Origin of the sequence: Lichenicola sp., assembly GCF_965198575.1 — a bacterium.
Taxonomy (GTDB): Bacteria; Pseudomonadota; Alphaproteobacteria; order Acetobacterales; family Acetobacteraceae; genus Lichenicola.
Genome location: NZ_OZ240671.1, coordinates 2,699,299 through 2,807,451, shown reverse-complemented (window position 1 = coordinate 2,807,451; position 108,153 = coordinate 2,699,299). Strand labels below are relative to the sequence as shown.

Below are 108,153 nucleotides of genomic sequence, written 5' to 3'. Positions count from 1 at the left end.
CCCTGAACCAGGCGGACGGGATGCACCCGGCCCCGGCTGGGGTCGCGATCATCGTGCGCCGCATGACGCCACTGGTGCTGCAGCTGGTGCAGCAGGCGCGGGCGATGCCGAGGCCGGCTGGCTGAGGCAATCCCGCGGCGGGATCAGCCGATGCGTGAGCCGGCGACGATCCCGTCGATGTCCGCGCGGCTCAGGCCCATGTCGGCGAGCTCGCGGTTCGAATACTGGCTCAGCTCGCAGCGCAGCTGGGCCTGCTGGCGACGGGTCTCGGCGTGGGCCCGGACGCGCCCGACCAACTGCTGGATGATCGCCGGGAGGTTGGTCTGCGTGCCGGTGCCGACGAAGGTGGTTGTGTGAGCCATGAAACTCGCTCCTGGTTATTGTGCAACGCAACATAGGCGACCCAACCCCGCCGCGCAAGGATTTTGCTGCGATGCACAAACACGGGTCTGTGATCATGCCTGACGCCTCCCAGGCTGCCGTTCGAACCGGCCTTCCTTATGCTGATCGCCTGGTTCACCTGCTGCGTGAGGATCGCGATGACGGCGCCACGCCACTCCCCGCGTCTTGTCGCGACGGCCTGTCTTGCGGCTGGCCTGCTGCCTGCACCGGGATCGCCCGCCTGGGCGCAGATCCCGACATCTGCCCCGCTTGCAGCCGCAGCCGCATACGGCGACTGGCATCACGACGCCCCCGGGGTCAGCCGACACCTGGTGGCCGCCGACATGCCGCGCCCCTACGCGACCGGGTCCGCCAGCAACACGCCCTCGATCGTGGACCAGCCCGATGGGGCGATACCGAAAGTGCCACCGGGCTTTTCGGTGCAGCGGTTCGCGACGGGTCTCGAGAATCCCCGCCTGCTGCGGGTGGCGCCGAACGGCGACATCTTCATCGCCGAGACCACGCCGGGCCGGATCCGGGTAGTGCGCGCCGCCGACGGTGCCTCGCATCCGCTCTCGAACGTGGTGTTCGCGAGTGGCCTCGACGCACCGTTCGGCATCGCGTTCTATCCGCTCGGGCCCGATCCGAAGTGGGTCTATGTGGCGACGATCAACCAGGTGGTGCGGTTCGCCTACCGCCCGGGTGACCTCGAGGCGACCGGCCAGCCGCAGGTCGTGGTGCCGAAGCTCGGGCAGACCACCGGCTACCACACCACCCGCGACATCCGGTTCAGCCGCGACGGCCGACAGATGTTCGTGTCGGTGGGCTCGGGGTCGAACGATGCGGAATCAATGAAGCGGCAGGACGCGCAGCAGATCCATGACTGGGAAGCGCACACCCTGCGCGGTGCCGCCTGGGGTGGCGAGGCCAACCGAGCCGACGTGCTGGCATTCGACCCGGACGGCCAGCACGGGCATGTCTTTGCCTCCGGCATCCGCAACTGCGTCGGCCTTGCGGTGCATCCGGTCACCGGCGAGCTGTGGTGCTCGACCAACGAACGTGACGGGCTCGGCGACAATCTCGTTCCGGATTATGTGACGCGGGTCCGGCCCGGCGCCTTTTTCGGCTGGCCCTGGTATTATATCGGCAACAACCCGGACCCGCGTCACGCCGGCGAACGGCCGGATCTCGCCGGCCAGGTGACGGTCCCGGACGTGCTGATCCAACCGCATTCGGCGCCGTTGCAGATGGCGTTCTATGACCCGCCGAAGGGTGCACCGGCCGCGTTTCCGGCCGGCATGGACGGCGACGCGTTTGTCGCATTGCACGGCTCCTGGAACCGCGCCGAGCGCACCGGCTACAAGATCGTGCGGGTGCGGCTGCACGACGGCGTTCCGGGCGGCAGCTACGAGGATTTCATGACCGGCTTCGTGGTCGATGACGACAGCGTCTGGGGACGACCGGTCGGCGTGGCCGTCGCGCATGACGGCGCTCTGCTGGTGACCGAGGACGGCAACAGCACGGTCTGGCGCATCGCACCGACCGGCCGGTAGCTAACGCAGCAGCAGCGCCGTTCCGTACAGCCCGACCGCGAACCAGCTATGGGCCACGAGATTCATGACCCTGACCTTGGTCGGGTTTGCGGTCCGGGAGGCCGCCCATCCCATGCCCAGCCCGGGCTGCAGCAGGAACCAGCCGGCGGCGACCGTGATGATCGCCCAGATCCAGGCCGGCAGAAAGGTTGGATGCGCGAGCCAGCCTTGGCCCATGAAAAGCAGGAACACGACACCGTACAGGATGCCCACCGCGTAATGGCCGATCCAGCCGATCGCGAGCTCGCCGCCGAGCGGGTCGGATGCGGCGATGTCGGCATGGAACACCCTCCCGCGCGGCAGGTGGCCAAACCAGCGGCCCACCGGCGCCCAGTTCGGCAGGCTCTCGCCGGGAAAGCGGGACAGGACGAGCGCCCAGATATCCATCGCTACAGTGGCGCCGATGCCGATCAGCACGCCATACCAAACCAGATCAAGCATGCGGTGGTCGCCGGTCCATTTCCAGAGCGTGCGGATTAGACAGATGGCGGCTTGGCGAGGCAACCCGCAATCGTCCGCATGACCCGCTGGATCTGCCGGCGGCAGGACCGTCATGTCGCGTCGGCGTCGTTCATCCGGGTGGAACGTGACAGCGCACAGTGCCGCGCAGCCTCGAAACGCGCTCCATCGCCGCAACGATCGCATCGAAATCAGCCGTCGCGCCGGTTCCGCTCTGCCGGATAAACCGGGAGATGCTGGTGGTGCGGACGGAGATCCATCTCAAGCATCTGCAGCAGCCGATGTTGATCGATCAGGCGGTAGGAGTGGTTGACGTCACGCCAGCCCTCGACAAGGAGAGAAAGCCAGGCACCCAGTTGGCCGATCTTGCAGAACAGATCTGTCACCTTGTCGAACCGGGTCCGCACGGCTTTGCATTTTCCGGATGTGCCGTTGCGACGCGGTCAGAAGCCGTTCCTGCGTCCAGCACAAGATCCGGGGTGCAGGCAGCCTCGAGCTTCAGCCGGCGCCATCTCCACTGCCGGTAGCAGAGGATTTCCCCTCATCCACCAGCCATTCGACGAACGCCTCCAGGGACGGCGACTTGTCCACGTCGAATGGGATCAACGCGTGGTAGCCGGGCCGCTCCACCCTGATCGCCGGCAGCGGTGCCACCAGACGGCCGAGTTGCACCTCGCGTTCGAGCACCGGCAGCGGGCCGATGCCGAAACCCATCCCGTCCGTCACGGCCTGCAGCGTGACGAAGAAATGGTCGAACACCCGATGCCGGCTGCGCGGCTGCGGCAACCCGGCCGCGGTCAGCCAGTCGGCCCAGTCGCCCGGCCTGGTCTCGCTCGCCAGCAGCACGGCGCCCCGGATGTCCTCCGGTCGCGCGACAGGGTGCTGCCGCAGCAGGCCGGCACTTGCGATCAGCACGTCGAACTCGTCGAGAAAATGCACCGCGCGGTGCTGCGGCCAGGCTGGGCCATCCTGGCGACCGATGCCGCGCCGGATCGCCACGTCGAAGCCGCCGCGCAGTTCCTCATGCAGGGTGGTCGCGGTGGTGACGCTGATCTCGACCTCCGGCCGCAGCGCCTCGAACGCGCTCAGCCTCGGGATCAACCAGCGCATCGCGAAGGTGGTGGGCGCACTCACCCGCAGCAGGCGAGCGGCTTCCAGCTTGCCGAGTGCCCCCGCGGCAGTGGTCATGCGATCGAACGCCTGGCTGATCTCGGTGGCGAACGCCCGCGCGGCCGGTGTCGCCACCATGCGTCGGCCCACCCGGACGAACAGCCGCTGGCCGAGCCAGGTCTCGAGTGCCGCGATCTGGCGACTGATCGCGCCGTGGGTGAGCCCGAGCTCGCGCCCGGCCTCGACATAGCTGGTTGTCCGGGCCGCAACCTCGAAGACGCGCAACGCCGATAAAGGAGGGAGATGCCGCATGACCTGTGAGAAAACCTGACAATACCGGCGAGGAGCAAGCGGCTAAACGGCGGCGACGCGGGCTTCTATGACCGTCGCATGCAGAGAACGACGATGAACCCGAGCCCTGCCGCGGCAACCGACATCGAGGCCGACACAAGTGCCCGCAGGTCCGGATCGCTTCGCACGCTGTTCGGCGCCTGCCTCGCCCATTTCGTGCATGACGGCTACACCGACCTGATCTACGTCCTGCTGCCGGTCTGGCAGCGGCAGTTCGGCCTAGGTTTCGCCGAGCTGGCGCTGCTGCGGTGCCTCTACTCCGGCACCATGGGAGGTCTGCAGATCCCCGCGGATGCCTGGACGCGGCGGATCGGCGGCCGGCTCGTGCTGGCCGGTGCCACGCTGGTCGCCGCCGGCGGCTACCTGGTGGTGAGCCTGCCGGGCGGACTCGCGTGGCTCTGCGTCGGCCTGTTGCTCGCCGGCGTCGGATCGAGCGTGCAGCATCCCCGCGCCTCGCTGCTGGTCTCGGAGGCGTTCGAGGCCGGCGCGCGGCGCTGGCTCGGCATCTACAACTTCGCCGGCGATCTCGGAAAATCGGCCTTCCCGGCTGCCGTGGCGCTGCTGCTGCTGGTGGTTCCGTGGCGGGGTGCCACGGCCATCGTGGGTGTCGTCGGCGTGGTCGGCGCGGCGGCACTGTGCGTCCTGCTGCCGCGCGGCCTCGTCGCGACGGTTGCCCGGGCCGGTGGCCGGCAGGGCTCCGGATCGCGCGCCGGCTTCCGCCTCCTCGTGCTGGTGGGCGTGCTCGACACTGCCACCCGCATGGGTTTCCTGCTGTTCCTGCCCTTCCTGCTGCACGCCAAGGGCGGCCACGAGACCGCGATCGGCTTCGCCTTTGCGGTGCTGTTCGCCGGCGGTGCGTTCGGCAAGGCGGTCTGCGGCTGGATCGGCGACCGGTTCGGCGTGGTGGCCAGCGTGATCGGCACCGAGCTCGTGACCGCGCTCTTGATCGTCACCGTGCTGATGCTCCCGCTCGCACCGGCACTCGTGGTGCTGCCGCTGCTGGGCGTCGTGCTGAACGGCACGTCCTCGGTGCTGTACGGCACGGTTCCTGAACTGGCGCCGACCAGCGATGTCGGCCGTGCCTTTGCGATCTTCTACACCGGCGTGATCGGATCGGGCGCCCTGGCCCCGATAGTGTTCGGGGTCATCGGCGACCATGCGGGACGCACCCCGGGCGTGCTCGCCGCCGCCACCGCCGCACTCCTGACGATCCCGGCCGTGCTCGCCATGCGACGTGCCATGAAGTAGCCGATCAGGTCGGCGCGCGGCGTCGAGCTGCCCACCCCCCGACGGCGCCGGTTCTCAGGCCGGGTCCGGCGGCCAGGCGGCCATCGCGGCGTCGGCGATCATCCGGACATGCGCCGTGGAGGCGCCATCGCGGGCCAGCGTCGACATGCCCTGGATCACCGCCACCACCAGCCCCGCCAGGGCCGTGGCGTCGGTGCCGGGGGGGAGCGCGCCGGACGCGATATCACCCGCGATCCGCTGCCGCAGATGCTGCTCGATGCCGCGCCGGATCTCGCCGAGCTCGGACTGGATCTCGGCGGATTCCGGTGAACAGCTGATCGCCGAGGTGGCGAGAAGGCAGCCCGAGGGCCTGTCCGGCCCGGTGTATCCGGCTGCGGCAGCGCTCAGCAGCTCATGCGCCGCCGCACGCGCCGTCACCGCCTGGTCGATGATCTGCCGGGCCCCCGGTCCGCCGGACAGATAGAGCCCGACCGCCTCCCGGAACAGCCGCTTCTTGTCCCCGAACGCCGTGTAGATGCTCGGCGGCGTGACCCCGAGGGCCTCGGTCAGGGCGTTCAGCGACGTCCCTTCATAGCCGTGGCGCCAGAACAGCAGCATCGCCTGGTGCAGGGCGGCGTCGCGGTCGAAGGACAATCGCCGGCCACGTTTGCGACGAACAGGCTCAAGATCCATTTCCATAGTGCTCACTAACATAAGGCTTGACCCGCGGCATCGCGCACCGTAGCCATACCGTAGTGATCGATATGGATTCGGAGGCGATCTTGGCCAGCCTTGACGGAAAAGTGGCGATCGTCACCGGATCATCGAAGGGCATCGGCGCCGGCATCGCCGAGCGTCTTGCGGCCGACGGAGCGTCGGTGATCGTCAACTACACGCGCTCCGACGGTACCGCCGACGCGGTCGTTGCCCGGATCGAAGCGGCAGGCGGCACGGCGTTCGCGGTGCAGGCCGACATCTCGAAGCCGGCCGAGATCCAGACTCTGATCGATGCCAGCCTGCAGAAATTCGGCCGCCTCGACATCCTGGTCAACAACGCCGGCATCTACCGGACCGACACGCTCGAGAGCCTCACCGCGGAAAGCTTCGACGCGCACTACGCCTTGAACGTGCGCGGACTGCTGCTGACAACCCAGGCGGCGGCGCGCGTGCTTCCCGAAGGTGGCGTGATCGTCAATATCAGCTCTGGCCTGGCGAAGAGCCCGTATCCGATGGTGCATGTCTATTGCTCGACCAAGGGCGCGGTCGACACCCTGACGCGCTCGCTGGCGATGGAGCTCGGACCACGCCGGATCCGGGTGGTGGGGGTCGCCCCCGGGTTCACCGCGACCGAAGGCAACGCGGAGTCCGCCAAGGGCATGACCGACTTCCTGGTCGCCAAGACCCTGCTCGGGCGTGTCGGCCTGCCGAAGGATGTCGCCGCGTTCGTGGCCTACTCCGTATCCGACGAGGCCGGCTGGATTACCGGCAGCACCATCGATGTCGCCGGCGGGATGATCTTCTAGACCGTCGCCGCGGTTGCCATCCGCCGCGGTCGCCACAGCAGCACCGTCGCCACGAATACCGCACCCGAGCAGGCCGTGGCGAGCGGCAGGCCCGGATCGATCCACGGCGCACGCACCCAGTAGTCGCCCGCCGTCGTCCCGGCCGACCGCACCGCGACGATGCCCGACCAGTAGGCCAGCCGGCCCGACCACTGCGAACCCCGGCCGGCAGCCAGGACGACCACCATGATGGGCCCGAGGACCAGCGTGCCGCCGCCTGGCCCGAGGCCGAAGCGGTCCGCCACACAGTCGCCGATGGCGGTGCCGAGCGTGCCCGCGGTCAGCATCGCCGCCCAGTACCAGCCATCCGCGACCAGCCGATCGCGGCCTGCTCGCACCAGCTGGCCCCCGACCAGCAGGCACAGCAGGACCGCCAGCCCGAGGATCACCCAAGGATAGGCGACATGCATGTCGTGGGTCAGCAGGTCCGCGAGGTTGGTCGCCGCGGTCCGGACCACGATGATGCCGGCCCAGTAGCAGCCCTCCCCCGTCACGCGGCGCTGCAGGAGCAGGATCGCCGCCATGAGCAGCGCCAACGGGAACAAGCCCTGCCAGTGGCCGAGATGCAGGTCGTGCGCCACGAAGTCGCCGAGGTTGGCCCCGAACACGCTGGCGAGCGAGATCGCCACCCAGTAGCGCAGACCCAGCTCGGGAAGCGTCATCCCGCGCGCTATCGGTGCACGCCACGTGGCTGGTGCCGTCCTTGTCATCCCGTTGCGTGCCTCATCCGACCGGCAGGGATATCGGCGGTTCAGGCGAACGGATGCAACCGCCTGTCGCGGTCGTGAACCGGAGTGCCGCCCGGTCGTTGGAGACTGATCGCGGAACCGGGAGGGTCGGCCATGTCGGGGAGCATTCCCAGCCAGCACGCGCGGTACCGCTACCTGCAGCAGATCATCGCCCGCATGAGCGACGGCGTGATCCTGATCGAGACCGACGAGAGCCTCGTCTGGGCCAACGAGACCGCGCTCGAGATGCACGGCGTCAGCAGCATCGAAGGCCTCGGCGCCACCGTCCAGGAGTATTGCCGGCGCTTCGAGCTGCGGTATCGCAACCGCCATCGCATGTCGGAGGGATGCAGTCCGATCGAGCGGGTGATGGCGGGCGAGACGTTCGACGAGGTGGTGGTCGACGTGACGCCCGCTGGAGAGAAGGACTCGCGTTGGACGCACCGCATCCGCAGCCTGGTGCTGACCGACGATGAGGGCCAGCGCGACCTGCTGGTGCTGATCCTCGATGACGAGACCGAACGCTACAACGCCGAGGAGCGCTTCGAGAGCGCGTTCAACGCCAACCCGGCGCCCGCCCTGATCGTCCGTCTGCGCGACCTGCGCCACATCCGCGTCAACCAGGGCTTCCTGGACATGACCGGCTGGGCGCAGGCGGACATCGTCGGCCGCTCGATCTACGAGGTGGACATTCTCGAGGGTGCGGCCAGGCGCGAGCTGGCGATCGAGCGGCTGCAGGCCGGCCGCACCGTGCCGCAGATGGAGGCGATGCTGCAGCTTCCGAACGGTGGCGAGAAGAGCGTCATCGTGGCCGGCCAGCCGATCGAGATCGGCGAGCTCAAATGCATGCTGTTCACCTTCGCCGATCTGGACGGGCGTCGCCAGGCCGAGGCCGCCCTGCGACGCAGCGAAGAGCGTTTCGAGCTGGCGTTCCGCATGGCGCCGGTGCCGACCGCCATCATGGTGTGGAAGGACTGGCGGTTCCTGCTGGCCAACGAGGCATTCGCCCGCGAGACCGGCCATGCCGCCGACGCGATCGCCGGCGCCACCGCGGGCAGCCTGTCGCTCTGGCGCGACCCCGAGACCACGACGATGCTCGACCGGCTGCTGCGCCGCGACGGGCGCGTGTCCAATCTTGCCCTGGCCCTGCGCACGCAGTCCGACGAGACGCTCGATTGTCTGGTTTCTGCCGAACTGGTCGAGATCCGCGAGCAGAGTTGCGTGCTGCTGGTGGCGCAGAACATCGTCGCCCGGCAGCGCTCGAAGCTCGAGGTCGCCGAGGCGATCGCCGCGGTCATGCAGGATACCAGCTGGTTCACCGAGGCGGTGCTGGACAAGCTCGCGCGCCGGCAGACAGGAAGCCCGGACCTCGATGCAGCGACCGCCGGCGACCAGGAGAACGCCTCCGCGACCGCAGGGACCACCTCGCTGGCGTCCCTGCCGCCGCGGGCCAGGGAGGTTCTCGGACTGGTCTGCCAGGGGTTCGACGACACCGCGATCGGCGACCGGCTTGGGCTCTCGCGCAACACGGTGCGCAACCACGTCGCCAGCCTGTATCGCAAGACGGCGGTAGATAGCCGCGCGAAGCTGGTCATCTGGGCCCGCGAGCGGGGCGTCATGGGTGCGCCGATCGACCTCGCCTCGCGCCGCCGGGCCAGGAACACCGGCTGATCCTGCTGAGCCAGCCGGAGTAGTGCGCCGGCACCAGTCCGGGCATTGCCGGGTGAACCCGCTTCGACAACCACCGGACCGGCCGGCTGTTTTCCTCCTGCATCGGGCGATCGCCCGGCAACCGGAGGAAGATCATGGACAACGATCGCATCAAGGGCGCCGCCAACCAGGCGAAGGGCTCCGTCAAGCAGGCTGTCGGGAAGCTGACCGGCGACCAGAAGACGCAGGCCGAGGGCACTGCCGACAAGGCGGCGGGCAAGGCCCAGAGCGCCGTCGGCGGAGCCAAGGACACGGTCCGCGACACCCTGAAGCAGTGATCCCGGACCAACACCGCAATCAGCCAGACCCAGACGGAGCACATCCAATGAACGAGGAAACCATCGTCGCGATCTACGACACGCCGGCGCATGCCGACGCCGCAGTGCGCGACCTGCAGGATGCCGGCGTATTGCCCGATGCGATCGCACGGCATGGCGCCGACGCCGGCACCGCGCCCAGTGCCGGCACACCGACGCGGGAGCGCGGCTTCTGGAGCAGCCTGTTCGGAACCGAGCCTGATCACGACACCACCGTCTATGACCGCAGCATCGAGAGCGGCTCGAGCATCGTCACGGTGCGGGTGCCGGTGGAACACGTGGCCCGCGTCACCGACATCCTCGACCGGCACAACCCGATCGACATCGACGAGCGCGCCGCCGGATATGGCGTCGGCCGCGCATCGTCGGACACCGCGGCGACCCTGCAGCCGGTAACCCTGCCGAACACTGCGGGACTTGCCGAGCCTGGTCTCGCGCCGCTGACCGGCCGCAGCCCGCGCGACACCGCATACGCCGGCGAAGCCGACCGCGACGGCGTGTACGGCAGTGGCGAGGCGGTGATCCCGCTCTCCGAGGAAGAGCTCTCGGTGGGCAAGCGGACCGTCGATCGCGGCACCACGCGGGTGCGTCGTTTCGTGGTCGAGACGCCGGTCGAGCAGGACGTGACGCTGCATTCCGAGCGCGTGACGATCGAGCGCCGCCCGGTGACCGGCCGCACCGCCACGGCTCCGGAATTCACCGATCGGGTGATCGAGATGTCGGAGACCGACGAGGAGGTCGTGGTCAGCAAGACCGCGCACGTGGTCGAGGAGGTCGTCGTGCACAAGGACGCCACCGACCGCGTCGAGACGATCCGCGACACGGTTCGCCGCGAGGAGGTCGAGATCGACCAGGACCGGACGGCGGGCCGATAAGGTTCGGGACGGAACCGCAACGTCGCGGCGACGTCTAGCGAGCAGGCCGACGCCGATCGACCCCGCAGCGGGCCGGTCGGCGTCGGATGAACAACTATTGTCTCGAGGACCTGCCGATCGGCGGCGGTCCAGGCATCTCAAGGGCGGAAACACATGTCCATCATCGCATGGCTGATCCTGGGTCTCATTGCCGGCTTCATCGGCAGCAAGATCGTCAACAAGACTGGCGAGGGCGTGATCCTCGACATCATTCTCGGCATCGTCGGCGCATTCGTCGGCGGCTTCCTGTTCTCGACGTTTGGTGCGGCGCCGGTCACCGGCCTGAACATCTACAGCATGGTCGTGGCCGTCGTCGGTGCGGTCATCGTGCTGGTGCTCTACCACGCCGTCGTCGGTCGCCGCGCGATCCGCTAATGGCTGCTGCCGCGGTCTCGCAACGGCCGCGGCAGCTTTCCCTTCATGTCCGCCCACGGGATCCGCCACCGATCCCTCGCCCGTCGGTCTTCTGGTCGATCCGGCGCCCTGACCCGGTATTCGTTTCTTGGCGGCCCCAGCAGGCTCACCCCGGACCGAGGCCTTCGATAGAGAATCCCTGCGTTCTGCGGACGCCGGCACATGGTGACCGCCGGGGAGCCGATCGACTGATCCGCCTCTTCCAGTCGATCGTTCGAACGGTTCTGCGCAGCCGGCCTGGTTCAGCCTTCGCAACGGCCGCAACCGCTGGAATGTGATCATCCCGGTCTCGTGCGCCCTCCTGTCAGGGTGGTCATCGGCGTTACGCCAACACGGATTTCAGTCGAACAGCCCCGGCACCACCGCGGGGAAGCTGTACGGTCCCGCCGGCTGCCATGACGGGGTACGGTCCTTGTCGATAATCGCGGCACGGATGCCTTCGAGGAAGTCGGGCCGGCGCATGAGGCCGGTCACCAGGCGGTATTCCTGCTCCAGGCACGGCTCCAGGCGGCCAAGGCGCCTCCCGTCCCGCAGTGCCCGCAGCGTCACCGCCAGGCTCGTCGGGCAGTTGCCGGCGATCCGGCGCGCGGCGGCTTGTGCGCCGGCATCGGGGTGGTTCCGCAGCGCTGCCAGGATCGCCGGCACGTCGTCGGCGCCGTGGCAGGCAAGGATCCAGTCGGCCGATGCAGCGAGCCGACCGGGAGCCGGCGGGCTGGCATGGTCGGCGACGCAGGCCTCGATAGCGGCCGCATCGTCGCATGCCGTCAGGGCGTCGATCAGCGCCGGCAAACGATCCGCGGCCACGTGCCGATCGGCCAAACCGCAGAGCATCGCATCGGCGGCCTCGATGCTCTCGCCGGTCAGCGCCAGGTGGGTTCCGAGCTCGCCCGGGGTCCGTGACAGCAGATAGGTCCCGCCGACGTCGGCCAGCAGGCCGATCCCGACCTCGGGCATGGCGAGCCGGGTCCGCTCGGTGACGATGCGCACCGAGCCATGCGCCGACAGCCCGACGCCGCCACCCATTACCACCCCGTCCATCAGCGCGACGTACGGCTTCGGATAGTGGGCGATCCTGGCGTTGAGCCGGTACTCGAAGGCCATGAAGCGGTCGGCGGCTCCGGGATCACCGGTCCTGATGCTGTCGGCGAGTGCCCGAAGGTCGGCCCCGGCGCAGAAGCCGCGCTCGCCGGCACCGTCGATCAGCACGGCACGGATGTCGGCGTCGCCATCCCAGGCATCGAGTGCGCCGGCGACGCTCTGCAGCATGCCGAGCGTCAGGGCATTGATCGCCTTGGGCCGCTGCAGCGTGATGCGGCCGATCCGGCCCTGCCTGCGGACCAGGACATCCGCGTCGCTCACAGTCATGCCCGCCCTCGCCCGTCGTGCCGGTCGCCACGATAGGGCAGCCTCCGGCACGCAACCAAACGCCCGGAGCCGCCCTTGCCCAGTCCGCCGGTTTGCCGCTCGCGCACGCCCGACCTAGTTTGACCCCCGGAATTGCGGCTGGCTGCCTGTGCAACGCGCCGCCTCGCCGGGGAGGACCGATGCCGTATCTGCGCGCTGCCGACATGCCCGAGGAGCCAGCCGGCGATCGCTTCCGCCAAGTGCTTGCGCGACCCGGCATCCTGCAGATCCCCGGGACTCATAACGGCCAGGCCGCTCTCCAGGCGAAGGCGGCAGGGTTCGAGGCCTGCTACCTGTCGGGTGCGGCGATGAGCGCCTCGATGGGGCTGCCGGATCTCGGCATCATCACCGTCGACGAGGTCGCCTTCTTCATCCGCCAGGTGGCGCGCGCGTCCCGGCTGCCGGTGCTGGTGGACGGCGATACCGGCTACGGCGAGGCGCTCAACGTCATGCACATGGTCCGCAGCTTCGAGGAGGCCGGGGCGGCGGCAGTGCATCTCGAGGACCAGCTGCTGCCAAAGAAATGCGGCCACCTCAACGACAAGCAGCTGGCCACGCCCGGGGACATGGCCGCCAAGGTGGCCGCGGCTGCCAAGGCGCGTCGCCACCTGTTCGTGATCGCCCGGACGGACGCCGTGGCGTCCGAGGGGATGGACGGCGCCGTCGCCCGTGCCGAGTTGTACATCCAGGCCGGCGCCGACGCGATCTTCCCGGAGGCGCTGACCACGCCGGACATGTTCCGCGAGTTCGCGCGCCGGATGCCGGGGGTGCGCTTGCTGGCCAACATGACGGAGTTCGGCCGCACGCCGTTCTTCACCGCCCAGGAGTTCGAGTCGTTCGGCTACGCGATGGTGATCTGGCCGGTGAGCTCGCTCCGGGTGGCCAACAAGGCGCAGTCGGAGCTGTACCAGGCGATCCGGCGCGACGGCGGCACGCATGCGATGCTTGACCGGATGCAGACCCGTGCCGAGCTCTACGACACGATCGACTATGAAGAGTACGAGGCGCTGGACGCCTCGATCGTGCGGACGGTGATCCCGACCGGCACGATCTCGTAAGGGAGCAGGCAGCGTTCATGACTGAGACTGTGCGCGAGGCGATGGAGTTCGACGTCGTCGTGGTGGGTGGCGGCCCGGCCGGGTTGGCGGCGGCGATCCGGGTCAAGCAGCTGGCGCCGGATGCGGCGGTCTGCCTGCTCGAGAAGGGTAGCGAGATCGGCGCGCACATCCTGTCCGGCGCGGTGATCGAGCCGCGTGCGCTGGACGAGCTGATCCCCGACTGGCGCGAGAAGGGTGCGCCGCTCGACACGCCGGCGACCCACGACGAGATGCTCTATCTGACCGAGCGCCGCCAGTTCCGGCTGCCGACGCCGCCGCAGATGAACAATCACGGCAACTACATCGTCAGCCTGGGCAACGTCTGCCGCTGGCTGGCGACCCAGGCGGAGGAGCTCGGCGTCGAGATCTATCCGGGGTTCTCGGCGGCCGAGCTGCTCGAGGAGGATGGTCGCATCGTCGGCGTGGCAACCGGCGACATGGGCATCGGCAAGTCCGGCGAGCCCGGCCCGAACCACGCGGTCGGCATGGAATTGCGCGCTCCTTACACATTGTTTGCCGAGGGCTGCCGCGGATCGCTGAGCAAGCAGCTGATGGCGCGGTTCGACCTCCGGCGCGGCATCGACCCGCAGACCTACGGGCTCGGCATCAAGGAGCTGTGGGAGGTGCCGGCGTCGCAGCACCGTCCGGGCTTCATCCAGCACACGCTCGGCTGGCCGCTCGACCGGCGCACCTATGGCGGCTCCTGGCTGTACCACTTCGGCGACAACCTGGTGTCGTACGGGTTCGTCGTCGGGCTGGACTACGCCAACACCTGGCTGTCGCCGTTCGACGAGATGCAGCGGCTGAAGACCCACAAGGCAGTGCGCCCGCACCTGGAGGGGGGCAAGCGCATCTCGTATGGCGCCCGGGCGCTGTCCGAGGGCGGCCTGCAATCGGTGCCGCGGCTGACCTTCCCCGGCGGCGCGCTGCTCGGCGACGCCGCCGGCTTCCTGAACGTGCCGAAGATCAAGGGCACCCACGCCGCAATGAAGTCCGGAATGCTGGCCGCCGAAGCGGTGGCCGAGGCGCTGGCGGATGGTCGCCCGGCCGAGCCCGTCAGCTTCACCCGGAAGGTGCGCGAGAGCTGGCTTTGGGGCGAGCTGCGCGACGTGCGCAACGTCAGGCCGGCCTTTGCCAAGTACGGCCAGCTCGGCGGCTTCGCGTATTCGGCGATCGACACTGTACTGCTGCGCGGCCGGGCGCCCTGGACGCTGCGGCATCCGCATGCCGACCACGAGGTGCTGGATAGTGCCGTGAAATCCGATCCGATCGTATATCCGAAGCCGGACGGCCGCCTGACCTTCGACAAGCTCTCCTCGGTGTTCCTGTCGAACACCAACCACGAGGAGGACCAGCCGGTGCATCTGAAGCTGCGGGATCCGGCGCGCTGGAAGACCGTCAACTGGGACGAGTTCCGCTCGCCGGAGAGCCGCTACTGCCCGGCCGGGGTGTATGAGGCGGTGGATACCGACACCAACCCGCGGTTGCAGATCAACGCGCAGAACTGCGTCCACTGCAAAACCTGCGACATCAAGGATCCGACCGAGAACATCGACTGGTCGGCGCCGGAGGGCGGTGGCGGCCCGAACTATCCGGGCGGGATGTAAAGCCCGTCCGAAATCCTGTAATCAGACCGCCCGAAACGGCTGTTCCTGTGAGTGAAGCTGGACCGATGAAGCTGCTCGTCCCTGTCAAGCGCGTGATCGACTACAACGTGAAGCCGCGGGTGAAAGCCGACGGCTCCGGGGTCGAACTCGCCGGCGTGAAGATGTCGATGAACCCGTTCGACGAGATCGCCATCGAGGAGGCGGTGCGGCTCAAGGAGAAGGGCGTCGCCACCGAGATCGTGGCGGTCTCGATCGGCGTGGCGCAATGCCAGGAGACGCTGCGCACCGCGCTGGCGATGGGCGCCGACCGCGCGATCCTGGTGCAGACCGATGCGGCACCCGAGCCACTCGCGGTGGCCAAGATCCTGAAGGCGCTGGTCGAGCGGGAGGCCCCGCAGCTGGTGGTGATGGGCAAGCAGGCGATCGACGACGACATGAACGCCACCGGCCAGATGCTGGCCGGTCTGCTCGGTTGGGCGCAGGGCACCTTCGCCAGCCGGCTCGAGATCGCGGACGGCACCGCCACCGTGACCCGCGAGGTGGATGGCGGGCTCGAGACCATCGCCATCACCCTGCCGGCGATCGTCACCACCGATTTGCGCCTGAACGAGCCGCGCTACGCCTCGCTGCCCAACATCATGAAGGCGCGCAAGAAGCCGCTCGAAACGCTGGCGCCGGGCGATCTGGCCGTCGATGTCAGCCCGCGTTTGACCACGCTCAACGTGTCCGAGCCGCCGGTGCGCAAGGGCGGCGTGACGGTGGGATCGGTGGCCGAACTGGTCGCCAAGCTGCGCACCGAAGCCAAGGTGATCTGACCATGACCGCTCTCGTTCTTCTCGATCACGCCGACGGCCACATCGTCCAGGCCTCGCGTTCCGCCGTCGCTGCCGCCTCGAGCCTGGGTGAGGTGCATGGCCTGGTGGTCGGGCACGATATCGACGCGATCACCAAGGCCGCCTCTGCCATCCCCGGGCTGTCGACGGTGCTGGTGGCCGACGGTGAGCTGTACGCCCGCCCGCTCGCCGAGCCACTGGCGGCACTGATCGTGTCGCTGGCCGGCCGCTACGACCACCTCCTGGCGCCGGCAACGGCCACCGGCAAGAACGTGATGCCGCGGGTGGCCGCCCTGCTCGACGTGCAGCCGATCAGCGAGATCATCGCCGTGGTCGATGCCGAGACCTTCGTCCGGCCGATCTATGCCGGCAACGCGCTGGCGACGGTGCGCTCGTCGGACGCAAAGAAGGTGATCACCGTGCGCGCCGCCAACTTCGACCCGGCCCCGGCCGAGGGTGGCACGGCGGCGATCGAGGCCGTTGGTGAGGCTCCACAGGCGCCGGCGGTATCGCGCTTCGTCTCGGCCGAGCTGTCGAAATCCGAGCGCCCGGAGCTCGCCTCCGCGCGGGTGGTGATCTCGGGTGGCCGCGGCATGCAGAACGGCGAGAACTTCAAGCTGCTGGATCCGATCGCCGACAGCCTGGGTGCGGCAATCGGCGCCTCGCGTGCGGCGGTGGATGCGGGCTTCGTGCCGAACGACTACCAGGTCGGCCAGACCGGAAAGATCGTGGCGCCGGACCTGTATGTGGCGATCGGGATTTCCGGCGCGATCCAGCATCTGGCCGGCATGAAGGACAGCAAGGTCATCGTTGCGATCAACAAGGATGCCGACGCGCCGATCTTCCAGGTTGCCGATTACGGCCTCGTCGCCGACCTCTTCACCGCTGTCCCGGACCTCGCGGCGGAGCTCCAGAAGGCAGGCTGAGGCACCCTTCGCGCGCTTGACCGGCGGCCTGAACGATGCGGCGGGTGACGGTTGGCGCGCCTGGAGCTCCGCCCCTGGTCGTCGGCGTGGCCAATCGTCAGGTGATCGGCGCGCGTGCGGCGGGAATGGCCAGCGAACGCGGAAGAGCTGAGCCCTGATGGCCGCCGCGTTCGTCCGAGGTGCGGAACGTCTGCAAAGGGCTGCCTGAGACGATATGGATTGCAATGAATTCAACGTGTTCTGTGGGGCATTCCCCGCCAGCACGTATGTGGTCCAGTGGGGCGGATCGCATGTCTGGAAGGTCGATGGCAAGGTGTTCGCGATCGGCAGCTTCACGGACGACGAGCCGAGCTTCACGTTCAAGGTCAGCGAGATCGCATACGAGATGCTGAGGTCGCAACCGGGCTTGCGTCCGGCGCCCTACCTCGCCTCGCGCGGCCTGAAATGGATCCAGCATTTCGCAAGGCCCGGACTGTCGGACGAGGACCTTCGGGACTACATCCGCCAGTCTCGCGTCATCATCTCGAATGGCCTGTCGAAGAAGCGACGGATCGAACTCGGGATCGAGGCGCCATAGCCCACACGGCCGGGCCAGGCCGAACCGAGTCGATTGAGCGTGGTATGCGATGCCCGTCGCCATCGGTCCGGATGTGTCGATCCGGCAACTCCCCGAATGTCGACGACACGCACCTGGCTGACGCTGCTGCTACGAGATGTGAGAGCTCGCGGCGCGGTGGGCGCGATGCGGCCTGCGGGTGTGACGCGAAAAAGGCCACTGTCCCGCAGCCGTCTCACACACTGTGCTGTAGAAAGGAAAACCTGGAGCGGGCGATGGGATTCGAACCCACGACCCCAACCTTGGCAAGGTTGTGCTCTACCCCTGAGCTACGCCCGCGCTCCGCGGTGGCCGGCTTTTAGGGCGGTTCCCGAAGCGACGCAAGGGGCTACGTGCGACTGATCGACCGGTCCGTGCACATCGCGAACCACCACCGCTCGAGCTTGCGCCCAAGGCACCGGACGACAATGTTATCCGTCGAAAGGCGCGGCGAACGTCGCGCGCAGGCCAGGATCACCGACCCATGGATTACATCATCGGCCAGCCCCGACCAGGTCAGCCCGGTGTGAGCAGTCGCGCCGCAAGTGCCCCGGGAACCGCCAGGCCGGCCGCCGCGGCCCCGATGGAACCCGGCATGATCGGCGCCGGTGCGCCGCCGAACGGAGCCGCGGACGCCGACATCATCATGGATAGCGACCAGCGCACCTTCATGGCCGACGTCATCGAGGATAGCCGTCGCGTCCCGGTGCTGGTGGATTTCTGGGCGACCTGGTGCGGCCCCTGCAAGACGCTGACGCCGGCTCTGGAAAAGGTCACCCGCGCCGCCGGCGGTCGCATCAAGCTGGTCAAGATCGACGTCGACGCCAACCGCGCCCTGGTCTCGCAGCTCTCCCAACTCGGCCTGCCGCTGCAGTCGGTGCCGACGGTCGCCGCGTTCTGGCAGGGCCAGATCCTGGATTTGTTCCAGGGCGCGCTGCCTGAGAGCGAGATCAAGCGCTTCGTCGAGGCTCTGCTGAAGGCCGCCGGTGGCGCGATGCCGTCCGCCGACCTGCTCGCCGATGCCCGCGCAGCACTCGACGAGGGTCGCGTCGAGGAAGCCGCGGGTGCGTTCTCGGCGCTGCTCGAGCAGGAGCCGGAAAGCCCGGAGGCCTGGGGCGGGCTGATCCGCAGCCTGCTGACGCTCGGCGACGAGGACCAGGCCAGGGCAGCACTCGCCGAGGTGCCGCCGAAGATCGCCGATCACGCCGAGATCGCCGGCGCCCGTGCCGCGCTCACCCTGGCCGAGGAAGGCCGCAAGGTCGTCGATGCGCTGGACGGCATCCGCAGCCGGCTCGCCGCCAACCCCGACGATCACGCCTCCCGCTACGAGCTTGCCACTGGCCTGAACGCGGCGGGCGAGCGGGCCGAGGCGGCAGACGCGTTGCTCGAGATCCTGAAGCGCGATCGCAGCTGGAACGAGGGTGCCGCCCGGTTGCAGCTCATCAAGTTCTTCGAGGCCTGGGGCTTCGATGATCCCGCAACGATGGCCGCGCGCCGCAGGATGTCGGCACTGCTGTTCAGCTGAAGTCGCCAGGAGAGCCGCCAATGACCCGCCAGACCGCCCGTCGTGTTCCCCGCCTGATGGATCTGCGGATCGGCGGATTGCCGTCCGAACTGCCGGTCTTCCCCTTGGCCGGTGCGCTGCTGCTGCCGGGTGGCAAGCTGCCGCTCAACATCTTCGAGCCCCGCTACCTGGGACTGATCGAGGACGCTCTGGCCGGCGATCGGCTGTTCGGCATGATCCAGCCGAACGATCACCCCGCGGACGCCGAGGACGAGGACGACCAAGAGAATGCCGAAGACGACGACCGCGACCTGAACGCGCCGTCGATCGCCGCCCGGCGGGGGATGGCCGAGGACGTGCCCCCACCGCTGTTCGCCGTGGGATGCGTCGGCCGGATCGTGTCGTTCGCCGAGCGCCAGGACGGCACCTGCAGCGTCACCCTGACCGGCCTGGCACGATTCCGGATGCAGAACGAGCTGGCCGGGACCCGGGGATACCGCCGCCTGCTGGTCGGCTATCGCGGCTTCGAGCGCGACCTCGAGCAGGTCGGCGACATCGATTTCGACCGCGAGGCGCTGCTCGGATCGCTGCGCCGGTATTTCGCCCATCGTGGCTTCGAGGCGCGCTGGGAGGCGGTCGAGCAGATGGATGACGAGACGCTGCTGACCACGCTCAGCATGATCTGCCCGCTGCCGCCGGCGGAGAAGCAGGCCCTGCTGGAGGCGCCGACGCTCGCCGACCGGGCCCGCACGCTGCAGGCGCTGCTGGAAATGGCTGGCCACGAGACCGAGGATGGCGGCACATCGCACGCCGTCTGACCGCCACGCCGCCAAGTGCTACGAGGAACCACGATGACCGACACACTGCCGCCCGCTCCGCACGAAGCGACCGCGCGTCCGGCACCGCTCGACCCGCGGCTGCTCGAGATCCTGGTGTGCCCGATCACCAAGGGTGAGTTGGTGTATGACCGCGATGCCGGCGAGCTGATCAGCCGCCAGGCCGGACTTGCCTTTCCGATCCGCGACGGCATCCCGATCATGCTGCCCGACGAGGCCCGCCAGATCACCGAATAGGCCGGCGCCGGCCTGCAGCCTGGCCTGGCGCCAAAGGTCGTGCCTACCTACTCCGGCGCACCCGTGTTCGCCCGGTCGACCGTCGCGGATGACGGCACCGCCTCCGGATGCTCCAGCAGTGGCTGCATTGCCGTCATCCACGCTGCATAGCGCCCGGCGAAGTGCTGCATCCGCGGATCGGTCATCGCCACCGCGGGCGCCCAGCCGCCGAACGGGCCGCCCTCGGGTGCCCCGTTGGCGAGTGGATCGAAGAAATAGGTCGTCTCCCGCCAGCCATGGCCAGTCGAGGCGTAGAACGTGCCCCGGACCATCACGGTCGGAAACTGCCGGCCATCCGCTGCCATCGTCTTCAACGCGACCGGCAAGGCCAGCGGGTCGAGCACCATGTCCCAGGTCAGGTGCGGAAACGTCGCCTCCGCGATGAACCAGCACTCCTCGCCCTGCTTCGAGAACGGCCGCACCACGAGGCGTGCATACCGCCGCGGATACGCACACATCGGGTTGGCGACCGGCGTGCCACCGGGGAACGGCCCATGCCTGACCAGCACGAAACCGGTCACGTCGTGGCCGTCGAGGCGCGCCATCAGCATGCCGATCCCAGAGCTCGGGCGCTCCAGGTCCCGTGCCACCGACACCACCGTCCAGCGACCCGGTGGCAGCGGCACGTGGTCCCGCCGGAACGCGACGGAGCCGGCATAGACATCAGGCGTCAGCGGCGCCTCCGTCTTCGCCAGCGCGTTCTGCCGGGCGATGGTGGACATCTCGAACGGCGGCACGTCGAAGTACGGCGCCTGGCTGTTCTTCCACTCCGCAGCGCGTTCCTCCTCGGTCATGTGGATCGGCGGCCTGGGCGGGACCGGCAACGGCGCGTACTGGCCGCTTGCCTCGGCAAGGTCCGGCCCGAGCCGCACGGCCGGGGCGCCGGACTCCGACGCCATCGCCATCCGGGGCGGCCACACCCGCCCTGCCCCGGTCCAGGCCACCGTCACCAGCATCACCGCCGGCAGAAGCCGGACGACCCCGATCGCCATGCCGCAAAGTCTCCCCCGGGCCTGCGCCCGCCCTGTGGTAATCATCGCCCGATCGCCCGCCATATGCGACGGCCATCCGTCATCGGGCGAGCCGGTCGCCCAGGGGTTCAAGCGGGTGGGCCGAGGCGGAAGCCCGGGTGATAGGTCACCTCACCGCCCTGCCCATCCAGGGCGCCGGCTTTCAGTTCCAGCGCCATGAAGGCGTCGCCGCCGCGGAACGAGGTGCGCAGGTGGCGTGCTCGCGCGGCCGAGAAGCCGAAGCGCGGATAATAGGTCGGATGGCCGAGGACCAGCACCGCGTCGATGTGCAGCCTGCGCGCGGCCTCGAGCCCGGCAGCGACCAGGCGGCTGCCGACACCTGACCGTTGCAGGCCAGCCGTTACCGCCATCTCGGCCAACGCCAGCGCAGGCACCGCCCGCCCATCCACCTGAACGCCCAGGTCGGCGAACAGGATATGGCCGATCAGCACGTCCTTCTCGGTCGCGACCAGGATGATCGGCGCCACACCGGCCGCGCGCAGCTCGTCGATCAGCTCCGCCTCGTACTCGCCGACGAAGGCCTTGCGGTAGAGCCTGCCGGCTGCGGCCCAATCGCCCGGTAGTTCTGGACGGATCTCCACCGGCGCCCCCTTGCCAAGGTCTCGTCGGGTTCAGGCGGCTGCAGTCTGCAGCGCCTGCTTCTGGATCGTCAGGCCGTCGGCGCCGAACAGGTGGCAGCCGGTGTATTCGACCGCCAGCTGCACATGCTGGTGCATCTCGACCGGAGAGCTGCCTTCGATCTGCACGATGAGGTCGTCGCGGCCCTCTGCGCCCACATGCAGCAGCGTCAGGCCGCCGAGCCGCTCGACCAGCATCACCTCGCCGGTGATCTGCCCGGCCGGGTCCAGCCGCAGCGCTTCCGGACGGATGCCGAGGGTGAGCGCAAGCCCGTCATGCAGTCCGCCGGTGTCGGCGGGCAGCAGCACGCGGGCACCGGACGGCAGCGCCACCTCGACGCTGCCGGGCCCGATACCGGACACCGTCACCGGCAGCATGTTCATGCGCGGCGACCCGATGAAGCCGGCGACGAACAGGTTGGCGGGGTTGTGATACAGCTCGAGCGGAGAGCCGACCTGCTCGATGCGGCCGGCCTGCAGCACGACGATCTTGTCGGCCATGGTCATCGCCTCGATCTGGTCGTGGGTGACGTAGATCATGGTGGCGTTGAGGTCGTCATGCAGCCGCGAGAGCTCGATGCGCATCTGGCCGCGCAGTGCGGCGTCGAGGTTGGACAGCGGCTCGTCGAACAGGAACACCTTCGGATCCCGCACGATGGCGCGGCCGATCGCCACGCGCTGGCGCTGCCCGCCCGAGAGGTCCTTTGGTTTGCGCTCGAGATACGGCCCGAGCTGCAGGATGCGCGCGGCTTCGGCGACCTTGGCGTCACGCTCGGTTTTCGGCACCTTCGCCAGCCTGAGCGCGAAGCCCATGTTCTGCGCCACCGTCATGTGCGGGTAGAGCGCGTAGGACTGGAACACCATCGCCAAGCCGCGATCGGCAGGCCCCACCTCGTTCACCCGCTTCTCGTCGATCATCAGCTCGCCGGAGGTGATCTCCTCGAGGCCGGCGATCATGCGCAGCAGCGTCGACTTGCCGCAGCCCGACGGGCCCACGAACACGACGAACTCTCGATCCACGATGTCGAGGTTGATCCCCTTGATCACCTCGACCGGACCGTAGGCTTTCTTCAGGTTGCGAAGGGACAGCGTGGCCATGGGGAGGCTCCTACTTCACGGCGCCGAAGGTCAGGCCCTGCACCAGCTGCTTCTGGCTGAACCAGCCGAAGATCAGGATCGGTGCCACGGCCATCGTCGAGGCAGCCGACAGCTTGGCAAAGAACAGGCCTTCCGGCGACGAGAACGATGCGATGAAGGCGGTGAGCGGTGCCGCTTGCGACGAGGTCAGGTTGAGGCTCCAGAACGCCTCGTTCCAGCACAGGATCAGCGACAGCAGCCCGGTGGAGGCAACGCCCGGCAGCGTCAGCGGCAGCAGCAGGTGCCACACCTCGCCCCAGGTGTTGGCGCCGTCCATGCGGCCGGCCTCGAGGATCTCGTGCGGCACCTCCTTGTAGAAGGTGAACAGCATCCACACGACGATCGGAAGGTTCATCAGGGCGTAGATGATGATCAGGCCGGTGCGGGTATCGAGCAGGCCGGAGCTGCGGAACAGCAGGTAGATCGGCACCAGCACGCCGACCGGCGGCAGCATCTTGGTCGACAGCATCCAGAGCAGTGTGCCGCGGGTGCGGTGCGTCGGGTGGAAGGCCATCGAGTAGGCGGCCGGGATCGCAAAGGCCAGCGCCAGGACGGTGCCGCCGAGCGAGATCGCGATGCTGTTGAACGCGAACAACAGGTAGTTCGCGCGCGAGAACACCTCGGCGTAGGAGGCCAGCGTCGGCGTGAAGAACAGGCTCGCGGTGACCGCCTGGGTCTCGCTCTTGAAGCTGGTCAGCACCATCCAGGCGATCGGGAAGAACAGCAGCAGCGCCACCGCCCAACCGAGCACGGTCACGAAAATCCGCCGTCCGAGACTATCGGTCATGGCTCAGACCTCCAACCGGCGGGCGATGCTGCGCACCAGGAACACGGCGACGATGTTGGCGAGGATGATCGCCACGACGCCGCCCGCCGAGGCGCCGCCGATATCGAACTGCAACAGCGCCCGCGCATAGATCAGGAAGGCGAGGTTGGTGGTGGCGTTGCCGGGACCGCCTGCCGTGGTCACGAAGATCTCGGCGAAGATGCTCAGCAGGAAGATCGTCTCGATCATGATCACCACGCTGATCGCCCGCGACAGATGCGGCAGCGTGATGAAGAAGAACTGCGCGATCACCCCGGCGCCGTCCATTCGCGCCGCCTCGCGCTGCTCGTGGTCGAGCGACTGCACCGCGGTCAGCAGGATCAGCAGCGCGAACGGCAGCCACTCCCACGACACGATCAGGATCACCGAGCTCAACGGATAGCTCGCGAACCAGTCGACCGGTTGCAGGCCGAACGCGTGCGCCACCACGCCGAACACCCCGTAGATCGGGTGCATCAGCAGGTTCTTCCACAGCAGGGCGGCAACCGTCGGCATCACGAAGAACGGCGAGATCGCCAGCACCCGGGCGACATTGCGCCCCGGGAACGGCTGGTTGAACAGCACCGCCAGCAGCGTGCCGAGCCCGACGGTGATGATCAGCACCGCCGCCAGCAGCACCAGGGTGTTGCGCAGCGACACCCAGAAGTCGGGGTCGGTCACCAGGTAGGTGTAGTTGTCGAAGCCGGCGAAGCCGTGGATCGACGGGTCGAGCAGGTTGTAGTTCTTGAACGAGAACCACAGCGTCATGACCAGAGGCACGATGCTCCAGATCAGCAGCACGCCGACCGAGGGCACCACCAGCAGGCTGCGCGCACGGCGAGGGGCCACCTCGGATGCACGCGCCGCTACCCCTGGGCCCGGGCCCGCCCCCGGCCCGGTTCCGACCACGCCTGTCGCAGTTGTCGCCGACATCGCGCTTTATCCTACGTCGAGGGTCGAGTACGGCGGCCCTACTTCTTCGGGTAGCCGGCCTGGCGCATGGTCCGCGCCGTCGAGGCCTGCGCCGTGGCAAGCGCCTGGTCGACCGTGCTCTGGCCGGTCAGCACGCCGGCGATGGTCTGGCCGACCTGGGTGCCGATCCCCTGGAACTCCGGGATCGCCGCGAACTGCGCGCCGGTATAGGGCCGCGGGTTCTTGGTCTGGCCTTCCGGATTCGCGGAGTCGATCGCCTTCAGCACGAAGTCGGCGAACGGTGCGGCTGCCTTGTAGTCGGCGCTGTCATAGGTGCTCTGGCGGGTGCCGGGCGGAACCGCGACCCAGCCGTTGTTCTTAGCGACCAACGCCACGTATTCCTTCGACGTCGCCCAGGTCACGAACGTACGGGCTGCGTCCTGCTGCTTCGACGAGGCCGGGATCGCCAGGTTCCAGCTCCATAGCCAGGTCGGGCCACCGGTGTAGCTGCCGGTTGGGATCGGCGCGAAACCGACCTCGTCGGACACCTGCGACTGCTTCTTGTCGAACAGCAGGCCCGACGCCACGGTCGAGTCGATCCACATCCCACAATGGCCGCTCGCGAACAGCGCCAGGGTCTCGTTGAAGCCGTTCGACGAGATGCCGGGCGGTCCGTCGGCCTTCAGGATGTCGGCGTAGTAGGTGATCGCCGTCTTCCAGGCCGGGGTGTTGATGGTCGGCTTCCAGGCGGTGTTGAACCACTGGCCGCCCATGGCATCCACCAGTGTGGTGAGATAGGCCATGTTCTCGCCCCAGCCGGGCTTGCCGCGCAGGCACATGCCGTAGATCTGGTTCGACTTGTCGGTGATCTTGTCGGCGTACTCGCGGATCTGCGCATAGGTCGGCGCGGCCGGCATGGTGATGCCCGCCTTCTTGAACAGGTCGGTGCGGTAGTACGTCATGGCGCTCTCGGCGTAGAACGGCACCGCGTAGAGCTTGTCCTGGTAGGTCAGGGCTGCAGCCACCGGCTTCAGCAGGTCGCCCACGTCATAGGAGGCCGGCAGGTTGTCCATCGGCGACAGCCAGCCCTGCTTGGCCCAGATCGGCACCTCGTAGTTGCCGATGGTCAGGACGTCGAACTGGCCGGCGTGGGTGGCGATGTCGGTGGTGACGCGCTGGCGCAGCACGTTCTCCTCCAGCACGACCCAGCGCAGGTGGATATCCGGATGCTGCTGCTCGAACACCGAGGAGAGCTTCTGCATCACCACCATGTCGCCGTTGTTCACGGTCGCGATGGTGATGGTGGAGTCGGCATAGGCTGCCGCCGCTCCCGCGGTTCCCATCAAAAGGCTGATGAGTGCCGCGGCCGATCCGCGGCGAGCAAGGCGACAGGTCATGGAATTCCCCCGGAGAGCTTTGTTCTGGCGCCAGTTTCTGGCTTGACCGTAACCTCTCACTCCGACCGCCGGACGTCAACGACCTGTAATGAACTGGGCGCGGCGGCCTCCCGGGGGGCAGGTCTCAGGCCGGCATGACGATCTGCAGCTTGATGTCGGTGGGACGGGCGCTGGCGGCGCGCTCGAACGCCTCGACCGACTGCTCGAATTCGAAGGTCTCGGCGATCAGCGGCTTCAGGTCGACGCGTCCGGAGGCGATCATGTCGATCGCGCGGTCGAACACGTTGGCGTAGCGGAACACCGTCTCGATGCGGATCTCCTTGGCCTGCGCCGACACGATGTCGAACGCCACCTTGTCCGGCGGCATCCCGACCAGCACCACCGTGCCGCCCGGCCGCACGCAGGCCAGCACGTCGTCGTACACGCGCGGGCTGCCACTCGCCTCCAGCACCACGTCGGCGCCCCACTCCGGGCCGCACAGCTCGTCGATCCGGCCGCGCAGGCTTTCCCGCGCCACGTTCACCGGGATCAGCCCCGGATAGCGCGCGGCGATCTCGAGCTTGGGGTCGACCACGTCGGAGATCACCACCCGCCCGGCGCCGCTACCGAGTGCCGCCAGCGCCACCATCAGCCCGATGGTGCCGCAGCCGGTCACCAGGCAGGTGTCGCCCGGCTTGATCGCGCCCTTGACCGCCGCCTGCACGCCGATCGCGAACGGCTCGACCATCGCGCCCTCCGCGAACGAGACGTTGTCCGGAAGCTTGTATGTGTAGGCTGCAGGATGCACGACCGACGGGGTCAGGCAGCCATGCACCGGCGGCGTCGCCCAGAAACGCACCGCCGGATCCACGTTGTAGAGCCCGAGCTTGGCAGCACGCGAGTTGGAGTCAGGGATACCGGGCTCCATGCACACCCGGTCGCCCACGCTTAAGTGCCGCACGTGGCTGCCGATCTCGGACACCACGCCGGACGCCTCGTGGCCGAGCACCATCGGCTCGCGCACCACGAAGGGGCCGATATGGCCGTGCGTGTAGTAGTGGATGTCGCTGCCACACACACCGACGGTGTGGACAGCGATGCGGACGTCGTCGGGTCCGAGCGCCGACGGGATCTCGATGTCGCGCAGCGCCAGCTCGTGCTGACGCTCCAGGACCAATGAACGTGCGGAGGTCATTTCCTGTATCCCTTCGGCGGTTCGGACGATGCTCAGTTGCGGGCCTTGTCGACCAGCGCGTTCTTGCCGATCCACGGCATCATCGCACGCAGCTTTTCGCCGACATGCTCGATCTGGTGGTCGGCATTCCGCGCGCGGATCGCCTTGAAGCCAACCTGGCCGACCTTGTTCTCGAGCAGCCAGTTGCGTGCGAACGTGCCGTTCTGGATGTCGGTCAGCACGCGCTTCATCTCGGCCTTGGTCTCGGCGGTGACGATGCGCGGCCCGGTGACGTACTCGCCGTATTCCGCGGTGTTGCTGATCGAGTAGTTCATGTTGGCGATGCCGCCCTCATAGATCAGGTCGACGATCAGCTTCACCTCGTGCAGGCACTCGAAATACGCCATCTCGGGCGCATATCCACCCTCGACCAAAGTCTCGAATCCGGCACGGATCAGCTCGACCAGCCCGCCGCACAGCACCGCCTGCTCGCCGAACAGGTCGGTCTCGCACTCCTCCTTGAAGCTGGTCTCGATGATGCCGGCACGACCGCCGCCGATCGCACTCGCATAGCTCAGCGCAATCTCGAGCGCGTTGCCGGACGGGTTCTGCGCCACCGCCACCAGGCACGGCACGCCGCCGCCACGCTGGTATTCCGAACGCACCGTATGTCCCGGACCCTTCGGCGCGATCATGAACACGTCGAGATCCGGCCGCGGCTCGATCACCCGGAAATGGATCGACAGCCCGTGCGCGAACGCGATTGCCGCACCCTGCCGGAGGTTCTTGTGCAGGTGCTCGACATACAGGTCGCCCTGCAGCTCGTCGGGGGTGAGCACCATCACGACGTCGGCCCACGCCGCCGCCTCGGACGGACCCATCACCCGCAGGCCGGCCGCCTCCGCCTTGGCAATACCGGCCGAACCGGGGCGCAGCGCCACCACGAGCTCGGTGGCACCGCTATCCTTCAGGTTGTTGGCATGGGCGTGACCCTGGCTGCCATAGCCGATGATCGCGACCTTGCGGCCCTTGATCAGGTTCACGTCGGCGTCGCGATCGTAATACACGCGCATGGGTATTCTCCTTGGGGAAAAGCGGACTGAAGGCGTTTCAGATGGTCCGGGGACCGCGAGCGATCGCGGCAACGCCGGTGCGGGAAACCTCGACCAGGCCGAGCGGGCGCATCAGGTCGATGAAGCTCTCGATCTTGTCGGTGGCGCCGGTCAGCTCGAACACGAAACTGCCGACCGTCGTGTCGACCGGACGCGCCCGGAATGCGTCGGCAATCCGCAACGCCTCGCCCCGCATCTCGCCACTCGACACGACCTTGATCAGCGCCATCTCGCGCGCAACATGCGGGCCGCTCTGCGTCAGGTCCGACACCTTGTGCACCGGCACCAGGCGATACAGCAGCGCCTTGATCTGCTCGATCACCATCGCAGTGCCGGACGTCACGATGTTGATGCGCGAGCGATTGCCGCCATCCTCGACGGGGGCCACGGTCAGGCTCTCGATATTGTAGCCGCGGCCGGAAAACAGGCCGATCACGCGGGCCAGCACCCCGCTCTCGTTTTCCACCAGGACGGATATGACCGCGGATATCTGCGGCTCTTCTGGGCGGGGCATGGATACTCCTCGAAAGGCCAGGGCTCTGCCCTGGACCCGCCAAAGGCCAGGCCTTTGGAAACTCTACGAAGGACGTTAGACCAGCATCAGGCCTTCGTCGGTGATGCGGGCAGCCTGCTCGCTCTGCTCGGGCCCGAGAATCATCTCGTTGTGCGCGGCGCCCGATGGGATCATCGGATAGCAGTTCTCGCCCTCGTCGACACAGATGTCCGCGACCACCGGGCCGTCATGCGCCAGCATCCGCCGGATCACATCGTCCAGCTCACCCATATTGGCGGCCCGCATCCCGGTGCCGTGGAACGCTTCCGCCAGCTTGACGAAGTCCGGCAGCGCCTCGCTGTAGCTCTCGGAATAACGAGACCCGTGCAGCAACTCCTGCCACTGCCGCACCATTCCCATGTAGCGGTTGTTCAGGATGAACAGCTTCACCGGCAGCCGATACTGGCAGATCGTGCCGAGCTCCTGGATGTTCATCAGCGTCGACGCCTCGCCGGCAATGTCGATCACCAGCGCGTCCGGATGCGCCACCTGCACACCGACGGCCGCCGGCAAACCGTACCCCATCGTGCCGAGTCCACCCGACGTCATCCAGCGGTTCGGGAGGTCGTACTGGAAATGCGTCGCCGCCCACATCTGGTGCTGGCCGACCTCGGTGGTGACGTAGGTGTCGCGCCCGGTCTCTCGCGACAGGTCATACAGCCGTCGGATCGCATGCTGCGGCTTGATGATCGCCGACGGTGCCTGGTCCTGCTTGAACGCCAGGCTGTCGATCGCCCGCCACGCATCGATCTGCCGCCACCAGACGGCCAGCGCCTCGCGGTCGGTCGGGGCGGCGCTCTGCTTCCAGGCCTCGATCATCATCTCGATGGCGAGCCCCGCATCGCCGATCACCGGGATATCCACGCGCACGATCTTGTTGATCGAGGACGCATCGATATCGACATGGATCTTGGTCGAGTTGGGCGAGAACGCATCCAGCCGCCCGGTGACGCGATCGTCGAACCGCGCACCGATATTGATCAGCACGTCGCAGCCATGCGTGGCGAGGTTTGCCTCGTACGTCCCGTGCATCCCCAGCATGCCAAGAAACTGCGTATCGGTGGTCGGATACGCACCCAGCCCCATCAGCGTCGAGGTGCACGGGAACCCGGTCATCCGCACCAGCCGTCCGAGCGCCTCGGACGCCGCCGGACCCGCATTGATCACGCCACCACCGGTGTAGAAGAGCGGTCGGCGGGCACCCCGCATCGCCGCCACGGCATCGGCGATCGCCGCCGGCAACGGCTCGCGCACCGGGCGGTACGAGCGGTGCGGCGCCGCGGACGCGACCGCGTAGCTTGCCGGCCCGACCATGATGTCCTTCGGCAGGTCCACCACCACCGGACCGGGACGGCCGCTGCGCGCGACATAGAATGCCTCGTGCACGGTCCGCGCGAGGTCGCCCGGGCGCTTGACCAGGTAGTTGTGCTTGGTCGCCGGCCGGGTGATGCCGGTGGTGTCGGCCTCCTGGAAGGCGTCGTTGCCGATCATGTGGGTCGGCACCTGGCCGGTCAGGCACACCAGCGGAATGCTGTCCATCAGCGCATCGACCAGCCCGGTGACGGCATTGGTCGCACCAGGACCGGAGGTGACCAGCACCACCCCGACGCGGCCGGTCGAGCGCGCATAGCCCTCGGCCGCATGCACCGCCGCCTGCTCGTGCCGGACCAGGATGTGGCGGATCGAGTTCTGCTTGAACAGCGCGTCGTAGATCGGCAGCACCGCCCCGCCGGGGTAGCCGAAGACGACCTCGACCTGCTGCTCCTGGAGCACGCGCAAAAGGACCTCGGCGCCGTTCATGACCGGAATGCTGAGGGCATGCCCGTCCTGGTGTGCGTCGTGGGTGGTCCTCGGTTCCGTGCGTGCGTTCACGTCATGCTCCCGTCTCGTGCTCCTGCGGAGGCGCCTGCTCTAAGCCGTGAAGACCGGGGCGTCAACGGCGGAACGAACAAATGCTATCGAATCAGCGATCGATCTTTCCATTTGTTGCGTCGTGACAGATATCCGCTTGTTGATTGTGAGCGTCTGCTCCGGCGGTGCCAGAGGGTGATGCGCGAACCAGGTCGCCTGCCGCTTGGTGTACTGGCCCTGCGCAAGCACCGCCCGGCGCCGCGCCTCGGCGAGCGGCACACCATCGCGGAGGTGTGCGGCAAGCTCCGACACGCCATGCGCCCGCATCGCCGGCAGTTCCGGCTGCAGCGAAAGCGCGAGCAGGGCCGCCACCTCGTCCAGCGCGCCGGTTTCCAGCATGTCGCCGAACCGCGCATCGATCGCCGCACGCAACGCATCGCGCGGCGGGTCCAGCCGGATCGCCACGAAGCGGCAGTGCGCCGGCGGCAGACCCGGCATCGTGCGCCATTCGGCGATGCCGCGACCGGTGCCGGCCCAGACCTCCCACGCACGCGCCAGCCGCTGGCCGTCGGAGGGCCGCAGCAGCGCAGCACCCGCCGGATCGACCTCGCCCAGCCGAACGTGGAGCCCTGCCGGCCCCAGCTGCTCGAGCAGCATTCGCGCCTCGGCCCGCGCTTCCTCGCCAGGCTCCGGGATCGCCGCCAGCCCGTCGGTGAGCGCGCGCAGATACATCCCGGTGCCACCGCACAGGATCGGCAGCCGCCCGGCATCCCAGGCGCCCTGCATCGCCGCCAGCGCCTCCTCGCGCCACCAGGCGACACTGCCCGCCAGGGCCGCCGGTCGAACTCCATACAGTGCGTGCGGCACCAGCCGCTCCTCGTCCTCGGTCGGGCGCGCCGTCAGGACGCGCAGCTCCCGGTACACCTGCATCGCGTCCGCGTTGATGATGCAGCCGCCGAGCGCCTGGGCCAGCCGCATCGCCAATGAGGACTTGCCGCTGCAGGTTGGGCCGGTAACGATTAGGCAAGGTTTTGCAGCTACTGGTTGCATGGCTGGTCCGCCTTGCCTCATCTCGTCATCCCTGCCACACGCGAAGCAGCAACAGGCTCGCCTCTCCGATCATGACGCTTCCTTATACACTCACGCTTGTTGTCCGGCGCGAGGCCGGGGTCCTGCCTCCTGCCGTGATCGAGCAGGCGCGCGAGCTGGTGTCCGGCGCCCCGCCCGTCATTCTGTCCGATGGCGAGGCCGTGGACATCCCCTGCCCGCCCCTCACGGCCTGGGGCCCCGGCCTCGAAGAAATCCGCGCCGGCTTCGAAGGCCAGCCGATCGACGTGCTGCTGACCCGAACCCGCGGACGGCGCAAGGGGCTGCTGGTCGCCGACATGGACAGCACCATCGTCGCCTCCGAGACCCTGGACGAACTGGCAGCCCTTGCCGGCGTCGGCGAGCGTGTCGCCGAGATCACCCGGCGCAGCATGAACGGCGAGATCGACTTCGCCGCCGCCCTGCGCGAGCGGGTGGCGCTGCTGCGCGGCAAGCCGGCCAGCCTGCTCAAGACAACCTGGGCCGACACCCACCTGACGCCGGGTGCCCGCACGCTGGTTGCCACGATGCGGGCGCACAACGCTTCCACGGCGCTGGTGTCCGGCGGCTTCACCTGGTTCACCGGCCGGGTGGCCGAGCTGTGCGGCTTCGACATCCACCACGCCAACCAGCTCGGCATCGACCGCGACCGCCTGACCGGCACCGTCGCCGAACCGATCCTGGGCCGTGCCGCCAAGCTGGAATCGCTGCGCAGCCTGGCGGAATCGCGTGGCCTGCGCATGGCGGCGACCCTGGCGGTAGGCGACGGCGCCAACGATCTCGACATGCTGCGCGAGGCCGGTCTCGGTGTCGCCTACCACGCGCGGCCGGTGGTCTCGGCGGCGATCCACAACCGCATCGACCACGCCGACCTGCGCGCCCTGCTGTTCGCGCAGGGCTACCGGCTGGCGGATTTCGTCGAGTGACCAGGCCTCCCTCATGACCAGGCTCTGGGTGCTCTCGGATCTGCATCTCGAGGCGGTGCCGTATCCGCAATCCTATCGGCCGCGACGTCCGGACTTCGACGTTCTCGTGGCGGCGGGCGACATTTTTCAGGGCGACACCCGGCAGGCGCTGCGCATCGTCGCGTCGCTGGCAGCCGGCCGACCGTCGGTATTCGTGATGGGCAACCACGAATACTGGAACGGCTCGGTACCCGCCGACCTGGAGCCGGCGCGGGCCGAGGCATTGCGGCTCGGCGTGACCCTGCTTGAGGGTGACGAGGTGGCGCATTGCGGCCTGCGCTTCCTCGGCGGCACGCTCTGGGCGGATGGCTGGCTCGGCGGTCACTCCGTGCAGCAGGGTGCCCCGACCGGCGAGCCGATCGACATTACTGCCGGCGTCGAAGGCCACCGACCGCTCACCAACGGCGATGCCGCCCGACTGCACGGGCTGCTCCGGACGCGGCTGGAATCGCAGCTGCTCAGTGAGGGCGACCGCCGCGATGTAGACCCGCGTCCGGTGGTGGTTGTGACCCACCACGCGCCCCACCCGCTTTGCGTGCCCGAGCATCTCTGGGGCAGCTGGACCGCCGGCAACTCGGCCTCGGACCTGTCGCACCTGACCGATACCGGTGTCGTCGACCTGTGGATCCATGGCCACGTTCATCGCACCCATTCGCTGATCCGTCCGGGTGGCACCCGTATCGTCAGCAATGCCGCCGGTCCGCGCGCCAGCAACATCGATTTCCTGGACGATCTGGTGCTGTCCGTGATCCCATCGAACGACAGGTCGGTCGCCCGCATCCGCGCGGTGGCCGCAACCTGCTGAGCCGGCCGCCAGCCGCGGTCTGATACGCCGCTGCTCCTCCGGGCCGGCCGGAGGTGCCCGATGTCGACGCTGAGCCAGGACCTGCTTGCCAAGGAACGCCGCTACGGCGCCAGCAACTACAAGCCGCTCGACGTCATGCTGTCGCGGGGCGAGGGCGTCTGGGTCTGGGACCTCGATGGCACGCGGTATCTCGACTGCCTGTCGGCCTACTCCGCGGTCAACCAGGGCCACTGCCACCCGCGCATCCTGGCCGCCATGACCGAGCAGGCGTCCCGCCTCACCCTGACCTCGCGCGCCTTCCATAACGATCAGCTCGGGCTGTTCTACGAGGAGCTCTGCACCCTCACCCGCTCGACCCGGGTGCTGCCGATGAATTCCGGCGCGGAGGCGGTGGAAACGGCACTCAAGGTCGCGCGCAAGTGGGCCTACCAGGTCAAGGGTGTGCTGCCCGAGCAGGCGGAGATCATCGTCTGCGACGGCAACTTCCATGGCCGTACGCTGTCGATCGTGAGCTTCAGCACCGACGACCCGTCGCGTGCCGGCTTCGGCCCGTTCACCCCGGGCTTCCGGATCGTTCCGTACGGCGATGCCGACGCGCTCGAGGCCGCGATCACCCCCAGCACGGCGGCGTTCCTGGTCGAGCCGATCCAGGGCGAGGCCGGCGTGATCATCCCGCCCGACGGCTACCTGCAACGGGCGCGGGCACTCTGCACGCAACATGACGTGCTGCTGATCCTGGACGAGATCCAGACAGGCCTGGGCCGCACCGGCGCATTGCTTGCCGAGGAGCATGAGGGCATCGAGGCGGACCTGACGGTGATCGGCAAGGCGCTGTCCGGCGGCTTCTATCCGGTCTCGGCGCTGCTCAGCCACGAGGCGGCGATGGGCGTGCTGAAGCCCGGCGAGCACGGCTCCACCTTCGGCGGCAACCCGCTTGCGTGTGCCGTTTCGCGCATGGCGCTGAAGGTGCTGGTCGAGGAGGGCATGATCGAGAACTCGGCGCGCATGGGGCGGCGGTTGCAGGACGGGCTGGCGGCAATCCAGAGCGGCGTCGTTCGCGAGGTCCGCGGGCGTGGCCTGATGATCGCGGTCGAGCTCGATCCGGCGGCCGGCGGCGCGCGTCGGTTCTGCGAGAAACTCCGCGAGCAGGGCGTGCTGTGCAAGGAGACCCACACCCACACGCTGCGGGTGACGCCGCCGCTGGTCATCGATGCCGAGACCGTCGATTGGGCAGTGGATCGTTTCGCAGGGGTGTTCGCGGACGCGTAATACAGCGGGCTTGAAGTTCGTTGACCGATTTACGGAATTCGTGTTTGACGCAAGATGAGAGTGAAGCTGGAAGCCCGGCCTCATGAGCGCCGATGCGCCGACGGTCTCGCCCGACCGCGCCGTCACCGGCACCAGCATCACGCTCGAAGCGTTGAAGCGCACGTTTTTGTTGACGCGAACACAGACGCTACCGTTCGCGCATGTAGAACGGATCGGCGCTGCTTCCATGACTGGTGCGCGAAGGTTGGGGTGCAGGTAATACCTGCTGATCCCGGGACAGTGGCGAAGTTCATAAGTTGGAGCACGGTCGGCGGGACGAACCCCGCGACCCTAGGACGGCGGCTTGCCGACATCAGCTTCGTGAAGCGACTTACAAACCGAAGCGTTTCCCCAGTTGCGGATCGAAAAGAGATATTCGCCGCGTGGCAAGCGCGATCGCGCATTACTGGCCCTGGGATTTGTAGGAGCCTATCGCAGGTCGGAGCTTGTGGTTCTGAACCTCGCCGACGTGAAGTTCGAGCCGAGAGGCATCAAGGTGCTGATTCGCGGCTCGAAAATGGATCAGGAAGGGCGTGGCCAACAAATCGCAATCCCCGAGGGTGACAGCCTCCGGTCCATACAGGCTGTGCGTGACTGGCTCGATGCCGAAAAGATCGAAAAGAGTCCGGTGTTCCGCCGGGTAGCGCGACGTCTCGCGGCATGCGAGCCTCGAGGGCTTGAATACTTATGTCCGGGACGAAGAATTGTTCGTCGACCATGCCGGGTCTGCATTCTTGTAGTTCATATCGGCGCAGACATGATCAAAGTCCGTTGAAGTCGGCAGGTGCATACTTGTCCTGCGGCCCACCAGTCGGATGTTACGGATAGCGCCCTCAGATTGCCAATGGTGCGCCCATAGAGGGGGACATCGCGTGGCCGGAGGGGCCAAGTCCGGCGGTGGCGTGAACGCCCTCGGACTGCTCGACATCATTCGCGTGGCGCAGGTGCCAGAGTCGAGCATGAGCCGCGATCATGCCTTCGATGACGCGCTTCGACGAACCCTTGGGAACCTGTTTTAGCCCCGGCTGCGGTTGCATCAGCACGACTTCCAGAACCTGTAGCAGGCTGCCCGCCACATCGAGATCGAGGAGGTCGCAAGCCTGGTGAACCGCCACCAATATGCGCTCGGGGAGTTGCCGCTGCTGGCGAGAAACCGGCGCGTCACGGCCGGATTCGGCGTCCGCGAGAAATGGCAACGATCGGGCGGCGCCGGATACCGGGGCGGCGACTTCAAGCCACGGCCAGTCTGTTTGCATGACCCATATTCCCCAAACTCGTCGCCGCTCTCAACGGACCAACTCACGAGAATGTCATAGCACTAACTTTTCGTTAGAGGAAGCGAATGCTGCGTCATGGCTCGGAAGGCTTGCCAGAAAAAGACACCGTGTCAGGCCGGTCCCGAGACAAGCCTGACCTTGATGGCCACCGGTCCGCTCGCACCGCTTCCGGCGACATAATGAACCGGGTCGCCACGCTTGAGGGTCTCGAAGCGCCCGTTCGTCACGCTGTCGCGGTGGAAGTACAGTTGCGTGCCAACGTTGTCGATGAGGAAGCCGTGATCCGCGCCGGGCTCGATCAAGGCGATCTGGCCGGCCAATGCACCGGCGCTTTCGGAAGGCGCCAGCGTATGGTCGGCCTGCCGCGACTTATAGGCCTCGAGCTGCTTTTCGGCCGCCCTGAACGCGTCGCGCAGTGAGGTATAGACGTCCGGATGAGCATGGCGCTCACGCGCATGATGCGACTCACGCGACACCGCCAATTCACGGCCTGGGACCGACATGGTCACATGGACCTCGAACAGGTTCCCGGTCTGGTGCTGCTGGTGCAGGGCCTCGACCGAAACCCGGCAACCGGTCAGGTGGCCGTATCGCACCTCCAACCGCTTGACCTGCCGCCTGATCTCGGCCTCGACCGATTCAGAAGCTTGCAGATTGTGGAAAGCAATTTCGAGTGGGCGATCCATGATTTCGAACCTCGAACGGTCTGGCGCCTGCCGTTCCGGTCGCTCGGCATAAGTTGGCGCTTAATATGAACGGTTGACCGGCAATGCGGTTGCGGCGGTCGCGCAAGCCGCCGGCAGATCAGGAGAAGACGATGGTCGTTCGGCCGTTGAGCAGCACACGGTCGTCGAGAAAGATGTGCACGGCACGGGCAAGAACGCGACGCTCGATGTCACGGCCCTTGCGCACCAGGTCGTCGGGCGTGTCGCGATGCGAGATCCGTTCGACATCCTGTTCGATGATCGGACCCTCGTCGAGAGCCGCGGTGACGAAATGGGCGGTGGCGCCGATCAGCTTCACACCGGCCGCATGCGCCTGGTGATAGGGCCGTGCTCCCTTGAAGCCTGGGAGGAACGAGTGATGGATGTTGATGCAGCGGCCGGAGAGCCTCGCCACCAATTCTTCCGACAGGATCTGCATGTAGCGCGCCAGTACGACGAGGTCTGCGCTGGTCTCCTGAACCAACCGCCATATCTCGGCTTCCTGCCGTTCCCTGCTGTCGCGACCGTCTTCGTTGCCCAGGCTGTGGAACGGGATGTCGTCAAAATTCTCGAGCCCATATGTCTCGCGTGAATGGTTGGAGACGATCGCTGCGATATCCATCTGCAGCTCACCGTTTCGCCATCGATAGAGCAGGTCGTTGAGGCAGTGGTCCGGCTTCGAGACGAGGATCATCACCCGCCGCCGGTCGGATTGCCGACGCAAGCTCCATTGCATCGAGAAGCGGTCGGCAACTGTTGCAAAGCCGCGGCGCAGCGCCGCCACCGACATTCCCGTGCGGTGACCCGCCGCGAAGACGATGCGCATGAAGAAACGGCCGCCCTCGAGGTCGTTGAACTGCTGCGCGTCCAGGATGTTCCCGCCACTCTCGAACAGGCAGGCGCTGGCAGCGGCGACGATCCCCGGCGCATCTGCGCAGGAGATCGTCAGGACGAAAGCGGACGACGCCGCGTCAGGGTGGGACTGTTCAGACGTGACGCGTCATGCCGGCACTGCGGTCTCTTCCGCCCAGTCGGCGCCGATCGAGGAGGAGAACGCCTCCTCCCAGGTGCCGCTGGTCGAAGCGCGGCTGTATTCGGTCGAGCGGTTCTCGAAGAAGTTGGCGTGCTCGACGGCGTTCAGCATGTCGTCCAGCCAAGGCAGCGGATTGCTCTCGATGTTGTAGAGCGGATCGAGACCCAGCTGCATCAGCCGGCGATCGGCGATGAAGCGGATATAGGTCTTGACCTGGGCCGCATCGAGACCTTCCACCGGACCGAGCTCGAAGGCGAGATCGATGAAGGCGTCCTCGTGATGCACGATCGTGGCACAGATCTCGGTAAGTTCGGTGCGCAGCGCATCGGTCCAGATCTCGGGATTTTCCTGCACGAATACCCGGAACAGCCGGATAACCGACAGGCAGTGCAGCGTCTCGTCGCGCACCGACCACGACACGATCTGCCCCATCCCCTTCAGCTTGTTGAAGCGCGGGAAATTCAGCAGGATCGCGAACGAGGCGAACAGCTGCAGCCCCTCGGTGAAGGCGCCGAAGGCAGCAAGCGTCTTCGCGATCTCATGCTTGTTCTCGACCGAGAACCCCTGCATGTAATCGAACTTGTCCTTCATTTCTTTGTAGCCGAGGAACGCGGAATACTCCGCCTCCGGCATGCCGATGGTGTCGAGCAGGTGGCTGTAGGCGGCGATGTGAATCGTCTCGATATTCGAGAACGCAGACAGCATCATCAGGATTTCGGTCGGCTTGAAGACCTGGCTGTAGTGCTTCATGTAACAGTTATTCACTTCCACGTCCGACTGCGTGAAGAAGCGGAATATCTGCGTGACGAGGTTCTGTTCCGAGGCCGTCAGGTTGCGGTGCCAGTCCTTGACGTCGTCGGCGAGCGGCACCTCTTCCGGCAGCCAATGCACGCGCTGCTGGGTCAGCCAGGCGTCGTAGGCCCACGGATAGCGGAACGGCTTGTAGACCGGGTTCGCCGTCAGCAGGTCGAAGCGGGTCGTGACGATCTGGTCCATGTCGGTCTCCGTCGGCGGGGCAGGTCGCACCGGTCGCCCGGTCGTCCCTCTCCGCCTGTGTCTGGTTCGAGCGGCCCCGGGGGTGCCGGGCGGCGGCTACGGGTCAGCCGCGATTCGATGAAACGACTATGCGCGGAACCCGCTGCCTCGACCAGTGGATTCTCCGTGTCCTGCTCGATGTTGTGGTACGCCCTGCTGCGCACCACCACATCTAGCTGGTTGAGCCGCCAAGCCTGATCAATGATTGCGGATGTCGTCGATCTCGACGCTGCCGAAATCGTCCCGCCGAAGACAGGCCAGGATCGCCGCGGCCGCATCCTCGGGTGTCGTCAGCCGGCCCTCGTCATGCAGCGCCTGGAACCTGGCGCGGTCCGGGATGAGGCTGCCCCGGACACTCTCCTGCATCGCCGTATCCACCACGCCAGGCGCAAGCGACACGGCACGAACCGACGCATCCGCCTCGCCGGCCTGCTCGCTGTTCAACGCGCGCACGAAATTGTCGAGCCCGGCCTTGCTCGCGCAATAGGCGCTCCAGTGCGCGGTGCCACGCCGCGCCGCCCCTGACGAGATCGCCAGCACGCGCCGCTTCACACCCCGATCCGCGGTCGCTTCGAGGAAGCCGGCGGTCACCAGCATCGGTGATACCAGGTTGATCCGCATGTTCGCCTCGAGCGCTTCGGCCTGCAGAGCCGCCACCGGCACCACCGGCTCCAGTATCCCGGCATTCAGGATCAGCGCGGCCTCGTCGGCGAATGACAGCTCGGCCAGCGCGTCCACGACCCAACTGCGGGCCGCCGCCGGATCGCCGAGATCGATGCGCGTCCAGTCCAGCCGCCCGGTGCTCCCGGGGCCGAGTTCCGGTGCGGCACCACGTGCGGCCGCCACGACGTGGTGACCCTCGCGCAGCAGCTGGCGCAGCATCGCCGCACCGAGGCCGCGCGAGGCGCCCGTCAGCACATGCAGGGTCATGCGGGCTCTCCCGTGTTGCGCGCAACGTAGCGGACGGTGATCTCGCCGAGCCCGGCGCAGGTGCCGGTCACCATGTCGCCGGGCAGCACCGGTCCGACACCGGCCGGCGTGCCGGTCATGATCAGGTCTCCCGGTGCCAGTGCGACGAAGCGCGAGAGATACGCGATCGCCTCGGAGACCGGCCAGATCATCTCGGACAGGTCGCCGGACTGGCGCTGCGTGCCGTTCACCGCCAGGGCGATCGCGCCGCGCGTCGGGTCGAAACCGGTCGCCGCCGGGAGGATCGCCCCGATCGGGCAGGACTCGTCGAACCCCTTTGCCAGCGCCCACGGCTGGCCCAGCCGCTTGGCCTCCGCCTGCAGGTCACGGCGGGTCATGTCGAGGCCGACCGCATAGCCGTACACGTGTTCGAGCGCCCGCGACGCCGCGATGTCCTCGCCGCCGACCCCGATCGCCACCACGAGCTCGACTTCGTGATGCAGCGAGCTGGTCCGGGACGGGAAGACCAGCGTGCCGCCACCAGGCACCACGGCGTCCGCCGGCTTGGCGAAAAAGAACGGCGGCGTCCTGTCCGGATCGCTGCCCATCTCGCGGGCGTGCTCGGCGTAGTTGCGGCCGACGCACCATATCCGCCGGACCGGAAACGCCGCTGCCTCACCCTGCACCGGGACTGTGGGCGCTGGCACCGTGATGGTCATGGGCATGCGGATGTCTCCCCTCGTTGGTGGCGAACGCCCGGGTCACCACCGCCGTTGCAGACCGCCATGAACAGGAGACACAGCGATGAGCCGCGCATTCGTGTCGGAGGAAGCCGAGGAAGCCAGGGCGGCGATGCTGCCGGAGCGGCCGGTCAGCCTGCACCCGAACCTCGTCACGCCGAGCGGGCTGGCCCAGATCGAGGCGGCGCTGGCGTCGTTGCGTGCGGAGCTCGCCGAAGTCGCACCCGATGACGATGCGCGCCCCCGGCTGCTGCGCGACCTGCGCTACTGGCAGGCGAGACACACCACTGCGCAGCTGGTGGAGCCACCCGGGCCCGCGCCGCAGGAGGTGGCGTTCGGGGTGCTGGTGAGCATCCGGCGCGGCGGCGGCGCGATCAGCCAATTCCGGATCGTCGGCGAGGACGAGGCCGATCCGGCGCAGGCGCGGCTGAGCTATGTGGCGCCGCTGGCGGTGGCGCTGCAGGGTGCCGGTGTCGGTGAAACCGTCGAGCAGGGCGGCGGCCGCGAGCCGGTGCAGGTGGTGGCGATCGAGGGATGATGGCCGCCCCGTGCCCGCCTTGTGTATAGAAGCGGCTTCCGCGGTGCCCGTCCGGGCCTGACCGCCCGTTCCCGATGGACGCCATGACCGACACCTCGCAGCACCCGATCCTGGCCACCCATAGCGGCAAGTTCCACGCCGACGAGGTGTTCGCCTATGCCGTGCTGCGCCTCGCACTCGGCCTGCACGAGCCCGGCGTCGACCACGCGCTGTTGCGCACCAGGTCGCCCGGTCTCATCGAGGCGGCCACCATCGTCTGGGACGTCGGCAGCCGCTACGAGGCCGATGCCAACCGCTTCGACCACCACCAGCGCGGCGCACCCACACGACCCGACGGCACGCCGTTCTCGTCGGCAGGCCTGGTCTGGCAGGTCTATGGCGCCCGCGCCGTCGCCGCCTTGCTGCCCCCGGACGTGGCCCAGCAATTCGCGCCGCGCATCGCCGCCGACATCGATCACGGCCTGGTGCGGCGGATTGACGAGATCGACAATGGCGTGGCGGTGGATGGTCGCGACAGCCTCAACCTCGCCACCCTGATCGGCGAGTTCAACCCGACCTGGGACGATCCCGCCTCCGATGGCCCGACCGCCGGCGACGCGGCCTTCATGGAGGCCTCCCGCCTGGCCGAGACCGTGCTGCGCCGGCGCGTCGACACCATGCGCTCGCGCCTGGCCGCCGAGGCTACGGTGATGGCCGCCCACCGGAGTGCGGAGGATCCGCGCCTGCTGGTGCTGGATCGCGGCATGCCGTGGAAGAATGTCGTGCATACGCACGAACTTCCGGTGCTGCTCACCGTGTCGCCGGCCTCGAACGGCAACTGGATGCTGGACACGGTGCCGCCGGAGCCCGGCTCGTTCGCGCAGAAACTGCCGCTGCCGGAAGCCTGGGCCGGGCTGCAGGCGGACGACCTGATCAAGATCACAGGGGTGCCGGACGCGGTGTTCGTGCATCTGCGCCGGTTCGTCGGCGCCGCCGGATCACGCGACGGCGCGCTGGCAATGGCCCGGCTGGCCCTGGCGGATGTCGCCGCACCCGCCAACCGCCTCGCCGCCTACTGGCAGGCGAGGCATTCCTCGTAGTCGGTGGTGCTGGTCACGGCCGGCCGCACCGGCGGCAGCTTCGCATCCTGGTCGAGTGCGTCGGGCTTGTTCAGCATCTCGCTAACGCTGTCAGCGCGCTGGATCGACAGGCTGCGGCAGTAGTACAGGCTCTTCACGCCGCGCTTCCAGGCTAGGAAATGGATCTGGTGCAGGTCGCGCTTGTGGATGTCGGCCGGCAGGAACAGGTTGACCGACTGGCTCTGGCAAATGAACGGCGTGCGATCCGCGGCATGCTCGATGATCCAGCGCTGGTCGAGCTCGAACGCGGTCTTGTACACGTCCTTTTCCTGCTGGGTCAGGAAGTCGAGATGCTGCACGCTGCCCTTGGTGAGCGTGATCGAGGACCAGACCTCGTCGGTGTCGTAGCCCTTCGCCGCCAGAAGTTTCTGCAAGTGCCGGTTGCGCACGCTGAAGCTGCCGGACAGCGTCTTCTGTAGGAACACGTTGGCGGCGATCGGCTCGATGCCCGGGCTGGTGGCGCCGGTGATGATCGAGATCGAGGCCGTCGGCGCGATCGCCAGCTTGTGGCTGAAGCGCTCCATCACCCCGTAATCGGCGGCGTCCGGGCAGGCGCCCTTCTCCTCGGCCAGCATCCGCGAGGCGGCGTCCGCCTGGCCGCGGATGTGCTTGAACATCCGCATGTTCCAGACCTTGGCGATGACGCTCTCGAACGGAACGTTCTGCGCCTGCAGGAACGAGTGGAAGCCCATCACGCCGAGGCCCACCGACCGCTCGCGTGCGGCGGCATACTTCGCCTTCGCCATCTCGTCCGGCGCGCGGTCGATGAAGTCCTGCAGCACGTTGTCGAGGAACCGCATGATGTCCTCGATGAACAGCGGATGGTCCTTCCAGTCGAACCAGGTCTCGAGGTTCAGCGACGACAGGCAGCACACCGCAGTGCGCTGCTGACCGTACTGGTCGATGCCGGTCGGCAGGGTGATCTCGGCGCAGAGGTTGGAGGTCTTCACCTCGAGCCCGGCCAGCTTGTGGTGGTCCGGACGCGCGTTGTTCACGTGGTCGGAATAGATGATGTAGGGCTCGCCCTGCTCCATCCGCGCGGTCAGGATGCGGATCCACAGGTTGCGTGCAGACACCTTGCGGATGTGCGCGCCATCCTTCGGGCTGACCAGCGCCCACTCCTCGTCGGCATCGACGGCGCGCATGAAGGCGTCGCTGATCAGGATGCCGTGATGCAGGTTCATCGCCTTGCGGTTCGGATCGCCACCGGTCGGGCGGCGCATCTCGATGAACTCCTCGACTTCCGGGTGCCAGACCGGCAGATACACCGCCGCCGAGCCGCGACGCAGCGAGCCCTGGCTGATCGCCAGCGTCAGGCTGTCCATCACCCGGATGAACGGGATCACGCCGGAGGTCTTGCCGTTGCGCCCGACATTCTCGCCGATCGAGCGCAGGTTGCCCCAGTACGAGCCGATGCCGCCGCCCTTCGAGGCCAGCCAGACATTCTCGTTCCACAAGCCCACGATGCCCTCGAGGCTGTCGGACGCCTCGTTCAGGAAGCAGCTGATCGGCAGGCCGCGCGAGGTGCCGCCGTTCGACAGCACCGGGGTCGCCGGCATGAACCAGTGCTTGGAGATGTAGTCGTACAGGCGCTGGGCGTGCGCGTGGTCGTCGCCGTAGTAGCTGGCGACGCGGGCGAACAGGTCCTGGTAGCCCTCGCCCGGCAGCAGGTAGCGGTTATCCAGGGTGGCCTTGCCGAAGTCGGTCAGCAGCGCGTCACGCGAGCGATCGACGCGGACCTGGTAGCGGCCCTCCATCTGCACGACGTCGTTCAGGTCGCCGAGCGAGGCATCCTCGAGGCCGCCCATCCCGGCGTCGGCGAGCGTCGTCTGTGCACGAAGCGGCAGGCTCCGATGCTGTTCCTGACCCTGACCGTCGGCCTCGATCTCTCGCGTTGCGGACGCGGTCTCTCCAGCCTCGTTCAGGGTCATGCGTACTCTCCTTGAATGGTCGCGCCGGGACTGGTCGAGCCGATGTTCCGGTGGCGGAGATCGCCGCTCGTCCGGCGCGTCCGCAGCGGCATTACGCTACATATGGCGTCGCATTGGAAGTCTGCACCCCATATTTATGCGTGAGCGTTGCGCCGGTGCCATGGCCCTCGTTACCGGCAGGCCTTCATGATCAAGCCGCTAGCCAAGCTGTGCCCGTAATCCACAGCCGTCCCGACCTCGCGCGAACGGCCCCGAATCGCATCCGGGGCCTTCCGACTCAGGCCAATGACGCCGGCGGCATGCCCTGCGACGCCTTCGCCTGCAGGCTCTCCAGCCAGATCTGGTGGTGCTTGTGCATCCGGTTGGGCGCCAGAACGCTCTGTGCCCGCGCACCCAGGCCGTTCTGGTTTTCCTCGGTCAGCACCAGGCAGCCGCCATCGCGCGGCGCGATCACCCAGCCATGATAGACGTCCATGCCGGTGCCGATGCCGGTCCACCCGATGCGCTGGTTCGGCACGAACTCGCCGACCACGGAGTCGATCGACAGCCCGAAGGTCTTCCAGCTGAACCGGGCGCCCGGCGAGAGGTCGAACGCGCCGCCCTCGATCGCGACGTCCTGGCTGTTCTCGTACCAGGTCGGCCAGAGCGGGGCACGGATCAGCCATGCCCAGATCCGCTCGGCCGGCGCCGCGATCAGCAGCTCGTTGCGGACATGCACCGCGGTTTCCGACGGTCGGTAGGCGTCGGGCCAGTTGATCTGCGGCGACAGGGACTGGGACATGCGTGGGATCCTCCGGTGCTGACCGGACGCTAACCGTCGTTGCCCAGCTTCGTTGCCACCGGCCGCCGCCCCCAGGGCAGCATCCGCGCGAGTTCAGGCTGCCGGTCGAGCAGCTGGTGCTTCAGCGCGCCCAGCACATGCAGCGCCAGCAGCGCATACAGCCCGTAGGCGAGAAAGCCGTGCACGGAGAACCAGAAATCGTGCACCCGCTGCTTGGTCGCCGGATCCAGCGCCATGATCGGCCCGATGCGCGGGAACGGCACCAGGCCATACAGCCGCAGCGGATGGGCGGCCGCCTGGGCGAAGGCGGAGTCGTGGATGTAGCCCGAGATCGGCAGTCCCAGGATCAGCACATACAGCACCAGGTGAGCCAGATGCGCGCCACGCCGCTCGATCGCCGGATAGCTTTGCGGCAGCGGTGGCGGCCGGTGCGTCAGCCGCCAGAGCACACGGATCAGCACCAGGCCGAGCACGGTGAGGCCGATCGACTTGTGCAGGTTGATCATCGGCCGCACCAGCGGCTTCGGATCCAGGCTCATCGTCCAGATCAGCACCAGGTTGGCGATGATCAGGACCGCGACCAGCCAGTGCAGCAGCATCGCCGTCCGCGTATACCGATCCGTGGGCTGTTGCATGTCGGTTACAATTCCTCAGGTTCGCGAGCATAGCGTCGCCGCCCGGCCGATCCAATCTCATGCAGCGTTGATGCGGCACCCGGAGACACCATGAGTTCTGGCTCGATTGCGCGTGACCTGGCATCGGCCCGCCTCGACCTCTCGCCGCGCTTCAACCCGCCCGGGACACCGGTCGCCAGCTGGCTGATCCATGCCTGCGTGCTGACCTTCTGGGTGCTGCTGCTGATGCGCGCCCTCGAAGGCGGCGGCGGCGTGTTCGCCTGGTCCGCGGGCATCGCCTACATCCTCTACGACACGGTGCTGCTCCTCTTCGTGTTCTGGCAGACGCTGGCCTTGCGTCGGCGCGCTGCGGAGCCGCCGGCCTCGGGCCTCCCACTGCCCTCCGCGACGATCATCGTGGCCGCGCGCAACGAGGCCGGCAGCCTGCCGATCACGCTCGCCGCCCTGTTCGCGCAGAGCGATCCGGCCGATGTCATCCTGATCGCCGATGACGGCTCCACCGACGGTACCGCGGCGTTGCTGGAACGCAGCTACGGCCTGGTCTCGTCACCCGGCGAAGTGAGCGCGCCCAGCCCGACCCACCCCGCGTTGCGCTGGTTGCGGCTGCCCCCGGGTGGCAAGGCGCAGGCGCTCAACGTCGCCTGTGCCCTGGTGGAGACCGAACTCGTGCTGACGGTCGATGCCGACACGCTGCTCGATCCGCCGGCACTCGGCGTGATGCGGCGGGCGTTCGGACAGGATCCGGCGCTGGTGGCTGCGACCGGCGTGCTGAAGCCGCTGTGCGGACCGTCCGTGCAGGGCCGCCTGCTGCAGTGGTTCCAGACCTACGAGTACGTGCGCAACTTCCTCTCGCGCTATGCCTGGATGCAGGCCGACGGGCTGCTGCTGATCTCCGGCGCGTTTGCCTGCTACCGGCGCCGGGCCTTGCTGGCGGTCGGCGGGTTCGACCCCGACTGCCTGGTCGAGGATTACGAGCTCACCCACCGGCTGCGCGACTATGCCGGCCGGCAGGGCCTGGCCTGGCACACCGCGGTGATCGGCGGCGCGCATGCCCGCACCGATGCGCCGAGCACGATGGGCGCGTTCCTGCGGCAGCGGCGGCGCTGGTTCGGCGGCTTCCTGCAGACGCATCTGTGGTACCGCCACATGGTCGGCAACCGGCTCTACGGCCATACCGGCACCGCGATGCTGCCGATCAAGGCGATCGACACATTCCAGCCGCTCTACGGCCTGACCGGCGTAGTGCTGCTGCTGATCTATGCGCTGTCCGGCAGGCTGTCGCTGGTCGGCCCGATCCTGGGCATCATCGGCGCCAAGATCGTGCTGGATCTGAGCTTCCACCTCTGGTCGCTCCGGCTCTACCGGCGTTGGGTCGGCGGCCAGTCCGGCCTGTCGGTCGGACTGGCACTGCTGGCAGCCCTGATCGAGCCGTTCAGCTTCCAGCTACTGCGCCATTTTGGCGCCGCCGCCGGCTGGTGGTCGTTCGTGACCGGCAACCGGTCCTGGCGCGTGCAGCAGCGGCTCGGCATCCCGGTGCCGGACGCGCTGCCATAGATCATGGCAAACCGTCGTGTAATCCGCTGTATGACTATCCAGATGGTCAAGAGCGGGACATGCAAGCGGTCAGTCTCGCGGATGCCAAGTCGCGCCTGAGCGAACTCGTCGACCGGGTCGAGGCGGGCAACACCATCGACATCACCCGGCGGGGCAAGCCGGTGGCGCGGCTGACCGTTGTTGCCCGGCCGCGCAAGCGGATCGACCGCAGCATGCTCCAGGCCCTGACCGCCACCATGCCGCCCGCTTCGGACAATGCGGCAGACCTGGTCCGGGCCATGCGGGATGACGATCGCTCTTGATGCTCTATCTGGAGACGTCGCTGATCGTCTCTGCGCTGTCCAATGAAGCGGCGACCGCGCGCGTGCAGGAGTGGCTGGCAGCACAGGATCCGGCGCAGCTGCTGATCAGCGACTGGACGATCACCGAACTGTCGTCGGCGATGGCGATCAAGCTGCGGACGGGCCAGATCACGCTGGCACGACGAGCCGCAGCGCTGGCGATGTTCAACACGCTGGTCGCGGAAAGCTTCACCGTGCTGTCGGTGACGGGCGGCCATTTCCGCACGGCGTCGCGCTTTGTCGACCAGCATGCGATCGCGTTGCGCGCCGGCGACGCGCTGCATCTCGCCACCGCGTCGGAGCAGGGTGCAACGGTGCACACCCTCGATCGGCGGATGGCCGATGCGGGGCCGCTGCTCGGCGTGCCGACACAGTTGCTGGCATAGCGGAGCGGGCTGCCGGCTTCACGACCCTCCAAGCGTCCTGATCCGTTCAAGCAGATACGCCTGGCGACCGACGGTCGTGAAGGCCAGGAGGAGTGTGGACGCACCGGTTTCGAGCGCCTGCAGGAACTCGTGGTCGTCCAGTTCGCTGGCGATCCAGAAGGACACGCAGCCGCGAAACAGGAAGGCGAGCTGCTGGGGAAGCACGGCCTGCGCGCGCCGGACCATCTTGGGGGCGATCCCGGAACACGCGCCGAGTGCCAGGGACCAGATGGCTTCGGACTGCGGACGAACCGTGCTCGGTGCGGCCCCTGCCTGGCCGAGGGAGCCCACGACCATCCTGCTGATCTCCGGCTGCTCCAGCAGAAGCCCGACACTGATGCGTTGCATCGCAAGAACCCGCTCGATCGCATCGCCTGGCGGCGCCTCGTGCTGGAACCTGGCCGCCATCCGTTCGATCATCCGTGAGGACAACGCCTGCATGATGGCCGTCTTGCTGCCGAAATGATTGAACGGCGTCGCGAAGCCGACACCGGCCTCCGCTGCAAGCGCGCGCATCGAGAAGTCGGCTGTCCCACCCGTCTGCAAGAGTCGCTCGGCCGCGTCGAGCACCATGTCCCGCGCACTCTGCCGGTTGCGTTCCCTGAGCGACTGCGGCGCACCATCCACCATTGCCTTCGACCCCCCGATGACTAACCCCTGGCTGTTTTCTATATCATGATATAGATATAAGTGCACGATACAGCGAACGCGAGTGAAGCGACAGATGAGCACCCAGAAGACTTTCCTGATCACCGGGGTCAGTTCCGGCCTCGGCAAGGCATTTGCGGAGGGCGCCCTGGCGGCAGGGCATCGCGTCATCGGAACGGTCCGGCACGACGCTCACATGTCGGCGTTCACGGCACTCGCTCCCGGGCGCGCCCATGCGATCCTGCTCGACGTCACGGACTTCGACGCCGTTCCCCAAGCGGTCGCCGAGGCAGAGCGCGACGTCGGTTCGGTCGACGTTCTTGTCAATAATGCCGGCTATGGCCACGAAGGCATCTTCGAGGAGTCCTCGCTCGATGACATGCGCCGGCAGTTCGACGCGAACGTGTTCGGCGCGGTGGCGATGATCAAGGCGGTGCTGCCGGGCATGCGGACGCGGCGCTCGGGGCACATCGTCAATGTCACCTCGATGGGCGGTTTCATCACCATGCCGGGCATCACGTCCTACTGCGGCAGCAAGTTCGCGCTCGAAGGCATTTCGGAAGCACTCGGCAAGGAAGTGAAGCATCTCGGCATCCACGTGACGGCGCTGGCACCGGGGCAGTTCCGGACCGACTGGGCGGGGCGTTCGATGGTGCGCGCCGAACGCAGCATCGCCGACTACGACACGGTGATGGATCCGATCCGCGCAGCCCGCCAGGCAAAGAGCGGCAACCAGCCTGGCGATCCCGCAAGGGCTGCACAGGCACTTCTCGAACTCGTTGCGGCGGAAAACCCGCCGGTGCGCCTGTTTCTCGGCGCCGACGCGCTCGAGGTCGTCGAGGCCAAGATCGAGGCGATGCAGGCCGAGATCGCCGCCTGGGAGTCGACGTCCCGCTCCACCGATTTCGGGTGAACAGCGCTCCCGTCCAACGATGGCGCGCAACCATAGCAACTTGCGGACCTACGTGCGCCATCGGCAGCCCGCCGAACGTCAGTCACGCGATATCGACAGCCCCGCGAGACGTGGCGCGTATGCGGCGAGCCTGCGCGATACGAACTCCGTGAAGAGCCGCACGCGCTTGGTCTTGCGTGTCTCCCCATGTGTGAGGAGCCACAGCGTTCCGTACAGGTGCAGGTCGGTGCCGGGCACCCTCACCAGCGAGGGGTCGGCATCCCCGACGAAGCACGGCAGTGTCGTGATCCCGATCCCCTGCCTGGCTGCGACGATCTGCGCCTGGGCGTCCGTCGTCCTGAACGGGACCCCGGTGGTGCGAACCTCACCCTCGCTCGCCCAGTCCGGGATGCCGTGAACGCCGATGACGATCCACCGGATGGGACCAGGCAGGCCTCCACGCCATGCAGCAAGACGATCGCAGGACATGTAGATCCCGCCGAATAGCTCCGGTCCCTTCGGGCCATGAAGATTGAGCGGCAGGGTCTTGCGATCGTAAACCACGCGGATCGCCACGTCGGCCTCCCGGTTGGTCAGGTTCGCCAGATCGCCGGACGAGAGGATATCCATCTCGATGTCCGGATGCAGGCGGGCGAAATCGGCGAAGTCCGGCATAAGCAGATGTGTCGCAAGCGTCGGCGCCAACGTCACCCGCAACAGCCCGCGCACGCTCTGGTCGCGGCCCAGGACGCGCGTCTCCAGCTGATGCGACGACGCTTCCATCTGGTTCGCAAGCTCGAGAACCTCCTCGCCCGCTTCCGTCAGCCGGTAGCCCGACGGCAGCTTTTCGAACATCTGTGCGCCCAGGCGTTCCTCGAGCTGGGCGATGCGGCGCAGCACGGTCGAATGATTCACCGCAAGGCGCGCCGCGGCGGCCCGCACCGACCCTCCGCGCGCGACGGCAAGAAAGTAGCGAACGTCGTCCCAGTCGATCATCGGGCGTGTCCATTATGGTGCGATCCTGCACCGTGCGGTGCGCTTTCCCAAGGCGGTATAGCTCGGATCGGTGAGCGTGACGCAGGTCCGAATGCCGGAAATCGGGAGCCGCGACGTGCGCCCGACCTCCAGCCGGATCGATTTCGCACCACCGATGTGCGCGGCTCGGCACTCAACGCCCGACGCCGGCAGACCCATCTCGGGGTTCTCGGGGGAGCTCCCCGCGCAACCAACGACGGAGTCTCAGGACATCATGGGAAAGCTGGACAACAAGATCGCAGTCATCACGGGTGGATCGAGCGGAATGGCGCTGGCAAGCGCCAAGCGGTTCGTCGAGGAGGGCGCCTATGTCTTCATCACCGGCCGGAGACAGGAGGCGCTGGACGAGGCCGTCCGGCTGATCGGCCGCAACGTGACCGGCGTGCGCGGCGACGCGGCCAATCTCGACGACCTCGACCGCCTGTTCGATACAGTCAGCCGCGAAAAAGGCAGGATCGACGTCCTGTATGCGAGCGCCGGCATCGGCGAAGCCGTCCCGCTGGGCGAGATCACCGAGCAGCATTTCGATACGACCTTCGACCTGAATACACGCGGCACGCTGTTCACGGTTCAGAAGGCCTTGCCGCTGTTCAACGACGGCGGGTCGATCTTCATGACCGGATCAGTCGCTTCGGTGAAAGGATTTCCCGGTTACGGCGTGTACGCGGCAAGCAAGGCGGCGTTGCGGTCTTTCGCGCGCACCTGGCTCAACGAATTGAAGGGCAGGAATATCCGGGTGAACGTGCTGAGCCCGGGTCCGATCGCGACGCCGATGCAGGACCAGGTTCTTACCGAGGAGGCGAAGCGGATGTTCGAATCCCTGATCCCACGCGGAAAGATGGGTCGCCCTGAGGAAATCGCGTCGGTCGCCCTGTTTCTTGCCTCGGACGATTCGAGCTTCGTGAATGGCGTGGAATTGTCTGTCGATGGCGGCTTCTCGGCCATCTGAACGCCGAAAAATGATAGCTACACGGATCGGAGACTTAACATGAGCTATGCGATTATCGGGTTCGGCAAGATAGGCCAGGCCCTCGCCCACGCCTTCGCCCGCAAGACCATCGACGTCTTCGTCGCGAGCCACCGGCCGCCCGAGGCCTTGGCACCACAGGCACACGCGATCGGACCCAAGGTCGTGCCCACGACACTGCGGGACGCACTCGACGCCGATACGATCATCCTGGCGGTCCCGTTCGGGGAGCATCGCGAGATCGCGAAGGCCCTGCCGAGCTGGGAGGGCAAGACAATCATCGACGCGATGAACACGCTGGTATCTCCGGGGGAGCTGGACGGTCTCCCGTCCTCCGCTTTCGTTGCGAAGGCGTTCCCCGGCGCCAGGCTTGTCAAAGGGTTCAATCACCTGGGTGCAGCCAGGCTGGCGACCGATCCGGTCGTCGAGGGCGGGCACCGGGTCGTATTTCTATCAAGCGACGACGAGGACGCAGTCGCTCACGTAGCCGCCCTGGCAAGACAACTCGGGTTCGCGCCCGTCGGCCTGGGAAAGCTCGACGAGGGTGGCAGGCTGGTGCAGGCACGCGACGGCGTCTGGGGCCCTCTCATCTTCCAGGATCTGTTCAGGAAGGAGCCGTAATCCTTCTACGACCGTGTGCTATCGACGGCTGTCGATAGCCACGCCGTAATACTCCCCCGTCACTCCCACTCGATCGTGCCGGGCGGCTTCGACGTGATGTCGTACGTCACCCGGTTGATGCCGCGGACCTCGTTGACGATACGGCCGGCGGTGCGGGTCAGGAAGGCCATGTCGAAGGGATAGACTTCCGCCGTCATGCCATCCGTGCTGGTCACCGCACGCAGCGCGCACGCCTGGTCGTAGGTGCGGCTGTCGCCCATCACGCCGACCGTACGCACCGGCAACAACACTGCGAACGCCTGCCAGATCGCGTCGTACAGCCCGGCGCTGCGGATCTCCTCGAGGAAGATGGTGTCGACGCGGCGCAGCAGGTCCAGCTTCTCGCGGTCGATGTCGCCCGGGATGCGGATCGCCAGGCCCGGTCCCGGGAACGGGTGCCGGCCGACGATGCTCTCGGGGATGTCGAGCTCGCGCCCGAGCACCCGCACCTCGTCCTTGAACAGCTCGCGCAACGGCTCGACCAGCTGCATCCGCATCCGTGCCGGCAGGCCACCGACATTGTGGTGGCTCTTGATCGTCACCGACGGACCGCCGGTGAACGACACGCTCTCGATCACGTCCGGATACAGCGTGCCCTGGGCGAGGAAGTCCGCACCGCCCAGCGTCTGCGCCTCCTCGTCGAACACCTCGATGAACAGCCGTCCGATGGTCTTGCGCTTGGTCTCGGGGTCGGTCACGCCGGCCAGTGCGTCGATGAACAGGTCGCTGGCGTCGCGATGGATCAGCCGGATGTTGAAGCGGCCGCGGAAGGTGCGCACCACCTCCTCCGCCTCGCCGGCGCGTAGCATGCCGTGATCGACGAAGATGCAGGTGAGCTGGTCGCCGATCGCCTCGTGCAGCAGCACCGCCGCCACCGAGCTGTCGACACCGCCGGACAGCCCGCAAATCACCCGGCCGGTGCCGACCTGCTTGCGGATGCGCTCGATCTCGAGGTCACGGAAGCCGGCCATGGTCCAGTTGCCCCGGCAGCCGGCGACGTCGTGGGTGAAGTTGCGCAGCAGGGCGGCCCCATGCGGCGTGTGCACCACCTCGGGGTGGAACTGCACGCCGTACAGCCGCCTTCCCTCGTCGGCGATGATCGCGAACGGCGCGCCCTGGCTCACCGCGACGGCCTTGAAGCCCGGCGGCAGGCTGGTGACCCGGTCGCCGTGGCTCATCCACACCTGCTCGCGCGAGCCGCGCTGCCAGACGCCGCGGAGCAGCGCGCTGTCCTCGATCACCTCGACATAGGCGCGGCCGAACTCGCGCTCGTCGTGCGTCTCGACGGCACCACCGAGCTGGGCGCACATCGCCTGCTGGCCGTAGCAGATGCCCAGCACCGGCACGCCTTGCGCGAACACCTCGTCCGGGACCCTCGGCGCGCCGGTATCGAGCACGCTGGACGGACCGCCGGACAGGATGATGCCGCGCGCCCCGAAGCCGGCGATCCGGGCAGGATCGGCGGTGAACGGCCAGATCTCGCAATAGACGCCGCTCTCGCGCACCCGCCGGGCGATCAGCTGGGTCACCTGGCTACCGAAATCCAGGATCAGGATGCGGTCCTCGTGCAGGACGGCTTCGAGCTCGCTCATGGTGTCAGGCCTTGGGGCAACGGGGTGCGGCGCAGGATCGCAAAACGGTTGCGGCTTGCTATACCGGCCGCGTCCGTCGAGAGCCAGAGACCGGCGCCGGGCCGGAGAGGAGACCAGCCATGACCAATCGTCCGGCCTACCGCGTGGCCCGCCGCGCCCTTGTGCTCCTGCCGTTGCTGGCGGCGGCCTCCCTCGCCGGCTGCGGTGGCGGCAGTGGCCCCCCGGATCCGGTCGGCGAATGGACCGGCACCCTCGTCACCGACAAGGGCACCTGCCCCGACCAGTTGCCGTCGCGGCTGCTGGTCGGGTCGAGGAACATCTCCTTCATCCCGTCGGGCGGCGTGCTGGTCCTGCATGGCACGCTCAAGCCGGCGCCGGCCACGCTGCATGCCCAGCTCATGCTGAGCGACATGAACCACAAGCCGCTGCCGATGGTGTTCGAGGGCACCCAGGCCGCGGACGGCAGCCGGATCGACGGCACCTACGGCACGCCCAGCTGCCGGGCACACATCCTGATGGTGCGACCGGTCGAGCACCCGTTCGAGCGCGTGCTGGGCCACTGACCGGAGCTGTTTCGCAGCGGGGCTTGCAGAGCCGGAACCCATCGGTTACACCCCGCCCCCACGGCCAGGCACCCGTAGCTCAATTGGATAGAGCACCAGACTACGAATCTGGGGGTTGGAAGTTCGAGTCTTTCCGGGTGCGCCAGTTCCACTGAAAACACAGCCTGGCCGTTCGCGGCCGGCTGGGGGCGAAACTCCGGTCACGACCGTCGCGCCGCCGCGGGCGGATCAGCCCAACGCGGGCGGACCTTTCTTTGGACCGTCCAGGCGGATCTCGCCGCAGCATTTGCAGACCGTGCCGTCGACATCCCCAAGCAGTGGGCGATCGCGGAAGGTCTTGCGCTCCCAGCCATGCAAGCCGATCCGGCACAGGGCATCACTGATCGGTGACATCTTCGTGCGTGGCGCCGTCAGCCTCGGCGATCGGATGACGTTCTCCCGCAAGCCATCCAGCGGGAACGGTTCTGCAATACCCTCGGGACCGCCACTGCCGAAACGTCGGCACAGCGCAGTGGCACTTTCCTCGTCGATGGAATCGATGAGCAGCAGTTCGCTCGTCGCTCGCAACCTGACGGCGGTATTCGGCCTGAAAATCATTGCGCCAACCAAACTGCCCGGGCTGTTCTCTTAGGTCTCGGTTCTTGAACGGCGCAAGTCTCAAGAACAAGACTGGCATATTTCGGATTGCTGTCGCGCGTGTCTTCGCGTCTGCTTGCATCGTCGCGACCGAGCACGACCCTGGAACCGGAACGAGAGCAGACTGTGCAACCAGATCGATCGCCGGCATGGCGCTGCGGCAGCCGGACAGCCGCATCGCCGTCGAGTGCGGCGAGATCGCGGTTCCGGATCGCACTGATCGGGATCGCGATCGTGCTCAAGTCCGGCATGGTTGCCCATGCGTCGACCTGCCGCGACGCTGCACGCGCGGCCGAACTGCGCACCGGCATTCCGAAAGGCCTGCTGGCAGCGATCGGGCGGGTGGAAAGCGGCAGCTGGAGCTGGAGCGTGAACAGCAACGGCATCGAACCGGGCCAGCGCTTCAACAGCGTGGATGATGCCGAGCGTTATGCGCAGGGTCAGCTTGCGACCGGAAATCGGATGATCGATCTCGGATGTTTCCAGATCGATCTGCTTTATCACCAGGAATTGTTCACGCAATGGCAGGATGCGTTCGACAGCGAACGCAATGCCCAGGCCGCCGCGGGGATCCTCAGTCAGCTGCATCAACGCACGGGGAATTGGGATCGGGCGGTGGCTCTCTACCATTCCGCCGATCCCAATCGTGGGCAGTCCTATCTGCAGCTGGTGAAAGCCGCCTGGACTGGATTCAACGCGCAGCTGGACAACGACAGTGTCCCGGCATCGCCCGAGGCCTACGGGGCCGCCGCGATCGCATACGCGTTCGGCGTTGCGGTCTGGGTTCCAGGCATGGCCGGCCCGACCAGGCGAGCGGCGCACGGCGGCGCACACGCATTGCCGAATGTCGTCACGCCCTGACCAGGTCCGGAAGCTGGGCGTAATCCCCAGGAGCGCGGTGTTCCTGCGCCCGTTGCAAACTCCGGAGCCGGGACAGGATCGTACCGAGCATGATCGCGATCACGATACTGGTGCAGCTATGCAGCCCATCCGACAGGATGAAGCACGGAAGCATCAGACCGGCGACGATCGCCATGACCTCGCGAAACAGGAAACTGCCGTTCGCCCGGCGACGCTCATCGACGAACAGCAATATCGAACACGTGAACAGCGGCAGGTCGTAATAGAAGGCGAACGGCGTGACGAGAAAGGTCGTGGCGGCGAGTGCTGCAACCTTGAGCCTGAAACTGCCCTCCACGTCTTGAGATCCGGGGCGCCTGCGGAAGCACTGCCAGGTCAGGAGCATACCGGCGAGACAGGCGATGACCTGCGCCACATCCGCCACACGGCGTCCGACGCCCGCGCTGACCAGGTTGGATGTCACGGTCGCCATGATCGGCGCCCATTCCGTCCGGTGGATCGAACGGACCTCGACGATCGACGACAGGTGGTCGAACCAGGCCGGCCACACCGCGATCCCGAATGCAAGCGTGCTGATCATCACAATGCACAACCCGGTGACAGTGGCTGACGCGACGGTCCGCCACTGTCCTGCGGCGATCAGAGCCACCGGGACGAGAATTCCGAATTGCGGCTTGTAGGTTGCAAGCCCGAGCAGCACGCCGGCCAGCAACGGACGCCGGGGTGACAGGAGCATGCCGCCGACCAGCAGCGCTGCGACGAGAAGGCTGCTCTGCCCCATGAGGGCCGTCCACAAAGTCGATGGCGCGACGACGAGGAGCACTGCAAGCGGCCAGCCATGCCGATGCCCTGCAACGGCGAAGCTGCAGGCGATGAGACCGATGCCGACCCAGAGCACGTAGCCATACTCATACGGAAGATAAGCCAGCGGCCAGAGCAGCAGCATCATGCCGGGATGGTACATGAATGCGAAAAACCTGTGGTGCGGCAGATCCTGGAATTGCCTGAGCAGTCCCTGGTCATAGATCAGCCTCGCCGGGTATCTTTTAATAAACCGCGAGAAGGAATCGAACGCGGCGAAGTCGTTCGGATCGTGCGGATAGGCGCGGTAGCCGAGAATGGCCAAAAGCATCAATACTGCGAAGAGAGTAACGAAAATCAGATACAGATAGAGAATGGGCCGACCCGCGGCGAACCACCTCTCTGCACCGTGAGCAGGCCCGACCGCGGGGCGAAGCTGCGTTGTTCCTTGATACAATTGCACGCCCGCCTCGACTGGGTTCATTCGCTCAGCTTATTTTGCCAGTCTCAGGAACGCTACAGCTTCGACACAAGTATTGTCTGTAAATCTGCTGCAAAATTAAGACGGCAGTCTGGCAGGTTCCAATCGTGAGACGATCCGAGCATTCTTTGCACAAAAGATGAAATTACGCAGCAAGGCATTGATTTATATAATGGATAAGGGGATACAAATGATGTTGGAGAGGAAACGAGTTTGCGTTAGAAGCTGAAACTGGCCAGTCGGCTGATGTCGAAAACTCAAGGACAGCGGAGCAGTTGAATATGATCGAATACCTGAAGGCTTATTGGAACCTGAAGCGTGACGAGCGTGCCGTGACGGCGCTCGAGTACGCGCTCATCGCAGGCCTCATCGCCGTCGTCATCGTCGGCGCCGTCACCACGCTCGGCACCAGCGTTTCCGGCATCTTCACCAAGGTCGGCACCGATATCACGGCCTGAATGTTACCGCTGGCAGGTGGTCGGGCGATCGCCTGATCACCTGCCCTGCTTTCAGGTTTGCCGATGAACACCAGGATCAGGCGGCAGGTTATCGACGTGACGTCACTCCCTTGCCTCTTGATCGCAATTCCGTTTCTGCTGAACGCTGCTGCAACAGACATTGCAATGCGGATGGTGTCCAACCGGGTCTGCCTGGCACTTGGTCTGGACGGCGTCGCGATGCAGACGGTGGCGCATCATCTCTCCGGGTCGCTTCTGGCCATGCTTGCGGTTTTCGTTCCGGCCGTGATCTGCTGGCGCCACGGGTTCATGGGCGGCGGCGATGCAAAGCTGTTCGCGGCATCCGCACTGCTGGTGCGACCCCTCGAGGTCCCGTTCCTGATACTCGCCATTGCCATCGCCGGCGGCGCTCTGGGCCTCGCGTACTGGACAATGATGCAGTTGCTGGCCAGGCGCCCGACCACCAGCGCAGTCATGATCCGGACTGCGAACCCGATTCGGCGGATCCTGCGGATCGAGCGCTACCGGATCGGAAGCGGGTTCTCCCTGCCCTACGCAGTCGCGATTTCGTTAGGCACGCTCTACATGTTCGGTAGGGGGCTGGCCGCGTGATCCTGCGCCTGTTCATGTTCGGAATGATGGCGATCGGACTGGCCGGGCTCGGTGTGTTCGGCTGGCGTGCGGTTCACCCGCCGGCTCCACCACCGCAGGTGGCCGCGGCGGCGCCGAAAGCCGTGCCGGTCATGATCAACATCATCGTGGCGTCGCGCGACCTGCTGCCCGGGTCCTTCCTGCGACCGGACGATCTGTCGACGGCCGCGTTTGCCGCCACCGCCGCACCACCGGATGCGATGCGCGACACGCCCGCCGAGCGCGCGAAACTGGTCGGCGCCCTGATCCGCCGGGTCATTCCGCATGAGAGCGTGCTCGATCCGGCCCAGCTGCTGCTGACCGGCGATCACGGCTTCCTCGCCGCGATCCTGGCACCCGGGATGCGGGCCTTCACGATCTCGCAGGACCAGATCCTGTCGAATGCCGGATTGATCTGGCCCGGCGATCGGCTCGACCTGATCCTGACGCAGCAGATGCCCACGACGACCCCGCCGGAGCGCCAGATCTCGGCTGAGACCGTCCTGACCGGGCTGCGCGTGCTGGCGATCGACCGGCAGCTCGTGCAGCCGCCGCCGCCCGACGACAAGTCACCCGGCAATAACGGGCCCGCAGCGCCCGCCGCCGTCACCGTGGAAGTGTCGCCGGTGGATGCCGAGCGGCTTGCGGTGGCCTTGCGCCTCGGCAAGGTGGCGTTCGCGGTACGATCCGCCACCCCGGGCGTAGCGGACTCGGCCCCGTCGCCGATGCCTGCGCAGGCCCCGGCGCCGGGCAGCACGACATGGGCGGGCGCGGTGATGCACTCGCTCAACGGCCTGCAACCGCCACCTGTCGTGTCGGTCCACGTCTTCGAAGGCGACGGCGACAAGGAATACAAGTTCTGATGCGTTCGGGATGGACGGTCGTTGCGGTGGCGATCGCGTTCCTGTCGGCCGCGCACCCGGCGGCGGGACGCGGCCTCCAGGGCCTGGCGCTGCAGGCAGGGACCGGGCGGATCGTGCAACTGGCCCGGGCTTCGGCCAATATCTTCGTAGCCGACCCGAAGGTGGTGGAGGTGCGACCCGCCAGTGCCCGCTCGCTGTTCGTGTTCGGCCTGAAACCCGGACACACGACCGTTGCGGCGCTGGATGCCGACGGCGTGACCGTCGCGCTCTACGACGTGGTGGTCGGCAACAACGACCATGACGCAACCGTCATCGCCCGCTCGATCGGCGCCGCCAATGCCGGTCTGCCGGGCCCCGCCGGGCAGTTGAGCGTGCGTCCGGAAGCGGGCGGCGTCAGCCTCAATGGCGGCGTGCCGGACCCGGTTCATTCGGAGCGCGCGGAGGTCGCCGCCGCGCTGAACCTGCCGGCCGGCGAGAAGGCCGTGAACCTGCTCGACGTCAACAGCTCGGCCACGGTCGGGCTGAAGGTCCGGATCACCGAGATGACGCGCCAGGTGACGCGCGATCTCGGCGTCGACTGGTCCGCACTCGGCACGATCGGCAAGGTGGCCCTCGGCTTCGCCACCACCAACGGCGTCAGCAGCACCCTCAGGAGCGTCTATAGCGGCAAGAGCCTGAGCGTCGACACGGTGATCGAGGCGCTGGCCAGCGACAACCTGGTTCGCGTGCTGGCCGAGCCGAACCTGACCGCCCGAAGCGGCGAGAGTGCGAGCTTCCTGGTCGGCGGTGAATATCCGATTCCGGTGTCCCAGGTCGGCGCCGGCAACAGCGGCGCCATCTCGATCGAGTACAAGCAGTTCGGCGTGTCGCTCTCGTTCGTGCCGACCGTGCTGAGCTCGGGACGCATCAGCCTGCATGTGCGGCCCGAGGTCAGCCAGCTGGCGACATCCGCCTCGTCGGGCGCGATCACGCTTGCAGAGGGCAATGGCAGCCTGTCGATCCCGGCGCTCACGGTGCGGCGTGCGGAAACCACGATCGAGCTCGGCTCCGGGCAGAGTTTCGCGATCGCCGGACTGCTGCAGGACAACACCACGCAGGCCAACAACTTCACCCCGGGGCTCGGCGAGATCCCGATCCTGGGCGCGCTGTTCCGCTCGGACAGCTACCAGCACAACCAGACCGAGCTCGTCATCATCGTGACGCCCTATATCGTCGGCTCGGCGAGCGATCCCACCATGCTGCACGATGCGGGCGAGGGCTACACGCCGCCGAACGACCTCGAGCGCGTGCTGCTGCTGCGTCAGCGTGGCCGCAGCCGGCCGACGCCGATCCCCGGCGATGCGGGATTCATCGTCCGATGAGCCCGAACCGTCCGGCCCGCATGCTCCCGGCTCACCTGCTGCTGATCGGCGTGCTCGGTCTCGCCGGCTGCGGCAACCCGTTCGACCAGGCCGGCACCATGCGCGCGACCGGCGTCAACCAGGCCAACCTCGATGCCGAGGCGGTCGACAAGGCGGACACCGTCGCGGGCCATGGCACGCCCGGATCGGACGCCGTGCTGGATACGGCGGCCGTGCTGCGCCTGCATACCGACAAGGCCAAGCCGCTGCTGAACGAGTCGACCACCGCAGGCGTCTCGCAATGAGCGACAACGTCCTCAAGGCGACGCAAGCCGAGGACCAGGCGGGCGGCAACTCCAATGGCGTGACCAAGCCGGCCCGGTATGACCGCCCCGCCCTGATCGTCTATGCGGCAGATTCCCCCACCGAGACCGCATTGCGTGACGGGCTGGCGGAAACCGTCGGCGGCACGGTCGAGGTCCGGCGCGGCGGTGTCCGCGCGGCTATCGTCGCACTGCGCCGGAGTGCCACGCCGCGCACCCTCATCATCGATATCGGCGGCGAGGCGCAGCCGCTTTCCGCACTCTCCGAGCTCGCCGACGTGCTGGAGCCGGATGTGCAGGTGCTGGTGGTCGGCGACCGCAGCGATCTGGATTTCTACCGCCAGATCACCCGCGGCCTCGGCAGCAGCGACTACCTGCCAAAACCCCTGACCCGCGACGTCGTGCTGCGGCATTTCGCCCCGCTGGTGTCCGGCAAGAACATGATGGCGGGGACCAAACAATCCGCCCGCTTCCTCTCGGTCACCGCCGTTCGCGGTGGTGCAGGCGCCACCACGATCGCGGCCTATCTGGCGTGGCACCTGGCCGTCGACCGGCGCCAGCATACCGCGCTGCTGGATATCGACCTGCATCGCGGCAACGCGGCGATGCTGCTCGGTGTCCGCGTCACCGGCGGCCTGCGCACGGCGATGGAAACGCCGGACCGCGTCGACGAATTGTTCATCGAACGCAGCGCGCAGATCCTCGACACCAGCATCGCCGCCAACCGGCTTTCGGTGCTGGCGAGCGAGGAGCGACTGACCGAGCCGCTGTTCTATGAGGCGGGGGCGGCTGCCAAGCTCATCTCCGTGATGCAGCGACGCTACACCATGATCGTGGGTGACGTGCCGCTGCAGCAGGAGCCGCACATGCTCGATTTCCTGGGCCTGGCGCATCGACGCATCCTGGTGATGGAGCCGACGCTCGTCGCGATCCGTGACATGCTGCGGATGCTGGCTTTGCCGCTCGCGCCGATGCAGACCCAGCGGCCGATCATCGTGCTGAACCGCGTCGGCCAGCCTGGCGGCCTCACCCGGCAGCAGGTGGAGGCGGGCCTCGGGGTGGTTCCAGACATCGCCATCCCCGACATGCCGAAACAGCTCGGACCGGCGGCGACCCTCGGCCTGCCGCAGGCGGCCTTGCGGGGAAAGTTTCGCGAGCAGATCGTCGAGCTCGCCAAGCATGCGGCCTTCGAGCGTCTGCTCGACAGTGCCGGCGCCCTGCCGGACGCGTTCAACAGGCGGCAGGGCGATCAGTCCGCGGATGCCAGGTCGGCCGGTCGACGGCAGGGCCGCGGCCGGTTCAGATCCGGATCATCCGAATGAACCACAGCCCGATGTTCGGACGCAGGCGGATGCCGTCCGGCGGCGCGCCGGCGGCGGTCCTGCCGGGCGACGGAGCCATGCCGCACTCCACACCGGTGCCTGTCGTCGAGACGCATCCCGCGGCGGCCATGCTGCCGGCCGCCCAGCCCGCTCCCGAATTGCCCGCCGCGGCGCCCCCGGTGGTGCGTGTCGTCGCGGCTGCGCCACCGCGCGCGCCGGCGCCGTCCCATGCGGAGGCGATGCGCGAACTGCGTCGGCTGTGCCTGACGCGGATCGAACCGAGTGCCATCGCCAACACCCCGCCGGAGCGGTTGCGGATCGACATCGAGCGGCTGGTGTCGGAAATCGCCACCTCGAATCGCATCCAGCTCAACGGCCGGGAGCAGCGGCAGCTCGCGGAAGAGCTGGTCGCCGACATGTTGGGCATGGGCCCGCTGCAGCCGCTGCTCGACGATGACAGCATCGCCGACATCATGGTGAACGGTCCGGACTGCGTGTTCATCGAGCGTGGCGGCAAGGTCGTGAAGAGCGACGTGCGGTTCCGCGACGCCGCCCACGTCATCGGGATCTGCCAGCGCATCGCCGCCGGCGTCGGACGGCGGGTCGACGAGTCCAGTCCAATGGTCGATGCGCGCCTCAAGGACGGCTCACGCGTGAACATCGTGCTGCCGCCGCTGGCGCTCGACGGTCCGTACATCTCGATCCGGAAATTCGGCAAGAAGCCCATCGACTTCGCCAAGCTGATCGGGTTCGGCGCCCTGACCGCGCCGGTTGCCCGCATTCTGGAAATCGCCGGCCGGGCACGACTGAACATCGTCATTTCCGGCGGCACCGGCTCCGGCAAGACCACGATGATGAACGCGATCTCGCGGATGATCGACCACGGCGAGCGCATCGTCACCATCGAGGACGCGGCCGAGCTGCAACTGCAGCAGCCGCATGTGGTGCGCCTGGAAACCCGGCCCTCGAGCCTGGAGGGACGCGGCGAGGTCACCCAGCGTGACCTGGTCCGCAACGCGCTGCGCATGCGCCCCGACCGGGTGATCATCGGCGAGGTGCGTGGCGGCGAGGCATTCGACATGCTGCAGGCGATGAACACCGGCCATGACGGCTCGATGTCGACGATCCATGCCAACACGACGCGCGATGCGATCGTCCGCATCGAGAACATGGTGCAGATGGGCAATACCGGCCTGCCGTCGCGCGCCATCCGCCAGCAGATCATCGGCGCGGTCGATATCGTCGTGCAGGTCGAGCGCCAGCGCGATGGCGGCCGCCGCGTGACGCAGGTCACAGAGGTGATCGGCATGGAAGGCGATGTCGTCACCCTCAACGACATCTTCCGCCTGGAGATCATCGGCGAGGATTCCACCGGGCGCCTGATCGGCCGCTACAAGGTCAGCCGCACGCGCCCGAAAGCCTATGAGCGGCTCTCCTATTTCGGCCTTGAGCGCGCCTGGATGTCCGCACTAGACGAGACCGCGCGATGAACCGGATCGACCTGCTGCTGCTCAGCTTCTCCCTGCTGCTGCTTGCGGCCGGGCTCGGCCTGCGCTTCGTGTCGAGCTCACAACAACTGGCCGCGCGCCGCAACGAGCGGTTCCGCGCCGCCCTCGATCGGCACGAGCGTGTGCTGTTCGTCGACCTGCTGGACACGGCGACGGTCGCGAGCAAGCCGTCGCATGATGCGGCACCCCCCCTGCTCAGCCGCATATTCGGCTACGACGCACAGCGGCTCGATCTCTATCCGGCGCATCCCTCGACGATGGTCGCGCTGGCGCTGCTGCTCGCGGGCATGGTTGCGGGTGTCGCGACCCTGCTCGCAGGACGCTTCGGCCTGCTGCTGACGGCGCCGCTCTGGCTGGTGGTCTCGCGGATGCTGTTCAACCGGAGCCGACGCAAACGGGCGTTGATCCTGTTGCAGCAATTCCCCGATGCACTGGCGATGGTGGTGCGCTGCGTGCGGGTGGGGATCCCGGTCAGCGATGCCATCGCGTCGGTCTCGCATGACGGCCCGGCGCCGACATCGGCCGAATTCGCCCGCGTGGTGGACCAGCTCGCGATCGGGCTGCCGCTCGACGACAGCCTGCGCACGATGGGCGAACGCAACGACCTGCCGGAATACCGCTTCTTCGCCACGGCACTGAGCCTGCAGAGCCAGACCGGCGGCAATCTCAGCGAGACCCTGGACAGCCTCGCCGACACCATCCGGAAACGCGTGGCGGCGCGCGCACGCGGCTACGCGCTGGCGGCGGAAGCGCGCACCAGCGCCAACGTGCTGACGGCGCTGCCCGGACTGCTGTTCGTGACGCTCTGGGTGATGAACCCGCAATACGTGATGGCGCTGCTGACGGAACCGACCGGCCACATCATCCTGGGCGCCACGCTGGGGCTGCTCGGGTTCGGCGTGCTGGCGATGCGCACCATGATCCAGAAAAGCCTCTCGTGATGGCGGGCACGATGGCGGGAATGGTCGGCGGTCTGCTCGGTTCGGGAAGCCTGAGGGCGGCACTCGCTATCGCCGGCGCGATGCTGCTCACCGGTGGCACCCTCGCGATCGATCGTCACCTGGCCATGAGCCGGATCAAGCTGCGCGTCGCCGAGGCCCGCAGCCGCGGGATGGGCCTGGTCATCGAGGAGCCGGAGGATCGGCCTGGATTTGTCACGGCGGTGATCGGGGCGCTCGGGAGCGTCATCACGGCGAGCGGCCTGCTGTCCTCCAAGACCCGGGAGGAGCTCGAGCAGACACTGCGCGCCGGCGGCCTCATGACCTCGCATAATCTCGAGATCTTCATCGGCGCCAAGATCGTGCTGGCACTCGGACTGCCGGTCGCAGCGTACGCGCTGCTGCATCACGTCGCGATCAGGCCGTTCCTGTTCTTCGCGATGGTCGCCGCCGCCGCGGTCGGCGGATTGATGCTCCCCAACATGATCGTGGGCCAGCGGCGGAAGACCTACCTCAAGGCGATCGAGCGCGGTCTTGCAGACGGGCTCGACATGATGGTGATCTGCGCGGAAGCGGGGCTCGCACTGGAAGCGACGATCCAGCGGGTCAGCATCGAGGTGGTGCATGCGCATCCGAAGCTCGCCGCGGAATTCACCACCACCTACAACGAGCTCACCATGGGATCTGATACGCGCTCGGCGCTGATCAACCTGGGCACGCGCACCGGACTCGCCAGCCTCAAGCGCCTGGGTGCCACGCTGGTGCAGTCGATCCAGTACGGCACGCCGCTGAGCCTGGCCTTGCAGACGCTTGCGACCGAACTCCGGCAGGAAACCCTGACCCTTTTCGAGGAGCGCGCGGCGCGACTGCCGGTGCTGCTGACGATCCCGATGATCCTGTTCATCCTCCCGTGCGTCTTCCTCATCGTTGCCGGTCCGATCGTGGTCCAGGTGATGAAGGCGATGAAGCATTGATGGTCCAGCCCATGCATGTCTCCGGCTTCCGCTTCGCCACGCCTGTCCATGCGGTGCTCGGGGCGCTGTTGCTGACCGCGTGTTCGCCGAACGGACCGCGACCGGCATCAGGCCGGCTCGGTCTCGGACTGGCGGATAGCGCACTCGCGGGTGGCGCACCGACATTGGCCCTGCAGGTGTCGAAGGCAGTGCTGCAACGCAATCCGAACGACGTGCCTGCGATGCTGCGTCGTGGCGATGCCTACCTGCAGCTCGGTGACGCTCCGCGAGCGGCGGCAAGCTACCGGCAGGCGCTGATCCTGCAGCCGCGCAGCGTGCCGGCCTTGATGGGCCTCGGTCGCGTGGCGTTGGCGAGCGACCCCGCCGAGGCCGGTGCGCGCTTCAGCGAGGCACTGGCGGTGGACCCTGCGAACCAGGCCGCCCTGTCAGACCGCGGCGTCTCGCTGGATCTGTCCGGCCTGCACGCCGAAGCCCAGACGGATTACCGGCGCGCCATCGCGCTGGGGAATGCCGATGCGGCGCGTGGTCTCGATGACGGCGCCGAGAACGGTGCGCTGGCGGCAACCGAGGTGGATCTCGCCGTCTCGCTGGCGATCAGCGGCCAGCCATCGGAAGCGGTGCGCATCCTGCAGCCGATCGCCGCCTCGCCGGACGCCACGCCGCGCGTGCGCCAGGACCTGGCGATGGCGCTCTCGCTCGATAATCGCCCCGACGAAGCGGCCCACCTGCTGCTGACCCAGATGAGCCAGGACCAGGCCCGCAGCGCGATGGCCGGATACCAGGCGTTGCGCCCGGATGCGCCGGCAACACCGGCCGGCACTGACGGCTCCTGACATGCCGAGGGACGCCACGACAACCACGCCGGGCCGGATCCTTGCGCCTCTGCAGCGGTTTGCACGGTGCCGGCGTGCGACCACGGCGCTGGAATTCGCACTCGTCGGCCCGATCCTGATCCTTCTCGTTCTTATGATCATCGAGAACGGATTGATGCTGTTCGCGCAGGCCGTCCTGGACAATGCCACCGTTGTCGCGACGCGGCAGCTGCAGATCAACACCATCAACACCAGCGCCGATTTCCGGACCGCCGTGTGCTCGAACATGTCGAACTTCTTCAACTGCGCGAACCTGCAGTTCTACGTCAACAGCTCGCCGACCGGATTCCCGTCTGTGGTGATGCCGTCGACCAGCGGGGCCTTCGCCGCGACCGTCTTCACACCCGGCAACCCCGGCGACTACGTGCTCGCCGAGGTCGCCTATAATCGCGCCTACGTCGCGCCGTGGCTCATCAAGCTGGCCGGCCCCGACTGGATCCTGCTCGCGACGCAGGCCTTCCAGAACGAGCCGTCGCTGTGACCGGAATGGCGGCAAAACACCGATATTCGATGCGGCGTCTATGGAATGACCGTCGGGGTGTGGCGGCTGTGGAGATGGCGCTGGTTTCGCCGCTTCTGGTGATGCTGTTCATGGGCACCTTCGAGGTGACGCAGCTGATCCGGGTCAAGACCAAGATGGCACTGGCGGCGCAGGTCATCCAGGACATGGTGGCCGGCCAGAACGCTGCCACCGCCACGTCGCTTGCGACCGCATATTCCGGTGGGCAACTGGTGATGACGCCATTCGCCGCATCCAGCCTTTCCGTAGCGATTGCCAGCGTCACCTTCAATTCATCGGGACAGGCCGCCACGGTGGCCTGGCAAGCGGTCGAAGGCACGACAACCGGAATGACCACCAGCGTCGCCTGCGCAGCCGCTTCCGCCATGAGCCTGAACAGCGACAGCGTGATCGTCGTGACGGCGAAATACGCCTACACGCCGATCATCTCCTACCTGCTGGGCAAGAGCTACACCCTCACCCAGGTCGCCTTCGGGCGGCCGCGCGACACCGGCAGCATATCCGGACCAGGCACATCGACCGGACCGACCGGGAACTGTTGACGATGCAATACCGCAGCTTCCATATCCTGCTCTCGACACTGCGCTCGTTCGGGGCGGCGCGACGTGGCGCAGTCGCGGTTCTGTTCGCGGTGATGATCATTCCGCTCATCCTGGCAACAGGGACGGCGGTCGATTTCGCGCGTCTGGAAATCCTGAAGACATCCCTGCAATCCGTCGTCGACGGAGCGGCACTGGCGGGCGCCAGCGCCTTGAACCTGTCGAACGGTTCGAGCAGCGCGATCACGGTCGCGACCGACTACTACACCAAGGGTGTCGCGTCATTGGCAACAACGGCCACGGTCGGCGCGCCGACCGTCACGGTACCCAGTTCGATCGAGGTGACGGTTTCCACGACCGCGACGCTGCAATACAGCTTCATGGGCCTCATCGGCAGCGGCCTCTCGGTGCCGATCACCGCCTCCGCGGAAGGGCCGCCTTACGTGATCCAGGTGACCAAGACCGGCGGCTTCACGTCAAGCGCCTACGATAGCGACAGCGTTTATTTCTACATCGTCACGGGCGGGGCGTTACCAGCCACGACCGCATCGATGAACCTGTTGTTCACGAACGACTCCTCAGTGGATTCGAACTACCAGACCGACAACGGCACCGCGAAAGCGATCCGCGTTAGCGCGAATGATCAGATCGGCTTTGCGCTGGTGAACAAGACCGGCGCGATTACGTACTACAGCCCGAACGGCTACGGCGCTGCAGGGAATTCGGTCCACTACTTCTACTCGAGCTCGTCTCCGCCGAGCTCGGTCGCGTATCCCACGCAGGGCAACTTTTATACCGGTGTGACAACGACGAAAAAGAACAAGAACGGTAGCACCACGACAACATGTTCGCAGACCCGAATCGGCACGACGGTGACAAACTACGTGTCGTCCGAGACCGACAGCTGCAACGCCCATCCCTGTACGACGTTGAACGGCTCGACCGTCCAAGAAAACAATCTGCTGGTTAACGGGGCCTGCTCCACGCCTTCGACAGCAGTACGGACGTGTCTGCAGCTTCAGGCCAATCCCGTCGCCTATTCATGGAATGACATGGGCGGCGGAAGCGATGACTACGATTACAACGACGCGGCTTATACGGTAAGCTGTGTGGTGGCCACTGCATCGTCAGCGACAGCCCCGCCGAGCGTGGTCGCCCTGGTGAATTAACGCGCTCCCCGGACTTCCTGCACGGCCTGGCGGACCTCCGCCGTCTGCGTTACCTGGACCGAAGAGATCGCAGCGCCGGTGCCTGTGCCGAGCGGGGTCTTGCGCAGGCTGCCCACGAACGACATCGATGCGAGCAGGATCACCACTGCCCCATAGAGATACGACGCATCCGCCAGTCCGATGTGGCGCGCGAGGGTGCCGATGGCGATCGCCGGGAGACTGAAGGAAAGATAGCTCTGCGCGTAGAAGGTCGAGAGCAACCCGGCGCGCTCGTCGGGTTCGGCCAGCGGCAGCAGGCTTCGCGCAGCTCCGGAAAAACCGCAGCCCAGCCCGATGCCGGCGATCATCGTGCCAGGCAGCAGCAGCGCCACGCTCCGCAGGTGCACGCCCCCCAACGTCACCGCGACACCGATCGCCAGGGCCGCCGTGCCGATCGCCAGCACGCGGCGCGGCGGCCAGGTGCGCATCCCGAGCACGGCACCTGCGGCCGAGAGCGCGAGCGTCGCGACCACGATGCCGCCGACCAGCGGTGAACTCGTGCCGGTCGCCGACTGCACCAGCGACGGCATCAGCGAGAAATAGAAGCCGCTGAGCGCCCACACCGCGATGTTGCCAGGCGTGATCAGCAGCAAGGTCCCCCGAGCCTGAGGCGGCACTGCCAGATGCGGCCACAACGACGCCATCGCGCCCGGCCGGATCTCCGCGGTCTCGTCCTGGGCCAGCACGAGGATCGCCTCGAGCAGCAGCACTCCGCCTACCACGAGATAGACCAGATGCGTCGGCGCCGGCGCATATGTCGCGAGCACAGCCGACCCGAACGCCCCGACGCCCAGCCCGAGGAAGGGTGCCACGCTGTTGATCATCGGACCGTGGCGCCGGTCGGTGTCCAGGATCGCCGCTCCCAGCGCGCCGATCGCGGCACCGGTCGACAGGCCCTGCACGACCCGAGCGGCCACCAGCACGGCAGCCGACGTCGCCGTGGCGAACAGCAGCATCGCCACCACCCCCAGCAGCACCGAGCAGAAGATGACCGGGCGCCGCCCGACATGATCCGACAGCGAGCCGACCAGCAGCAGCGACACGATCAGGCTGAGCGCATAGGCCGCGAAGATGGTCGTCAGGGTGAGCGGCGAGAGATGCCAGAGCTGCTGATACAGATGATACAGCGGCGTCGGCACACTGGACCCGGCAAGCAGGGTTCCGAGCGTGGCGCTCGCGAGGACCGTCATCGGCTGCCGCGTCACGGCATGCTGCACGCTGGTTGACGACATGCGATCGAGGCTCCCTAAAGCAAACTGTTTGCGTTAGTGTTGCCTACGCCACCTCGCCCCTTAACGCAAACGGTTTGCGTTAAGTTCGTCCTCGTGGTGTGGGAGGCTTGTCGATGGGCATGGAACGCGTCCGGATCGGTGGGCGCAGCGCGCGTGTCCAGGCCTCCGTGCATGCGGCGGTGAAGCAGCTCGCCGAGGAATGCGACCGGTCGGAGCTGACGATCCCGATGATCGCCGACCGCGCCGGCGTCACGCCCTCGACGATCTATCGGCGCTGGGGGGCGCTGTCCGAACTCCTGGCCGATGTCGCGGTCGAGCATCTGCGTCCGGTCGCCGAGCCGACCGATACCGGTGCGGTGACGTCGGACCTCGTCGCCTGGGTCGACCAGTACATGGACGAGATGTCGTCCGAGGTCGGGCGCACGATGATCCGGGACCTGCTCGCCGACGCGCAGGACGGGCGGAATGCCAATCGCTGCTGCCAGTTCACCGAGGGGCAGCTGAGCCTGATCTCCCGGCGTGCGAATGCGCGGGGCGAGGCCGGATTCGATGTCGACCGGGTGCTCGACCTGGTGATCGCACCGATCATCTACCGGATCGTCTTCAGTGAAAAACCGCTGACGGTGCCATGGTGCCACTCGCTGATCGACCAGGCGCTGCGCCCCCAGGACCCGGACTGACGCCGCCGGACCCGGCACTCGCTGTGCGCCCGGAGTGTCTCGCATGCACCGGCCAGGACGGGCATGACCCATCCCCCCGCCTATCGGATGGTGCGGCCGTTCGTCGCCGCCCTCGCCCGGTCGATGACCCTCGCCGACACGACCTTGCTGCTGCTGACAGAGGTCTGGTCGACATCATTGCAGGGCTAGTACCGCCCGCCTGGATGGTCGACCGGCACGGAGCCCTGACGCCCACGACCGGGCCTGCTTGATTTCGAAGGCCCGCATGCGACGATACGGCCCGCCAAGGCCCTTGTCCCGGAGACCAGCCAGATGTCGATCGATACCGCGGCCGCCGATATCGACAGCCTGCTCGAGACGCTGGAGGCGGTATTTGCCGGCGAGCACGACCTGATCGCCAACGCCGCAAACATGGCAGCGCTCCTGTTCCAGACATTGCCCGAGGTGAACTGGGCCGGCTTCTACCTGCTGCAGGGTGACGAGCTGGTGCTGGGCCCATTCCAGGGGCGGGTCGCCTGCGTGCGCATCCCGCTCGGCCGCGGCGTCTGCGGCACCGCAGCCGAACGACGTGAAACCATCGTCGTGCCCGACGTGCACGAGTTTCCGGGCCATATCGCCTGCGACGCCGCCTCACGCAGCGAGATCGTGGTGCCGCTGATCCGGGCGGGGCGCCTGGTCGGCGTGCTGGACATCGACAGTCCGGTGCCGAACCGCTTCAGCGACGCCGACCGGACCCTGTGCGAGGCGGCGGCGGCGCTGCTGATCCGCTCGCTCGACACTTGAGCACGGCCGTGCTGGCGCCGGTCCCCGCCGTGCTCGCCGTGGTCGCGCGCGACGGCCAGGTGCTGCTGGTGCGGCGCGCCAACCCGCCCGACCAGGGGCTATGGGGCTTCCCGGGCGGCCGCATCGAGCCCGGCGAGACGCATCTGGCGGCGGTGGAACGCGAGCTCGCCGAGGAAACCGGCATCACCGGACGCGCCGGACCGCTCATCGAGGCGTTCGACATGCTCGACCACGCCACGGACGGCACGTTGCGGCACCATTTCGTCGTGCTGGTCGTCGGTTGCACATGGCATACCGGCGACCCGACGCCAGGTGACGATGCGCTGGAGGCGGCCTGGTTCGAGGTCGCGGCACTGCAGGATGGCGACCCGCGCTTCAGCACACGCACGGCACGGATCGCCAGGGCAGCCGACCGCTCCGCCTGAAGCGTCGGTTCAGCCGTGCGCCGGGACCGCAAGAGCCAGGCTGGCGAGCTCGGTATCGCGGCCGCATCCGATCAGCCCCACCAGCATGCCGTCGCGGCTCAGCCGGGCGACAAAATCCTGGCCCTCGAGATCGCCCTCGATCGCCACGTGGTCGAACCCGTCGGGGTGGCCATGCACCTCGATGCGCTTGCCGTAATGGTAGGTCCAGAAGAACGGCGCCTGCTCGAACCGGGCATCGCCGCCCAGCATGTTGCGTGCGGCAACCCGGGCATGCTGCTGCGCGACCCGCCAGTGCTCGACACGGATATGCCCGGCCCCGCCCACTGCATCGTCGAACGGGAAACTCGCCACGTCGCCCGCGGCATAGACCCCGTCACGCACCCGCATGCCCGGGTCGGTCCGCAGCCCGCCATCCTCATCCGGACCGAGCGACGCCGCGAACCCGGTCGCCGGCCGGATCCCGACACTGGCGAGCACCAGCCCGGCCTCCAGGCGCTGGCCGTTCTCAAGCCGGACCGCCTGCACGCCGTGCTCCGGGTCGCCCTCGATGGCCGCGACCGCCGTCCCGGAGTGGAACACGACGCCGTTCGCCTCGTGCATCCCACGCAGCATGAGGCCGATCTCGCGCCCGAGCACCGGCTCGAACGGCACCTCCTTCGGCATCACCACATGCACGCGCACATGCTGCTGGCGCAACGCCGATGCCGCCTCCAGCCCGATGAAGCCGCCGCCGACGATCACCACCGGACGCGCCGCCGCATGCAGCCGCTCCAGGATCGCGGCCGCATCGGCCCGGGTGCGCAGCACATGCACCCCAGGCATATCGGCGCCACTCACCTTGAGCGGACGCGGTGTGCCACCAGGCGCCAGCAGCACCGCGCTGTAGGAGAGCGTGCCGCCGCCGGCGAGGGTGAGCGTCCGGGCCTCGGGATCGATGCCGGTGACGGTGTCGTGCAACCGCTCGATCGCGTGGTCGGCAAGGAAATCGGGCGGCAGCAGCGGATCCACCGCGTCCGGCTGCATGCCGCCCTCGAGCACGAACTTGCTGAGGGCGGTGCGATCGAACGGCTCGCCTGGCTCGGCGCCCACCATCACGATGCGGCCGCGATAGCCGAACTCCCGCAACGCAGCCACGCCAGCCGCACCGGCGGCTCCGGCGCCGACAATGACCATCGTGCGGTCGTCGGGTGCGGCCGCAGGATCGACCAGCGCCGGCGGAATCGGCTCGGGCGACACCATGACCGCGTTACCCTCGACCTGGACCGGATAGCGCTTGAGCGGCTGCAGCGCCGGCGGCTCCAGCAGCGCACCGTCCGTGATGTCGAACATCGCCTTGTGCCACGGACAGACGAGCCGGCCCTCGCAGACGGCCCCCTGGTCCAGAGGCGCCCCGGCATGCGGACACGTTGCCGAGAATGCCCGCACCGCACCGCCCTGCCGCAGCAGCAGGATGTCGGTGCCGCCGAGTTTGACCGTGACCGGCTTGCCCTCGATGAGGGAGTCCAGGGTTGCCACCTGCTGCATGACTTGCCTCACCGCCTGTCGAACCTCGCCACCGCAACGCACATGCAGCCTGTCGGTTGAGCGACAGAACGTTGCGCATCCGGCTGGAAAACTGATGATATGAGCTTGCCGGACGCACGCGGGCATGCCGGGACCAGGCTCGAGGACACCATCGATGATGCGTCGGCTCCTGTGGACCCTGCTGTCGGCAGCCTTGCCCGTTGCCCTCCTGGCAGGTTGCAGCGATGGCGGGCCGCAATCGTGCAAGGTGGGACGGGCGGCCGACCTGCCGCTGCTCACCGGCACGCGGATGCCGACGGTGCAGGCCGGGCTCGACGGCCAGAAGGTGGCGCTGCTGATCGATACCGGCGCCGCGACGTCGATGATCACGCCCACTGCAGCAGACCATTTCGACCTGAGCGGCGGCGAGGACCCGCGCTATGTCAGGCTCCAGGGGATCGGCGGCGTCACGACCGCGCCGATCGTCACCGTGCATCACCTGGAACTCGGCTACGGGCACACGAGCGATATCGACCTGCCGGTGGGTACGGACATGCGTGGCGCGGTGCAGGGGCTGCCGCTGCTCGGATTGTTCGGCGCCGATTTCCTGTCCAATTACGACGTCGACCTCGATCTCCCGCAGCATCATTTCGCGATGTATCACCTGACCGGATGCGAAAATATCCAGCCATTCGACGGCGCCTATTTCGAGGTGCCGTTCCACCTGGACGGCACCGAGATCCTGGTCGATCTCAAGATAAACGGAAAACCGGTGACCGCGCAGCTCGATTCCGGCGCAGCGGGAACGACGATCACCCAGGATGATGCCGAGCGGATCGGCGTGACCGACAGCCTGTTGTCGGCCGACCTCATCCGCAGGAAGATGGTCGGTGTCGATACGAACCAGGTCGAAGGCACGGCGCATCGCTTCGGCAGCCTGGAGATCGGCGACGAGCGCATGAACAATTTCCGCTTCTTCGTGGCTCCGATCCAGACCGAGCACACCCTGCTCGGTGACGATTTCCTGCACTTCAACCGTGTGTGGATCTCATATGCGCGGAGGCGCCTGTTCATCCAGCCGGCGTTCAACAACCGCCTGGTGCGGCTGGAACCGACTGCCGCGCCGACACCGGCCGGGCATTAGGCACGTCACACGATCTGCAGGTTCTGCACGACGGCCTCCAATTCCTGGAAGCTCGGCATGTGCTCCGTCGGCACCATTTTGCGGCCGCTCTCGACGCTGATCTGCGGCGGGTTGCCGTGCAAGTGGGCCACGATCACCGCGCGGATCAGCTCGAAATACTTGCTCTCCTCCATCACCACCGCGCGCAGCTTGGAGGAGATCGGCGCCACCACCCCGTAGGCCAGCAGCACGCCGAGAAAGGTGCCGACAAGTGCGCCGCCGATCATCTCGCCCAGCACCGCCGGCGGCTCGCTGATTTTCGACATGGTCTTGATGACGCCGAGCACCGCCGCGACGATCCCCAGCGCCGGCAACGCGTCCGCCATGCTCTGCAGCGCGTGGCACGGGTGCAGTTCCTCGGCCAGCGTCTTCTTGAGCTCGCGCCCCATGATGTCGTCGATCTGGTGCGGATCGTCGGCGTTCATGCCGACCATGCGGAAATAGTCGCAGATCATCCCGCTGGCATGATGATTGGCCAGCACCTTCGGAAACGCGATGAAGGCGCTGCTGGTCTCGGGTTTCTCGATATGCGGCTCGATCGCCGTGGCCCCCTTGCTGCTGGCCAGGCGCACGAAGAAATACAGCAGGCTGAGCAGCTCGACATAGTCGGCCTTCTTGTACGCCGGACCCTTGATGGTCTTCTTGAAGCCGCCGATGGTGTGCTTGATGTCGTGCATCGAGTTGGCCATCAGGAAGCTGCCGACCGCGGCTCCGAGGATGCTCAGCAGCTCGAACGGCATCGAGCCGATCAGCGGCCCGATCGCGCCGCCGGATGCGATGAAGCTGCCGAACACGCAGAGCAGCAGGAACACCAGGCCGCCGATCGTGAACATCGGCTCAGCCTCCCGAAACGCTGCTGGTCGCGGGAACGACGGCCGGCGAGGCTGGCGGCGAGGCAATCGGCGGCGCCGGGATTTCCGGATGCAGGCGACGCAGAGTCAGGACGATGCGGCGATTGGCACTGGCGAGCGGGTCCGCCGGCAGCAGCAGGTGACGATCGGCAAACGCGGTGACCTCGCTGATCCGGCGATCGGACAATCCCGATTGCACCAGAAGGTCGCGCGCAGCATCGGCGCGTCCCGAGGAGAGCGTCCAGTTCGACTGGCTGCCGGCGGTCCAGGGCGCGCCATCGGTGTAGCCGCCGATCGAGATCGGTTCGGGGAGGGTCTCCAGGAACGGCGCGACCTTGCGCAGCAGCGCGCTGGCACGGGCGTTCAGCGTGCTCGCGCCCCGGTCGAACATCGGCCGGCCCTGGCTGTCCATGATCTGGATGCGCAGGCCGTCGGAGGTGACGTCGATCGCCATCTGGTCCGCACTCCCGGCAAGGGTCGGGTCGGCCGCGATCAGGCGGCGCATCTGCTGGGCCGCGGACTTGAGTCCGGCCTGTTCGGCAACCCCGGCGCGATATTTCGCGTCGGCCGCCGCGGCCATGGCACCCGGCGTGGCTGGGGACGGACTCGTCGTCGCGGCATCGGTCTGGCCCGGCAGGGCCTGCCCGACGGCCGAGGCTGCGGTCGCCGCGGCGCCGGATGGCTGGTCGTCATCATCGGAGTCAGGCGCGGCGGGCGCCGGCGTGCCGTCGGTCGCAGCCTGCCCCGAGGCGGCCTGGATCGCGGAGGGCTGCGGCGGGGTCTGTGCCGGCGGCGAACCGGTGCCCTTGACGACGAGGCTGGTGCCCTTGTCGAGCGGGCTCACGCCACCGGGCACCAGTCCGGCGCCGGAGAAGCCGTTCTCGACGTTGGCCAGTGGGCTGAAATAGGCGGCAATGCCACGCCGTTGCTGTTCGGTGGTCGCGTTGAGCAGCCACATCAGCAGGAAGAATGCCATCATCGCCGTCACGAAATCGGCGTACGCGACCTTCCAGGCGCCGCCATGATGACCTTCTTCGGCCACCTCCTCGCGCTTGATGATGATGTTCACCACATCGCCTTTGCCGCGCCGCTTGACCATCCCCGGCACCTGCTCCGACGTGTTGCTCGGCCACGCACGATCCTTGAGACCGCGTGGCGCCTGGCACATCCTGACCGGACCACCTTAACCGACCGCTAACGCGAGCTGCCGGGCCGGACGCACTTATCGGGGAGTGGGCAGCCGGACGATCTGCAGGTGCTGCTCGGGCGGCAGGTCCGGCCGCAGGGTCACGCGGAACAGCCGGTAGCGCTCGAGCACATGGCCGCCGCCGGCGCGGTCGACCTCGCCGGCCGGTGTCATGCCGGCCCAGAACTCCGGGTCCGGGCCGTCATGACGGCGCTCGCTGCGCACCAGCACGCCACCCGCCTCGCTCCCGGTCGCATGCGGCAGCCGGAACAACCGCCACCGCGGCTCGACCCCCAGCACCACGCGCCCGGGCAGTGCGCGCGCCAGTTCCGCAGCCAACCCATACTCATCCGCTGCGACGAAGCCCCCGCCCGCGGCTTCGTCCACACGCATCGCCAGACCCTCCCAGCCGGCCAGCCGCTTGCCCGTGATGTCGACGGCCAGCGGCAGCGGGAACGGCGCGAAGGCCGCCTGTACATAGACCGGCAGCACCAGTACGAAGCCCAGCGCCGCGGCCGGTCGCCACCAGCGGGCGGTCGCCGCCGTACCTGCGGCGGCAATCACCGCGCCGGGATACAGCAGCCCGGGCCAGTTCGCCTGCACCCTGTCGCCGAACGCGTGCTGCACGAACACCGCCACCGGCAGCAGCGTGATCCAGGCCAGCAGCGACAGCCCGGTCACACCACGTCGACCAGCCGACAGCGCGTGCTTCATGCCGACCACCAGCAGCACCAGGATGACCGGCGTCGCGAGCCCGATCTGGCCGCCCACGAGCTCGGCCAGGTAACGCCCGGCGCGCGCCGGCTGCCAGGCGTCGGTGCGGCCGCCCTGCTTGGCGAAGCTCGCCCAGCCATGCAGCCGGTTCCACTCCATGACCGGCGCGAACAGCAGCAGCGCCAGCAGGCCCGCGAGCCACGGCCACGGCGTGCGCAGCCAGACCCGCCCGGCCCGGGTCGTGACCAGCCACAGCGCCAGGCCGATGCCGGTGAGCACGGCGGTGTATTTGCTGTCCAGCGCCAGGCCGATCGCGACGCCGACCAGCAGCCACCAGGCACCGCGTCCGCTGGCCAGAGCCCGGCCGAGACCCACCAGCGTCAGCGTCCAGAAGAACAGCAGCGGTGTGTCCGGCGTCATGGTGACGCTGCCGATGCCCAGCACCAGCGTCGCGTTCAGCAGTACCCCGGCGATGATGGCGTGCTGCCGGCGCTGCAAGGGTGTGCCGCCGCACAAGTCAGCCGCAGCGACACCCAGCAGCAGCGTGCCGAGCCCGGCGGAAATCGGTGCCAGCAGCCGCACGCCGAGCGGACCATCACCAACCAGCCACGTGCCGACGCGGATCCAGAGCGCCACCATCGGCGGGTGGTCGAGATAGCCCGGCGCCAGCGCCCGTGACCACACCCAGTAGTAGGACTCGTCAGCCGAGAGCGGAGCCAGCCCGCACACCAGCAGCCGCACCCCGGTCAGCGCGATCAGCAGGCCGAGCCAGGTCCCGAGCGGAGCGCCTGCCCGGCCACCCCGCGGCCTGTCGATCAACGCAGTCGCCAGATCAGTGTCGAGGACACCGCGTAGTTCCAGACCACGCCGATCGCGGCACCGGCAGCGCCAGCCGGCTGCCAACCATGGTGGGCGGCATGCAGCGTGCGGGCGATGCCGATATTGGCGATGCCACCGGCGCTGCAGACCAGCATGAACAGCGCCAGCCCGCCCCACAATGCCGCGCCGCGCAGGCGTCGGTCACGGTAGGTCAGCGAGTTGTTGAGCCCGAAATTCACCACCATCGCGACGATCGTCCCGAGTGTCTGGGACGTCGCGAACCCCGCGCCGAGTCGCCCAGCCAGGTCGAGCACGGCGAGATTGACCAGCACGCCGGCGCCTCCGACCAGCGCGAAGGCGATGAAGCGCACCGGCAGGAAGCCGCGACAGGCCTTGTCGAGCAGCATCGCGGCGAACTGCACCAGCACCAGCACGTCGAGCTTGCTCTCGCCCGCCAGCCTCGGCCGGAAGCGCGCCGGGATCTCGAGCACGCGCGGCGCCTCGGGGGCCGACAGGATCAGGTCGAGCAGGATCTTGAAGCCCTTGCCGCTGAGCTTGGGGGCGATGCGCTCGAACAGCCGCCGGTCGAACGCGAAGAAGCCGCTCATCGGATCGCCAAGGGGTGCGAAACCCGGGCGGACCGGCAGCAGCTTCTGGGCGATGCTGATGCCGGCCTCGGACAGGCGGTGCCGCCACGCCGACGCGAGCCCGGACGCATCGCCGCCCGCCACGTGCCGCGAACCGACGGCGATGTCGCACAGCCCCTGCTCGACCGCGTCCAGCATCGGCACCAGCCTGGTCTCGTCGTGCTGCAGGTCGCCATCCATCACCGCCACCAGCGGTGCCGAGGAGGCCAGCACGCCCTCGATCACCGCGGTCGAGAGGCCGCGTCGTCCGATCCGTCGCAGGCCGCGAACCCGCGGATCGGTGGCGGCAAGCGCCCTGATCTCGTCGGAGGTGCCGTCCGGGCTGTTGTCGTCGACGAAGATGACTTCCCAGGCGAGACCTGCCAGCGCCGTGTCGAGGCTGGCCACCAACGGCCGAACGTTCGGGCGCTCGTTGTAGCAGGGCACGACGATGCTGATCCGTGCCACCCCGGCGCGCGACTCCTCGCTGGTAGCGTCGGATCTGGACACGCTGAGCCGGGAAGTGGACATGGCGCGCCAGGAACCCCGGGCAGGGCGTGTCGTCAAGCGGCGGTCGGGGCGGCGGCCTGGATGGCCCCGGTCAGATCGGCACGCCGGCGAGGTCGCGGCTGGTCCGGATGGTCTGCAGCGTCTGCAGCCGGCTGACATGCGCCGCCTCGGTCAGCCGCCGGGTGAGCTGGTTCTCGTGGGCCGTATCGCGCGCCACCAGCCGCAGCAGGAAGTCGCCGCCGCCGCGGATCATGTGGCATTCGCGCACCTCCGGCCAATCCGCCACCAGTGCCTCGAACTGCGCCAGCACGGTCTCCTTCTGGCTGTCGAGCCCGACCAGCGCGAAGAACACGATCGACCAGCCGAGCAGGCTCGGATCGCTGTCGCCGTAATAGCCGCGGATCACGCCGAGCTCCTCGAGCCGGCGGACCCGGCGCAGGCAGGGCGGCGCCGAGATCCCCGCCCGTCGCGCCAGCTCGACATTGGTCATGCGCCCGTCGCGCTGAAGCTCGGCAACGATCCGCCGATCGATGGCGTCAAGCTCCGTCACACCGATCCTGTCCGCCGTCTGCATGCAGGCACAAGGTGTATTGCACGGCGCGGATGCCGAAAAGGCCCGTCTCTGCCGCAACCACGCCGGGCCGCTCGCCGCACCGTGGCCTCCGCCTTGCTTGCGCCGGACCGAACCCGCCTCATATCCTTCGCCCAGCTATTGCAGAAATCGATCGGATCATGACCCAGACCCACACCACCGACGTGCTGATCATCGGCGCCGGGCCGGCCGGCTACACCGCCGCGATCTATGCCGCGCGTGCCAACCTGAAGCCGATGCTGGTGGCGGGTCTGCAGCCTGGTGGCCAGCTCATGATCACCACCGACGTCGAGAACTATCCGGGTTTCGCCCAGCCGGTGCAGGGCCCCTGGCTGATGGAGCAGATGGCGGCACAGGCCGAGCATGTCGGCACCCGGGTCATCCACGACCTGATCATGGAGTGTGATTTGTCGCCGCGTCAGGACGCCGAGCCGTTCCGCCTGGTCGGCGACTCGGGCGACATCTACCTGGCGCGGACCGTGGTGATCGCGACCGGCGCCCAGGCGCGCTGGCTCGGGCTGCCGTCGGAGAGCCGCCTCCAGGGCGCCGGAGTGTCGGCGTGCGCCACCTGCGACGGCTTCTTCTATCGTGGCCGGCGCGTCGCGGTGGTCGGCGGCGGCAACACCGCGGTCGAAGAGGCGCTGCACCTGACGCATCATGCCGATCATGTGACGCTGATCCACCGCCGGGACCGGCTGCGCGCCGAGCGAATCCTGCAGGACCGGCTGTTCGCCCATCCGAAGGTCTCGGTGATCTGGAACAGCGTCGTCGAGGACATCACCGACACCGGCGAGCAGCGTCACGCAGCCGGCCACACGACGCCTCCGGTGGTGAACGGCGTGATGCTGCGCGACATGGTGACGGGCGAGAGCAGCCGACTCGGCGTCGACGGCGTGTTCATCGCGATCGGGCACACCCCCAACACCTCGGTGTTCCGTGGCCAGGTCGAGCTCGACGACGAGGGCTACGTGCTGACCACTCCCGGCAGCACCCGCACCTCCGTGGAGGGCGTGTTCGCCGCCGGCGACGTGCAGGACAAGGTGTTCCGCCAGGCGGTCACGGCGGCCGGCACCGGGTGCATGGCAGCACTCGAGGCCGAACGATACTTGACCGAAAAGGTATCCCCACAGCACATGGCAGATGAGCGTGCCATCGCTGCGGAGTAGCCGCAGGCCCGAGGGTGACGCGACCATGAGGCTGGGGCGGTGAGCATGGATTGGGACAAGCTCAGGATTTTCCATGCCGTCGCGGATGCGGGCAGCTTCACCCACGCTGGTGACGTGCTCAATCTCAGCCAGTCGGCGGTGAGCCGGCAGATCTCGGCGCTCGAGGAGGCGCTGCAGGTGCCGCTGTTCCACCGCCATGCGCGCGGGCTCATCCTGACCGAGCAGGGCGAGCAGATGAACCGCACCGTGCGCGAGGTGTTCGCCAAGCTCGCCATGACCGAGGCGCTGCTCACCGAGAGCAAGGAGAAGGCGGCCGGCCGGCTCAAGGTGACCACCACCACCGGCTTCGGCACCTCCTGGCTGGCGCCCCGCCTGCCGCGGTTCCTCACCTCGCACCCCGACATCTCGATCACGCTGATCCTGGAGGACAGCGACCTCGATCTCGGCATGCGCGAGGCCGACGTCGCGATCCGCATGCACCCGCCACGCCAGCCCGACCTGGTGCAGCGCCATCTGGCGGATATCCAGCTGCCGATCTGCGCCAGCCCGGACTATCTCGCCAAGCATGGCGCGCCGACCTCCGCCGAGGATCTCGACCGCCACCGGATCATCCTGTTCGGCAACTACCATCCGCCGGTCGCCGACGTGAACTGGCTGGCTGGCCTCGGCCGGCCCAACGGGCAGAAGCGGCAGTCGGTGTTCGAGGTGAACAATCTCGGCGCCATGGCCGATGCGATCGAGGCCGGGCTCGGGATCGGTGCCTTGCCACATTACATGCTGGTCGACCGGCCGGGCCTGCAGAAGGTCCTGACCGACGTGAAGGCGCCGACCATCGAGGCCTATTTCGTCTATCCGGAGGAGCTGCGGACGTCCAAGCGGGTGTCGGTGTTCCGCGACTTCCTGCTGGCCGAGATGCCCGCGCGGGGCTGAGCCCCAGGCGTCAGTTCCGGTTGTCGGGATCGTCCAGGCGGACGATGTCGTCCTCGCCGAGATAGGCGCCCGACTGCACCTCGATCAGGGTGAGCGGGATCCGGCCCGGGTTCTCCAGCCGGTGCTCGGAACCGAGCGGCAGGTAGATGCTCTCGTTCTCGCGCACCAGGGTCTGCTGCCCGTCATGGGTGACGAGGGCGACGCCCGCCACCACCACCCAATGCTCGGCGCGGTGGTAGTGCTTCTGCAGCGACAGCCGGTCGCCGGGCGTCACCACGATGCGCTTCACCTGGAAGCGGTCGCCTTGGATCAGGCTCTCGTAGAACCCCCAGGGCCGGTAGCAGCGGTTATGCGCCACCGCTTCGTGACGGCCGGCGCGGCGCAAGCGGTCGACCACCTTCTTCACGTCCTGGGCACGGTCGCGGTGGGTGACCAGCACCGCATCCTCGGTAACCACCACGACGGCATCGTTGAGCCCGGTCACGGCGGTGACGATGCCGTCCGAGCGCACGTAGCAGTTCCGCGTGTGCTCCAGGAACACGTCGCCGATCGCCACATTGCCGGTGTCGTCCTTGGGGCTGATCTCCCACAGCGCGTCCCAGCTGCCGACATCCGACCAGCCGAGATCGGCCGGCACCACGGCAGCCCGGCTGGTATGCTCGGCTACCGCATAATCGATGCTGATGTCGGGTGCCGAGGCAAACGCGGTCGGCTCCAGGCGGACGAAATCGAGGTCGGTCTCGCGGCCCTCGACGGCACGCCGCACCGCTGCCAGCACGTCGGGAGCGTGCAGCTGCATCTCCTCGAGCAATGTCTCTGCGGTGAAGACATACATGCCGGAGTTCCACAGATGGGTGCCGGTGGCGACCAGCCTGGCCGCGGTTTCGGCATCCGGCTTCTCGATGAAGGCGGTGAGCGCCCGCACGCCGGGCAGCCCGTCCAGAGGCGCGCCCGCCTCGATATAGCCGTAGCCGGTCTCGGGCCGGGTGGGCTTCATGCCGAAGGTGACGATCCGGCCGCTGCGCGCAGCGGCCACGGCATTGGCGACCGCTTCCGCCAGCGCGGCCGGCCGGGTGATGGCGGAGTCCGCGGCCATCATCCACAGCACCGCGTTCGGAGTCTGCTCGGCGACCAGCAGGGCGGCGGCGGCCAGTGCGGGTGCGGAATTCCGCCCGACCGGCTCGAGCACGATGCGGGCGCCCTCGATCCCGGCCTCGCGCAGTTGCTCGGCGATCAGGAACCGGTGCTCCTGGTTGCAGACGATCACCGGGGCCGCGAACCCGTCGCCGACGCCGCGCAACGCGGTCTCCTGCAGCATCGTCTTGTCGGAAATCAGCGGCCAAAGCTGCTTCGGAAAGCTCGCCCGTGAGACCGGCCACAGCCGGCTGCCGGATCCGCCGGACAGGATCACCGGAACCACGGTGACGCCCGCCGTCACGAGGGTGCTCGCCTGCTCGTCTTGGTCCGGGACAGAGTTCACGTCGAGCATGCCATCCACTCCGGCTGCAGGCGCCATCGCAGGATCGCGCCGTTCGTCAACACCGCAGGCCGAGGATGCTCCTCGTTGCGCCCGGAGATCAACTGCGGCGGCCGCGACATGGCCTCGTCAGATCGGCCGATGCGCCTTGTCGAGCAGCCGGCGCAACAGACCAGGCTTGCTGGGCGCCACCTTCTTGTGGGCGCGCTGCAACGCCTCGTGTTCCGCCTGCACCCGCCGATCCTTTTCGGCCATCCATTTATCCAGTCCCATCCCGGCCTTCTCGGCCCGCCGGGCCTCGTAGGCCTTCTGGCCCTTGGACAGGACCACGGGAGCAGTGCTGCGTGCGGGCGCCGGTTTCGCAGCGGCCGCCTTCACCGGAGCCACCTTGGCGATCGCGCCCTTGACCGAACCCGGCTTCCCGCTCGCGGCCTTGCCCGCGAGGGTGCCGGTCGATTTCGCAGGCGCCGCGCTGTCCAGCGTCGTCCTGTCCTTTTTCCTGAACATCGAGCGTCCCTGCCTCAATCCGCTGGGCGAGCGTTTTCCTCCCGCGGCCGATGCTCGGCAAGCCCCGACATCGCGGCTTGGTCACTCGCGGTCGCGCACCTCAACCGCGGATGGCGAGGCCGCCGCGCCAGGCACACCGATCACCGGGGTGCGAGAAGAACATCGCAGAGCGGGTCGGGGCGAAGAACCGTCCGTCGCCGATCTGGCGCACCAGCCGGTGAGCCGACCCGCTCCCCGGGATTGCCCGCGTCGGCACCAGGGGTGCAGCCGCCGGCGCGCAGAGGACGAGACTGCTCTGGACGGCAGCGTTTAACGGTTCGGCATGGACCGGACGCCCCGGCAGTACGGCGCCTGCCAGGCAGAGCCAGATCAGCGGCATGACGCGCCGTGCCGGCGGGGTTTGCGACGAGGGCGGCGGGGCCTGCAACAGCATCATCCGGCAATCCTTCTACCCGACGATGACTAGCAAATGCGCTGGAACGGAACAAGAACAAAGTCGCTGCCCGGTACTCTCAGCGGCCGCGCCCGCCGCGCTGGTTCACCCGCTCGCGCAATTCCTTGCCGGCCTTGAAGAACGGCACGACCTTCTCATCGACTGCCACCGGTTCACCGGTGCGCGGATTGCGGCCGGTTCGGGCGTCGCGCTGCTTGACGGTGAAGGCGCCGAAGCCCCGCAACTCGACCCGTTCTCCGCGAGAGAGGGCGGCGGTGACCTCGTCGAAGATGGTCGACACGATCAGCTCGACATCAACCGTACGCAGATGCGGGTTGGCTGACGCAAGCTCGGCGATCAGTTCCGACTTGGTCATTGCAGCCCCGTCCCCGTCAGCCCATCATGGTTGCCAGAGCGCAACTGCCCCGTCAAGCGCAAGTCCTTGCGGAACAAGGGTTTTTGTCGCTGGTTCGTCCAGCAGCGAAACGACCGCAGCGCGCACGCCAGCTTCCAGCATTCCGCCCATCAGGCTGCCCATCCGGATCCCCATCCAGCTCCGTTTCGGCGCGCGCTGCAGCGTCTCGACCGGCATCGTCGCGGGCAGGTTGCGATCCTTCGCCAGCCACTGCCGGGCATCGCGTTCGTCGCCGACCTGGTCGATCAGCCCGAGCGCCACCGCCTGGTGACCGGTATAGGGCCGCCCGTCGCCAAGCGCGCGCACCCGCGCCGGATCCATGTGCCGCCCGGCCGCCACCATGTCGACGAACTGGCCGTAGAGATCCATCACCACGCCCTGCAGCATGTCGCGGCCTGCGGGTGACAGCGGCTTGACCACGCTCGGCTGGCCCTTGAGCGGCCCGGACACCAGCTCGTCGACGTTGACGCCGAGCTTGCCGAGCAGTCCGGACACATCAGGACTCTGCAGGATCACGCCGATCGAACCGGTCAGCGTCGAATTGGAGGCGAAGATCCGCGCCGCCGGCACCGCGATCATGTAACCGGCGGACGCCGCCACCCCGCCCATCACCACCACCACCGGCTTCCTGGCGGCGAAGCGGGCGACCGCGTCGTGCAGGGACTCGCCGCCCGACACCGACCCGCCCGGGCTGTCGATGTCCAGGATCATGCCCTTGACCGCGGCATCCTCGGTCGCGGCGTCGATCAGGTCGAGGCGGTCGCGATCCTCGGTGATGATGCCGTCGATCCGGAGTCGGGCAAGATGCGGCCGCAGCCCGAGCAGATGACCGCCTTGGTGTCCGATCCCGGCCGTAGCCAGCAGTGCCAGCACGAAGGCCGCCACGGCGAGCACCCGCCATACGATAAGGCGCCGCTTCAGGCGCAGCCTGTCGACGACCAGGTCAGCTTCGAGGCTCATGTGGCGGCGCCAATCCGGGCAGGTTCATCCCGAGGTTATGGCCAACGCCGGTCGCTTGGAAGGCCGCATCGTGGGCGGGCGCCGGACTTTTCTGGGGTGGAACCGTCACCGGTCGGCCCCTCACCGGCTGGCCAGCACCGCCCGCAGCAGCGTGTCGCTGTCGACCGTGCCCTCCGTCGGCGCCGGAAGCGCGAGAGCGCCCTCGAGCCGGCCATCGATCAGCAGCATCGCGTAGCCATGCACCAGCGACCAGGCACGGACCGAGGCTGCCACCTGCTCCAGGGTCGGCGGTCCGGCTCCCGGCTCGAAACCGGCTGCCGCACGCGTCAGCATCGTCCCGGCCTCGGCGAATGCCTGCTTGAGCGCCGGCCGCTCCGCATCGAGCCGTTCCGAGCGGAACATCAGCTGGAACAACGCCGGGTGGCTCCGGGCGAAGCCGACATAGGCGCGACCCATCCCGTCCAGGCCGCGGCCGCCGGTCTCGATTCCGGCCGTACCCAATTCCGCGCTGAAACGCCTGAACCCGACCGCCGCGAGTTCGCTCAGCAGCCCGGTCAGATCGCCGAAATGATGCGCCGGCGCCATGTGCGACACGCCGGCCCGCCTGGCCACGGCGCGCAGGGTCAGTCCGACGATCCCCGCCTCCTCCAGGATGGCCCCGGCCGCCTCCAGCAACGCCGCCGCCAGGTCACCGTGGTGATACGGACGACCTCGATCCTCAGCCGGCGGCTGACTGGCTGGGGCGGGAACGGGTCCGGAGGGCGGAACAGAACTCATCCCTCCAGATCCCACATCCCCTCGATCTTTCCAATGTAAAATTATTCTGGACAGGCGGCGAGGCAGCCGCTTACGGTCGATCTATACAACGTAAGGTTTATGGTCATGGATCCCACCCGACGCGGCAACTACCTTCCGGTGCAGCAGGAGCGGCAGCTCGAGCACTTGGCGGTGCTCGGCACGCTGCCGCCCGGCCTGCGTGGCACGTTGTTCCGCAACGGTCCCAATCCCCGCTTCCCTGCCGACGACCAGCACTGGTTCCTCGGCGACGGCATGGTGCACGCCTTCAGCTTCGGTGATCCCGGATCCGCCGGCGGGGTCAGCTATCGCAACCGGTGGGTGCGGACCGAGCGCTGGCACGCGGAGGGCCGCGCCGGGCATGCGCTGTCCAGCCGGCCCGGCGGCCGCAGCAGCGATACCGCCACCGATGCGAATGCCGACCGGGAGGCACCGCGCGGCGTCGCCAACACCAATATCCTGCAGCATGCGGGCCACCTGCTGGCGCTGGAGGAGGGTCACGCCCCCGCCGGCCTCGATCCCGCGACACTGGACACGCTCGGCAAGATCACCCTGCCGGTCGGCGACGGGCCGTTCACCGCCCATCCGAAGCGTGATCCGGAGACCGGCGCGCTCTGGTTCTTCGGCGCGCGGTCCGAGGGCGTGGTCTCCCGGGCGATCCGCCTCGGTGCGGTCGCGGCCGACGGGCGCATGCTGATGCAGGCCCGCATCGAGGCGCCCTACCCGGCCCTCGTGCACGACTTCGCGGTGACCTCCCACCACATCGTCATCCCGCTCTTCCCGCTGGTGCCGGACCTGCCACGTGCGGCGGCCGGCGGGCCCTGGCTGCAGTGGGAACCGGGCCGGGGCGCGTTCCTGGGCGTGATGCGCCGCGACGATCCGGCGGCGACACTGCGCTGGCTGGCGGTCGATAGCTGCTTCTCGTTCCATGTGATGAACGCCTGGGAGGACGCGGACAGCCTGTCGATCGACCTGATGCAATGCGACAAGCCGTCGCTGTTTCCCGACGCCGAAGGCCGCCGCGTGGCGGGTCCGACCACGCTTTGGCGCTGGCGGATCGACCTGTCCCGGCCCGATGCGCCGGTCGAGCGCCGCCAGCTTTCGACGCTCCCGGGCGAGTTTCCGCAGATCGACCTGCGCACGACCGGCTTCCGTCACCGCCACGGCTTCTTCGCCGCCACCACGCACGACACCGAGCTCGACACGATCTGCCACCGCGACGAGCACACCGGCCGCGAGGCGCTGTTCGTCGCACCCGCCGGCGATACGCTCTCGGAGCCGGTCTTCGTGCCGCGCGCGCCCGATGCCGGGGAGGGTGATGGCTGGCTGCTCGCGGTGCAGTATCGCGCGGCCGAGGATCGCAGCGACCTCGTCATCCTGGACACCGACGCGGTCGAGAGCGGCCCGATCGCCACCGTCCAGCTACCATGCCGGGTGCCGAACGGCTTCCATGGCAGCTTCGTCGGAGCCGCGTCATGAGCGCGTCCCTGTCGATGCGCCGGGTGACGCTGGTCTGGTCCGGCTTCCTGGTCGGCGAGGCGCTGCTGCGTGTGGCGATCGCCATGCTCTGGCCATCGCCAGGCCTGATCGCCGCGACCCCGCTGGTCTGGGTGATCGCGCCGGCACTGCTGGTCGGCTGGAGCGTCCGCGCCGGACGAAGCTGGTCGGGCGGCTCATCCGCTCTGGACGCCGCCGCGGAAGCATGACTGGCTCGCCGACAGCCGCCACCGTGCCCGCATCCGACCGCCGCAACTCCGGAACCCGATGATGCCCGACCTGCCCATCGATCCTGCCATCCAGCCGCGCAGCCTGCTCGAGGCCCAGCGCGCCGCGGCACTCGCCGCCTCCGCCTCCGGGCCCGACCTCCGGCACCGGCTGGCCGCCCTCGCCCGCATCGACTCCATCCTGTCCCATTCCGGCGACCGGCTGCACGCCGCGATCGCCGCCGATTTCGGTCATCGCGCTTATCCCGAGACCGCGCTGGCCGAGCTGATCCCGCTGCGCGCGTCGGTGCGGTTCACTCAGCGTCGGCTGGCCGGGTGGATGCGGCCGCGACGCCGGCGGGTGGGCGCCAGCTTCCTGCCCGGCCGCGCCTGGGTGATGCGCCAGCCGCTCGGCTGCATCGGCATCATGGCGCCGTGGAACTACCCGCTGTTCCTGTCGGTCGGACCGCTGATCGACGCGCTGGCGGCGGGCAACCGGGTGATGCTGAAGCCCTCCGACCTGACGCCGCGGTTCGGAGCGCTGCTGGCCGAGCTGCTGGCCGGGCAGTTCGACCAGGCCGAAATCGCGGTGGTGAACGGCGATCTCGAGACCGCCCGCGCCTTCTCGGCGCTTCCGTTCGACCACCTGCTGTTCACCGGCTCGACCGCGATCGGGCATGAGGTCATGCGCGCGGCGTCTGCCACCCTCACGCCGGTGACGCTCGAGCTCGGCGGCAAGAGCCCGGTGATCGTCTGTCCCGACGCGGACCCTGGCCGGACCGCGCGCAGCCTGATGATCGGCAAGCTGTTCAACGCCGGCCAGACCTGCATCGCGCCCGACTACGTGCTGGTGCCGGAGCACCGGCTCGACGAGATGGTGGCGGCACTGCTGCGGGAAGCCGGCCGGTTGTATCCGCGCATCACGGGCAATCCGGATTACAGCTGCATCATCTCGGAGCGGCATCGGCATCGGCTGGAGGGCGCCGTCCAGGAAGCTGAGCGGCAGGGTGCGACGCTGCGGTATGCGCCGGGCCACGCGGAAGAACGGGAGCAGGCGCGTGCGTCCGGCCGGCTGGTGCCGACGCTGGTGACCGCGCCGCCGCTCGACTGCACCCTCATGCGCGACGAGATCTTCGGGCCGGTGCTGCCGGTGCTGCCGTACCGGTCGCTCGAGGAGGCGATCGCCTTCGTGAACGCCCGGCCGCGACCGCTTGCACTCTATTGCTATACCGACGACCGGCGGCTCGAGCGGATGGTGCTGGACAGCACGATCTCAGGCGGCGGCACCGTCAACGGCACCCTATTGCATTGCGCGCAACCGGACCTGCCGTTCGGCGGCGTCGGCGGCAGCGGCATGGGCGCCTATCATGGCGAGGCTGGGTTCCTGCGCTTCTCGCACACGCGCGGGTTCTACCGGCCCGGTCGGTTCAGCGGCTTCACGACGATGGCGCCGCCGCATGGAACGATGACGCGGCGGATGCTGCCGCTGATGCTGGGCCGGCGCTCCAGAGACGTCAGGCCTGAGTGAGGCCCCCTACTCCGCTGTCTTGCGGCGACGGCCAGGCTTGCCGCGCGGCTTGGGAGCGGCCTCTTCTTCCTCGCCCGAGGGCTCCTCGACCGGCGCACGCCCGCCATCCTTGCGGCCGAGCCCGATCTGGCGCGCCAGGGCGGAGCGGCGCTCGGCGTAGTTCGGCGCCACCATGGGGTAATCCGCCGGCAGGCCCCAACGCTCGCGATACTGCTCGGGCGTCATCCCGTACGCGCTCTGCAGATGGCGCTTCAGCATCTTGAGCTGCTTGCCGTCCTCGAGACACACGATGTAATCCGGAAACACCGAGCGCTTCACCGGCACTGCCGGCTGCAGCTTCTCCGGTTCGGGTGCCGACACGCCGGCGCCGGTGAGAGCCTGATAGACCTGGCGGATCAGTCCCGGCAGCGCCTCGGCGGAGACGGTGTTGTTCGAGACATGGGCCGAGACGATCTGCGCCGTGAGCGCCAGGGTCGCCTGACCGTCTTCTTCTGCCATGATCGCGTCCACGCTGTTCATCTCGCGCCGCTCTTACAGCAGGTCGATGCCGGCGCGAAATCCTGTATCGCCAGCGTCTGCCAGCCGCACTCCGGCGCATGATCAGGTCTCTCGCCAACGGCCGTCTGTTCCTGTTATGTTCAGGGATGCTTCCGCCAGATCCTCGCGCTGGTTTCCCGCGCAATCGCATCCCCCGGCTCCGTGACCTGACCTGCACGCCGGCCGGATACGTCCAGACGGCACGGTGCCAGACGTGTGGACACCTGGCGGCATTGCCGATCGCCGCATTGCTCAAGCGGTTCGGCGAGTTGACCCCGGTCGACCTGATCCGCGACCGCGTGCCCTGCAGCGCCTGCCAGGGCCACGCCATCGAGATCCGGATGATGCGGTTGTGCGACCCGGGATGTCCCCGCCAACGCGGTTAGATCACCATCATGCCGGTCCACCGTGCCGGCACGCTGCGATGGCGACCTGGAAATTGCACGTACTCGGGCGGATACTTCCGTCGGACTGCGCGGGCTCCAGGCGACAAGATCGGCCGTATCGAAGACTTCACCCGGAGCCACCGCAGTCTTCGATGACGCCGATGCGGCACCCGGTCGTGCAGCGATTTGTCGGGCGACGCTGTTCCTGGGTTTCAACGCGGTCGCCGCCCGATGTGGGAAGGCGTGCTGGTCGCCACTCCCGATTTTCCCGCCACCCTGGCCTGGCGCCATCGACGCCATGCAGCGCCGGCTGCTCGACCGGCCGCTGGCGGATCTCGACGGCAAGGTCCGCGGCACCTGGCACTTCGTGAAGCCCGGGGCGAACCCGAACCCGGACCCGTCGAGGTTGTCTCTATGGTGACCGCTACGACGATGGGTTATTCTGAGGCCATAAGCACGACCCTGAAGCAACGCCCGATTTCCGATCCGGCGTGACCAACGCTGCAAACCAGGACCCCCATGATCATCTTTACCGGTCGCCAGATCATTGCGCACAGCCACGAAGGCGCAACGGACTATCTTCTGGTTTCGTTCTCCCAGCTGAACAATGACCAGCACTGGGACCGCCACTATTTCCTGCAGCCGCAGGTCGAGCAGGGAAACATCTCCTGCATCGGCGTGATGACCAACGAGACGGGCTTCTACCTGTCACCGGAAATGGCGGACGTCGCCCGACTGGTGGAGGAGGCTCGCGGCGATCGCCCGGTCATCGTTTTCGGCCAGTCGATGGGTGGCTATGCGGCGCTGAAATTCTCGAAAGCGCTCCGGGCCAACTACGTGCTTTCCTTTTCGCCCTACTTCTCGGTGGACACGGACGAGCTGGAGCTGCCGAGCGAACGGGAACGCCGGATCCTGGCGCATTACATGGCGCAGCATGGCGCCGTCATGCGACCCGAATTCAAGGGCATGGGGATACGCAGCGGCGATGTGAGCGGGAGACTGGCGCTGGTCCTCGACCCGGGCATCAAGGTCGATGACTACGACGCCAAGCTGATCAAGAAGCATGTGCCCGAGACCGAGGTGTTCAGCGCCTGGCATGCCGGGCACGTGATCTACGATGCGACCTGGGATACCGGCATGGTGCTGGCACTTCTGCAGGCAATAAAATCACCGGATCGCGGTGAATTCCTGGCGACGCTGACCAGGCTGCGACGGACGCATCCGATCCTGATCCTGCGTTCGCTGCACAAGGCGGTCAATCGCAAGCCGTTCCTGGCCTCCCGCGCCTTCCGGTCGAAGCGGGTCACGAGCCACGAGCTGGCTCATAATTTCGCCTCCAGCCCGACCAATATGCGCCTGATCTACGCACTGATCGTCCGCGGTCACAGAGTGGAGGCGGAACGCCATTTCGCCTTCACGATGAAGCAGCTGTTCGGGCTTCAGCACAAGGCTGTCGCGAATGACGGCGAAACGTCCCTGGCAGCACTGCAGAACGGAAACCGCTGCCTCCTGCTGTCTCCGCACGGCACATTTCTCGCCTACGACGTCGAGCGCCGCCTGATCCGCCTGGAACCGTTCATTTTCAAGAACAAGGCCCTGCTGCCGATCGTCGCGCGCATCGAGGGTGACGTCGCGATCTTCTCGATCTCGAGTGAGACGGGCGACCTGCCACCTCCCGCCTCGGCGTGGGGCGCCGGCTCCGATGTCGCCAGGCACCCCATACGGATCCTGCCCTATGGCGACCACCAGATCGTGCTGCAGAGCGGCGACAGGCATTTCGCGGCGACCGGCCACGGCGAGCTCGCCATCACCGAAGGCAGCGCCACCGAGCAGCGCTTCGTCGCGGTGCCTGCAGAGACCGGGTCGGGCGTGCTGAAGGCCAGCTCGTTGAACTGGTTCGAGCGCACCACCCTGGCGCAGGAGGTCGCGAGCGTCGAGGTCGCCGCAACGCCCCCCCGCGGCACGTCGGCAAGGCCCTGGCGCCGCTGGTTCGGCCGGAGCGGCTAGCGAGTGGTTCGGCCGGAGCGGCTAGCGAGCCTCCTTGCCGGACCGCTGAGCAGGCTCGATCGGATGATGCCCTAGCCGCCCACGGCCTGCTCCAGCAGGCGCAGGTGCTGGAGCAACAGTACCGTCTTGGCGTCGATGATCCGGCCCGACTGCACCATCTCCCAGGCGCGGTCCAACGGCACTTCCAGAACCCGGATCTGCTCGCCTTCCGCAGGCAGGCCGCCGCCGTCCGAAACGCGATCCCCTGGCGTGTAGGCGGCCATGAACAGATGCAGCTTCTCCGCCGACCCGCCAGGGCTCGTGTACAGCTCGAACACCTTGCGGACGTCGTGCAGACGGTAGCCCAGCTCCTGCAGCGCCTCCTTGGCCACGGTGTCGGTCGCCTGGTCGCCCGGATCGACGACGCCGGCGCAGGCTTCCACCAGGAACGGGATGTCGCCGTTCAGCGCCGCGGCGATCCGCAGTTGGCGCACCAGCAGCACCGCTCCGCGGGCCCGGTCGTACGGCAGCACCGCGGCACCCGGCCCGTTATGGAGGACCTCGCGATCGAGGGTCTGCTCCGATCCGTCCGCATCGCGCTGCCGGAAGGTCACCTTCTCGAGCTTGTAGAAGCCATCCGAGAGCGTCTCGCGCGCCGTGATCTCGATGTCCGGAATGGATTCCGGATACGGCTCAGCCATAGAGCGCCGCGATGCCCAACCGGAAGATCCCGAGGATGATGGCGACCAGGATGGCCGCCAGGATGACGGCGACGAGCTTGTCCCTCCGCGTCAGGCGTTCGCGCGTGATTCCACCGGCGGCCGAACCGCCATCCTTGTCAGCCATGCCAATATCCCAAAAGCAGTCTGCAATTCACCAGCGTGATCAATCCCACCACCACGGCAATCAGCGCCGCAACCAGCCAGTCCCGAGCCCGAAGCGGCCGCTCGGAGTTTTTCCGCCCGGCTGGCGGGTCCCTGTGCGGGAACTGGCTGACACCGTCGAACGGCATGGTCTTGTTCCAGGCTGGTCCGGTTGCGCGTTGAACGTCACCCTACACCCCCCGGTCGACCCGCGACAGGCCGTTGCCGCCGGATCGCGCGCTCCAGGCCGGCCGTCAGCCGATGACCGGAACGCCTGCTGCCAGGCGCAGGCGGCCATCCACCGCGTCTTCGCTGAAGGTCTGCCTGACATAGTCGAGCCCCGCCGCACGGCACTCCAGGAACGCGGCCTCGTCGGCATGCAGGCGCACGATGGCATCCGCGAGGCCCTCCGGCGCATCGGACACGAACGCGCTCAGCGGCGCCGGCAGGTTGAACCCCTCCGCCGCGATCGGCGTACAGACGCACGGCACACCGGCGGCCAGGCTGTCGACGACCTTGCCCTTGAGGCCGGCGCCATAGGCGAGCGGCGCCACCGACAGGCGGACCTCGTTGAACATCCGGTCGAGACTGTCGACATGACCGACCGGGATGATCCGCGGATCGCCCGGGCTCTTCAGGACCGGCGGGAGCGCGCTGCCGACGAGCAGGCACTTGATCTGCGGCGCCTGCCGCCAGACCAGCGGCATGATCTCGCGCGTGAGCCAGATCGCCGCATCGGCGTTGGGCGCGTGCTTGTAGCCACCGACGAACGCGACGCCGGATCGGCTCGCGAAATCCGCTTCGGTGGGCTGCGGGCGGACCACCCATGGCACGACGACGATGTTCGCCGACGGGACAGCCCGTCGCAGCAGGGCGGCCTCGACGACCGAGTGGGTGATGACCGCGTTGCAGGCCAGTGCGGCGGCGAACTCCTGCTGGCGGATGTGATGGGCGTAGCGCAGCAGCTCGGGCCGATCCTCGATCGCAGCCTGGCGCAGCAATCGGAGGTGCTGGAGGTCGGCCACGCTGAAGATCAGACGGGCCTTCGGCATGTGATGGCGGGCGAACGGGATATAGCAGTGCGCGACTTCCAGCCGGTGCAGATAGACCAGGTCGAACTCGCCGGCCTGACGCCGGAACACCTCCTCGACCGAGGCGGCCCACGGCTCGCACATGACGATCACGCCGGTGGCCAGCAGCGCCTCCAGGCCCTCGCCCGGCTGCATGTCGGCCGGCACGAAAGTGACCTCGAAGCCCAGCCGCTGCAGCGAGCTCACATGCGACAGGATGGCATTCGAACCCGCGTCACGCGCGGTGGCGGGGAGAATGCTGTCGATCACCAGCGCACGCGGCGTCGGCCCCGGCGGCTTGGCGCCATCCTCCGGCCGCCATCGCCAGGCACGGCTGCGTGCGGCGGCCCTTGCCCGGCGCCCCGACTGGCGATCGGCCAACCGCTGCAGCAGATGTCCGGTCTGCTCGGCCAGGAACTGCACGCGGTCCCGCACGGCATCGTCCGAGCCGGGGGATTCGAACAATGCGACCATCGTCCGCTTCATGTCGGCGTTGAGTTCCAGCGGCGCATCGAGCCGCCGTGGCGACGTCAGGAGCTCCTGGTGCGTCGCGTCGTCCTGCACCCTGACCAGCACAGAGGTTATCGGCAGGCAGAGAACGGCGGCATCGAGCGTGAAGGCATGCCTGCCGTCGCCGATGCCCGCGTCCACCAGATCTGGCCTGAAGCCGTTGGCGATCACCGTCGTGATGACCTGGCCATCCACGATGACACGAAGCACCGACGCCTGATCCGGGTGCTCCGGATCCCAGGCCCAGCCGTCGATCCGCTCGCGCGAGAAATGATCCAGATATCCGACGAACGCCATCGTTGTAACAGGCCCTTAGATTGGCTCGGGACGCCAGCGACTTCTTCCGTACACCCGGGGGGTTTTATCGGATCCGAAACCAGTTTCAAGCCGACCGCGCCGGTTGCCGGCGGGACGCGCCCCTCCCGCTACGGGTCCGCCAGCTCAGAATGATCGGCGAGCCTCCTCGCGCCACCCGTCGATGCCGGCCCCGCGATGGCACCTCTGCCGGCTCCCATTCATCCCCGGAAGTTCGAGCGTCTCAAAAGAAGGATATTCCCATGTAATAATTCGTGCACGTGAGACAGTATTCATTTCTATGCTTGAACAGTTGCCCGGGAAGCGTAATCAGCACCCGCTTCCCAGTAATTAAGCGTCAACAAATCGTGATATTAAGGGACTATTAACGATTTCATCGGCGTCTCCGGCGGTTTTGGCTCTAAACAAGATCCATCCAAAGGGGGCCTCCATGACCACAACGTTCATTGATCTTGGCGACAGCAACAACACGCTGACGCTTGGAGACGGCGACTATGTCATCACGGGCGCCGACGGCAATAACACCCTGACCCTGGGCAGCGGCACCGACCAGCTGACGCTCGGCAACGGCAACAACACGCTGACGCTAGCCAACGGCACGGATACGCTCCAGCTTGGATCAGGCAACAATACGATCACGACCGGTTCGGGCTCGGATACGATCTTCGCGACCGGCGGCAACAACACCATCACCACCGGCGACGGCAACGAGACCATCACGCTCGGCAACGGCTTCGACCAGCTGACCGCCGGCAACGGCAACAGCACGATCATTGCCGGCAATGGCGACGGCGATACGATCCTGGTCGGGCTCGGCTCCAACACGATCACGCTGGGCACAGGCACCGGCGACGTCATCCACACCCAGTCCGGCGGCAATCTCGTGTCGGTCTCTGCGGCCTCGCTTGCCGGCGACACCATCATGGGCAGCATCGCCACCGCCGACGGCGCCACCAACCAGCTCGACCTGTCGACCGCAGGCATGGCCGATCCGACATCGGTGACCGGCTTCGGCATCTTCGAGTTGTCGAGCACCGGTCCGAGCGGCATCACGCTGACCGACGCGAACTTCACCGGCCTTCCGGACGGATCCATCACCGTGCTGGACGGCTCGAGCGGAAGCACGGTCGACGCATCGGCATTGTCGGCAGCGCACTCGGTCTCGGTCTATGCCGGATCGGGCGTCAACACGATCACCGGCGGTGCCGGCAACGATTTCTTCTATGGCAGCCCGGGAGAGTCGACCATCGATGGCGGCGCCGGCTTCAACACGATGACCTTCGAGGGTCAGCAATCCGACTACACCGTCACGACGGTTGCCGGCGTGACCTATGTCGTGGGTGACGGCGAGAGCGACACCCTGACGAATATCCAGCAGCTGGTTTTCGGCGCCGTTCCCTGCTTCGCCCGCGGCACGATGATCGCCACCCCGGACGGCGAAACCGTAGTCGAGCAGCTTGCGATCGGCGACGAGGTGCGTCTTGCTTCGGGCGCTGCCGCATCCATCCTCTGGATCGGACGCAGGTCGTATGGCGGCAGGTTCCTGCTGGGCCGGCCGGAGTTGTTGCCGGTCCTCATCCGCCGGGGCGCGCTCGGTAACGGCTTGCCGCACCGCGATCTTCGGGTCTCGCCGCTGCATGCGATGTTCATCGACGGCGTCCTGGTCGCGGCCGAGCATCTGGTCAACGGTGCCACGATCGTCCGGGACGCCGCCTGCAAGGATGTCGAATACATCCATATCGAGCTGGACCGCCATGAGATCATCCTGGCCGAGGGTGCCGCGGCCGAGACATTCCTCGACGACGACAGCCGCGGCCTGTTCCACAACGCTGCCGAGTATGCGGCGATGTATCCCAATGGCCGCGTGACCGGCGGCTTCTGCGCACCCCGGGTCGAGGGCGGTTTCGAGCTCGAGGCGATCCGCCGCCGCCTTGCCGGGATCGCGTTCCAGGATGTCCGATCCGCCGATGGAACCACGCGTGCAGCATAGGAGCTGAACGGCGGAGTAGGGCAAACGGCGTCGTGCGGCTGCGGGAGAGATCCTGCAGCCGCGCGGCGCCGACTTCCAGGGTGAGGCCACATCGGCCTGCATCCGCTGCATCCGTTCTCGTTGTCGCCCCGTAAACATCGCAACCGGCCGCTGACGGTCCGGGTGTACAGGACGACGACAATGCGGAAAATGATGCTGGGCGGCGCAATGCTGCTGGCCCTGTCTGCAACCGGTGCAGTCGCGATGACCGACCCGATGGTCGGCGGTGCGATGATGTATCCGAGCAAGACGATCGTGCAGAACGCGTCGCAGGCCAAGAACCTGACCACGCTCGTTGCGGCAGTGAAGGCAGCTGGCCTGGTCGACACGCTGAGCGGACCGGGTCCGTTCACGGTGTTCGCGCCGACCAACGATGCGTTCGCAGCCCTCCCGGCCGGCACCGTCGACACGCTGCTGAAGCCCGAGAACAAGGCCAAGCTGACCCAGGTCCTGACCTATCATGTGGTGCCCGGCCGGCTGACCGCGCGCGCGCTGATGGCCGACGTGAAAAAGGGCGGCGGCTCCGCGACACTCACCACCGTCGAGGGCGATACCCTCACCGTCACCGACCCGAACGGCAAGCTGATGCTGGCGGACTCGAACGGCGACATGGCCGCGATCGTCACCAAGAACGTCGCGCAGTCGAACGGCATGGTGCACGTGATCGACAAGGTGCTGATGCCGAAGTGAGCCTGCGGCTCGACGTCTGGCAACCTTAGGCGCGGGACCGGTTTTCTAGGTGGGCCGGACGGTGGTCGTCCGGACCTCGCCAGCCAGGACCGCGCCGCCATGGACATGCAGACGATCGACCAGCAGTACCAGCAACTCCAGGGCCAGGCACAGCAGACCATCCAGGCGTTGCAGACGCTCGGCGGCAAATTGCAGGCGGCGTCACAGGGCGGCGACCAGCAGGCGCGGGAGTGGTTCCTCGATCTCCGCGAGCTCGCGATCGCGTTCAAGTCCGAGCAGGACCAGGTCTCGAACCTGTTGCAGGCGATCCACGGCGCCATCGCCAACCAGGCCCAGCAGCAGCTTCCGCCGCAGCAGGCTGGTGGATGGGAGCAGCAGCCGAGCTACCCGCAAGCGCAACCCTCCTACCAGCAGAACCAGCCTTCCTATCCGCAAGTGCAGCCTGGATATGCCCAGCAGCCGCAGCAGGGTGGCGGCTTCCTCGGTAATTTCCTGGGGTCGAGCTTCGGGCGGGCGATCGAGACCGGCGCCGGTTTCGGCATCGGTGACGAGATCATCAACAAGATCTTCTAGGGCAGCCGCATGGATCACGCCTGGCTGTCGCGAGTCGTTGCACTCGCAGCACTGGCGGGGGTCGGCGCGTGTGCCACCTCCGCCCCGTCCAGCACACCCGGACCACTCGACCTCGGGCCGGCGCCCGCGGCAACGGTCCCGCCCGCCGCAACCATGACCCGTGTGCCGCCATCCCGTGCCGCCAGCCCGTATGGCGGCGGGATGTGACCAGGACCGCGCCGGTCAGTCCATCAGCCGGCGCGCCAGGTAGGTCGCTTCGAGCGCCTGCTCGTGCGCGACCTCGGACAGGTTGGCGGTCCCGGAATGACCACCCTCGGTGTCTTCGTAGTACAGGAACGGTACGCCAAGTTGGGTGAGCCGCCAGGCGAATCGCCGGGCATGCACCGGTCCGACGCGGTCATCCTTGGTCGAGGTGAAGATGAACGGCTCGGGGTATTTCACCCCCGGGCGCAGGGCCTGCAACGGCGAGATGCTCCGCAGGAACGCGGCCTCCGTCGGGTTCGACATGCTGCCGTACTCGTCGACCCATGAGGCGCCTGCCGCCAGCGTCTCGAAATGCTCCATGTCGAGCAGCGGCACGCCGATGATCACCGCCCGCCACAGCTCCGGATGCTGTGTGAATTCGACGCCCATCAGCAGGCCACCATTGGAGCGGCCGCGAATGCCGAGCCGGCGCGACGAGGTGATGCCGCGGGTGATCAGGTCCTGGCCGACGGCGGCGAAGTCATCGAACACACGCTGGCGCTGGGTCTTGCGGCCGGCCTCGTGCCAGGCCGGCCCGAACTCGCCGCCGCCGCGGATGTTGGCCAGCGCATACACGCCGCCTCGCGCCAGCCAGAGCCGGCCGATCGCGCCGGAATAGAGCGGGGCGCTGGAAACACCGAACCCACCATAGGCAGTGAGCAGGGTGGGGTTGCGGCCGTCAGGCTTCAGGCCGCGCCTGTGCACCAGGAAATACGGGATCCTGGTGCCGTCGCGCGAGGTCGCCTCGAGCTGCTCGACGACAAGCCCGCTGGCATCGAACTGCGCCGGCAGCGACTTCACCTGGTTTGCCTGCCCGGTCGCGGCGTCGGCGAGCCAGAGCTGGCTGGGGGTCAGGAAGCCGGTGACCTCCAGGAACACATGGTCGTCGCGCGGTCCGGCATCGATCAGGGTGACCGAGACGTTGTCCGGCAGCGTGAGCCTGCGCGTGGTCCAGCCATCGGCGCCAGGCGTGAACACGTATGCGCCGCCGCGGACATTGTCGTACACCGCCGCGACGACGCTGCCGCGGGTGGTGCCGACCTCCTCCGCCTCGACCGACTGCCGCGGACCAGGCCGGAACACCAGCTGCGGCGCCGCATCCGGATGTCCAAGGTCGAGTGCCGCCAGGCTGCCGGCGGGGATGATCGGACCCGCCTGCGGCTGCCAGTCCTGATCGAGCTTCACCACCAGCCGACCGGCGACGAGTCCGATGACGGTCGATTTCGGCGGCAGCGTCAGGGTGACCAGCCCGGTGGGCGTGACCTGACGGTACTGGCTCTCGAAGAAGCTCACGCCGCGCTTGATCAGCACAACCCGATTGCCCGCGCCATCGACCATGACCTGGGGATCGTCGGAGATGTCGGCCGGAACGCCGCGCGCCACCTCGATTGCCTGATCCAGCGTCTGGCCGCGGTGCAACCGCTTGACGATGAACGGATATCCCGACGCGGTCAGGCTGCTCTGGCCGCCGGCGGGACCCCAATCGCGCGCCACCAGCAGCGTGTCCTGGTTCTCCCAGGCGGTGGTCTGCTTGGAGTGCGGCAGGACGAACCCGTCCGCGACGAAGCGGCCGCTCGGCAGGTCGAATTCGCGATCCGTGGTGGCGTCCTCGCCGGCGTCGGACAGCATCACCAGGCAGCGGGTTTCCGCGGGCTCCGCGCAATCGACGCCTTTCCACACCCAGTTGGCATGCTCGGAAGCCGACAACGCGTCGAGGTCGATCACCGTGTGCCAGGCGGGCGTGGCGGTGCGATAGGAGGCGAGATCGGTGCGGCGCCACAGCCCGCGACGATGCTGCGCGTCCTGCCAGAAATTATACACCTGGCCGGCAATGACCTCCGGGGTCGGGATGCGGTCATGCGACTGGGCGATGGCCAGGGCGTCCTTGTGGAAGCCGGCATAGCGCGGATCACCTTGCAGCACGTCGAAGCTGTGGGTGTTCTGGCCGCGAACCCAGTCGAGCGCCGGTTTGCCCTCGATGTCTGTCAGGAACGCCGGAGGCTGGGCATCGGCAGCGGCCGGTGGAGGTGTGGCGGCCAGCGTCGGCAGCGGACACAGCAGGGCGAGCAGCAGGGCATGACGAAGGCGCATCGACGGTTCCGGCCAGAGGATGCGGGCAGGTTGATCGGGAGCGGTCCCGGCGTCCAGCCGGCCGTGATCAGTGGCGCGCCGGCAAGCTCTCCCGCAAGGAAGCAGCTCACCACCTCGCCGTAAGAGCCTGGGCCGGGCTCCGTAATTTTGCTTCCGTCTTCAATGTAACGTTTCAGGGTGTCGACCTGTCGGTCAACGCGGAAGAAGGGCTTGCCGATACCGGAGACATCACGGCCGATCTGCCGGACCTTCTCGTGTCCATAGGTGAAGCGGCAAAGGCAACGGAATCGGGACTTTCGATCATAATCGACGAGGTCCAATATCTCTCCGAGCCGGACATGTCTGCCCTGATCATGGCCCTGCATCGCTGTAACCAGAAATCGCTTCCGGTCGTGCTGTTCGGCGCCGGCCTGCCGCAGCTCCGGGCCAAGATGGGCGACGCAGAGTCCTACGTCGAACGACTGTTCGATTTTCCGCAGGTCGACGCACTCCCTGTGCAGGACGCGAAGATCGCGATCGAGAAGCCTGCCAACGATGAGGGCGTCCAGTACACGCCCGATGCCCTGGAAGAGATTCTTCGTGTTACTGCCTGTTATCCGTACTTCATCCAGGAATGGGGTCATTTCGCCTGGGCAACTGCCGCATCCAGCCCTATCACGCGTGACGATGTCATGCGCTCCCACGACATCGCGATCACCAAGCTCGATCAGAGCTTCTTCCGCGTACGTTTGGACCGCATGACGCCGACCGAGCGTCGATACATGCGCGCGCTCGCCGAACTCGGCCCCGGCTCCCACCGCTCCGGGGACATCGCAAAATCCTACGGCGCCCGTGTCACGAGCGTCGCGCCGTTGCGTTCAGGGCTGATCGCCAAGGGCATGGTCTACAGCCCGGCGCATGGCGATACGGCGTTTACCGTTCCACTTTTCGACGAGTTCATGCGTCGTGAAATGCCGGACTGGTCGTCGCCTCCATGACCCTCATCCAACCTCGACCAGCGGGTCGCCGGCGACGAGTTCGCCGACCAGGCCGGCGTTCGCATAAGCGTGCTCGTGGAGCAGGGCCAGGACCTCGTCGGCGGCGTCCGCGGCCACCGCGATCAGCAGGCCGCCGCTGGTTTGCGGATCGCACAGCAGGTCCTTCTGCCAGTCCGCAACTGAGCTCCCCAGCCGAACCGCTCCGCCGTAACTCGCCCAATTCCGCACCGCCGCACCGGTGCGGACGCCACCCTGGGCAAGGGCGGCTGCACCGGGCAGCAACGGAACCCTATCCATCCCAAGCCGTGCCGTGAGGCCGGAGCCGCGGCAGATCTCGAGCGTGTGCCCGAGCAGGCCGAAGCCGGTGACGTCGGTCATCGCGTGCACCGCCGGGTTGGCGGCAAGCCGGGTTCCGATTCGGTTCAGCTGTGTGGTGGAGGCGATCAGCGCGGTGTAGCCGGCCGCGTCCAGCCGGCCCTGCTTGAAGGCGGCGCTGAACACACCCACGCCGAGCCCCTTGCCCAGGATCAGCCGGTCGCCGGCGCGCGCGGTGCTGTTGCGCACCAACCGGTCGGGATGCACCAGGCCCAGCGCCACCAGGCCGTAGATCGGCTCCAGGCTGTCGATCGAGTGTCCGCCGGCAATCGGGATGCCGGCCGCCGCACACACCGCGTTGCCGCCGGCGGTGATCGCGCGGATATCCTCGATGCCGATGCGGGCGATCGGCATGCCAAGGATCGCCAGCGCCATGATCGGGGTGCCCCCCATCGCATAGATGTCGGACAGCGCGTTGGTGGCGGCGATACGGCCGAACTCGTACGGGTCGTCGACCACCGGCATGAAGAAATCGGTCGTGGCCACCAGCGCCTGGGTGTCGTTCAGGCGATAGACCGCCGCGTCGTCGCCGGTCTCGGTGCCGACCATCAGGTTGGCGAACGGGGCCGTGAGCGGCATCTCGCCGAGGATCTGCTGCAGCACGGACGGCGCCAGCTTGCAGCCGCAGCCGCCGCCATGCGCCAGCGAGGTGAGCCGGACATCCGTCTCTCTTATGGTTTCGGGCATGGTGGGAGGCTCCGCGTTGACGCATGCAGCGCCCCATCTAGTAGTGGAACGCGACGTCGGGTGAAACGCCAGAGCGTGCGCGCCGGGTTGGACAGGAGGATGCGGCTGGACAGAACCATCGGCGACCAGGCCAACCTGCGGGCATTGCCGCAGGTGCAACGGCTGCTGGAATCGCCACTGGCCGCTTCGTTGCAGACGCACGCGTCGCGGCCGGTGCTGCTGGGTGCATTGCGGGCGGTGCTCGACCAGGCGCGGGCACAGCTGCGCGCGGACCCGGCGCTGGTGGCCCCGACGGTCGAGACCCTGCTCGCCGCCGCCTCGGACCATATTGCGGCGAGCGATCGGCCGGGCTTGCGCCGGGTGATCAACGCCACCGGCATCGTGCTGCACACCAACCTCGGCCGGGCCCCGCTGGCTCAGGCTGCCCTGGACGCCGTGGTGGAAGCCGGGCGCGGCTACGGCAATCTCGAGTTCGACCTGGCCGCCGGCCACCGTGGGTCACGCACCCAGGGTATCGAGCCGCTGCTCGTCGAGCTGACCGGTGCCGAGGCAGCACTTGCCGTGAACAACGCGGCCGCCGCGGTGCTGCTGGCGCTGAGCGCGCTCGCCGGGGGCGGCGGTGGCGAGGTGATCGTCTCGCGCGGCGAGCTCGTCGAGATCGGCGGCGGCTTCCGCATCCCGGACGTGATCCGCCAGGGCGGCGCGCGGCTGGTCGAGGTCGGCACCACCAACAAGACCCGGATCGCCGATTATGCCGACGCCATCACGCCGCAGACCCGGATGCTGCTCAAGGTGCATCAGAGCAACTACCGCATCACCGGCTTCACCGCCGAGGCGAGCATCCCCGAGCTGTCGGTGCTCGCGAAGGCGCACGGCCTGGTGCTGATGCACGATCTCGGCAGCGGCGCGCTGGTCGACTTGCGACGGTTCGGGCGTCCCTACGAGCCGACCGTGCAGGAGGCGCTGGCGGCGGGTGCGGATCTGGTGGCGTTCAGCGGCGACAAGCTGATGGGCGGCCCGCAGGCCGGCATGCTGGTGGGCAACCGGGCGGCGGTGGATCCGCTGCGTCGACATCCGCTGCTGCGGGCGGTCAGGCTCGACAAGATGTCGCTGGCGGCACTGGAAGCGACGCTGCGGCTGTATCGCGACCCCGAGGCGGCGATCGCACAGGTACCCGCCTTGCGCATGCTGGCCCAGGACCAGGCCACCCTGGCGGCGCGGGCAGGCCGCCTCCACGCGGCGCTCGACGGGGTCGTCGCGGTCGGAAACGAGCCCTCGACCGGCTTTGCCGGAGGCGGCACGCTGCCGGACACCGTGATCCCCAGCCACGCCGTGACGCTCCACTCCGACAGCATCCCCCCCGAGCAGCTGGCGATGCGGCTGCGGCTGCATCATCCGGCGGTGGTGGGTCGGCTCGCCGGCGGGCAGCTGCTGCTCGACATGCTGACCGTGTCCGACGACGAGCTGCCCGAGCTGGCCGCGGCCATCCGTGCGGTGCTGCACTCATGAGGCGGCTGCTGCTCGGCGTGATCGGCCATGTCGATCACGGCAAGACCGCGCTGGTGCGGGCACTGACCGGCATCGAGACCGACCGGCTGCCGGAGGAGCAGCGACGCGGCATCTCGATCGCCCTCGGCTTCGCGCATCTGCGGCTGGACGGTCCCGGTGGCGGGGAGCCGCGCGGCGAGATCGACATCATCGACATGCCGGGACACGAGCGTTTCGTGCGCACCATGGTGTCGGGCGCCACCGGTATCGACGCGGTGCTGCTGGTGGTGGCGGCCAACGAGGGCGTGATGCCGCAGACGGTCGAGCATGTCGACATCGCCGTGCTGCTGGGCCTGCGTCGGGCAATCATCGTGCTCACCAAGGCCGACCTGGTGTCGCCGGACGAGGCGGCGATGGCGGCCGAGGAGATTGCCGCCTTTGCCGCGAAGGCCGGACTGCGGCCGGTGGGGCCGCCGCTGCTGACGTCGGTGGTCAGCGGCGACGGCATCGACGCCGTGCGCGATGCTCTCCGCGGCCTGGCATCGGTCGCCACGCGGGAGGATGACAGCGGGTTCGCCTATCTGCCGGTGGATCGCGCCTTCACCATCGCCGGCCATGGCACGGTGGTGACCGGCACGCTGCGCCGCGGCCGGCTGACCACCACGACGCCGATGGAGCTGGTTCCGGGTGGCGAGCCGGCGCGCCTCCGCCTGCTGCAGGTGCATGGGCGGATGGTGCCGGCGGCGGAGCCCGGCCAGCGCGTGGCGGTCAACCTGCGCGGGCTCGAGCCGGGCGAGGTGCCGCGCGGCATGGCGCTGTGTGAGCCCGGCCTGCTGACTCTCGCCGACTGGCTCACCGTCGAGATCACCAGCGTGCCCGGCTCCGCGCCGTTGCCGACCACGACCAGGCTGCAGCTGCTGATCGGGACCGACGAAATCGAGGTCCGGCTTCGACTGCTCGACCGCGACCTGCTGGCGCCGGGCCAGACCGCGCTGGCGCAGCTGCATTGTACCCGTCCGGTGGCAGTCCCGGCGCGGGAGCGGTTCATCCTGCGCACCGCGTCTCCGGCAAGCACCGTGGCAGGCGGGCGGGTGCTGGATCCGACGGCGCAGCGGCTGCGTCGTCACGCACCCCGCAGCATCGAGCGGCTGCAGGCGCTCGCAGACGCCACCGGCGACCGCATCCTGATCGAGGCGCTGGACACCGTGGGCGGCGGCGGCCTGACCGTGCCGCAGCTGGCGCGCCTGGCCGGCCTCTCCCCGACCCGCATCATCCAGCGACTGGCGGCGGACGCCCCCGGCGCGGGCCTGGACGTGGTGCGGACGCGTAGTGGCGGCATGGTCGGGCGCGTGGTGTTCGACAAGCTGGTGGCAGCCCTCCCCCGGCTGCTGGCGGCACGCACGGCCGGGCATCCGAACGGCATGTCCCGCGAGCGGCTGGCGGCCCTGGTCCCGGCGGCGTCGGGCTTCGTGCTGGACGAGGCGGTGGCCCGGCTCGTGGCAGCCGGCGCCCTGCGTCAGGAGGGCGGGCTGGTGCGGATCGCGCGTCCGGCGCAGGAGCAGGCCACCGCGCAAGCGGAGGGTGCACTGGCGGAGCGGCTGGCGGAGGCGATCCGGCGTGGCGGCCTGACCCCGCCGGACATGCCGGACTCCGACATCCAGGGGCGCCGCATGCTGGACCGGCTGGCGAAGGCCGGCATCATCGTTCGCACGCATGACCGGGTGCAGAAGCGCGACGTCCTGTTCCACCGCGACGCTGTCGAGCAGGCGCGGCGGGTGCTGGCGCCGCTGCTGCGCTCCGGGGAGGGCCTGCTGGTGAAGGAGGCCGGCCTGGCGCTCGGCATCTCGCGCAAGTTCAGCGTGCCGCTGCTCGAATACCTGGACACGATCCAGTTCACCCGGCGGGTCGGCGACCGGCGGGTGCTTGGTGCGTCGATCCAAGGCTGATAGGACCGGGAAACGGAGGCGATTGGGGTCTGGTGGCCCTCCCAGTCTTCAAAACTGGTGGCCCGTGAATAACGGGCGGTGGGTTCGATTCCCATCCGCCTCCGCCATTGTTTCCGATCAGCGCTTGTTCTTTGCGTACATCAGCCGGCGCATCTTCTCGCGGATCGACCAGCCCTCGTCCTTCGCCGACAGGTTTTCCGGCTGGCTGAAGCGGAAGCTGATCTCGGGCCGGCGGGCAGACTCGTCGCCGATGCCGATCGTCGCCACACGCAGCAGCGCGCTGCCGGTGATCGCACCGATCGACGCGATCGCGCCGAGCTGGCGGGTGGTGCGGCGGTCGGTGAACAGCCCGACCAGCTGCAGCCCGAGCGGCATCACCAGTCCGAACCCGGTCACGCCGATCTTCTCGACCCGTCCGTATCGGCTCAGGCGCGCATCGGCGACGCCGGCCTTCTCATAGGTCCGGTCGGCGACCAGGCCGGCCACGAATTCGGTCGCCAGCGCCACCGCGGCCACGCCCTCGAGACGCCGTCGCATGCCGGTTTCGGGCTCGAGCAGCGCCAGCGCCGATGCCGCCGCGGCAATCGAGGAGGCGGCAAACCGGACCGGCAGGGTGCGCGGAGCCGCGGCCCAGAACGGCGTGCTGGTGGCCGACAGCAGCGTCGCCGTGTAGCTGCCGAGGCCGGCGCCGGTGAGTGCGGCCGGGACCTGGGCAATGCGGGCGGCGGTGTTCATCCAGGGCCGCGTACCGGGCAGCAGGGCCGACACCATCTCGGCGCCGGCGCTGACACCGGCGAACCCGGTGAAGCTCATCAGGATCCAGGTGCCGATCGACATCGGCGAGGTGTGCTTGGCGATCCGCAGCATGTTGTAGAAGCGTTGCGGGGTGTGCAGGTCCCAGATCAGCAGCGGCGACCCGAGCACCGGCGCCAGCAGCGACATGTAGCGGGCATTGCGGACGGTGATCCGTGCGGAGTCCGGCCGCAACGTGTCGGCGATGGTCGACACCACCATGCCGGCACCGGACAGACCGGCGAGGAAGATGTACGCGCCGACCACCCACTCGTTGAACGGCGAGGCCTTCAGCTGCGAGCGGCCGTAATAGGTCGGCCCGGACCAGCGCGGACGCTGCGGCATCGCCCGCTCGGAGCTGTCGACGGGGATCTCGGCCTTGTCCTCGGGGCCGAGCTCGGGGGCCTTGTAGGTGCTCGACATCAGTGCAGCCTCGCACCGGAACCCGCGGGCGGCTCACGGCCAACGACGGCAGCCACCGCAATCGCCAGGCCGGCCATGGCCGCGAACCCGGACAGCAGGCCGGGCAGCACGCGGCGCGATGCGCGGGTCGGGGCGACCGGCAGGTTGTAGATCTCCGGGCGGTCGGTCAGCAGGAAGAACGCGTTGAGGTGGCCGAGATCACCGGTGGCCCCCGGCTCGCCAGGCGCGCCATACAGGTAGGCGCTCTCGACGCCGCGCTCATGCAGCTCCGCGACGCGGGCACGGGCACGGGCGGTCAGCACCGGGATCTCGCCGAACTGGATAGAGTCCGTCGGGCAGGACTTGGCGCAGGCCGGCTCCAGCCCGCCCTTCAGCCGGTCGTAGCAGAGCGTGCATTTATGCGCCTTGCCGTCGATCGTGCTGAGATCGACGACGCCGAACGGGCAGGCCGGCACGCAGTAGCCGCAGCCGTTGCAGATGTCCTGCTGCACCACGACGGTGTCGAACTCGGTCTTGAACAACGCGCCGGTCGGGCACGCCTCCATGCAGGGCGGGTTGTGGCAGTGCTTGCAGACGTCGCTCATCATCAGCCAGCCGCTCTGGAACGCCTGCTGGTTGTTGTCGCGGACGCCGCCCTGGCCGCTGTGGTTGCCGCCGCCATGCGTCGTGCTGGTATTGCTCTTGCCGTCGCCGCAGCCGCAGCCCCCGCCCGCCTTGGCGTCGCTCCCCGTGCCGCTCCCGCACCCGGTCTTCGCGGCCGGGACACCGCCCATGTCGCCGGTCTTCTCGATGAAGTTCACGTGGCGCCAGGTATTGGCCGACAGCGCGCCGGTGTTGTCGTAGCTCTGCCCGGTCAGGCCGATATTGTCCGCCGGCAGGTTGTTCCATTCCTTGCAGGCCACCTCGCACGCCTTGCAGCCGATGCAG

At 67.8% G+C, this 108,153-nt stretch carries 117 protein-coding genes and 3 tRNA genes (2 of these 120 cut by a window edge); 65 read left to right on the top strand and 55 right to left on the bottom strand.

What is annotated here, in order from left to right:
* Positions 1-125: the end of an arylesterase gene (locus tag ACOEQ2_RS12760; protein WP_419728350.1), read on the top strand. Its footprint begins 670 nt before the window's first position; the window shows 125 of its 795 coding nt (coding positions 671-795); its start codon lies off the left edge, out of view; its stop codon occupies positions 123-125.
* 18 nt (positions 126-143) lie between these two features.
* On the opposite strand, the gene ACOEQ2_RS12755 is transcribed toward ACOEQ2_RS12760, so the two are convergent.
* A complete protein-coding gene (locus tag ACOEQ2_RS12755) occupies positions 144-362 on the bottom strand; it encodes a DUF1127 domain-containing protein (RefSeq protein ID WP_419728349.1) in 219 nt (72 codons plus the stop codon).
* A 177-nt stretch (positions 363-539) separates the two neighbouring features.
* Here ACOEQ2_RS12755 and ACOEQ2_RS12750 point away from each other — a divergent pair, with 177 nt between their 5' ends.
* Positions 540-1,934: a PQQ-dependent sugar dehydrogenase gene (locus tag ACOEQ2_RS12750; RefSeq protein WP_419728348.1), complete on the top strand. Its 1,395-nt coding sequence runs from the start codon at positions 540-542 to the stop codon at positions 1,932-1,934.
* On the opposite strand, the gene ACOEQ2_RS12745 is transcribed toward ACOEQ2_RS12750, so the two are convergent.
* The 3 genes from ACOEQ2_RS12745 to ACOEQ2_RS12735 all read right to left on the bottom strand — a co-directional run bounded on the left by ACOEQ2_RS12745 (position 1,935) and on the right by ACOEQ2_RS12735 (position 3,854).
* Positions 1,935-2,528 carry a DUF2938 domain-containing protein gene (locus tag ACOEQ2_RS12745; protein ID WP_419728347.1) on the bottom strand — a complete coding sequence of 198 codons (594 nt, stop codon included), beginning with the start codon at positions 2,526-2,528 and terminating at the stop codon, positions 1,935-1,937.
* A gap of 95 nt (positions 2,529-2,623) precedes the next feature.
* The gene (locus ACOEQ2_RS12740) at positions 2,624-2,818 is read right to left on the bottom strand and encodes a hypothetical protein (RefSeq protein WP_419728346.1); all 195 of its coding nucleotides are present in this window, start codon (positions 2,816-2,818) and stop codon (positions 2,624-2,626) included.
* 112 nt (positions 2,819-2,930) lie between these two features.
* The gene (locus ACOEQ2_RS12735; protein ID WP_419728345.1) at positions 2,931-3,854 is read right to left on the bottom strand and encodes a LysR substrate-binding domain-containing protein; all 924 of its coding nucleotides are present in this window, start codon (positions 3,852-3,854) and stop codon (positions 2,931-2,933) included.
* A 78-nt stretch (positions 3,855-3,932) separates the two neighbouring features.
* Here ACOEQ2_RS12735 and ACOEQ2_RS12730 point away from each other — a divergent pair, with 78 nt between their 5' ends.
* Positions 3,933-5,141, top strand: coding sequence for an MFS transporter (locus tag ACOEQ2_RS12730; RefSeq protein ID WP_419728344.1), 1,209 nt, complete (start codon positions 3,933-3,935; stop codon positions 5,139-5,141).
* Between the two features lie 54 nt (positions 5,142-5,195).
* Here the strand turns inward: ACOEQ2_RS12730 and ACOEQ2_RS12725 are convergent, their stop codons facing one another.
* Positions 5,196-5,813 (bottom strand): TetR/AcrR family transcriptional regulator, encoded by a 618-nt coding sequence (locus tag ACOEQ2_RS12725; protein WP_419728343.1) that lies wholly within the window; start codon positions 5,811-5,813, stop codon positions 5,196-5,198.
* An 89-nt stretch (positions 5,814-5,902) separates the two neighbouring features.
* Between ACOEQ2_RS12725 and ACOEQ2_RS12720 the strand changes: the two genes are divergently transcribed.
* Positions 5,903-6,643, top strand: coding sequence for an SDR family NAD(P)-dependent oxidoreductase (locus ACOEQ2_RS12720; protein ID WP_419728342.1), 741 nt, complete (start codon positions 5,903-5,905; stop codon positions 6,641-6,643).
* Here ACOEQ2_RS12720 and ACOEQ2_RS12715 read toward each other — a convergent pair.
* On the bottom strand, positions 6,640-7,344 hold the full coding sequence (locus tag ACOEQ2_RS12715) for a hypothetical protein (RefSeq protein ID WP_419728341.1): 705 nt from the start codon (positions 7,342-7,344) through the stop codon (positions 6,640-6,642). The two genes, ACOEQ2_RS12720 and ACOEQ2_RS12715, sit on opposite strands and share 4 nt — an antisense overlap.
* A 180-nt stretch (positions 7,345-7,524) precedes the next feature.
* Here ACOEQ2_RS12715 and ACOEQ2_RS12710 point away from each other — a divergent pair, with 180 nt between their 5' ends.
* The 4 genes from ACOEQ2_RS12710 (at position 7,525) to ACOEQ2_RS12695 (ending at position 10,726) form a co-directional block, all read left to right on the top strand.
* Positions 7,525-9,081: a PAS domain S-box protein gene (locus ACOEQ2_RS12710; RefSeq protein WP_419728340.1), complete on the top strand. Its 1,557-nt coding sequence runs from the start codon at positions 7,525-7,527 to the stop codon at positions 9,079-9,081.
* Positions 9,082-9,215: 134 nt separating this feature from the next.
* Positions 9,216-9,398 (top strand): CsbD family protein, encoded by a 183-nt coding sequence (locus ACOEQ2_RS12705; RefSeq protein WP_419728339.1) that lies wholly within the window; start codon positions 9,216-9,218, stop codon positions 9,396-9,398.
* 47 nt (positions 9,399-9,445) lie between these two features.
* Positions 9,446-10,312 (top strand): YsnF/AvaK domain-containing protein, encoded by an 867-nt coding sequence (locus tag ACOEQ2_RS12700; RefSeq protein WP_419728338.1) that lies wholly within the window; start codon positions 9,446-9,448, stop codon positions 10,310-10,312.
* A gap of 153 nt (positions 10,313-10,465) precedes the next feature.
* The gene (locus ACOEQ2_RS12695; protein WP_419728337.1) at positions 10,466-10,726 is read left to right on the top strand and encodes a GlsB/YeaQ/YmgE family stress response membrane protein; all 261 of its coding nucleotides are present in this window, start codon (positions 10,466-10,468) and stop codon (positions 10,724-10,726) included.
* Between the two features lie 378 nt (positions 10,727-11,104).
* Here the strand turns inward: ACOEQ2_RS12695 and ACOEQ2_RS12690 are convergent, their stop codons facing one another.
* Positions 11,105-12,130, bottom strand: coding sequence for an enoyl-CoA hydratase/isomerase family protein (locus ACOEQ2_RS12690; protein WP_419728336.1), 1,026 nt, complete (start codon positions 12,128-12,130; stop codon positions 11,105-11,107).
* A gap of 179 nt (positions 12,131-12,309) precedes the next feature.
* Between ACOEQ2_RS12690 and prpB the strand changes: the two genes are divergently transcribed.
* The 5 genes from prpB (at position 12,310) to ACOEQ2_RS12665 (ending at position 17,209) form a co-directional block, all read left to right on the top strand.
* Positions 12,310-13,227, top strand: coding sequence for a methylisocitrate lyase (gene prpB / locus ACOEQ2_RS12685; protein WP_419728335.1), 918 nt, complete (start codon positions 12,310-12,312; stop codon positions 13,225-13,227).
* Positions 13,228-13,244: 17 nt separating this feature from the next.
* Positions 13,245-14,873 carry a 4Fe-4S dicluster domain-containing protein gene (locus ACOEQ2_RS12680; protein ID WP_419728334.1) on the top strand — a complete coding sequence of 543 codons (1,629 nt, stop codon included), beginning with the start codon at positions 13,245-13,247 and terminating at the stop codon, positions 14,871-14,873.
* 65 nt (positions 14,874-14,938) lie between these two features.
* On the top strand, positions 14,939-15,688 hold the full coding sequence (locus ACOEQ2_RS12675) for an electron transfer flavoprotein subunit beta/FixA family protein (RefSeq protein WP_419728333.1): 750 nt from the start codon (positions 14,939-14,941) through the stop codon (positions 15,686-15,688).
* A 2-nt stretch (positions 15,689-15,690) separates the two neighbouring features.
* Entirely contained in the window at positions 15,691-16,632 is a 942-nt protein-coding gene (locus tag ACOEQ2_RS12670) for an electron transfer flavoprotein subunit alpha/FixB family protein (protein WP_419728332.1), read from the top strand.
* Between the two features lie 214 nt (positions 16,633-16,846).
* The gene (locus ACOEQ2_RS12665) at positions 16,847-17,209 is read left to right on the top strand and encodes an MmcQ/YjbR family DNA-binding protein (RefSeq protein ID WP_419728331.1); all 363 of its coding nucleotides are present in this window, start codon (positions 16,847-16,849) and stop codon (positions 17,207-17,209) included.
* 243 nt (positions 17,210-17,452) lie between these two features.
* On the opposite strand, the gene ACOEQ2_RS12660 is transcribed toward ACOEQ2_RS12665, so the two are convergent.
* Positions 17,453-17,527, bottom strand: a tRNA-Gly gene (locus tag ACOEQ2_RS12660).
* 184 nt (positions 17,528-17,711) lie between these two features.
* On the opposite strand from ACOEQ2_RS12660, the gene ACOEQ2_RS12655 reads away from it, so the two are divergent.
* The 3 genes from ACOEQ2_RS12655 to ACOEQ2_RS12645 are packed head-to-tail and all read left to right on the top strand — an operon-like array spanning position 17,712 to position 19,804.
* Positions 17,712-18,752 (top strand): tetratricopeptide repeat protein, encoded by a 1,041-nt coding sequence (locus tag ACOEQ2_RS12655; protein ID WP_419728330.1) that lies wholly within the window; start codon positions 17,712-17,714, stop codon positions 18,750-18,752.
* Positions 18,753-18,772: 20 nt separating this feature from the next.
* Positions 18,773-19,549, top strand: coding sequence for an LON peptidase substrate-binding domain-containing protein (locus ACOEQ2_RS12650; protein ID WP_419728329.1), 777 nt, complete (start codon positions 18,773-18,775; stop codon positions 19,547-19,549).
* Between the two features lie 33 nt (positions 19,550-19,582).
* Positions 19,583-19,804, top strand: coding sequence for a Trm112 family protein (locus ACOEQ2_RS12645; RefSeq protein ID WP_419728328.1), 222 nt, complete (start codon positions 19,583-19,585; stop codon positions 19,802-19,804).
* Between the two features lie 47 nt (positions 19,805-19,851).
* Here ACOEQ2_RS12645 and ACOEQ2_RS12640 read toward each other — a convergent pair whose 3' ends face one another.
* From ACOEQ2_RS12640 to miaA, 11 genes are all read right to left on the bottom strand, one after another.
* A complete protein-coding gene (locus tag ACOEQ2_RS12640; RefSeq protein ID WP_419728327.1) occupies positions 19,852-20,835 on the bottom strand; it encodes a hypothetical protein in 984 nt (327 codons plus the stop codon).
* 107 nt (positions 20,836-20,942) lie between these two features.
* Positions 20,943-21,455 carry a GNAT family N-acetyltransferase gene (locus ACOEQ2_RS12635; protein ID WP_419728326.1) on the bottom strand — a complete coding sequence of 171 codons (513 nt, stop codon included), beginning with the start codon at positions 21,453-21,455 and terminating at the stop codon, positions 20,943-20,945.
* A gap of 30 nt (positions 21,456-21,485) precedes the next feature.
* Complete coding sequence (locus tag ACOEQ2_RS12630; RefSeq protein ID WP_419728325.1) at positions 21,486-22,589, bottom strand: ABC transporter ATP-binding protein; 1,104 nt, start codon at positions 22,587-22,589, stop codon at positions 21,486-21,488.
* A gap of 10 nt (positions 22,590-22,599) precedes the next feature.
* Positions 22,600-23,415 carry a carbohydrate ABC transporter permease gene (locus tag ACOEQ2_RS12625; protein WP_419728324.1) on the bottom strand — a complete coding sequence of 272 codons (816 nt, stop codon included), beginning with the start codon at positions 23,413-23,415 and terminating at the stop codon, positions 22,600-22,602.
* 3 nt (positions 23,416-23,418) lie between these two features.
* Positions 23,419-24,366 (bottom strand): carbohydrate ABC transporter permease, encoded by a 948-nt coding sequence (locus ACOEQ2_RS12620; RefSeq protein WP_419728323.1) that lies wholly within the window; start codon positions 24,364-24,366, stop codon positions 23,419-23,421.
* A 38-nt stretch (positions 24,367-24,404) separates the two neighbouring features.
* On the bottom strand, positions 24,405-25,688 hold the full coding sequence (locus ACOEQ2_RS12615) for an ABC transporter substrate-binding protein (RefSeq protein WP_419728322.1): 1,284 nt from the start codon (positions 25,686-25,688) through the stop codon (positions 24,405-24,407).
* A gap of 178 nt (positions 25,689-25,866) precedes the next feature.
* Positions 25,867-26,916 (bottom strand): NAD(P)-dependent alcohol dehydrogenase, encoded by a 1,050-nt coding sequence (locus tag ACOEQ2_RS12610; protein WP_419728321.1) that lies wholly within the window; start codon positions 26,914-26,916, stop codon positions 25,867-25,869.
* A gap of 32 nt (positions 26,917-26,948) precedes the next feature.
* Entirely contained in the window at positions 26,949-27,968 is a 1,020-nt protein-coding gene (gene ilvC, locus ACOEQ2_RS12605) for a ketol-acid reductoisomerase (protein WP_419728320.1), read from the bottom strand.
* Positions 27,969-28,005: 37 nt separating this feature from the next.
* Positions 28,006-28,521, bottom strand: a complete 516-nt coding sequence (gene ilvN / locus ACOEQ2_RS12600; protein ID WP_419728319.1) for an acetolactate synthase small subunit — start codon at positions 28,519-28,521, stop codon at positions 28,006-28,008.
* A gap of 75 nt (positions 28,522-28,596) precedes the next feature.
* A complete protein-coding gene (locus ACOEQ2_RS12595) occupies positions 28,597-30,360 on the bottom strand; it encodes an acetolactate synthase 3 large subunit (RefSeq protein WP_419731218.1) in 1,764 nt (587 codons plus the stop codon).
* A gap of 111 nt (positions 30,361-30,471) precedes the next feature.
* Positions 30,472-31,461 (bottom strand): tRNA (adenosine(37)-N6)-dimethylallyltransferase MiaA, encoded by a 990-nt coding sequence (gene miaA, locus ACOEQ2_RS12590; protein WP_419728318.1) that lies wholly within the window; start codon positions 31,459-31,461, stop codon positions 30,472-30,474.
* 71 nt (positions 31,462-31,532) lie between these two features.
* Here miaA and serB point away from each other — a divergent pair, with 71 nt between their 5' ends.
* From serB to ACOEQ2_RS12565, 5 genes are all read left to right on the top strand, one after another.
* Positions 31,533-32,423: a phosphoserine phosphatase SerB gene (gene serB, locus ACOEQ2_RS12585; protein ID WP_419728317.1), complete on the top strand. Its 891-nt coding sequence runs from the start codon at positions 31,533-31,535 to the stop codon at positions 32,421-32,423.
* A gap of 13 nt (positions 32,424-32,436) precedes the next feature.
* The gene (locus tag ACOEQ2_RS12580) at positions 32,437-33,267 is read left to right on the top strand and encodes a metallophosphoesterase (RefSeq protein WP_419728316.1); all 831 of its coding nucleotides are present in this window, start codon (positions 32,437-32,439) and stop codon (positions 33,265-33,267) included.
* Between the two features lie 60 nt (positions 33,268-33,327).
* A complete protein-coding gene (rocD, locus tag ACOEQ2_RS12575; protein ID WP_419728315.1) occupies positions 33,328-34,536 on the top strand; it encodes an ornithine--oxo-acid transaminase in 1,209 nt (402 codons plus the stop codon).
* A gap of 82 nt (positions 34,537-34,618) precedes the next feature.
* Positions 34,619-34,795: a hypothetical protein gene (locus ACOEQ2_RS12570; protein WP_419728314.1), complete on the top strand. Its 177-nt coding sequence runs from the start codon at positions 34,619-34,621 to the stop codon at positions 34,793-34,795.
* 135 nt (positions 34,796-34,930) lie between these two features.
* Positions 34,931-35,350, top strand: coding sequence for a hypothetical protein (locus tag ACOEQ2_RS12565; protein ID WP_419728313.1), 420 nt, complete (start codon positions 34,931-34,933; stop codon positions 35,348-35,350).
* A 58-nt stretch (positions 35,351-35,408) separates the two neighbouring features.
* Here ACOEQ2_RS12565 and ACOEQ2_RS12560 read toward each other — a convergent pair whose 3' ends face one another.
* The 6 genes from ACOEQ2_RS12560 to ACOEQ2_RS12535 form a co-directional block, all read right to left on the bottom strand.
* Entirely contained in the window at positions 35,409-35,831 is a 423-nt protein-coding gene (locus ACOEQ2_RS12560; RefSeq protein WP_419728312.1) for a hypothetical protein, read from the bottom strand.
* A 131-nt stretch (positions 35,832-35,962) separates the two neighbouring features.
* Positions 35,963-36,538, bottom strand: a complete 576-nt coding sequence (locus ACOEQ2_RS12555) for an HPF/RaiA family ribosome-associated protein (RefSeq protein WP_419728311.1) — start codon at positions 36,536-36,538, stop codon at positions 35,963-35,965.
* Between the two features lie 118 nt (positions 36,539-36,656).
* Positions 36,657-37,505: a formyltetrahydrofolate deformylase gene (gene purU / locus ACOEQ2_RS12550; protein WP_419731217.1), complete on the bottom strand. Its 849-nt coding sequence runs from the start codon at positions 37,503-37,505 to the stop codon at positions 36,657-36,659.
* 51 nt (positions 37,506-37,556) lie between these two features.
* Positions 37,557-38,585 (bottom strand): ribonucleotide-diphosphate reductase subunit beta, encoded by a 1,029-nt coding sequence (locus ACOEQ2_RS12545; RefSeq protein WP_419728310.1) that lies wholly within the window; start codon positions 38,583-38,585, stop codon positions 37,557-37,559.
* Between the two features lie 237 nt (positions 38,586-38,822).
* A complete protein-coding gene (locus ACOEQ2_RS12540; RefSeq protein WP_419728309.1) occupies positions 38,823-39,554 on the bottom strand; it encodes an SDR family NAD(P)-dependent oxidoreductase in 732 nt (243 codons plus the stop codon).
* Positions 39,551-40,258, bottom strand: coding sequence for a fumarylacetoacetate hydrolase family protein (locus ACOEQ2_RS12535; protein ID WP_419728308.1), 708 nt, complete (start codon positions 40,256-40,258; stop codon positions 39,551-39,553). The genes ACOEQ2_RS12540 and ACOEQ2_RS12535 overlap by 4 nt, the downstream gene beginning before the upstream one ends.
* A gap of 79 nt (positions 40,259-40,337) precedes the next feature.
* On the opposite strand from ACOEQ2_RS12535, the gene ACOEQ2_RS12530 reads away from it, so the two are divergent.
* Positions 40,338-40,811, top strand: a complete 474-nt coding sequence (locus ACOEQ2_RS12530; protein ID WP_419728307.1) for a GreA/GreB family elongation factor — start codon at positions 40,338-40,340, stop codon at positions 40,809-40,811.
* An 83-nt stretch (positions 40,812-40,894) separates the two neighbouring features.
* Complete coding sequence (locus ACOEQ2_RS12525; protein ID WP_419728306.1) at positions 40,895-41,890, top strand: MYG1 family protein; 996 nt, start codon at positions 40,895-40,897, stop codon at positions 41,888-41,890.
* Here ACOEQ2_RS12525 and ACOEQ2_RS12520 read toward each other — a convergent pair.
* The 3 genes from ACOEQ2_RS12520 to ACOEQ2_RS12510 all read right to left on the bottom strand — a co-directional run bounded on the left by ACOEQ2_RS12520 (position 41,863) and on the right by ACOEQ2_RS12510 (position 45,276).
* Positions 41,863-43,737 (bottom strand): ribonucleoside-diphosphate reductase subunit alpha, encoded by a 1,875-nt coding sequence (locus tag ACOEQ2_RS12520; protein ID WP_419731216.1) that lies wholly within the window; start codon positions 43,735-43,737, stop codon positions 41,863-41,865. The genes ACOEQ2_RS12525 and ACOEQ2_RS12520 overlap by 28 nt on opposite strands.
* 400 nt (positions 43,738-44,137) lie before the next feature.
* On the bottom strand, positions 44,138-44,641 hold the full coding sequence (locus ACOEQ2_RS12515) for an SRPBCC domain-containing protein (protein ID WP_419728305.1): 504 nt from the start codon (positions 44,639-44,641) through the stop codon (positions 44,138-44,140).
* Positions 44,642-44,670: 29 nt separating this feature from the next.
* Positions 44,671-45,276: a cytochrome b gene (locus ACOEQ2_RS12510; RefSeq protein WP_419728304.1), complete on the bottom strand. Its 606-nt coding sequence runs from the start codon at positions 45,274-45,276 to the stop codon at positions 44,671-44,673.
* 90 nt (positions 45,277-45,366) lie between these two features.
* Between ACOEQ2_RS12510 and ACOEQ2_RS12505 the strand changes: the two genes are divergently transcribed.
* Genes ACOEQ2_RS12505 through ACOEQ2_RS12495 form a run of 3 tightly spaced genes read left to right on the top strand, consistent with a single transcriptional unit; the run spans position 45,367 to position 47,557 of the window.
* Positions 45,367-46,830 (top strand): glycosyltransferase family 2 protein, encoded by a 1,464-nt coding sequence (locus ACOEQ2_RS12505; RefSeq protein WP_419728303.1) that lies wholly within the window; start codon positions 45,367-45,369, stop codon positions 46,828-46,830.
* Between the two features lie 59 nt (positions 46,831-46,889).
* Positions 46,890-47,132 carry a type II toxin-antitoxin system Phd/YefM family antitoxin gene (locus ACOEQ2_RS12500; protein WP_419728302.1) on the top strand — a complete coding sequence of 81 codons (243 nt, stop codon included), beginning with the start codon at positions 46,890-46,892 and terminating at the stop codon, positions 47,130-47,132.
* Positions 47,132-47,557, top strand: coding sequence for a type II toxin-antitoxin system VapC family toxin (locus tag ACOEQ2_RS12495; RefSeq protein ID WP_419731215.1), 426 nt, complete (start codon positions 47,132-47,134; stop codon positions 47,555-47,557). Before ACOEQ2_RS12500 ends, ACOEQ2_RS12495 begins: the two co-directional genes overlap by 1 nt.
* Positions 47,558-47,575: 18 nt before the next feature.
* Here the strand turns inward: ACOEQ2_RS12495 and ACOEQ2_RS12490 are convergent, their stop codons facing one another.
* The gene (locus ACOEQ2_RS12490; RefSeq protein ID WP_419728301.1) at positions 47,576-48,349 is read right to left on the bottom strand and encodes a TetR/AcrR family transcriptional regulator; all 774 of its coding nucleotides are present in this window, start codon (positions 48,347-48,349) and stop codon (positions 47,576-47,578) included.
* On the opposite strand from ACOEQ2_RS12490, the gene ACOEQ2_RS12485 reads away from it, so the two are divergent.
* Positions 48,321-49,157: an oxidoreductase gene (locus ACOEQ2_RS12485; RefSeq protein WP_419728300.1), complete on the top strand. Its 837-nt coding sequence runs from the start codon at positions 48,321-48,323 to the stop codon at positions 49,155-49,157. The genes ACOEQ2_RS12490 and ACOEQ2_RS12485 overlap by 29 nt on opposite strands.
* Positions 49,158-49,235: 78 nt before the next feature.
* On the opposite strand, the gene ACOEQ2_RS12480 is transcribed toward ACOEQ2_RS12485, so the two are convergent.
* The gene (locus ACOEQ2_RS12480; RefSeq protein WP_419728299.1) at positions 49,236-50,132 is read right to left on the bottom strand and encodes a LysR family transcriptional regulator; all 897 of its coding nucleotides are present in this window, start codon (positions 50,130-50,132) and stop codon (positions 49,236-49,238) included.
* A gap of 253 nt (positions 50,133-50,385) precedes the next feature.
* On the opposite strand from ACOEQ2_RS12480, the gene ACOEQ2_RS12475 reads away from it, so the two are divergent.
* A complete protein-coding gene (locus tag ACOEQ2_RS12475; protein ID WP_419731214.1) occupies positions 50,386-51,120 on the top strand; it encodes an SDR family NAD(P)-dependent oxidoreductase in 735 nt (244 codons plus the stop codon).
* Between the two features lie 39 nt (positions 51,121-51,159).
* A complete protein-coding gene (locus ACOEQ2_RS12470; protein WP_419728298.1) occupies positions 51,160-51,759 on the top strand; it encodes an NADPH-dependent F420 reductase in 600 nt (199 codons plus the stop codon).
* A gap of 59 nt (positions 51,760-51,818) precedes the next feature.
* On the opposite strand, the gene guaA is transcribed toward ACOEQ2_RS12470, so the two are convergent.
* Positions 51,819-53,390 carry a glutamine-hydrolyzing GMP synthase gene (gene guaA / locus ACOEQ2_RS12465; protein WP_419728297.1) on the bottom strand — a complete coding sequence of 524 codons (1,572 nt, stop codon included), beginning with the start codon at positions 53,388-53,390 and terminating at the stop codon, positions 51,819-51,821.
* A gap of 119 nt (positions 53,391-53,509) precedes the next feature.
* Here guaA and ACOEQ2_RS12460 point away from each other — a divergent pair, with 119 nt between their 5' ends.
* Positions 53,510-53,953 carry a hypothetical protein gene (locus tag ACOEQ2_RS12460; RefSeq protein ID WP_419728296.1) on the top strand — a complete coding sequence of 148 codons (444 nt, stop codon included), beginning with the start codon at positions 53,510-53,512 and terminating at the stop codon, positions 53,951-53,953.
* A gap of 68 nt (positions 53,954-54,021) precedes the next feature.
* A tRNA-Arg gene (locus ACOEQ2_RS12455) sits at positions 54,022-54,098 on the top strand.
* A gap of 83 nt (positions 54,099-54,181) precedes the next feature.
* On the opposite strand, the gene ACOEQ2_RS12450 is transcribed toward ACOEQ2_RS12455, so the two are convergent.
* Positions 54,182-54,550, bottom strand: coding sequence for a hypothetical protein (locus ACOEQ2_RS12450; protein ID WP_419728295.1), 369 nt, complete (start codon positions 54,548-54,550; stop codon positions 54,182-54,184).
* A 273-nt stretch (positions 54,551-54,823) separates the two neighbouring features.
* Between ACOEQ2_RS12450 and ACOEQ2_RS12445 the strand changes: the two genes are divergently transcribed.
* On the top strand, positions 54,824-55,450 hold the full coding sequence (locus ACOEQ2_RS12445; RefSeq protein ID WP_419728294.1) for a transglycosylase SLT domain-containing protein: 627 nt from the start codon (positions 54,824-54,826) through the stop codon (positions 55,448-55,450).
* Here the strand turns inward: ACOEQ2_RS12445 and ACOEQ2_RS12440 are convergent.
* On the bottom strand, positions 55,440-56,735 hold the full coding sequence (locus ACOEQ2_RS12440) for a glycosyltransferase family 87 protein (protein ID WP_419728293.1): 1,296 nt from the start codon (positions 56,733-56,735) through the stop codon (positions 55,440-55,442). The two genes, ACOEQ2_RS12445 and ACOEQ2_RS12440, sit on opposite strands and share 11 nt — an antisense overlap.
* 278 nt (positions 56,736-57,013) lie before the next feature.
* On the opposite strand from ACOEQ2_RS12440, the gene ACOEQ2_RS12435 reads away from it, so the two are divergent.
* The 13 genes from ACOEQ2_RS12435 (at position 57,014) to ACOEQ2_RS12375 (ending at position 68,188) form a co-directional block, all read left to right on the top strand.
* Positions 57,014-57,190: a Flp family type IVb pilin gene (locus tag ACOEQ2_RS12435; RefSeq protein ID WP_419728292.1), complete on the top strand. Its 177-nt coding sequence runs from the start codon at positions 57,014-57,016 to the stop codon at positions 57,188-57,190.
* Between the two features lie 63 nt (positions 57,191-57,253).
* The gene (locus tag ACOEQ2_RS12430) at positions 57,254-57,802 is read left to right on the top strand and encodes an A24 family peptidase (RefSeq protein WP_419728291.1); all 549 of its coding nucleotides are present in this window, start codon (positions 57,254-57,256) and stop codon (positions 57,800-57,802) included.
* Positions 57,799-58,683, top strand: a complete 885-nt coding sequence (gene cpaB / locus ACOEQ2_RS12425; protein WP_419728290.1) for a Flp pilus assembly protein CpaB — start codon at positions 57,799-57,801, stop codon at positions 58,681-58,683. The genes ACOEQ2_RS12430 and cpaB overlap by 4 nt, the downstream gene beginning before the upstream one ends.
* Complete coding sequence (locus tag ACOEQ2_RS12420; RefSeq protein WP_419728289.1) at positions 58,683-60,044, top strand: type II and III secretion system protein family protein; 1,362 nt, start codon at positions 58,683-58,685, stop codon at positions 60,042-60,044. Before cpaB ends, ACOEQ2_RS12420 begins: the two co-directional genes overlap by 1 nt.
* On the top strand, positions 60,041-60,328 hold the full coding sequence (locus ACOEQ2_RS12415) for a hypothetical protein (protein ID WP_419728288.1): 288 nt from the start codon (positions 60,041-60,043) through the stop codon (positions 60,326-60,328). Before ACOEQ2_RS12420 ends, ACOEQ2_RS12415 begins: the two co-directional genes overlap by 4 nt.
* The gene (locus tag ACOEQ2_RS12410) at positions 60,325-61,668 is read left to right on the top strand and encodes an AAA family ATPase (protein ID WP_419728287.1); all 1,344 of its coding nucleotides are present in this window, start codon (positions 60,325-60,327) and stop codon (positions 61,666-61,668) included. Before ACOEQ2_RS12415 ends, ACOEQ2_RS12410 begins: the two co-directional genes overlap by 4 nt.
* Positions 61,665-63,158, top strand: coding sequence for a CpaF family protein (locus ACOEQ2_RS12405; RefSeq protein ID WP_419728286.1), 1,494 nt, complete (start codon positions 61,665-61,667; stop codon positions 63,156-63,158). The genes ACOEQ2_RS12410 and ACOEQ2_RS12405 overlap by 4 nt, the downstream gene beginning before the upstream one ends.
* Positions 63,155-64,117, top strand: coding sequence for a type II secretion system F family protein (locus tag ACOEQ2_RS12400; RefSeq protein ID WP_419728285.1), 963 nt, complete (start codon positions 63,155-63,157; stop codon positions 64,115-64,117). Before ACOEQ2_RS12405 ends, ACOEQ2_RS12400 begins: the two co-directional genes overlap by 4 nt.
* Positions 64,117-65,088, top strand: coding sequence for a type II secretion system F family protein (locus tag ACOEQ2_RS12395; protein WP_419728284.1), 972 nt, complete (start codon positions 64,117-64,119; stop codon positions 65,086-65,088). Before ACOEQ2_RS12400 ends, ACOEQ2_RS12395 begins: the two co-directional genes overlap by 1 nt.
* A complete protein-coding gene (locus ACOEQ2_RS12390) occupies positions 65,088-65,921 on the top strand; it encodes a tetratricopeptide repeat protein (protein WP_419728283.1) in 834 nt (277 codons plus the stop codon). The genes ACOEQ2_RS12395 and ACOEQ2_RS12390 overlap by 1 nt, the downstream gene beginning before the upstream one ends.
* Position 65,922: 1 nt before the next feature.
* Positions 65,923-66,441 carry a TadE/TadG family type IV pilus assembly protein gene (locus ACOEQ2_RS12385; protein ID WP_419728282.1) on the top strand — a complete coding sequence of 173 codons (519 nt, stop codon included), beginning with the start codon at positions 65,923-65,925 and terminating at the stop codon, positions 66,439-66,441.
* A 59-nt stretch (positions 66,442-66,500) separates the two neighbouring features.
* Positions 66,501-67,022, top strand: coding sequence for a TadE family protein (locus ACOEQ2_RS12380; RefSeq protein ID WP_419728281.1), 522 nt, complete (start codon positions 66,501-66,503; stop codon positions 67,020-67,022).
* Positions 67,023-67,024: 2 nt separating this feature from the next.
* A complete protein-coding gene (locus tag ACOEQ2_RS12375; RefSeq protein WP_419728280.1) occupies positions 67,025-68,188 on the top strand; it encodes a TadE/TadG family type IV pilus assembly protein in 1,164 nt (387 codons plus the stop codon).
* Here the strand turns inward: ACOEQ2_RS12375 and ACOEQ2_RS12370 are convergent.
* Positions 68,185-69,459: an MFS transporter gene (locus ACOEQ2_RS12370; protein ID WP_419728279.1), complete on the bottom strand. Its 1,275-nt coding sequence runs from the start codon at positions 69,457-69,459 to the stop codon at positions 68,185-68,187. The genes ACOEQ2_RS12375 and ACOEQ2_RS12370 overlap by 4 nt on opposite strands.
* 113 nt (positions 69,460-69,572) lie before the next feature.
* Between ACOEQ2_RS12370 and ACOEQ2_RS12365 the strand changes: the two genes are divergently transcribed.
* The 4 genes from ACOEQ2_RS12365 to ACOEQ2_RS12350 all read left to right on the top strand — a co-directional run bounded on the left by ACOEQ2_RS12365 (position 69,573) and on the right by ACOEQ2_RS12350 (position 71,347).
* Positions 69,573-70,139, top strand: a complete 567-nt coding sequence (locus ACOEQ2_RS12365) for a TetR/AcrR family transcriptional regulator (protein WP_419728278.1) — start codon at positions 69,573-69,575, stop codon at positions 70,137-70,139.
* Between the two features lie 63 nt (positions 70,140-70,202).
* Positions 70,203-70,328, top strand: a complete 126-nt coding sequence (locus ACOEQ2_RS12360; RefSeq protein ID WP_419728277.1) for a hypothetical protein — start codon at positions 70,203-70,205, stop codon at positions 70,326-70,328.
* 123 nt (positions 70,329-70,451) lie between these two features.
* Positions 70,452-70,922: a GAF domain-containing protein gene (locus tag ACOEQ2_RS12355; RefSeq protein WP_419728276.1), complete on the top strand. Its 471-nt coding sequence runs from the start codon at positions 70,452-70,454 to the stop codon at positions 70,920-70,922.
* Positions 70,919-71,347 (top strand): NUDIX hydrolase, encoded by a 429-nt coding sequence (locus tag ACOEQ2_RS12350; RefSeq protein WP_419728275.1) that lies wholly within the window; start codon positions 70,919-70,921, stop codon positions 71,345-71,347. Before ACOEQ2_RS12355 ends, ACOEQ2_RS12350 begins: the two co-directional genes overlap by 4 nt.
* A 9-nt stretch (positions 71,348-71,356) precedes the next feature.
* On the opposite strand, the gene ACOEQ2_RS12345 is transcribed toward ACOEQ2_RS12350, so the two are convergent.
* Entirely contained in the window at positions 71,357-72,871 is a 1,515-nt protein-coding gene (locus ACOEQ2_RS12345; RefSeq protein ID WP_419728274.1) for an FAD-dependent oxidoreductase, read from the bottom strand.
* A 154-nt stretch (positions 72,872-73,025) separates the two neighbouring features.
* On the opposite strand from ACOEQ2_RS12345, the gene ACOEQ2_RS12340 reads away from it, so the two are divergent.
* Positions 73,026-73,994, top strand: a complete 969-nt coding sequence (locus tag ACOEQ2_RS12340) for a retropepsin-like aspartic protease (protein ID WP_419728273.1) — start codon at positions 73,026-73,028, stop codon at positions 73,992-73,994.
* Between the two features lie 5 nt (positions 73,995-73,999).
* Here the strand turns inward: ACOEQ2_RS12340 and motA are convergent, their stop codons facing one another.
* From motA to ACOEQ2_RS12315, 5 genes are all read right to left on the bottom strand, one after another.
* Positions 74,000-74,866, bottom strand: coding sequence for a flagellar motor stator protein MotA (gene motA, locus ACOEQ2_RS12335; protein WP_419728272.1), 867 nt, complete (start codon positions 74,864-74,866; stop codon positions 74,000-74,002).
* Between the two features lie 4 nt (positions 74,867-74,870).
* Positions 74,871-75,983, bottom strand: a complete 1,113-nt coding sequence (locus ACOEQ2_RS12330; RefSeq protein ID WP_419728271.1) for a flagellar motor protein MotB — start codon at positions 75,981-75,983, stop codon at positions 74,871-74,873.
* A gap of 123 nt (positions 75,984-76,106) precedes the next feature.
* Positions 76,107-77,603 carry a glycosyltransferase family 39 protein gene (locus ACOEQ2_RS12325; RefSeq protein WP_419728270.1) on the bottom strand — a complete coding sequence of 499 codons (1,497 nt, stop codon included), beginning with the start codon at positions 77,601-77,603 and terminating at the stop codon, positions 76,107-76,109.
* Entirely contained in the window at positions 77,600-78,760 is a 1,161-nt protein-coding gene (locus ACOEQ2_RS12320; RefSeq protein WP_419728269.1) for a glycosyltransferase, read from the bottom strand. The genes ACOEQ2_RS12325 and ACOEQ2_RS12320 overlap by 4 nt, the downstream gene beginning before the upstream one ends.
* A 70-nt stretch (positions 78,761-78,830) precedes the next feature.
* Positions 78,831-79,313, bottom strand: a complete 483-nt coding sequence (locus ACOEQ2_RS12315) for an Lrp/AsnC family transcriptional regulator (RefSeq protein WP_419728268.1) — start codon at positions 79,311-79,313, stop codon at positions 78,831-78,833.
* 158 nt (positions 79,314-79,471) lie between these two features.
* Here ACOEQ2_RS12315 and trxB point away from each other — a divergent pair, with 158 nt between their 5' ends.
* Entirely contained in the window at positions 79,472-80,497 is a 1,026-nt protein-coding gene (gene trxB / locus ACOEQ2_RS12310) for a thioredoxin-disulfide reductase (protein ID WP_419728267.1), read from the top strand.
* Positions 80,498-80,542: 45 nt separating this feature from the next.
* A complete protein-coding gene (locus tag ACOEQ2_RS12305; RefSeq protein ID WP_419731213.1) occupies positions 80,543-81,427 on the top strand; it encodes a LysR family transcriptional regulator in 885 nt (294 codons plus the stop codon).
* Between the two features lie 10 nt (positions 81,428-81,437).
* Here the strand turns inward: ACOEQ2_RS12305 and ACOEQ2_RS12300 are convergent, their stop codons facing one another.
* The 6 genes from ACOEQ2_RS12300 to ACOEQ2_RS12275 all read right to left on the bottom strand — a co-directional run bounded on the left by ACOEQ2_RS12300 (position 81,438) and on the right by ACOEQ2_RS12275 (position 85,996).
* Complete coding sequence (locus tag ACOEQ2_RS12300) at positions 81,438-82,916, bottom strand: mannose-1-phosphate guanylyltransferase/mannose-6-phosphate isomerase (protein ID WP_419728266.1); 1,479 nt, start codon at positions 82,914-82,916, stop codon at positions 81,438-81,440.
* Between the two features lie 117 nt (positions 82,917-83,033).
* Positions 83,034-83,411: a hypothetical protein gene (locus ACOEQ2_RS12295; protein ID WP_419728265.1), complete on the bottom strand. Its 378-nt coding sequence runs from the start codon at positions 83,409-83,411 to the stop codon at positions 83,034-83,036.
* Positions 83,412-83,511: 100 nt separating this feature from the next.
* A complete protein-coding gene (locus ACOEQ2_RS12290; protein WP_419728264.1) occupies positions 83,512-83,847 on the bottom strand; it encodes a hypothetical protein in 336 nt (111 codons plus the stop codon).
* 76 nt (positions 83,848-83,923) lie between these two features.
* Positions 83,924-84,220, bottom strand: a complete 297-nt coding sequence (locus ACOEQ2_RS12285) for an integration host factor subunit beta (protein WP_419728263.1) — start codon at positions 84,218-84,220, stop codon at positions 83,924-83,926.
* A gap of 24 nt (positions 84,221-84,244) precedes the next feature.
* Positions 84,245-85,219, bottom strand: a complete 975-nt coding sequence (gene sppA, locus ACOEQ2_RS12280) for a signal peptide peptidase SppA (protein ID WP_419728262.1) — start codon at positions 85,217-85,219, stop codon at positions 84,245-84,247.
* A gap of 120 nt (positions 85,220-85,339) precedes the next feature.
* The gene (locus tag ACOEQ2_RS12275; protein ID WP_419728261.1) at positions 85,340-85,996 is read right to left on the bottom strand and encodes a TetR/AcrR family transcriptional regulator; all 657 of its coding nucleotides are present in this window, start codon (positions 85,994-85,996) and stop codon (positions 85,340-85,342) included.
* 105 nt (positions 85,997-86,101) lie between these two features.
* Here ACOEQ2_RS12275 and ACOEQ2_RS12270 point away from each other — a divergent pair, with 105 nt between their 5' ends.
* The 3 genes from ACOEQ2_RS12270 to ACOEQ2_RS12260 all read left to right on the top strand — a co-directional run bounded on the left by ACOEQ2_RS12270 (position 86,102) and on the right by ACOEQ2_RS12260 (position 89,245).
* Positions 86,102-87,493: a carotenoid oxygenase family protein gene (locus tag ACOEQ2_RS12270; protein ID WP_419728260.1), complete on the top strand. Its 1,392-nt coding sequence runs from the start codon at positions 86,102-86,104 to the stop codon at positions 87,491-87,493.
* The gene (locus ACOEQ2_RS12265; protein ID WP_419728259.1) at positions 87,490-87,720 is read left to right on the top strand and encodes a hypothetical protein; all 231 of its coding nucleotides are present in this window, start codon (positions 87,490-87,492) and stop codon (positions 87,718-87,720) included. Before ACOEQ2_RS12270 ends, ACOEQ2_RS12265 begins: the two co-directional genes overlap by 4 nt.
* 61 nt (positions 87,721-87,781) lie before the next feature.
* Complete coding sequence (locus ACOEQ2_RS12260; RefSeq protein ID WP_419728258.1) at positions 87,782-89,245, top strand: coniferyl aldehyde dehydrogenase; 1,464 nt, start codon at positions 87,782-87,784, stop codon at positions 89,243-89,245.
* Positions 89,246-89,251: 6 nt separating this feature from the next.
* Here the strand turns inward: ACOEQ2_RS12260 and ACOEQ2_RS12255 are convergent, their stop codons facing one another.
* On the bottom strand, positions 89,252-89,743 hold the full coding sequence (locus tag ACOEQ2_RS12255; protein ID WP_419728257.1) for a MucR family transcriptional regulator: 492 nt from the start codon (positions 89,741-89,743) through the stop codon (positions 89,252-89,254).
* Positions 89,744-90,466: 723 nt separating this feature from the next.
* Here ACOEQ2_RS12255 and ACOEQ2_RS12250 point away from each other — a divergent pair.
* Entirely contained in the window at positions 90,467-90,589 is a 123-nt protein-coding gene (locus ACOEQ2_RS12250) for a hypothetical protein (RefSeq protein WP_419728256.1), read from the top strand.
* Between the two features lie 98 nt (positions 90,590-90,687).
* On the top strand, positions 90,688-92,175 hold the full coding sequence (locus tag ACOEQ2_RS12245; RefSeq protein WP_419728255.1) for a hypothetical protein: 1,488 nt from the start codon (positions 90,688-90,690) through the stop codon (positions 92,173-92,175).
* 71 nt (positions 92,176-92,246) lie between these two features.
* On the opposite strand, the gene ACOEQ2_RS12240 is transcribed toward ACOEQ2_RS12245, so the two are convergent.
* From ACOEQ2_RS12240 to ACOEQ2_RS12225, 4 genes are all read right to left on the bottom strand, one after another.
* On the bottom strand, positions 92,247-92,855 hold the full coding sequence (locus ACOEQ2_RS12240; RefSeq protein ID WP_419728254.1) for an NUDIX domain-containing protein: 609 nt from the start codon (positions 92,853-92,855) through the stop codon (positions 92,247-92,249).
* Positions 92,848-93,000 (bottom strand): hypothetical protein, encoded by a 153-nt coding sequence (locus ACOEQ2_RS12235; protein WP_419728253.1) that lies wholly within the window; start codon positions 92,998-93,000, stop codon positions 92,848-92,850. Before ACOEQ2_RS12235 ends, ACOEQ2_RS12240 begins: the two co-directional genes overlap by 8 nt.
* Positions 92,993-93,166 (bottom strand): hypothetical protein, encoded by a 174-nt coding sequence (locus ACOEQ2_RS12230; protein WP_419728252.1) that lies wholly within the window; start codon positions 93,164-93,166, stop codon positions 92,993-92,995. Before ACOEQ2_RS12230 ends, ACOEQ2_RS12235 begins: the two co-directional genes overlap by 8 nt.
* A 105-nt stretch (positions 93,167-93,271) precedes the next feature.
* On the bottom strand, positions 93,272-94,894 hold the full coding sequence (locus tag ACOEQ2_RS12225) for a glycosyltransferase (RefSeq protein ID WP_419728251.1): 1,623 nt from the start codon (positions 94,892-94,894) through the stop codon (positions 93,272-93,274).
* A 448-nt stretch (positions 94,895-95,342) separates the two neighbouring features.
* Here ACOEQ2_RS12225 and ACOEQ2_RS12220 point away from each other — a divergent pair, with 448 nt between their 5' ends.
* The 4 genes from ACOEQ2_RS12220 (at position 95,343) to ACOEQ2_RS12205 (ending at position 98,411) form a co-directional block, all read left to right on the top strand.
* Positions 95,343-96,902 (top strand): Hint domain-containing protein, encoded by a 1,560-nt coding sequence (locus tag ACOEQ2_RS12220; protein ID WP_419728250.1) that lies wholly within the window; start codon positions 95,343-95,345, stop codon positions 96,900-96,902.
* 180 nt (positions 96,903-97,082) lie between these two features.
* On the top strand, positions 97,083-97,631 hold the full coding sequence (locus ACOEQ2_RS12215) for a fasciclin domain-containing protein (RefSeq protein WP_419728249.1): 549 nt from the start codon (positions 97,083-97,085) through the stop codon (positions 97,629-97,631).
* Positions 97,632-97,730: 99 nt separating this feature from the next.
* A complete protein-coding gene (locus ACOEQ2_RS12210; protein ID WP_419728248.1) occupies positions 97,731-98,204 on the top strand; it encodes a hypothetical protein in 474 nt (157 codons plus the stop codon).
* A 9-nt stretch (positions 98,205-98,213) separates the two neighbouring features.
* Entirely contained in the window at positions 98,214-98,411 is a 198-nt protein-coding gene (locus ACOEQ2_RS12205; RefSeq protein ID WP_419728247.1) for a hypothetical protein, read from the top strand.
* Positions 98,412-98,426: 15 nt separating this feature from the next.
* Here ACOEQ2_RS12205 and ACOEQ2_RS12200 read toward each other — a convergent pair whose 3' ends face one another.
* Positions 98,427-100,538 carry a prolyl oligopeptidase family serine peptidase gene (locus tag ACOEQ2_RS12200; protein ID WP_419728246.1) on the bottom strand — a complete coding sequence of 704 codons (2,112 nt, stop codon included), beginning with the start codon at positions 100,536-100,538 and terminating at the stop codon, positions 98,427-98,429.
* Here ACOEQ2_RS12200 and ACOEQ2_RS12195 point away from each other — a divergent pair.
* The gene (locus ACOEQ2_RS12195) at positions 100,469-101,515 is read left to right on the top strand and encodes an ATP-binding protein (RefSeq protein ID WP_419728245.1); all 1,047 of its coding nucleotides are present in this window, start codon (positions 100,469-100,471) and stop codon (positions 101,513-101,515) included. The two genes, ACOEQ2_RS12200 and ACOEQ2_RS12195, sit on opposite strands and share 70 nt — an antisense overlap.
* 3 nt (positions 101,516-101,518) lie before the next feature.
* Here the strand turns inward: ACOEQ2_RS12195 and selD are convergent, their stop codons facing one another.
* A complete protein-coding gene (gene selD / locus ACOEQ2_RS12190) occupies positions 101,519-102,577 on the bottom strand; it encodes a selenide, water dikinase SelD (RefSeq protein ID WP_419728244.1) in 1,059 nt (352 codons plus the stop codon).
* Between the two features lie 99 nt (positions 102,578-102,676).
* Between selD and selA the strand changes: the two genes are divergently transcribed.
* The 3 genes from selA (at position 102,677) to ACOEQ2_RS12175 (ending at position 106,118) form a co-directional block, all read left to right on the top strand.
* On the top strand, positions 102,677-104,086 hold the full coding sequence (selA, locus tag ACOEQ2_RS12185; protein ID WP_419728243.1) for an L-seryl-tRNA(Sec) selenium transferase: 1,410 nt from the start codon (positions 102,677-102,679) through the stop codon (positions 104,084-104,086).
* On the top strand, positions 104,083-106,011 hold the full coding sequence (gene selB / locus ACOEQ2_RS12180) for a selenocysteine-specific translation elongation factor (protein WP_419728242.1): 1,929 nt from the start codon (positions 104,083-104,085) through the stop codon (positions 106,009-106,011). The genes selA and selB overlap by 4 nt, the downstream gene beginning before the upstream one ends.
* Before the next feature lie 14 nt (positions 106,012-106,025).
* Positions 106,026-106,118, top strand: a tRNA-Sec gene (locus ACOEQ2_RS12175).
* 10 nt (positions 106,119-106,128) lie between these two features.
* Here the strand turns inward: ACOEQ2_RS12175 and nrfD are convergent.
* Complete coding sequence (nrfD, locus tag ACOEQ2_RS12170; protein WP_419728241.1) at positions 106,129-107,226, bottom strand: NrfD/PsrC family molybdoenzyme membrane anchor subunit; 1,098 nt, start codon at positions 107,224-107,226, stop codon at positions 106,129-106,131.
* On the bottom strand, positions 107,226-108,153 hold the 3' portion of the coding sequence (locus ACOEQ2_RS12165; RefSeq protein WP_419731212.1) for a 4Fe-4S dicluster domain-containing protein. Its footprint extends 128 nt past the window's final position; only the last 928 of its 1,056 coding nucleotides appear in the window; the start codon falls outside the window, past its right edge; the stop codon is at positions 107,226-107,228. The genes nrfD and ACOEQ2_RS12165 overlap by 1 nt, the downstream gene beginning before the upstream one ends.

What these genes read in the sequence shown, in the direction of transcription:
- ACOEQ2_RS12755 (WP_419728349.1), bottom strand. Translation starts at nt 362, where the DNA reads ATGGCTCACACAACCACCTTCGTCGGCACCGGCACGCAGACCAACCTC.
- ACOEQ2_RS12750 (WP_419728348.1), top strand. Translation starts at nt 540, where the DNA reads ATGACGGCGCCACGCCACTCCCCGCGTCTTGTCGCGACGGCCTGTCTT.
- ACOEQ2_RS12745 (WP_419728347.1), bottom strand. Translation starts at nt 2,528, where the DNA reads ATGACGGTCCTGCCGCCGGCAGATCCAGCGGGTCATGCGGACGATTGC.
- ACOEQ2_RS12735 (WP_419728345.1), bottom strand. Translation starts at nt 3,854, where the DNA reads ATGCGGCATCTCCCTCCTTTATCGGCGTTGCGCGTCTTCGAGGTTGCG.
- ACOEQ2_RS12730 (WP_419728344.1), top strand. Translation starts at nt 3,933, where the DNA reads ATGCAGAGAACGACGATGAACCCGAGCCCTGCCGCGGCAACCGACATC.
- ACOEQ2_RS12725 (WP_419728343.1), bottom strand. Translation starts at nt 5,813, where the DNA reads ATGGATCTTGAGCCTGTTCGTCGCAAACGTGGCCGGCGATTGTCCTTC.
- ACOEQ2_RS12715 (WP_419728341.1), bottom strand. Translation starts at nt 7,344, where the DNA reads ATGACGCTTCCCGAGCTGGGTCTGCGCTACTGGGTGGCGATCTCGCTC.
- ACOEQ2_RS12710 (WP_419728340.1), top strand. Translation starts at nt 7,525, where the DNA reads ATGTCGGGGAGCATTCCCAGCCAGCACGCGCGGTACCGCTACCTGCAG.
- ACOEQ2_RS12705 (WP_419728339.1), top strand. Translation starts at nt 9,216, where the DNA reads ATGGACAACGATCGCATCAAGGGCGCCGCCAACCAGGCGAAGGGCTCC.
- ACOEQ2_RS12700 (WP_419728338.1), top strand. Translation starts at nt 9,446, where the DNA reads ATGAACGAGGAAACCATCGTCGCGATCTACGACACGCCGGCGCATGCC.
- ACOEQ2_RS12695 (WP_419728337.1), top strand. Translation starts at nt 10,466, where the DNA reads ATGTCCATCATCGCATGGCTGATCCTGGGTCTCATTGCCGGCTTCATC.
- ACOEQ2_RS12690 (WP_419728336.1), bottom strand. Translation starts at nt 12,130, where the DNA reads ATGACTGTGAGCGACGCGGATGTCCTGGTCCGCAGGCAGGGCCGGATC.
- prpB (WP_419728335.1), top strand. Translation starts at nt 12,310, where the DNA reads ATGCCGTATCTGCGCGCTGCCGACATGCCCGAGGAGCCAGCCGGCGAT.
- ACOEQ2_RS12680 (WP_419728334.1), top strand. Translation starts at nt 13,245, where the DNA reads ATGACTGAGACTGTGCGCGAGGCGATGGAGTTCGACGTCGTCGTGGTG.
- ACOEQ2_RS12675 (WP_419728333.1), top strand. Translation starts at nt 14,939, where the DNA reads ATGAAGCTGCTCGTCCCTGTCAAGCGCGTGATCGACTACAACGTGAAG.
- ACOEQ2_RS12670 (WP_419728332.1), top strand. Translation starts at nt 15,691, where the DNA reads ATGACCGCTCTCGTTCTTCTCGATCACGCCGACGGCCACATCGTCCAG.
- ACOEQ2_RS12665 (WP_419728331.1), top strand. Translation starts at nt 16,847, where the DNA reads ATGGATTGCAATGAATTCAACGTGTTCTGTGGGGCATTCCCCGCCAGC.
- ACOEQ2_RS12655 (WP_419728330.1), top strand. Translation starts at nt 17,712, where the DNA reads ATGGATTACATCATCGGCCAGCCCCGACCAGGTCAGCCCGGTGTGAGC.
- ACOEQ2_RS12650 (WP_419728329.1), top strand. Translation starts at nt 18,773, where the DNA reads ATGACCCGCCAGACCGCCCGTCGTGTTCCCCGCCTGATGGATCTGCGG.
- ACOEQ2_RS12645 (WP_419728328.1), top strand. Translation starts at nt 19,583, where the DNA reads ATGACCGACACACTGCCGCCCGCTCCGCACGAAGCGACCGCGCGTCCG.
- ACOEQ2_RS12640 (WP_419728327.1), bottom strand. Translation starts at nt 20,835, where the DNA reads ATGGCGATCGGGGTCGTCCGGCTTCTGCCGGCGGTGATGCTGGTGACG.
- ACOEQ2_RS12630 (WP_419728325.1), bottom strand. Translation starts at nt 22,589, where the DNA reads ATGGCCACGCTGTCCCTTCGCAACCTGAAGAAAGCCTACGGTCCGGTC.
- ACOEQ2_RS12625 (WP_419728324.1), bottom strand. Translation starts at nt 23,415, where the DNA reads ATGACCGATAGTCTCGGACGGCGGATTTTCGTGACCGTGCTCGGTTGG.
- ACOEQ2_RS12620 (WP_419728323.1), bottom strand. Translation starts at nt 24,366, where the DNA reads ATGTCGGCGACAACTGCGACAGGCGTGGTCGGAACCGGGCCGGGGGCG.
- ACOEQ2_RS12615 (WP_419728322.1), bottom strand. Translation starts at nt 25,688, where the DNA reads ATGGGAACCGCGGGAGCGGCGGCAGCCTATGCCGACTCCACCATCACC.
- ACOEQ2_RS12610 (WP_419728321.1), bottom strand. Translation starts at nt 26,916, where the DNA reads ATGACCTCCGCACGTTCATTGGTCCTGGAGCGTCAGCACGAGCTGGCG.
- ilvC (WP_419728320.1), bottom strand. Translation starts at nt 27,968, where the DNA reads ATGCGCGTGTATTACGATCGCGACGCCGACGTGAACCTGATCAAGGGC.
- ilvN (WP_419728319.1), bottom strand. Translation starts at nt 28,521, where the DNA reads ATGCCCCGCCCAGAAGAGCCGCAGATATCCGCGGTCATATCCGTCCTG.
- ACOEQ2_RS12595 (WP_419731218.1), bottom strand. Translation starts at nt 30,360, where the DNA reads ATGAACGGCGCCGAGGTCCTTTTGCGCGTGCTCCAGGAGCAGCAGGTC.
- miaA (WP_419728318.1), bottom strand. Translation starts at nt 31,461, where the DNA reads ATGCAACCAGTAGCTGCAAAACCTTGCCTAATCGTTACCGGCCCAACC.
- serB (WP_419728317.1), top strand. Translation starts at nt 31,533, where the DNA reads ATGACGCTTCCTTATACACTCACGCTTGTTGTCCGGCGCGAGGCCGGG.
- ACOEQ2_RS12580 (WP_419728316.1), top strand. Translation starts at nt 32,437, where the DNA reads ATGACCAGGCTCTGGGTGCTCTCGGATCTGCATCTCGAGGCGGTGCCG.
- rocD (WP_419728315.1), top strand. Translation starts at nt 33,328, where the DNA reads ATGTCGACGCTGAGCCAGGACCTGCTTGCCAAGGAACGCCGCTACGGC.
- ACOEQ2_RS12570 (WP_419728314.1), top strand. Translation starts at nt 34,619, where the DNA reads ATGAGCGCCGATGCGCCGACGGTCTCGCCCGACCGCGCCGTCACCGGC.
- ACOEQ2_RS12560 (WP_419728312.1), bottom strand. Translation starts at nt 35,831, where the DNA reads ATGCAAACAGACTGGCCGTGGCTTGAAGTCGCCGCCCCGGTATCCGGC.
- ACOEQ2_RS12555 (WP_419728311.1), bottom strand. Translation starts at nt 36,538, where the DNA reads ATGGATCGCCCACTCGAAATTGCTTTCCACAATCTGCAAGCTTCTGAA.
- ACOEQ2_RS12545 (WP_419728310.1), bottom strand. Translation starts at nt 38,585, where the DNA reads ATGGACCAGATCGTCACGACCCGCTTCGACCTGCTGACGGCGAACCCG.
- ACOEQ2_RS12540 (WP_419728309.1), bottom strand. Translation starts at nt 39,554, where the DNA reads ATGACCCTGCATGTGCTGACGGGCGCCTCGCGCGGCCTCGGTGCGGCG.
- ACOEQ2_RS12535 (WP_419728308.1), bottom strand. Translation starts at nt 40,258, where the DNA reads ATGCCCATGACCATCACGGTGCCAGCGCCCACAGTCCCGGTGCAGGGT.
- ACOEQ2_RS12530 (WP_419728307.1), top strand. Translation starts at nt 40,338, where the DNA reads ATGAGCCGCGCATTCGTGTCGGAGGAAGCCGAGGAAGCCAGGGCGGCG.
- ACOEQ2_RS12525 (WP_419728306.1), top strand. Translation starts at nt 40,895, where the DNA reads ATGACCGACACCTCGCAGCACCCGATCCTGGCCACCCATAGCGGCAAG.
- ACOEQ2_RS12520 (WP_419731216.1), bottom strand. Translation starts at nt 43,737, where the DNA reads ATGGGCGGCCTCGAGGATGCCTCGCTCGGCGACCTGAACGACGTCGTG.
- ACOEQ2_RS12515 (WP_419728305.1), bottom strand. Translation starts at nt 44,641, where the DNA reads ATGTCCCAGTCCCTGTCGCCGCAGATCAACTGGCCCGACGCCTACCGA.
- ACOEQ2_RS12510 (WP_419728304.1), bottom strand. Translation starts at nt 45,276, where the DNA reads ATGCAACAGCCCACGGATCGGTATACGCGGACGGCGATGCTGCTGCAC.
- ACOEQ2_RS12505 (WP_419728303.1), top strand. Translation starts at nt 45,367, where the DNA reads ATGAGTTCTGGCTCGATTGCGCGTGACCTGGCATCGGCCCGCCTCGAC.
- ACOEQ2_RS12500 (WP_419728302.1), top strand. Translation starts at nt 46,890, where the DNA reads ATGCAAGCGGTCAGTCTCGCGGATGCCAAGTCGCGCCTGAGCGAACTC.
- ACOEQ2_RS12495 (WP_419731215.1), top strand. Translation starts at nt 47,132, where the DNA reads ATGCTCTATCTGGAGACGTCGCTGATCGTCTCTGCGCTGTCCAATGAA.
- ACOEQ2_RS12485 (WP_419728300.1), top strand. Translation starts at nt 48,321, where the DNA reads ATGAGCACCCAGAAGACTTTCCTGATCACCGGGGTCAGTTCCGGCCTC.
- ACOEQ2_RS12480 (WP_419728299.1), bottom strand. Translation starts at nt 50,132, where the DNA reads ATGATCGACTGGGACGACGTTCGCTACTTTCTTGCCGTCGCGCGCGGA.
- ACOEQ2_RS12475 (WP_419731214.1), top strand. Translation starts at nt 50,386, where the DNA reads ATGGGAAAGCTGGACAACAAGATCGCAGTCATCACGGGTGGATCGAGC.
- ACOEQ2_RS12470 (WP_419728298.1), top strand. Translation starts at nt 51,160, where the DNA reads ATGAGCTATGCGATTATCGGGTTCGGCAAGATAGGCCAGGCCCTCGCC.
- guaA (WP_419728297.1), bottom strand. Translation starts at nt 53,390, where the DNA reads ATGAGCGAGCTCGAAGCCGTCCTGCACGAGGACCGCATCCTGATCCTG.
- ACOEQ2_RS12460 (WP_419728296.1), top strand. Translation starts at nt 53,510, where the DNA reads ATGACCAATCGTCCGGCCTACCGCGTGGCCCGCCGCGCCCTTGTGCTC.
- ACOEQ2_RS12450 (WP_419728295.1), bottom strand. Translation starts at nt 54,550, where the DNA reads ATGATTTTCAGGCCGAATACCGCCGTCAGGTTGCGAGCGACGAGCGAA.
- ACOEQ2_RS12440 (WP_419728293.1), bottom strand. Translation starts at nt 56,735, where the DNA reads ATGAACCCAGTCGAGGCGGGCGTGCAATTGTATCAAGGAACAACGCAG.
- ACOEQ2_RS12435 (WP_419728292.1), top strand. Translation starts at nt 57,014, where the DNA reads ATGATCGAATACCTGAAGGCTTATTGGAACCTGAAGCGTGACGAGCGT.
- ACOEQ2_RS12430 (WP_419728291.1), top strand. Translation starts at nt 57,254, where the DNA reads ATGAACACCAGGATCAGGCGGCAGGTTATCGACGTGACGTCACTCCCT.
- ACOEQ2_RS12420 (WP_419728289.1), top strand. Translation starts at nt 58,683, where the DNA reads ATGCGTTCGGGATGGACGGTCGTTGCGGTGGCGATCGCGTTCCTGTCG.
- ACOEQ2_RS12415 (WP_419728288.1), top strand. Translation starts at nt 60,041, where the DNA reads ATGAGCCCGAACCGTCCGGCCCGCATGCTCCCGGCTCACCTGCTGCTG.
- ACOEQ2_RS12410 (WP_419728287.1), top strand. Translation starts at nt 60,325, where the DNA reads ATGAGCGACAACGTCCTCAAGGCGACGCAAGCCGAGGACCAGGCGGGC.
- ACOEQ2_RS12405 (WP_419728286.1), top strand. Translation starts at nt 61,665, where the DNA reads ATGAACCACAGCCCGATGTTCGGACGCAGGCGGATGCCGTCCGGCGGC.
- ACOEQ2_RS12400 (WP_419728285.1), top strand. Translation starts at nt 63,155, where the DNA reads ATGAACCGGATCGACCTGCTGCTGCTCAGCTTCTCCCTGCTGCTGCTT.
- ACOEQ2_RS12395 (WP_419728284.1), top strand. Translation starts at nt 64,117, where the DNA reads ATGGCGGGCACGATGGCGGGAATGGTCGGCGGTCTGCTCGGTTCGGGA.
- ACOEQ2_RS12390 (WP_419728283.1), top strand. Translation starts at nt 65,088, where the DNA reads ATGGTCCAGCCCATGCATGTCTCCGGCTTCCGCTTCGCCACGCCTGTC.
- ACOEQ2_RS12385 (WP_419728282.1), top strand. Translation starts at nt 65,923, where the DNA reads ATGCCGAGGGACGCCACGACAACCACGCCGGGCCGGATCCTTGCGCCT.
- ACOEQ2_RS12375 (WP_419728280.1), top strand. Translation starts at nt 67,025, where the DNA reads ATGCAATACCGCAGCTTCCATATCCTGCTCTCGACACTGCGCTCGTTC.
- ACOEQ2_RS12370 (WP_419728279.1), bottom strand. Translation starts at nt 69,459, where the DNA reads ATGTCGTCAACCAGCGTGCAGCATGCCGTGACGCGGCAGCCGATGACG.
- ACOEQ2_RS12365 (WP_419728278.1), top strand. Translation starts at nt 69,573, where the DNA reads ATGGGCATGGAACGCGTCCGGATCGGTGGGCGCAGCGCGCGTGTCCAG.
- ACOEQ2_RS12360 (WP_419728277.1), top strand. Translation starts at nt 70,203, where the DNA reads ATGACCCATCCCCCCGCCTATCGGATGGTGCGGCCGTTCGTCGCCGCC.
- ACOEQ2_RS12355 (WP_419728276.1), top strand. Translation starts at nt 70,452, where the DNA reads ATGTCGATCGATACCGCGGCCGCCGATATCGACAGCCTGCTCGAGACG.
- ACOEQ2_RS12345 (WP_419728274.1), bottom strand. Translation starts at nt 72,871, where the DNA reads ATGCAGCAGGTGGCAACCCTGGACTCCCTCATCGAGGGCAAGCCGGTC.
- ACOEQ2_RS12340 (WP_419728273.1), top strand. Translation starts at nt 73,026, where the DNA reads ATGATGCGTCGGCTCCTGTGGACCCTGCTGTCGGCAGCCTTGCCCGTT.
- motA (WP_419728272.1), bottom strand. Translation starts at nt 74,866, where the DNA reads ATGTTCACGATCGGCGGCCTGGTGTTCCTGCTGCTCTGCGTGTTCGGC.
- ACOEQ2_RS12330 (WP_419728271.1), bottom strand. Translation starts at nt 75,983, where the DNA reads ATGGTCAAGCGGCGCGGCAAAGGCGATGTGGTGAACATCATCATCAAG.
- ACOEQ2_RS12320 (WP_419728269.1), bottom strand. Translation starts at nt 78,760, where the DNA reads ATGTCCACTTCCCGGCTCAGCGTGTCCAGATCCGACGCTACCAGCGAG.
- ACOEQ2_RS12315 (WP_419728268.1), bottom strand. Translation starts at nt 79,313, where the DNA reads ATGCAGACGGCGGACAGGATCGGTGTGACGGAGCTTGACGCCATCGAT.
- trxB (WP_419728267.1), top strand. Translation starts at nt 79,472, where the DNA reads ATGACCCAGACCCACACCACCGACGTGCTGATCATCGGCGCCGGGCCG.
- ACOEQ2_RS12305 (WP_419731213.1), top strand. Translation starts at nt 80,543, where the DNA reads ATGGATTGGGACAAGCTCAGGATTTTCCATGCCGTCGCGGATGCGGGC.
- ACOEQ2_RS12300 (WP_419728266.1), bottom strand. Translation starts at nt 82,916, where the DNA reads ATGCTCGACGTGAACTCTGTCCCGGACCAAGACGAGCAGGCGAGCACC.
- ACOEQ2_RS12295 (WP_419728265.1), bottom strand. Translation starts at nt 83,411, where the DNA reads ATGTTCAGGAAAAAGGACAGGACGACGCTGGACAGCGCGGCGCCTGCG.
- ACOEQ2_RS12290 (WP_419728264.1), bottom strand. Translation starts at nt 83,847, where the DNA reads ATGATGCTGTTGCAGGCCCCGCCGCCCTCGTCGCAAACCCCGCCGGCA.
- ACOEQ2_RS12285 (WP_419728263.1), bottom strand. Translation starts at nt 84,220, where the DNA reads ATGACCAAGTCGGAACTGATCGCCGAGCTTGCGTCAGCCAACCCGCAT.
- sppA (WP_419728262.1), bottom strand. Translation starts at nt 85,219, where the DNA reads ATGAGCCTCGAAGCTGACCTGGTCGTCGACAGGCTGCGCCTGAAGCGG.
- ACOEQ2_RS12275 (WP_419728261.1), bottom strand. Translation starts at nt 85,996, where the DNA reads ATGAGTTCTGTTCCGCCCTCCGGACCCGTTCCCGCCCCAGCCAGTCAG.
- ACOEQ2_RS12270 (WP_419728260.1), top strand. Translation starts at nt 86,102, where the DNA reads ATGGATCCCACCCGACGCGGCAACTACCTTCCGGTGCAGCAGGAGCGG.
- ACOEQ2_RS12265 (WP_419728259.1), top strand. Translation starts at nt 87,490, where the DNA reads ATGAGCGCGTCCCTGTCGATGCGCCGGGTGACGCTGGTCTGGTCCGGC.
- ACOEQ2_RS12260 (WP_419728258.1), top strand. Translation starts at nt 87,782, where the DNA reads ATGCCCGACCTGCCCATCGATCCTGCCATCCAGCCGCGCAGCCTGCTC.
- ACOEQ2_RS12255 (WP_419728257.1), bottom strand. Translation starts at nt 89,743, where the DNA reads ATGGCAGAAGAAGACGGTCAGGCGACCCTGGCGCTCACGGCGCAGATC.
- ACOEQ2_RS12250 (WP_419728256.1), top strand. Translation starts at nt 90,467, where the DNA reads ATGCAGCGCCGGCTGCTCGACCGGCCGCTGGCGGATCTCGACGGCAAG.
- ACOEQ2_RS12245 (WP_419728255.1), top strand. Translation starts at nt 90,688, where the DNA reads ATGATCATCTTTACCGGTCGCCAGATCATTGCGCACAGCCACGAAGGC.
- ACOEQ2_RS12240 (WP_419728254.1), bottom strand. Translation starts at nt 92,855, where the DNA reads ATGGCTGAGCCGTATCCGGAATCCATTCCGGACATCGAGATCACGGCG.
- ACOEQ2_RS12235 (WP_419728253.1), bottom strand. Translation starts at nt 93,000, where the DNA reads ATGGCTGACAAGGATGGCGGTTCGGCCGCCGGTGGAATCACGCGCGAA.
- ACOEQ2_RS12230 (WP_419728252.1), bottom strand. Translation starts at nt 93,166, where the DNA reads ATGCCGTTCGACGGTGTCAGCCAGTTCCCGCACAGGGACCCGCCAGCC.
- ACOEQ2_RS12225 (WP_419728251.1), bottom strand. Translation starts at nt 94,894, where the DNA reads ATGGCGTTCGTCGGATATCTGGATCATTTCTCGCGCGAGCGGATCGAC.
- ACOEQ2_RS12220 (WP_419728250.1), top strand. Translation starts at nt 95,343, where the DNA reads ATGACCACAACGTTCATTGATCTTGGCGACAGCAACAACACGCTGACG.
- ACOEQ2_RS12215 (WP_419728249.1), top strand. Translation starts at nt 97,083, where the DNA reads ATGCGGAAAATGATGCTGGGCGGCGCAATGCTGCTGGCCCTGTCTGCA.
- ACOEQ2_RS12210 (WP_419728248.1), top strand. Translation starts at nt 97,731, where the DNA reads ATGGACATGCAGACGATCGACCAGCAGTACCAGCAACTCCAGGGCCAG.
- ACOEQ2_RS12205 (WP_419728247.1), top strand. Translation starts at nt 98,214, where the DNA reads ATGGATCACGCCTGGCTGTCGCGAGTCGTTGCACTCGCAGCACTGGCG.
- ACOEQ2_RS12200 (WP_419728246.1), bottom strand. Translation starts at nt 100,538, where the DNA reads ATGCGCCTTCGTCATGCCCTGCTGCTCGCCCTGCTGTGTCCGCTGCCG.
- selD (WP_419728244.1), bottom strand. Translation starts at nt 102,577, where the DNA reads ATGCCCGAAACCATAAGAGAGACGGATGTCCGGCTCACCTCGCTGGCG.
- selA (WP_419728243.1), top strand. Translation starts at nt 102,677, where the DNA reads ATGCGGCTGGACAGAACCATCGGCGACCAGGCCAACCTGCGGGCATTG.
- selB (WP_419728242.1), top strand. Translation starts at nt 104,083, where the DNA reads ATGAGGCGGCTGCTGCTCGGCGTGATCGGCCATGTCGATCACGGCAAG.
- nrfD (WP_419728241.1), bottom strand. Translation starts at nt 107,226, where the DNA reads ATGTCGAGCACCTACAAGGCCCCCGAGCTCGGCCCCGAGGACAAGGCC.